The organism is Pseudomonas sp. AU12215 (assembly GCF_001675465.2).
Classification (GTDB): Bacteria; Pseudomonadota; Gammaproteobacteria; order Pseudomonadales; family Pseudomonadaceae; genus Pseudomonas; species Pseudomonas nitroreducens.
Window position 1 is genome coordinate 1 of sequence record NZ_MACM02000017.1, and the last position, 115343, is coordinate 115343.

Genomic DNA, 115343 nt, shown 5'->3' on the forward strand with positions numbered 1-115343 from the left:
CCGACCGCGCAAGCGCTTCAATTGGAAATGCCCGATTGAGGTCATGACAGAGGTAGTGGCGTTGCAGCATGATGCACCTGCTTCAATCCAGTAACCGTGTTGCACTCAGCTTCTGCAACCGCCGTGCATAACCTGGAACAGGTTATCCGCCGATATCGATAAGACGGATAACGCTGGCGCGTTATGCGCCCTACAAAGAGCCCCGGCTTCTAGCCGCCAACCTTCACCTTGCGCCCCGCCATGTGCTTCAGGTAAGCGACGATCTGATCCAGCTCCTTGTCGCTGATCGCATCCGTCGCAAACCCTTTCATCCGCGCTTCCGGCCAGTGCCGCAGGCTCTGCGGGTCGCGGATGTACTGCTTGAGATAGCCCGCGGCGAAGTATTCGGTCGGGTTGTGCGGGATGTTCAGGTCCGGACCGAACTGCGAGTCCCCGGCACCGTTCAGGCGGTGGCAGGCCAGGCAGTTCTTCTGGAACTGGACAAAACCGTCCTGCACTGGCTTCGGTGCGCTCTTCGCCGGCAGCAGCGCCGGGAAGCGTTCGGCCAGCGGCTTCAGGTAACGGATGCTGGCAACCTGGAACGGCCACTGCTCCGGGCCTATGCCGGCGGCCTTGGGATCGCTCCACACAAGGTAGAACGGCCCGGCGGACGGCTTGCCGTCGCCGAGTTTCGGCCAGGGCCTATCGGCTTCCTCGATGGCCAGCCAGGCGCGCGAGCCTGTGTTCTCCAGCAGCGGCGCGGCTGGCAGCTCGGCGGCGAATCCATCGAGCGCCACTGCCTGCAGGTGATCACCGGGCTTCACGCCTTTGAGCAGCGCGGCCAGTGGCACCGCGCGGTAATGCATGGTGCGGTTGTAGGAAACGTCGGCGGGAATCTCGATGTCCTGCGCCTGGGGATCGGCCAGCAATTGCTCACTGGTCAGGCTGTGCTTGCCATCGGGCAGTTCGAGGGTGAGCGTCGCGGCGAAAGCGGTGGGGCAGAGCAGGAGCAGCGTCAGCAGCAGTGGGCGCATGGTCGCATCCGTGGCGGAGTGGGCCGCGGAACATTAGCAGAGGTGTGGGCGCCGCAGGAGATGGGTGGCTCCCGCGCTGCGTTGACCGTGGCGCGCGGATGGCGGCACGCGGTACGCAGCGACGGGGTAGCCGGGTGTTGGCCCTAGCCGACCAGACGACTCAGATTGGGGATGATCAGTACAACGGTGGTTGCGAAGACGATCAGGCTTGCCTGACGCCACTTTCTCGATTGTTTGTCCATGATGTCCTTCCGCCTTTCTTGTTCTTGGCACGGCCACCCACGGCCTGTTGATAGTGGCGCGCATGCCTTGGCTTCTGGTGACTCCCGCCGAGCCGGCAAAACCCGGCAACGGCACTTTTCGCATCATCTGCACACTTTTCATTCACTGCATAACGGAGTCTAAGCCTAGTGCCGCGCGGGCTTAGACCATCTTGCAGCAAGTGATGCAGCTTCAGGCATATTCCCTCTATATGACTGGAACGTGACAACGCGGTTCAGCTTTTCGACCGCTCGTCCGTTCCCGCCGAAACCCCCTTTCCAGAGCTTTCGGCTCGATCACCTCCGGTCGGTCGCTGAGCGTGGCGGTCAATTTCGCTGAGCGCTGCGGTCATTGCTCCCTGCCGATACGCCGCTAAGGTAGGCCGACACGCCACGCCTGCGTGACGACAACTCTAAGAGAGAACGCCATGACCGAAGCATTCATTTACGACGCGGTGCGTACTCCCCGCGGCAAGGGCAAGAAGGACGGCGCGCTGCACAGTGTCAAGCCGGTCAACCTGATGGCCGGCGTGCTGCGCGCACTGCAGCAGCGCAACCAGCTGGATACCGCCCAGGTCGACGACATCGTCCTGGGCTGTGTGACCCCGGTGGGCGACCAGGGCTCGGACATCGCCAAGACCGCTGCGCTGGTGGCCGACTGGGACGAGCAGGTCGCCGGCGTGCAGATCAACCGCTTCTGCGCCTCGGGCCTGGAAGCGGTCAACCTGGGCGCCATGAAGGTGCGTTCGGGCTTCGAGGACCTGGTGGTGGTCGGCGGCGTCGAATCCATGTCCCGCGTGCCCATGGGCTCCGACGGCGGCGCCTGGGCGCTGGACCCGGAAACCAACCTGCACACCAGCTTCGTGCCCCAGGGCATCGGCGCCGACCTGATCGCCACCCTGGAAGGCTTCAGCCGAGCTGACGTCGACGCCTTTGCCCTGCGTTCCCAGCAGAAGGCCGCCAAGGCCCGCGCCGAAGGACTGTTCGCCAAGTCCCTGGTGCCGGTGACCGACCAGAATGGCATCGTCCTGCTCGACCATGACGAGTTCATTCGCGGCGACTCGACCCTCGAAGGCCTCGGCGCGCTCAAGCCCAGCTTCGAGATGATGGGACAGATGGGCTTCGACGCCACCGCGCTGCGCAAGTACAGCTTCGTCGAGCGCATCGAGCATGTACACACGCCGGGCAACAGCTCCGGCATCGTCGACGGCGCCACCGCCATGCTCATCGGCTCCGAAGCCAAGGGCCGCGAGCTGGGCCTGAAGGCCCGCGGGCGCATCGTCGCCACCGCGGTGACCAGCACCGACCCGACCATCATGCTCACCGGCCCCGCGCCGGCAACCCGCAAGGCGCTGGCCAAGGCTGGGCTCAAGGCCGAGGACATCGACCTCTATGAAGTGAACGAAGCCTTCGCCTCGGTGGTGATGAAGTTCATGAAGGACATGGGCGTGCCGGAGAGCAAGGTCAACGTCAACGGCGGCTCCATCGCCATGGGCCACCCGCTGGGCGCCACCGGCTGTATGATCCTCGGCACCCTGCTGGACGAGCTGGAGCGGCGCAACCTGCGCTACGGCCTGGCCACCCTCTGCGTGGGCGGCGGCATGGGCATAGCCACCATCATCGAACGTATTTAAGGATCGATCATGGGCAACTGCGCTCGGCCATGCCGCGTTGGAAGCTCTCCGGGAATGCTCATTGGCTACAGCCAACTCCGCTTCCCGAAGAGATTCCGCCCTGCCTGACCTTCGCTCGTGACGCCCCTGAAGCGATCCCCCAGCATGGGAAGCAAACAAAAATGACTGACGCCATCCGTTACGAGAAAGGCCAGGACAACATCGTCGTCCTGACCATGGACATGCCTGGCCAGAGCGCCAACACCATGAACGGTGTCTATCGCGAGGCCATGGCCGCCACTGTCGCGCGCCTGGAAGCCGAGAAGGACTCGATCGCCGGCGTGGTGATCACCTCCGCGAAGAAAACCTTCTTCGCCGGCGGCGATCTCAATGAACTGATCAAGGTCACCAAGGCGGACGCCAAGGCCTTCTACGAAGGCATCCTGGTGCTCAAGGGCCAGCTGCGCCGCCTGGAAACCCTTGGCAAGCCCGTAGTTGCCGCCATCAACGGCGCGGCGCTGGGCGGCGGCTGGGAAATCTGCCTGGCCTGCCACCACCGCATCGCCCTGGACGAAAGCCACGTCCAGCTCGGCCTTCCGGAAGTCACCCTGGGCCTGCTGCCCGGTGGCGGCGGGGTAGTGCGCATGGTGCGCCTGCTGGGGCTGGAGAAAGCCCTGCCGTATCTGGCCGAAGGCAAGAAAGTGCGCCCGGACCAGGCGCTCAAGGCCGGCCTGATCCATCAGTTGGCCTCCAGCCGCGACGAGATGCTGAGCAAGGCCCGCGAGTGGATCGCCGCCAACCCGGCCGCCAAGCAGCCATGGGACAGCGCCGGCTACAAGATCCCCGGCGGCACGCCGTCCAGCCCGGCCGTGGCACAGATGCTCGCCATCGCCCCGTCCGTGCTGCGCGACAAGACCAAGGGCTGCTTCCCGGCACCGGAGAAGATCATGTGCGCTGCCGTGGAAGGCGCCCAGGTGGACTTCGATACCGCGCAACTGATCGAGGCGCGCTACTTCACCGAGCTGACCACCGGCCAGGTGGCGAAGAACATGATCGGCACCTTCTGGTTCCAGCTCAACGAGATCAACGCCGGCAAATCCCGTCCGCAAGGCATCCCGCCGCAGCAGACGAAGAAGGTCGGCGTCGTCGGCGCCGGCATGATGGGCGCGGGCATCGCCTACGTCTCGGCCGCCGCCGGCATCGAGGTGGTGCTCAAGGACGTTTCCGTCGAAGCGGCGGAAAAGGGCAAGGCGTACTCCGCCGGCCTGCTGGACAAGAAAGTCGGCAGGGGCCAGATGACGGCCGAGAAACGCGACGCCTTCCTCGCCCGCATCAAGCCGACGGCCAGTGACGCCGATTTCGAAGGCTGCGACCTGATCATCGAAGCCGTATTCGAGGACCGTGGCCTGAAGGCCAAGGTCAGCGCTGCTGCGGAAACCGCCGCGCTGCCGGACGCGGTGATCGCCTCCAACACCTCGACCCTGCCGATCACCGGCCTGGCCGAAGCCGTGGCGCAGCCGCAGAAATTCATCGGCCTGCACTTCTTCAGCCCGGTGGACAAGATGCCGCTGGTGGAAATCATCCGCGGCGCGAAGACCGACGACGCCACCCTGGCCCGGGCCTTCGACTACGTCCTGCAGATCAAGAAGACCCCGATCGTCGTCCACGACAGCCGCGGCTTCTTTACCTCCCGCGTGTTCGGCACCTTCACCAACGAAGGCCTGGCCATGCTCGGCGAAGGCGTGTCGGCGGCGATGATCGAGAACCAGGCGCGCCAGGCTGGCATGCCGGTAGGCCCGCTGGCGATCAGCGACGAAGTCTCCATGAGCCTGATGACCCACATCCGCGAGCAGACCCGCAAGGACCTGGAAGCCGAAGGCAAGCCATTGCCGAAGCATCCGGCCTTCGCCGTGGTGGACCTGATGGTCAACGAGTACAAGCGCCCGGGCAAAGCCGCCGGCGCCGGTTTCTACGACTATCCGGCCAACGGCAAGAAGCATCTGTGGACTGAGCTGAAACAGCGCTTCGAGAAGGCTGACGCGCAGATTTCCGCCGAGGACGTGCGCGACCGCATTCTCTTCGTGCAGGCTATCGAGACGGTGCGCTGCGTGGAGGAGGGCGTGCTGACCTCCACCGCCGACGCCAACATCGGCTCGATCTTCGGCATCGGCTTCGCGGCCTGGAGCGGCGGTGCGCTGCAGTTCATCAACCAGTACGGCCTGAAGGACTTCGTCGCCCGCGCCCAGTACCTGGCCGAGCAGTACGGCGAGCGCTTCCTGCCGCCGGCGCTGTTGCTGGAGAAAGCGGCGCGGGGCGAAAGCTTCTGAGTCGGTTCCTTCGAGAGCCCCTCACCCTAACCCTCTCGCGGAGGGAGAGGGGACCGTTCGGCGCAGGGTGAAACCGTGGCATCAGCCGGCACGATCCGCCCCCTCTCCCTCTGGGAGAGGGCTGGGGTGAGGGCAATCGACTTGCACGGACTTTCAACCGCTCTCTAAAACCGGCCCGCATGGCCGGTTTTTTCTCGTCTGCGCAGCCCATAGAATGGCGTCTTTCCGCCCATCAGGACCGCACCGATGACCGCTCCCGCCCTGTTGATCATCGATATGCAGAACGGCATGCGCACCAGCCCCGAGTCGCGCAACAACCCGCAGGCCGAACGGCGCATCGGTGAGCTACTGGCAGCCTGGCGCCAGGCTGGCTGGCCGGTGGTTCACGTGCGGCACATTTCCCGTACACCAGGCTCACCGTTCTGGCCCGGCCAGCCCGGCGCGGAATTCCAGCCGGAGCTGGCGCCGCTGAGGCACGAGCACGTGGTGGAGAAGAACGTCCCCGACGCCTTCATCAACAGCGCCCTGGAACGCTGGTTGCGCGTGCGCGGCATCGAATCGGTGGTGATCTGCGGCGTGAGTACCAACAACTCGGTGGAATCCACGGCCCGCACCGCGGGCAACCTGGGCTTCTCTACGCAGGTGGCGGCGGATGCCTGTTTCGCCTTCGACAAGCGCGATTTCAACGGCGTGCTGCACAGCGCAGAGGAGGTCCACGCCATGTCCCTGGCCAATCTGCAAGGCGAATACGCCCAGGTAGTGGACGCGAACTCGGTTCTGCGCGAGCGGTCATTGGACTGAATCCTTGCCAACCGGCCGTCACCCTTGTGCGCCGGTGCAATTGAAGGAAGTCGGTTTTTCCGGTATTTCCCCTGAAATTCCTGCACAAGAATCGGCTTCGGCATCTTGTGCGGTGAAAAAATAGGGCGTAATTTTCACGCGCGTTTCATCAGTGTCAGGATAACCACTCTTATCAGCCGCCAACCCCCCAGGAATCACCCCTGCATGTCGTTGCACATCTGCATTCTGGAAACCGACATCCTCCGCCCCGAACTCATCGATCAGTACAAGGGCTATGGCTGGATGTTCCAGCAACTGTTCGCCAAGCAACCCGTTCCGGCCGAGTTCAAGGTCTACAACGTGGTGGAAGGGCATTACCCGCCCGATGATGAGAAGTTCGATGCGTACCTGGTGACTGGCAGCAAGGCGGACTCCTTCGGCACTGATCCCTGGATCCAGACCCTCAAGGACTACGTGCTCAAGCTCTACCAGCGCGGCGACAAGCTGCTGGGCGTGTGCTTTGGCCACCAGTTGCTGGCGCTGGTGCTGGGCGGCAAGACCGAGCGTGCCAGCCAGGGCTGGGGCGTGGGTATCCACGACTACCGCATCGAGGAGCAGCCGGAGTGGATGAGCCCGTCGCTGGGTGATGGCCTGACCCTGCTGGTCAGCCACCAGGACCAGGTCACCGAGCTACCCCACGGCGCGCGCCGCATCGCTTCCAGCGATTTCTGCCCGAATGCTGCCTACGCCATCGGTGATCAGGTGCTGTGCTTCCAGGGCCACCCGGAGTTCCAGAGCGACTATTCCCAGGCGATCCTGGAACTGCGCAAGCACATCTTCAGCGAGCCGGTGTTCCAGTCCGGTATCGATAGCCTTGCGCGCCCGCACCAGGGGACGGCGGTGGGTGAGTGGATGATGCGCTTCGTCCAGCAGGGCAGCGACGAGAAGAAAAGAGCCGAGAAGAAAAGCGCGGCCTGATTTCTGCCGTGCTGACTGAAAACGCCGCTCAGATGAGCGGCGTTTTCGTTTGCGCAGATGTCAGGCTGAACAGTTTTTGTAGGATGGGTGGAGCGCAGCGACACCCATGCAGGCCGATGCGTACCATTCGATGGGTATCGCTGCGTTCCACGCCATCTTACGTTCCGCGTCGCCGAATGGCCGCCAATGGTCTCTATAGCCAATCCGCCTGCTTGAAGCTGATGTATAGCCCGACGCAGCCCAGCGCCAGCAGCCCCATGATCAGGAAGTAGCCGTAGTGCCAATGCAGTTCCGGGATGTATTCGAAGTTCATCCCGTAGATACCGGCCACGGCGGTGGGGAAGGCGAGGATGGCCGCCCAGGCAGCGAATTTGCGCTGCACCACGCTCTGCCGTGAAGACTCCAGCGCCAGCCCGACCTCGATGGTCTGGCTGGCGACATCGCGCAGGGTAGTGAGGTCTTCCAGCAGGCGGTTCACGTGGATCGCCACGTCGCGGAAGTAGGGGCGCATCTGCTTGTCGATGAAGGGGAAGTCCAGGCGCTGCAGTTCCTGGCAGATTTCCACCATGGGCGCGGCGTAGTGCTTGAGCTTGAGTACCTCGCGGCGCAGGCCGTAGATTTTCTCGATCTGCTCCTGGGTCAGTGACTTGCGCAGCACTTGTTGCTCCACTTCCTCGATCTCCTCGCGTATGGCCTCCACCACCGGTTCGTAGTTGCTCATCACGAAATCCAGCAGGGCGTAGAGCACGAAGTCGGTGCCATGGGCCAGCAGCAGCGGCCGGGCTTCGCAGCGTTGCCTGACCTGGGCATAGGACTGGGAGAAACCATGGCGTGCACTGATGATGTAGCCGATGCCGGCAAACAGGTGGGTTTCGACGAACATCAGCCGGCTATCGGCGCGGATCGGCGAATAGATGACGATGAACAGCGCATCGCCGAAGGTTTCCAGCTTCGGCCGGCTGTGCTTTTCCAGGGCGTCGGAGACAGCCAGTTCGTGGAGATTGAACTGCCGTTGCAGGTTGAACATTTCTTCCGGCGTTGGCTCCTGCAGGCCGGTCCAGACGAAGTGATCGGGCTGGCAAGCCCAGCGATAGCCGTCCTCAAGCGGGATGTCGGAAACCTTGCGGCCCTTGCTGTAGACGGCGGAAGCGATGACTCGGCCCATGCTGAAACCCACGCTGCTATCGGATCGGTCGGGAATCGTTCTGCAGGATTTGAGTGTTGGCCAGCCTGGCGAGACGCGCCAGTGACGTGCAGTCAGGAGTGGGGAGTGAGGGCGGCCTGGATACCTTGCAGCGCGACGGGCACCGCCTGGTTGAATCGCTCGAAGAGCCCGTTGCGGTCGACATTGTCCACTGGAGCACGGCGGGCGCCGTCGAAGCCGGCAGTGAGCGCCGTGACCACCAGGATCACGATGGTGTAGAGCCCCAGGGCAGCGAGGGCGCCGTTGCGGGCATAGCGGTGGGCTTGGCGGTTCATGCTGGCGACTCGGGTTCCGGGATGGGATGGCCCAGTGTCGCTTTGGTTATTTCGATTGAATAACGATGATGGTTGGTTCCCGGTATCAGGCGAATTGATAGATGGTGGTGCAACGGCCAGGCGCAAGGCTGCGGGTGGCGGGACCTCGTCGGATGTTTCCGGGACTCTGGCGGTCTTCATGGCTGCTTGACCCTCGTCAAGGAGGGGGAGGCTACCAGGCGTAGCTTGGAAATCAGGTGGTGGCGCGAAGCTGCCACGGACACCCCGGACGCAAGGAACTCCCCATGATTCGATACGTTGAAGGCGACATTCTGCTGAGCAAGGCCCAGGTCATCGCGCACGGCATTGCGCCGCAGGACCATTTCGACAGCGGCCTGGCGCTGGACTTGCGCGAGCGCTGGCCGTCGATGGTTCGCGACTACCGTCATGCGTCGCACTCGAATGCGCCCAAACCGGGTGCGATCTGGATCTGGTCGGGCGTGGACGCCGATGGCTCCACCCGCTGCATCGTCAACCTGCTCACCCAGGGCATGCAGGGCGAGGGGCGCGGCGCAAAGCCAGACGGAGCGACACTGGAGAATGTCAGCCATTGCCTGAAGGATTTGGCCAAATACCTGCAGAGCGAGCGCATCGAAAGCGTGGCTCTGCCCTGTCTGGCAACAGGGGTTGGCGGGTTGGAGTGGAAGGAAGTCAAGCCGCTGGTGGAGCGTTACCTGGGAGACCTGGCCGCCACTGTGTGGGTCTACGAGACCTACCGCCGGGGAGTCGAGGCCGCCGAAAGGCCCTGAGTCTGCGTCATCGACTCTGAAAAGCCCGGCTTCAGGCCGGGCTTTCGGCTTCGGGCTCGACTGCATGACGTCACCTGCTGCAGGCGGCTGGAGGGGCGTAAAGGTCTTAGCCCTGCTTGGCAGCGGCTTCGACATTCACCTTGCTGGCAGACTGCTCGGACTGTTGCTGCTGGATGGCGGCCTGGGTCATGTGAACCATGCGGTCCTGCATCAACGGGGACTCTTCGGCGAAGCTGGCTTGAGCGGCAAAGGCAGTAGCGGCGGCCAGGACGCTGGCGGCGATGATGTTGAGTTTCATGATGAACACCTCCGGTTGGTTTTGCTTGGGTTCATCTATAGATTAATGCGTAATAATTTTTGAAAAATAGCAAACAGGATTAATCAGTGTTGCTTTTTGGGTAATAATTTGGGCATGAAAAAGCCCGGCACAGGCCGGGCTTTGCGTTCTCGGGCGATCAGGCCAGGTGGTTCTTGTCCAGCTCGATGGACTTGTCGAGGGTTTCCAGCAACTGCTTGCGCACCTTCAGCTTGGTATTGCGGTGGGCAGTCATGTTCAGCTTCTTCAGGTGCTGTGCGGCTTCCAGGGCGGCGGCCTGGAGCTGTTCGGCCGGCACCACCTTGTCGAGGAAGCCGGCATCCACGGCGTCACGCGGGTTGAACATCTCGGCATTCACCACCGAGCGGGTGAAGGCGGAGCGGCGCAGGCGATCACGGGCCAGCTCAATGCCGACGTGGTGCATGGTCATGCCGATGGCCACTTCGTTCAGGCCGATCTGGAACGGACCATCGACGCCGATGCGGTAGTCCGCCGAGAGCAGAATGAACGCGCCTTTCGCTACTGCGTGGCCGGTGCAGGCGACGATGATGGGGAAAGGGTGGGAAAGCATGCGGCGCGCCAGGGTCGAACCGGCAGCGACCAGATTCACGGCGTTTTCAGGCCCGGAGGTCATCACCTTGAGGTCATAGCCGCCGGAGAGGATGCCGGGCTGGCCGGTGACGATGACGATGGCGCGGTCCTTCTCCGCCTGGTCCAGGGCCTGGTTGAAGGCTTCGATGACCGCGGGAGAGATGGCGTTCACCTTGCCGTTGTTCAGGGTCAGGGTGGCGATGCCGTCTTCGAATTGGTAGCTGATCAGCTCACTCATGGCAGAGAGTCCTGGGTTGGAGTCCGTGGGTTGAAGTGGGCCAGAACATACTGACGCGGACCTGGAGCGTAAAGCGTTTTGACTGACTGGTGGGTCATCCAGCGGCCACTAAATTCGGGCGATATCTGTGCGCTGTGCACGCAAATTCTCGCAGCTCTCATAGAGAGGTCGAGGGTGTGCTGTTAAGCTGCCACTATCCCTGCGCCCCGCTCTCGCACAATCCAGGATGTGCCTTCCATGTCGAAGATTCTCAAGTGGTCCCTCTTTGCCGTCGTCGCGATCGCCCTGATCATCAAGGCGTCGCTCTGGCTCTCTGTGCGCAGTGTGGTGAACGACGCAATCGCTCGTGTTTCGCCATTCATGGAGATCACCTACGGTGGCATTTCCTCGTCCTTCGACGGTCGGGTGGGGCTGCAGAATGTGGTGATCAGGGTGCCAATGGCCGGTGACAGCCTGAAGGTTTCCCATGCACAGTTGAAGTTCAATGGCCTGCGCGAACTGCTCAGCTTCAAGGAGCGCCTGGGCGAGGGCAAGCTGCCGGAGCAGATGGCGGTGGACCTGAAGGGCGTTGAACTGCAGATTCATGGCCCGTTCATGCAGTCGCTGTACGCCCAGCCGGCGGAGAAGAGCGCCTTCACCGCCATGAGCGAAGTGGCCTGCGGCAACGTACGCAACATCGGTGTCGATGAGTTGCTGCAGATGGGTTACCGCACCCTCGAATCGGACATCGAGTTCTCCTACCGCCTGCAGCCGGGCGCGCAGACCCTGACCTTCGACCTGCGTAGCGACACCCGCGACATGCTGGACATGCACACCAGCATGACGCTGATGAACGTCTCCGAGCGCCCGGGCGATATGCGTGTGAACCCTCCGCGGGTGTCTCAGGTCGTCGTCGAGATGAATGACAACCAGTACCAGCGCCGAGTCAGCGAATTCTGCCGGGGCAAGCTGGGCGTGGACCAGAAGGCGTATACCGCGCTTTCGCTGGAACAGTTCGACAAGGCGCTGCGCCAACAGCGTATCGCCCTGGACAAGCCGGTGCTCGAGGCTTACGGCCGTTACCTGGAAGACCCGCGCTCGCTGCGCGTTGAGCTGACCCCCAGTGAGGGTATGGCCTGGGACGGCCTGCAATTTTTCGAGCCCAAGGATGTGATTCAGATGCTGCATCCGGTCGTCTTAGTAAACCAGCAGTCGGTTACACCGCTGGGATTCGCCTGGGTCGACCCGCTGAAGAAAAAAATCACGCCGGAAAGCCAATATCAAATGGTTTCGGCCCAAGAAACGGTTGAGTCGCAGGCCAGAACGCAGCAATATGAGTTCGTTAGCGTTGAAAGCCTTGTCCAGTACACCGGCAAGCGCCTGCAGTTCATCACGTTCGATGGTGCCTATTACCAGGGTGTGCTGCACAAGGTGGAGAACGGTCGAGCCTATATCACGGTCCTGATGGGGACCGGCTCGGCAGAAATGTTCCTCCGCCTGAACAAGATCAATCAGGTGCGGGTCATGTTGTGAGGCCCCCGGAAGGAGAGAGCAAGTGAGTGAGTCGTTGTCCATCCAGCATGATGAAACCAGCCACCAGTTCGTAACGACTGTTGATGGTCATCGCGCCTATCTGGCCTACATGGATCTGGGCAAGCAGACGCTCGACATCTATCGCACTTTCGTTCCGGACAGCCTTCGCGGCCGCGGCATCGCCGCCGCCCTCACCGAACACGCGCTGCAGTTCGCCGAGCGCAAGGGCTACAGCGTAATCCCGTCGTGCTCCTATGTGGAGCGTTACCTGGAGCGCCGCCAGCGCCACACTGATACTGCGCTCTGATCATCAGGGCGCAGAAATGAAAAGCCCGGCCAATGCCGGGCTTTTTTATGCCTGATGGAATTCCATTTCCGGCAGAAGTTCTGTAGGAGCGAGCATGCTCGCAAACGGTGTTTCTACCCAGCGTCAAGCGATTCGCGAGCAGGCTCGCTTCTACAAAAAGCACCGGTGCAGAATTTGCCAAAGAAAAAGCCGGGCATCTGCCCGGCTTCTTCCTATCCGCTCGAAGCGTCAGCCGCGCTGGCGCTTGGGCAGGACGTCCTTGAGCTTGGCATGCATGCTGCGCACGGCCTTCTCGGTGGTGTCCCAGTCGATGCAGGCGTCGGTGATCGACACGCCGTATTTCAGCTGGCACAGATCCTTCGGGATTGGCTGAGCGCCCCAGCCCAGGTGGCTTTCGACCATCAGGCCGACGATGGAATTGTTACCTTCGGCGATCTGGTTGGCGACGTTGTCCATCACCAGCGGCTGCAGGGCCGGATCCTTGTTGGAATTGGCGTGGCTGCAGTCGACCATCACGTTGAGCGGGATCTTCGCCTTGGTCAGTTCCTGCTCGCACAGGGCGACGCTGACCGAGTCATAGTTCGGCTTGCCGTTGCCGCCGCGCAGCACCACGTGGCCGTAGGCGTTGCCCTTGGTGGTGACGATGGAGACGCCGCCTTCCTGGTTGATACCCAGGAAACGGTGCGGGCTGGAAACTGACTGCAGGGCGTTGATCGCCACGGTCAGGCTGCCGTCGGTGCCGTTCTTGAAGCCGACCGCCGAGGACAGGCCGGAGGCCATCTCGCGGTGGGTCTGGGATTCGGTGGTGCGCGCGCCGATGGCCGACCAGCTGATCAGGTCCTGCAGGTACTGCGGGGAGATCGGGTCGAGCGCTTCGGTGGCGGTGGGCAGGCCCATCTCGGCGAGGTCGCGCAGCAGCTGGCGGCCGATGTGCAGGCCGTCCTGGATCTTGAAGGAGTCGTCCAGGTACGGGTCGTTGATCAGGCCCTTCCAGCCGACAGTGGTACGCGGCTTCTCGAAGTACACGCGCATCACCAGGAACAGGGTGTCGGAGACTTCCGCGGCCAGCACCTTCAGGCGCTCGGCGTATTCGTGGGCGGCCTTGATGTCGTGGATCGAGCAGGGGCCGATCACCACGAACAGGCGGTGGTCCTTGCCATCGAGGATGTCGCGGACGACCTGGCGGCCATTGGCGACGGTGCGCAGGGCGGCATCGGTCAGGGGGATTTCGCGCTTGAGCTGCTCCGGCGTGATCAGTGTCTCGTTGGAGGCAACGTTAAGGTCGTCGATCTGTAAATCAGCCATCGTGGTACTCAATCAGGTCACGGGTGCCGGCCGCCAGAAATCCCCGTGCGATGGGGCGCAGGCAAATGTGTCGCTAAGGGGAACCCGAACCTTAACCGTTCAGGCGTGACCTCGACAATGGCTCGATGCAGGAAAGTGCCCGCAACACGGGCATTTGCGCAACTTTCTGCGCGACGTCGATCAGACCGCACAAAACAATGGGAAGTCCGCGGCGTTCTGCGCGATCCACTCCAGTGCCAGGTCCTCGAAAGGCAGGCTGTTGCCGCTGGCCCGCTCCCGCTGGCGGCGGTACTGCTCGATCTGGCAGACCTGCTCCACCATGCGTGCCCGGAACAGCGTGTCCTCGTCGATGAAGGCGATGCCCACGCGATAGTCGCTGGCCTGCTTGCGGCTCCAGGCGATGATGCCGGGGTAGCGGGCGGAGTCGCCCAGCAGGGGGATGCGCAGTTCGATGGAGGTGCCGCGGCGAAAGCCCCGTGGCGAATTGCACGCGACACCGCCCAGGCTGATATTGTGCAACCGCTGGCGCGGCAGGAAAGTCTGTTTGCGGATGACCAGCTCGACCGGAAAATCGCAAGGGTGACGCAGGAACTGACGCATGACGGAACGCTCCGACTGCAATCTTTATAGTGGTGGCACCTTGAGTATAGTGCCGGCCCTGGAGCTGACCGACCTGGATGCCGACCGCCGGCTGCTGGAGCTGCCGGGCGCGTCGCTGCTGATTTTCACTGGAGAAGGCTGCTCCACCTGTCGCTGGGCGCGGCAGGCTCTGCCGCAGTTCCACCTGCCGGTGGACCGTCTGTGCTGGATCGACGCCGGGCACAGCGGTGGCCTGGTCGAGCGCTACGAAGTCTTCCACCTGCCTTCCCTGTTCCTGGTGCGTGACGGCCACTTCCTGGGCGCTATCCATGCCCCCCTGCGCCCCGAACCCCTGATCCAAGCCCTGCGCGATGCGCTGTCGCGCCCTGCTGAGGAGTTGCCTTGATGAATCTGCGAATCGGCATCATCGGAACCGGCGCCATTGGCGGTTTCTACGGCCTGATGCTGGCCCGTGCCGGCCACGACGTGCATTTCCTGCTGCGCAGCGAATACCCCGCTGTCGCGCAGAACGGTCTGCGCCTGAACAGCCAGGTGCATGGCACGCTGAGCCTGGCGCCAGTGAATGCCTATGCCGACGTGGCGAAGATGCCGCCCTGCGATTGGCTGCTGGTGGGCGCTAAGACCACCAGTAACGCCGACCTCGCGCCGCTGATCATTCAGGCCGCTGCACAGGGGGCGAAGGTCCTGCTGCTGCAGAACGGCCTCGCCGTGGAAGACGAATTGCGGGCTCTGTTGCCCGAGCACATCCATCTGCTGGGTGGGCTGTGCTTCATCTGCGTGCATCGCGCCGAGCCGGGTGTGATCGAGCACCAGGCCTTCGGCGGCGTCAACATCGGCTATCACTCTGGCCCTGCCGATGAGGCCGAGGCGCGCCAGGCGATAGTGGAGGAGGGCGCCGCACTGTTTCGCAGCGCGGGCCTGGACTCCAACGCCATGCCCAACCTGGAGCAGGCGCGCTGGCAGAAGCTGGTCTGGAACATCCCCTACAACGGCCTCTCCGTGCTGCTCGACAGCGGCACGCGGGCGATCATGGACAATCCTGACAGCCGCGCCCTGGTCGCCGAGCTGATGGAAGAAGTCATCGCCGGCGCCGCCGCCTGCGGGCATTCGCTGCCTCCGGGCATTGTTGGCGCCATGCTCAGCTCCACGGATGCCATGCCTGACTACCTGCCGAGCATGTACCATGACTTCGCCCAGCGCCGACCGCTGGAGCTGGGCGCTATCTACGCGGCGCCGCTGGAAGCTGCACGCCGGGCCGGGTGCGAACTGCCGAAGATCGAGGCGCTGTATCGCGCGCTGCGCTTCATCGACGCGCGCAACCAGGCTCGCTGACGAGCGCCGGGGGAAGCATGGCAAAAGGGTTGGGCGACAAGCTGGTGGTGGCGATTTCCTCGCGGGCGCTGTTCGATCTGCGGGAAAGCCATCAGGTCTATGAAAGCGAGGGTGTCGAGGCCTATCGCCAATACCAGATCGCCCGCGAGGACGAAGTCCTGCCGCCAGGCGATGCATTTGCCCTGGTGCAGAAGCTGCTGGCCCTCAATGGCGGGACCGACAGCGCGCCGGTGGAGGTCATCCTGGTCTCGCGCAACAGCGCCGACACCGGCCTGCGCGTGTTCAACTCCATCCAGCATTACGGCCTGGGCATCTCGCGCGCCGCCTTCGTCGGCGGTCGCAGCCCCTATCCGTACCTCAAGGCGTTCAACTGCCACCTGTTCCTCTCGACCCACATCGAGGACGTGCGCAACGCATTGGATGCCGGCTTCGCCGCGGCAACCATCCTCTCCGGCGGCACCCGACGGGAGGCCAATGGCGAGCTGCGTTTTGCCTTCGACGGCGATGCCGTGCTGTTCTCCGACGACTCCGAACGCGTCTACCAGCAGGGCGGGCTTGAAGCCTTCCAGACCCACGAGCGCGAGTCCGCCCGCGAGCCGCTGGGCGGCGGGCCGTTCAAGCCCTTCCTGGCGGCGCTGAACCGTGTGCAGCAGGCCTTCCCGCAGGAGTCCTGCCCGATCCGCACGGCTCTTGTCACTGCGCGGTCCGCCCCGGCCCACGAGCGGGTGATCCGCACGTTGCGCGAGTGGGATATCCGCCTGGACGAATCGCTGTTCCTTGGTGGTCTGGACAAGGCCGCTTTCCTCGAAGCCTTCGCCGCGGACGTGTTCTTCGACGACCAGCCGATGCACTGCGAGAAGGCCCGGGAAGTGGTCGCCACCGGCCATGTCCCCCATGGTGTGAGCAACGAGAAGCAGGTCGCCGGATAGCCGCTGGGCCGCGACATCCGGCCTTATCGGAGCGATTCGCGTTCTCCTGCTACGCTGCTGGATAGGCCCCGCCGCGCAGGCAGTCGAGGAGGCCGCATGATCCGATCGATTCTTTACGCCACTGACCTCGGTCTCTACGCCCCCTATGTCCTTCAGCACGCACTTTCGCTGGCCCGTGCCTACGGAGCCGAGGTGTATGTCGTGCACGCGGTGGAGCCGCTGGGGCTGTTCGCCGAGTCCGTCCTGCAGACCTATCTGGACGAAGGCACGCTGAACGAGATGCGCACCCATGGCCTGGCCAACGTCATGGGCAGCATCGAGCAGCGGGTGATGGAGGGGTTCCGCGACGAGTTGGGGGAAGCGCGCCAGGATGCCGAACTGATCCGCTCGGTGCGCGTGGTGCAGGGGGATGCGCCGATGGTGATTCTCGATGAAGCCAAGCGCCTGGGCGTCGACATCATAGTCGCCGGCAGCCACAGCCACGGGGAGGGGCTGAACACGCCACTGGGGCGCACCGCCGGGCGACTCGTGCAACTGGCCGAGGTGCCGGTCTACCTGGTACCGATGCTGCAGCACCGTTGAGCGCTTTGTGACGATACGTCGGGCAAGCCCGGAATTTGTGTAGGTCTTTAGACGAATGGCATGCAGGGCAAAAAAAAACGTCTAGTTTTATTCCTTAAACCATTAATATGGTTATAAAACGACAAGCCCCTGATCGCGGGTCGCGACATTCATTTCGAGGAAAGTCCATGAAGCTTCAGCAACTGCGCTATATCTGGGAAGTCGCGCACCACGATCTGAACGTCTCCGCTACCGCCCAAAGCCTCTACACCTCCCAGCCCGGCATCAGCAAGCAGATCCGCCTGCTGGAAGACGAGCTGGGTGTCGAAGTCTTCGCCCGCAGCGGTAAGCACTTGACCCGCGTTACCCCGGCCGGTGAGCGCATCATCACCACGGCCGGCGAGATCCTGCGCAAGGTCGAAAGCATCAAGCAGATAGCCCAGGAGTTCTCCAACGAGAAGAAGGGCACCCTGTCCATCGCTACCACGCACACCCAGGCGCGGTATGCGCTGCCTGGCGTGATCAGTGGTTTCATCAAGCAGTATCCGGACGTCTCCCTGCACATGCACCAGGGCACGCCCATGCAGATCGCCGAGATGGCCGCCGACGGCACCGTCGACTTCGCCATCGCCACCGAGGCCCTGGAGCTGTTCGGTGACCTGATCATGATGCCCTGCTATCGCTGGAACCGATGCGTGATCGTGCCCCAGGGCCACCCGCTGACCAAGGTGCCGAAGCTGACCCTGGAGCTGCTGGCCGAGCAGCCCATCGTCACCTACGTGTTCGGCTTCACCGGCCGCTCCAAACTGGACGAGGCCTTCAACCAGCGCGGCCTGGTGCCCAAGGTGGTGTTCACCGCCGCCGACGCCGACGTGATCAAGACTTACGTGCGCCTGGGCCTGGGCGTCGGCATCGTCGCGCACATGGCAGTCGATCCGAAGCTGGACAGCGATCTGGTGATGCTCGACGCCAGCCACCTGTTCGAATCCAGCGTGACCAAGATCGGTTTCCGTCGCGGCACCTTCCTGCGCGGTTTCATGTGCGACTTCATCGAGAAGTTCGCCCCGCACCTGACCCGCGACCTGCTGGCCAAGGCCGTGCAGTGCCATAACAAGACCGAGCTGGATGAGCTGTTCGACGGTATCGAGCTACCGGTCTACTGATTGCGTTCATAGCAGCGAGTAGCCCGGCATCTGCCGGGCTTTTTCATATCAGCCTATGCGCTAGCACAGTATCGGGAATGCTCGGGCGCGTGCGATCCGAACCGTCGGCCATGGGGAAGCTTCCTTGTGTCTCAGGGGCGGGCAGAGCTGGGCCATCAAGAAAGCGCTAAGGCTGAGGTTTACAGGCGATCCAGATCGTCGCGCCGCGCCAGTTCAGCGAGGGCCTCGCGTGAGTCCAGCGGTAGCTCTCCACGGCCTTCGAGCACCTCGTGGAGGAAGCTCATGAACACCGTGTAGACCACCTCGCGGCCGTCATCGTGACGAACCACGAAGAACGGTGCGGTGTCCACGCCGTACTGTGCGGCAACCAGCCAGCCGGTGCTGGCGGGGTTGCGCTCGTCGGCGACCAGGGTGCGGTCGATGCGGCTCAGGTAGCCGCCCTTGACCAGGCGTTCGTGGACTTCGCGGCACTTGCGGCAGTCCTGGCCATCGGCCAGGACCTTTTTCACCAGGGTGATACGCATGGGATCGACTCCGCCGCAGGCGTGGAGGAGTCCGATCCTGTGCTGCGGGTAGACAAGGAATTTTCCGTCAGTCGAGGGTAAGGCTTCAGGCCTTGCTGATCAAATTACCGGCGTGCAGGCCACACTCTTTCTGCGTGGCTTCTTCCCACCACCAGCGGCCTTCGCGCTCGTGCTGGTTCGGCAGCACGGGGCGGGTGCAGGGCTCGCAGCCGATGCTGATGAAGCCGCGCTCATGCAGGCTGTTGTAGGGGATTTCCAGCATGCGGATGTAGGCCCAGACGTCTTCGCTGCTCATGTTGGCCAGCGGGTTGAACTTGACCAGCGGCTTTTCCGGAGTGGAGAAGGCTCCGTCCAGCTCGACCACGGCGACCTGGCTGCGGGTGCCGGGGCTCTGGTCCTTGCGCTGCCCGGTGGCCCAGGCGGTCACGGTGGAGAGTTTGCGCTTGAGCGGCTCGATCTTGCGGATGCCGCAGCACTCGCCGTGGCCGTCCTTGAAGAAGCTGAACAAGCCCTTTTCCTTGACGAACGGCTCCAGCAGGCGAGGGTCCGGGGTCATCACCTCGATGGCGATACCATAGTGCTCGCGGACCTGTTCGATGAAGCGATAGGTCTCCGGATGCAGGCGGCCGGTGTCCAGGCTGAATACCTTGACGTTCTTGTTGAGCTTCCAGGCCATGTCCACCAGCACCACGTCCTCGGCGCCGCTGAAGGAAATCCACAGGTCGTCGCCGAAGTGCTCGAAGGCAAACTTCAGGATGTCCTGTGGGGATTTGCTGGCGTAGCTCGCGGCGATTTCCGCGATATCGAACGGGAGGCTCATCAGGCGGTATTCCTAGTTTTAATGGCGCAGTGCGCTCTGTGGGCGCGATGGTAGCAAAGAGGGGGATATGCCCCTAAATAACCATCAGGAAGGTCGACTGATGTGTTTGGGTATAAGTGCCGCGTTGCGCCGCTTGGAGCGAGCGGCTAGAGTGCCGCCTCTCAAGTCAATCCTGCGGGGAAATCGTTCGTGGAAATCGCCTGTCTCGACCTGGAAGGGGTTCTGGTTCCGGAAATCTGGATCGCCTTCGCTGAAAAAACCGGTATCGAAGCGCTCAAGGCGACGACTCGCGATATTCCGGACTACGACGTGCTGATGAAGCAGCGTCTGCGCATTCTCGACGAGCACGGCCTTAAGCTGTCCGACATCCAGGAAGTGATCGCCACCCTGAAGCCGCTGGAAGGCGCCGTGGAGTTCGTCGACTGGCTGCGCGAGCGCTTCCAGGTGGTGATCCTTTCCGACACCTTCTACGAGTTCTCCCAGCCGCTGATGCGCCAGCTCGGTTTCCCGACCCTGCTGTGCCACAAGCTGATCACCGACGAGACTGATCGCGTGGTGGATTACCAGCTGCGCCAGAAGGATCCGAAGCGTCAGTCGGTCATCGCCTTCAAGAGCCTGTACTACCGTGTCATCGCCGCTGGCGATTCCTACAACGACACCACCATGCTCTCCGAAGCCCACGCCGGCATCCTGTTCCACGCGCCGGAAAACGTGATTCGCGAGTTCCCGCAGTTCCCGGCGGTGCACACCTATGAGGACCTGAAGAAGGAATTCCTCAAGGCGTCCAATCGCCCCCTCAACCTGTAAGACCGGCTGTGATGAAAAAGCCCCGCGGATGCGGGGCTTTTTCTTATCGGCTTCTTTTTCTGTAGGTAACTGGCAATCCTAGCGAGCCTCACAGGCTTTCCAGTGTGCGCAGCAGCACGCCCACCTTGGTCAGCGACTCCTCGTATTCTTCCTCCCAGTTGGAGTCGGCCACGATGCCGCCGCCGGCCCAGCAACTGGCCTGGCCGTCCTTCACCAGCACGGTACGGATGGCGATGGAGCTGTCCATCTCGCCGCGAACGTCGAGATAGAGCAGGCTGCCGCAGTAGATGCTGCGCTGGGTCGGCTCCAGTTCGTCGATGATCTGCATGGCGCGAACCTTCGGTGCGCCGGTGATGGAGCCGCCGGGGAAGCTGCCTTCGAGCAGGTCCAGCGCATCCTTGTCGGCCGCCAGTTCGCCGCGCACGCTGCTGACCAGGTGGTGGACATTGGGGTAGGTCTCCACTGCGAACAGCTCGGGTACACGCACGCTGCCCGGCCGGCAACTACGGCCCAGGTCATTGCGCAGCAGGTCGACGATCATCAGGTTCTCGGCGCGGTCCTTCTCGCTGGCGAGCAGGGCTTCGGCGTTGTTCCGGTCGGCCTCGGGGGTATTGCCGCGCGGGCGGGTACCCTTGATCGGGCGGGTTTCCACCTGGTTGCCGTGAAGCTGGATGAAGCGCTCCGGCGACAGGCTGAGGACGGCGCCTCCAGGCAATGCCAGATAGCCGGCAAACGGCGTAGGACAGGCCTCGCGCAGCGCGCGATAGGCCAGCCAGGGGGAGCCGCTGCAGGGCGCGCGGAAGCGCTGGGTGTAGTTCACCTGGTAGCAGTCGCCAGCGAGGATGTAGCCGTGCACACGCTCCAGCGCTTCGCGGTATTGCTCGCGACTCAGGTCAGGACGGAATGGCATGCAAAGCCGGAAGGGCGACAGCGCTTCGTCGTCGTGAGCGCCTTCGAACAATCCGATCAAGCGTTCCCTTTCTCTCCTTACCAGAGACGGGTGGAACACTAACTGGCTGCTGCACTCCTCGTGATCGGTAATCAATGCCCAGGTGTACAGGCCCAGGCGCGCATCGGGCAGGGCGAGGTCGTCGAGGTTCGGCTCGGGCAGGTGCTCGACGCGCCGGCCGAAGTCATAACCGAGATAACCGATCATTCCGCCGACGAATGGCATTTTGCGATTATCCGGGACTGTTGCCTCGCCCAGGCTCTGCAAGGCGACTCTTGCGCGGGCGAAAAAGCTCTTGGCCGATTCGTCGGTGGTGGGTGCCAGTTCTGCCAATGGCCAGGCGCTCAGAAGGTCATAGCGTCCACGGGTGGCAATGGGGCGACCGGCGTCCAGGAGAACGGCGCCGGGCGCCTGATGGATCAGGGCGAAGCGTTCGCCCGGGTCTTCTTCGTAAGGAAGCGGGTGTAAGAAACAGTCAGGCATGGGCAAAAGTGTGCAGTGCGTTAGATGTTCACTTGCGGCTGGATAGTCGATGCTAGAGCGTTCTTCATCCGTTTACGTAGGAAACGCATTCTGATAAGAAGTGAGAAATCCCACGGACAGAAACTCCGTACCAACAACGATAATGACATAGGGATACAGGCCGTGGATGTAGTGCTCGAGCCCGCAGTCGGCAGCCTACTGCGCTCCAGATTAACACCCCCTCGGGTGCCTGCTGATTATTTGATTCGTCCCGCGGTCCAGAATGCCCTGGACCGTCATCCTTATGCCTCGATACTGCAGTTCTGCGCGCCGGCCGGTTTTGGCAAGACCACCGCGCTGGCGGCGCTGGCCGGCAAGCGCGTGAGCGAAGGCCACCAGATCGCCTGGCTCTCCCTGGAGAGTGACGACGACGATCCCGGCCGTTTCTGCCTGAAACTCATCCAGGCGCTGGCCACTGCCGTGCCGGGCATCGGCGAGGATGCGCTGGGCTACGTGCGCAACACCATGCGCGTGCCCGTGGTCGCGGTCATGGAAAGCCTGCTGATGGACCTCTCCCGCGACGAGCGCAAGGTCCTGCTGGTACTCGACGACCTGCATGAGATCACCCATTCCGACGTCTTCGCCGGCCTCAATCGCCTGGTGCAATACGCGCCGCCCGGCCTCACCCTGGCCATCGGCAGCCGTTCCCAGCCGCCGCTGAACCTCGCCACCTGGCGCGCCAAGGGCCTGCTGCTGGAAATCGGCCAGGACGAGCTGCGCCTGTCCCGCGACGAAACCCGCGAATACCTGGCCCGCGATGGTCTGCAACTCGAAGATAGCTGCCTGCAGTCGCTGCACAACCAGACCGAAGGTTGGATGGCGGGGGTGCACCTGGTCAGCCTGTGGTTGCGCCAGCAGTCTGGCGCGCCGGAGGACCTCAAGCTGCTCAGCAGCGACAAGGCGGCGGTGGGCGATTACCTGCTGCGCGCGGTGTTCGAGCGCCTGCCCGCCGATGTGCAGGACGCACTGCTCTCGCTGGGGATTGCCAATCGTCTGAACGGCGACCTGGCCAATACCCTGACCGGTCGCCAGGATGGCCAGGCGCTGCTGGAGCACCTGGACAGCATGCAGCTGTTCCTCCTGCCGCTGGACCGGGATCGCCAGTGGTACCGCTTCCACCAGTTGTTCGCCGACTTTCTCCGGGCCCGCCTGCGCGAGCGCGACCCGGAACGCTTCAAGCAACTGCACTTCAACGCCAGCCTGTGGTTCACCAATCACCACATGCCGACCCTGGCCATCGAGCACGCCTGCCTCGCCGAGGATCCGGAGATGCTCGCTGCGCTGGTGGACGGCTGCGGCCTGGAGCTGATCAACCGTGGCCAGCTGTACCTGATTTCGCGCTGGCGCAAACATGTGCCCAACGAGATCGCCGAGCGCTACCCGATCCTTGTGCTCAGCGACGTCTGGACCCGCGCCACGGAGCTCAGCCTGCCCGAGGCCAACCGTATGATCGACGAGCTGCTGGCGCGCTGGGGCGACTCGCGCGGCAGCGGCCCGATGGGCAACCAGTACCTTTCGGCACTGGCAGTGAAGGCCGTGCTGGCGCTGCAGAAGGATGACCTGGAGCAGTGCATCACCCTGGCGCGCAAGGTGGAGAGCCAGCTGGGTCAGAACTCGGCGTTTCTCGAGGGAGCCATCCTGCTGATCGCGGCCTTCGCCCAGGTCGTGCGTGGCCAGGCGGAGCAGGCACGTCGATTGATGGGGTTGGCGCAACAGCGCAACCACTTCCTCGACGGCCGCTACCTGCACATGCAGCAGTGCACCATCGAAGTGGTGCTGGCGCTGGAGCAGGGCCAGGTCAAACAGGCGCAGATGCTCATCGAGCGCGTGCGCGAGCAGGCCATGCCGCTGTTCGACAAGCGCTCCCAGGCGCTCGCCCTGCCGGCCATCGCGGAAGCGCTGACCGCCTACTACCGTACCGAGCTGGACGGCCTGGAAGAGCGGCTGCGCTGGGCGCTGGGTCGGGTCGATGTGGTCAATCCCATCGACCTCTACGCTCAGGGCATGCAGTGCCTGGCGCGCATCCAGCGCCTGCAAGGGCGCGGCAAGGAGGCGCTGGCCACGCTGGGTCTGATGCAGACCCTGGCCTCGCGCAACCAGTCCTGGCGCTTCTTTGCCATGGCAGTGGGCGAGGAGATCAACCTGATCCTCCAGGAAACCACCACTGATCGCTGCAAGCGCGCCGAGCAGCGCCTCAAGACCATCGACTGGGCCAAGCTCGCCAGCCACTACAAGCAGATGCCGTTCAACCCGGTGCTCTGGGTACAGGGCATCAGCCGGGTTCGCCTGCTCCAGGCGCGCGGGCACTTCAGCGAGGCGCTGCACGAAATCACCCAACTGCGCGGCATGCTGCAGCCGGGCTGGCACGGCCTGCAACGGCTGCGCTTGGACCTGCTGGCGGCCTTGAGCTACCAGCGCCTGGGCTATCAGGAGCGCTCCCACAGCCTGCTCGGCCAATGCCTGGTCGGCGCCGAGCGGGAGGGGGTGCGGAGCATTTTCATCGAGGAAGGCGAGGGGATTCGCCAGTTGCTGCAGCAGCTGGAATCCACCGAGCGACAACCGGCACTGCAGGTCTTCATTCGCGGAATGTTGACCGTCTGGCCGGGGCAGGAAGCACGCAGGTCACCCGAGGTGCTCGAGGAAGGTCTGACCGACCGCGAGCGCGAGGTGGTATGCCTGGCGGCCCAGGGACTCTCCAACGAGGAGATCGGCCAGCAGCTGTCGCTGGCCCTGGGCACCGTCAAATGGCACCTGCACAACATCTACGAGAAGCTCAAGGTGCGCAATCGGACCCAAGCGATACGCCGTGCCCGCGAGCTGAGTCTGCTCTGACATGACGACCCTGACCACACTGCCGCAGCAGCCCATGCCGCTGCTGCGCACCAAGCTGTTCCCGCCGCGCACCGACAGCGATTCGCTGCTTCCGCGCCGCGCCCTGATCGATCGCCTGTACGCCAATCGCCAGCAGCGCGTGCTGATCCTCAGTGCACCGGCCGGCTTCGGCAAGAGCACCATTCTCAGCCTGTTCCGCCAGCGCCTGATGCAGAGCGGGGCACGGGTCGCCTGGATGTCCTGCGACGAGGGTGACAGCGAGCCGCAGCGACTGGTGCAGTACCTGGTGGCGAGCATTCGCAGTGTCGAGGCGGACTTCGGCACCAACACCTCGAACCTGCTGCAGTCGGACATGACCCTGCCGCTGGAAGGCATCATCGACGCCTTCCTCTCGGATCTCAGCCGCCTCGACGGGCCGCTGTACCTGTTCCTCGACGACTTCCACCAGATTCGCCACCCGGCCCTGGCCCACGGCGCGCGCTACCTGATCGAGCACCTGCCGGACAACATTCGCCTGGTCACCAGCACCCGTTATCGCCCGCGCTTCCTAGTGGACGAGCCGGGCCTGGCGCCGTGGGCCTTCTGCCTGAGCGGTGACGACCTGCGCCTGACCCGCGAGGAAACCGACACCTTCCTTACCGAACTCAAGGGCCTGGCGCTGAGCGACAGCGAGCTCAAACTGCTGCACAAGCGCACGGAAGGCTGGATCACTGCGCTGCATCTCGCGGCGCTGGCGCTGGCGCGCAATCCGGATCGCGCGGCGCTGCTCAAGGGGCTCTCCGGTACCGAGCGCGACCTCGCCGATTACCTCGCCGAGGACGTGCTGCGCAGCCTGCCCGAACCGCTGCAGCAGTTCCTCGACCAGACCTCGGTGCTCGACGAGTTCTGCGCCGAGCTGTGCAATGCGCTGACCGGGCGCCGGGATGGCCTGGACATGCTGATGCGGTTGCAGAATGAGCAACTGTTCATCATCCCGCTGGACGACCAGCGCGAGTGGTTTCGTTATCACCACCTGTTCGCCGAGTTCCTCCAGGGCCGCCTGGCGCGCAACTCCGACCCGACACCGCTGCTGCACGCCGCGGCTCGCTGGTGCGAGAGTCGCGACATGGCTGACCGCGCGATCAAGTACGCCCTGCGCGCCCGTGACTATGCGTTTGCCGCCGACCTGCTGGAGCGCCAGGGCGCCAAGCTGATCGCCGGCAACCGCGTCTACGGCATTCTCGGCATGCTCAGCAGCATTCCTGCCGAGGTGATCCGCGAACATCCGGTGTTTCAGATCTTCTACGCTTGGCAGCTGGCCTTCGAGCAGAAGTTCGCCGAGGCCGAGGCGCTGATCGAAGAGCTCAGCGTCCGGCTGCTGCAGGGCCAGGGCAAGGTGCGCCACTTCGGCATGGCCGAGTTGCTCGCCGTGGCCCAGGTGCTGAAGGCGCTCGTGCTGCTCTACCAGGACAAACTGGAGGCTTGCCTGAAGGTGGCGCGCCAGTGGCTGGCGCTGGTGCCGGGCAGCCAGCCGGTGTTTCGCGCCAGCCTGTCGTGCATCCAGGCGGCTGCGTATGCGCTGCTGGGTGACTATGCCGAGGCGGCCAACGCCATCGGTGTTGCCCGTGATTGCCTGCGCATGGCCGATAGCGAATACCTGCAGGTCGTGGTCAGCATGATCGAAGCGCTGATCTGCAAGGAACGCGGCGAACTGGAGCGCGGCCGGACCATTGCCGAAAGCGCGCGCAGCCGAGTGGAACGGGTTTTCGGTCGGCGCAGTCGGGTCGGCGGACCGCTGTCCCTGGCCTATGCCGATTTGCTGTATGAGCAGGATCGCCACGCGGCGATTCTCGCCGAATTGCCCTTGGCCACCACCTGGCGCGATGTCGCCACGCCGGTGGAGCTGATCAGTCGTGGTCAACTGGTGATGGCCAGGGCGCGTTTCTTTGCCGGTGAAGCCGAACAAGGGTTGGCCCAGCTCGACGAATGGTTGGTTGGCCTGCAGTCGCCGGGCTATGAGCGTGTGCATGCGTTGGCCATGAGCTGCAAGGTGCAATTGCTGCTGTGGATGCGCCGGCCGAACGAGGCCGAGCGTGTGTGCCTGCAACTGGCGGGGCATCTCTCCGGGCTCAACGCCGAGCGCTATGCCGACGCTCACTCCGCACTGGTGATGGCCGAGGCGCGCCTGGCTCTGTCAGAGCGCCATGCCGAGCGTGCCCAGCAGCGTCTGGAATCGTGCCTGGCGGGCTTTACCTCACTTTATCAGCGCGACCGGCGGCTGCGTCTTTCGCTGTTACTTTCTGTGGCGTATTGGCAGAAAGGTAACAGCGAAAAAGCCTTCGCTTTGTTCGCTCCCACCCTGGAAGAAGCCTGGAACCTGGGCTACCGGCGGCTGTTCCAGGACGACGCGCTGTGGCTGCTACCGCTCTGGGATGCCTGGAAGGTAGCTGAACCCAAACGTGCCTCGGCCTGGCAGGGGGTTGCGGAAATGCTTCGCGAGCAGTGCCGAAGGCTGTCTGTCGATCCGGAAAGTTTCGAAGAAAATCAGGATGTTAGCCATCGAGAGCGGGAGATTCTGCGGCTCGTGGCGGCGGGCTTGTCGAACCGCGACATCGCCCAGGCGGTGCATTTGTCGGAGGCCACCATCAAGTGGCATCTGCACAACCTGTTCGCCAAGCTCGGCGTGCGCAGTCGGACTCAGGCGGTTCTCAAGGGAAAGAGTCTGGGATTGCTGAGCGAAGCTTGAGTCAGACGGTTCGTTTGCGCCATCCCTTGGATGGGCTGGCAGGTTCACGGCGGGTCAGTAGCTTGGAGATCAGGACGCGAAGCTTCGTGCTTCACGAATCCATACCTGCGGCGCCTAAGGAAGAAGTCGTGGGTCTGGAAGATCGGCAGCAGCCGGTCAACCTGCAGCGGGGTAGGACGCCCCTTGCAGTGCCTGGGGCAACCCCACCTGAACACTGGAGATTTATAACAATGAAAATCAAGCAACTGGTTCTTGCAAGCGCAGTTCTGGCCGCTCCGTTCCTGGCACATGCCGACATGAAATCCATGGATGACGCTGCACTGTCCGGTATCACCGGCCAGGATGGCATCAGCATTTCCGGTACCTTCAACGCCTCCATCGGCGCCATCACCTACAAGGACGCCGATGCCGGCGGCGGTTCCCTGGTCCTGCAGGGTATCCATCTGCCGAGCGTGACCATTGCCGACAACGCCCCGATGACTGTCGACGTGGTGACCACCAACATCACCCCGTCCGGTGGCGGCACCGCTGTTGCAACCCAGCAGCTCGCCATCGGTCTGCCCACCGTGACCGGCGACGTTACCATCGACGCCGTCAAGGTTGGCACCACTGGAGCCAGCATTGGCTCGCTGACCGTTTCCAACCTGAACCTGGCTGGTTCGACCGTGAAGGTCTGGGGTCACTGATCCCGAGGTTGTACGCGCGGTAACCCTTGCCGGCGCCTGCCGGCAAGGTTTTTCCAGGATTGAAGCGAAGGGGGCTGGATGTTCGAGATTCTGCTGGGAAGCCTGCTGGGTCTGTTCGGTTTTACCCAGGCGGTGGATACCAAGCCGCAGCAGCAGGGCACAGTGAATATCTCGCAGCCGCTCACGCCCAACGGACCGTTTCGCGAGTCGGTGCAACTTGAACCGATGAGCCAGGTGCAGTTCCGCAACGTTATCCGCCAGGCCTATGACTACAGCTGTGGCTCGGCGGCACTGACCACGCTGCTGGATTACTACCTGGGCCGCAACCTGGAAGAGCGTCAGGTCATGGAAGGCCTGATCAAGTACGGCGAGGCCGACAAGATCGTCCAGCGCCGTGGTTTCTCGCTTCTGGACATGAAGCGTTATGCCGCTGCACTCGGCTACAAGAGTGGCGGCTTCCGTGCCGAGTTCTCCGACCTGGACTCGCTCGAACACCCGGCGCTGGTGCCGATCCACTATGCCGGCTTCAAGCATTTCGTCGTGGTCCGCGATGTCTACAACGACCACGTCTTCGTTGCCGATCCTGCCTTGGGCAACATCAGTTTCACCCGCGCCCGTTTCGAAGAAATCTGGGACCAGAACGTGCTCTTCGTCATCTACCCCAGCGGCCAGGAGCCCAAGAACGCCCTGGAGCTGCGCGAGGCCGACCTGCGTCTGGTGGATGACCGGACCGTCAGCCTGCTGGCATTCCGCGAATTCCCGGAGATGAGCAAGCTCACCCAGAACCAGATTGGCGAAGCCGCCACGAAGGGGGATGTTCAGTACATCCGGCGCAAGTGATCGCCCGATCGGCCCAGACGAATAAGAACAAGACCAGGGGATAGCAACATGGATTTCAAGGGGTTTGCGTGCGTTGCCGCTCTGGCCTTGCTGGTAAGCACCAGCACCATCGCCGAAGAAGCGACAACCGAAGACGCGCGTGACGCGCTGGCCAAGAAGGACACCGATGCCGACAGCGCCAAGGCGCTGGAGCAGGTGTTCCAGGCCGCCGAGAAAAGCTACACCCTGCTCAAGAAGGGTGAGCGCCAGCTGACCTACGGCTTCGACTACACCCTGATGCGCGACACGCGCCTGCAGGCCGTGCGCAGTGGCGAGAACGTCTACAGCGTACTGGCCCAGAGCGAGGCGCAGCACACCTTCACCAATTCCTTCACCTTCGACTACGGCATCTGGGACAACCTGACCTTCAGCATGCGTCTGCCCTTCGTTGCCAAGTACGACACCGAGCGTGACATCCATGCCTACAGTCTGGGCGACGTTTCCGCGACCCTGCGCTGGCAGCCCTGGGCGGCGCGTCGCGGCCGGCCGGTCACCACGCTCTACGCAACCCTCGGCCTGCCCACCGGCGACAGCCCGTACAAGGGTAACGTGCAGGACGACGTTTCCACCGGCAACGGTTTCTACAGCCTGGGCGCCGGTGCCAACATGTCCTACGTGATCGACCCGGTCGTGCTCTACGGCTCCCTCGGTTACACCTACAACATGAAGGTCGACGACATCCACCAGAACCAGTACGGCGAAGAACTGGAGAAGGTGGTGCCGGGCGATACCCTGAACTTCGCCATGGGCATGGCCTACGCACTGTCCTACGACGTTTCCCTGGCCACCTCCTACCAGATGGCCTACTCGTTCAAGAACAAGTACTACTTCAACGACCGTACGGTCGAGGCACCCGAGCAGACCAGCGCGATCATGAACTTCTCGCTCGGCCTGCGAACATCGCCGGACTACATCGTCAACGTGAACGCCGGTTTCGGTCTGACCGAAGACTCGCCGGATGTACTGCTGGGGGTTTCCCTACCCCTGGATATCCAAGGCCTCAAAGCCCAGTAACCGACGAGCGACTACCACATGACTATGCGCATTTCGCCCCTCGCGGTGGCGATGGCAGGGGTGGGGTTTGGCTGGGCGACGCTCGCCAACGCCCAGTTGGCCAACGACCTGACCATCGGCAACCCCAAGGCCATGGCCATGGCCAACGCGGTCACGGCCGACTCCACCGGCATCGACGCGGTGCACTACAACCCCGCCGCCCTGACCAAGCTCAAGGGTCGCCAGACCCAGATCAAGCTGATCACCGGGGTCATGGACATCCGCGCTGGTTTCAAGGCACCGCCGGACTATGGCTCCGCCGCATTCGGCCTGGACGACGACCCGGTGGCCGGCCAGAACAGCCGTACCCTGACCCCGACCATGTACCTGCCGGGCCTCGGCGGCATGACCGACATGCCGCTGCTGGTGGCGCCACTGGCGGGGCTGTCGATCAACCCGCCCGGCTCCAAGTTCACCTTCGCCACCAACGTCTACGCGCCCCAGGCGCTGGGCTATTCGCGCGACTCCGACAGCGACCCGGCGCGCTACGAAGGCCGTCGCGTCTCGCTGCAACGCATCACCTACTTCTCGCCCTCGGTGGGCTATGAGGTCAACGACACGCTGTCGGCGGGCCTGTCGATCGGCTTCTCGCACCAGGCCATGGCCCTGGATACCGACTTCCGCAACCCCGGCCTGCTCACCGGCCTGCTGCAGACCCTGCACGACACCACCTGCGTGCCGGGCGCACAGGAAATCGTCGAATTGGTGTTCAACGTCTGCGGTGGTCGCATCGGCCCCTACGATTCGCTGGCCAACCTCAAGCTGGACATGCAGCAGACCCTGTCGCCGAGCTTCAACCTCGGCGTGCTCTGGGAGCCCTACGACTGGTTCGCCTGGGGCGCGACTTACCAGAGCGAGTCGCGCATGCACCTCAAGGGCAAGTACCGCGTCGACTACACCAAGGACTGGCAGGGCTTCTGGTCCGGCATGCAGAGCTCGGTGTTCGGCGCCTTCCTCAGCCCGCTGTTCCCCTATGGCAATGCCGAGGAAGAGCACGGTGTGGCGACGCTGAACATGGTCAACCCGGACAGCTTCTCCACCGGCATCAAGGTGCGTCCGTTCGACAAGTGGCAATTCAACTTCGACCTGAAGTGGACTGACTACAGCGACTGGAACAAGCTGGAAATCGAGTTCGACAAGGAGCTCGACCTGCTGCGTATCGCCAAGAACTTCGCGCCCAACGGCGCCACCGACCACAGCATCATCCTCGACCGCGGCTACCAGGACACCTGGAGCTACGCCATGGGCATGCAGTACGACGTCAACGACCGCCTGCAACTGCGCGCCGGTTACGAGTACCGGCCCTCGGCGATTCCCAAGGACAAGGCGGATGCCCTGGTGCCCATTGGCGATGCCAACCTCTACGGCCTGGGTCTGGGCTATCAGTGGGACAAGGACACGGTGATCGACCTGGGCTTCAACTACTTCGTCTCCAAGCAGAGCATCAAGGCGGGCACCAGCTGCAACCTGAACTGCACCGGCATCGACAACCTGGTCTACAACCCTTATGCCGGACTCGATGTCAGCACCACGGTGAAGGCCTACGTCTTCGCCATGACTTACCGCACCACCTTCTGAGGGCATGAACATGGGCAGGCTGACCCTCCTGATCTCCTGCATCGCCGCCGCCGGCCTGAGTGCGTCGGCGCAGGCCGCCAGCGGCCGCTACCTGTCGTGGGTCGACGACAGCGGCCAGGTGCACAACACCTTCGTCGACGACAGCTATGCCAAACAGCAACGCCAGGCGGACAAACGCATCGACCGGAGCGACCGAGCGCGGTTGATCGACGTCAGCGCTACCCAGTGGCCGGGAAGCCGGCCAGCGGGGGAGAGCAAAAGGCGCTATTTCACCTGGGTCGATGCCCAGGGCAACCTGCAGAACAGCTTCTACGCCGCCGGCCAGGTCGCGCCTGGGCGTGCCGACTATGTGCTGCCCAACGGTGATCATTCTTCCGAGTACATCGATGCCGAGTCCTATGAGGACCGCGGCTTCGTCCGCAGCGAGAACGGCAGCCCTTACTTCACCTGGGTCGACGACAAGGGCCAGGTACGCAACTCGCCGATCACTGCGCAGCAGCGCGGCGAAACCTTCCGTCGTGGCGAACAGGGCGGCAGCCAGATCGCCTTCACCGAAGGCCGTCAGATCGACCTGAAAACACGCCCGAGCAACTTGCCGGGGCTCGATGGTGCAGGCGAGCAGACCGACGCCATGAAGGCACTGCTCAAGGGCAGCGGCAAGACCCTGGACGATCTCTACGTCGACCTGCAGCGGCGCTGCTGCGACCAGATGGGCGAGGGCGACTTCACCGAACTGTCGGCCGAGGAACCGCGTTATGAGGAGCTGAACAAGTTCTCGCCGAGCTTCGACTTCCCCATGGGCAAGAGCTACTACGTGGCGATGAAGTTGCCCAGCTCCCAGCGCGTCTACGGCCTGCGCGTGCGCAGCTTCGCCAATCACCAGGTGGTCTACCCGTCGCTGCTGTTCCTCGACGAGCAGAAACGCCCGACCCGGCTGGTGAGCGACGCGGTGTACAAGCTCAATCCGGAAACCTGGTACCGCTATGCGTTTATCGAGGGGACCATCCCGGTGCGTGCGAACCAGGGCGAGCGCTACGTGCTGTTGCTGACCACCGATGAGGACCGCAGCCTGCAGACTCTGGATAACAAACCGTACAAGCGCCCGCTGGAGAACCTGGCGGTGAACGAGGCGGGGATGAAGGTGCGCGATCACGGCGACCAGGGGGGCTTCGAGCTGGCGGTGGTGCGCTGAGCTGAAGCTCTTTGTAGGACCGAGGGGGACGCCTAGTTATTGCTCGCGAACCGCCCGACTGCGGAGTTGCCGGGGGATCCGTTCGCGAGCAAGCTCGCTCCTACAGGTAGATAGCGCAGCGACTACCCCATGAAAAAGCCCGGCATTTGCCGGGCTTTTTCATGGGGCAGGGCGACTCAGACTTCCTTCGGATGAACATGGCCGAACAGCTGCTGGGAGAAGCGCACGCGCTCCTCCACAGTCTCCTTCACGCCCTTGGCTTCCAGCTCGGCGATATGCGCCTCCACGGCATGGGTGCGCAGGGTCAGGCCGCAGTCGTTGGCGATCTGGATGTTCAGGCCGGGCCGGGCGTTGAGCTCGAGGATCAGCGGGCCCTTATCCTGGTCCAGCACCATGTCCACGCCGATGTAGCCCAGGCCGCACAGCTCGTAGCAGCCGGCGGCGAGCTTCATGAAGCCGTCCCAGTTCGGCAACTGCACGCCGTCCACCGCATTGGTGGTGTCCGGATGCTTGCTGATCTTGTTGTTCAGCCAGGTGCCGCGCAGGGTCAGGCCGGTGGCCAGGTCCACACCCACGCCGATGGCGCCCTGGTGCAGGTTGGCCTTGCCGTTGGACTGGCGGGTCGGCAGGCGGAGCATCGCCATCACCGGGTAGCCCATCAGGACGATGATGCGGATGTCCGGCACGCCTTCGTAGCTGATGCTCTTGAAGATCTGGTCCGGGGTCACCCGGTACTCGATCAGCGCGCGGTCGCGGTGGCCGCCCAGGGAGTACAGGCCGGTGAGGATGCTCGACAGCTGGTGCTCGATTTCCTCGTGGCTGATGATCCGCCCGGAGACCGTCTTGTAGCGTTCCTCGAAGCGGTCGGCGATTACCAGGATGCCGTCGCCGCCGGCGCCCTGCGCCGGCTTGATCACGAAGTCGCTGCGCTCGCCGATGATTTCCGGCAGGCGTTCGATCTCCTTCTCGGTGGAGATGATCCCGTACATTTCCGGTACGTGGATGCCCGCTTCGATGGCGCGCTGCTTGGTGATGATCTTGTCGTCGACGATCGGGTACAGGTGCCGCTGGTTGTACTTGAGCACGTAGTCCGCGTTGCGTCGGTTGATGCCCATGATGCCTTTGGCTTCCAGGGCTTTCCATCGCTTGATCAGGCCGAACATGGCTTAGTCCTTGAGGAAGGCTTTGAAGCGGAACAGTTCGGTCAGGCGGTAACCGCGGTAGCGACCCATCGCCAGCATGAACGACACCAGGATCAGCAGCACGGCCGGGAAGGTGAACACGAAGTACACCAGTTCCGGTACGCGCATCAGGATGTGCGCCAGGGCGGCGGCGAACAGGGTGCCGATGGCAGCCTTCATGGCGTGGGCGGCGCCGCGCTCTTCCCAGGTGATCGACAGGCGTTCGATGCTCATGGTCAGGATCACCATCGGGAACAGGGCGACCGACAGGCCGCTCTCGAAGCCGAGCTTGTGGCTGAGCAGGCTGATAGCGGCGATCATCACCACCACAAAGGTCAGCACCACCGACAGGCGCGGCAGCATCTGCAACTTCAGGTGTTCCAGGTACGAGCGTAGCGACAGGCCCAGGGCGGTGATCACCGTGAACAGGCCGATGCCCCACTGCAGGCCGGTCTCGCGGAAGGCCAGGGCGATCAGCACCGGGGTGAAGGTACCCAGGGTCTGCAGGCCGATCAGGTTGCGCAGCACCAGGATCACCAGCACGCCGAACGGGATCATGATCATGATCTGGAAGGTCTGCTGGGTAGACAGCGGCAGGCCGTACAGCGAGTATTCGAGGAAGGCCGCGTCGGTGTTCTCGTCCGACAGCTTGGCCAGGCGGATGGCGTTCATCTCGCTGCTGTTCAGGCTGAAATTGACCGTCGCTTTCTTGCCGCCTTCGATGGACAGCAGGCTCTCGTCACCCAGCCACCATATCAGGCGGTCGTTGGGCAGGCCGCGTTCGCCGGTTTCCGGGTTGAAGTACAGCCACTCCTTGCCGTTGTAGCTGCGCAGCCAGAGTTCGGGTTGTTGCGGCTGGTTGGCGACCAGGCGGATGGTGTGCACACGCTCCAGCGGCACGTGGGCCACGGCGAGCAGGGTCTCGACCACGTGGGAGCGCTTGTCCAGGCTGGTATCGCCGGCCAGCAGCAGCTTCACATTGTCGTCATTGAGGTTGTTGGCGCGCTTGATGGCTTCGCTGACGAAGGTCTCGACATCCGCCGAGTGCTGGCGGATGGGCGCGATCAGCGCTTCGGCGGCGATCTTGTCCGGGCCTTCGAGCGGCAGGCTGTCGCGGAAGATCGGGCCTTTCTCCTTGGCTTTTTCGCCGCTGGCGCCGGCATAGCGCTTGGTCAGCACCAGGCGGTAGTAGAGAGTCTGCTGGCCGCTGGCGCGGCGCGAGGACCAGGTCACCTTGCGGTTGCCGTCCGAGCGGTTGATGCCCACGCCGTAGTTGTTGGAGACGAAGCTCTCGTTGAGGCTGACGTAATCCTGAGTCAGCGGCGGCACGAACATCTGCACCTTCACCGGGGTCTTCGGCGTGGCGACGAACTCGACTTTGGCGTCGATGTTCCACAGGTCGTCGGTCTCGGCCTCGGTCATGGGAATGCCGAGGACGAAGATCTGGTAGGCAGTGATCGCGACGCCCAGCGTCAGCAGGATGGCGATCAGGACCTTCAGATGCAGGGTAAGAGAGCGCATGGGATTACTCGGCAGGTTTCGCTACGGGTTGGCAGCCGGGCTTGCCGGCAGCGTATTTCAGGCTCGGGTCGACCAGGGCGCCGAAACGCTTTAGCGCGTCGGAGCCGATCAGAAGCGGGTATTGGAAGGCGCTGCGGTCGGTAAGGTTCACTTCGATGGTGCGCAGGGCCTTGCCCATGCACAGCTCCAGTTCGATCACCGGGCGCGCGGTATAGGCCTTGCCTTCGTCAGGGTCGTAGTCGCCGTGGCGGCGCTTGATCTTGCTGATGCGCGCCAGGGGTTTCTCGATGGGCTGGCTGTCGGCGGTGTCGGTGGCCAGGTAGAAGCGCACCCAGGTCTCGCCGTCGCGCTTGAAGCGCTTGATATCGCGGGCGCTGAGGGAGGCGGTCTTGGCGCCGGTATCGAGCTTGGCGGCCAGTTCGATGTCCAGGTCGTTGATCCGTGCGTATTCGTTCAGGCCATAGACGGTCTTGCCGGCAGCGGCGCTGATGCCGGGAAGCAGAAAGATGCTCAGGAAGAGGAGCAGGGCAGTGGGCTTGAGTCTCATGGGCCTTGATGAGTGAGTGGCCGCAAAGCCTTGAAAAGAAACGCCCCGGTCGTCACCCCATATGGCTGTGGCCGGCATGCCGGCCGGCGGGACCTGGTGACGCCAGGCAATAGCGCGGCGAATTCTATCATGTGGTTTTTCGCTGGCGACAGTCGGTTGGCGCCTTGGCAGGGTATTTGTTTCAGGCTAATGACAGGCCGGCGCGTACCTGCCGAACAGCGAGGCGAGTGGCAGACTTTCCCCGTCCCGTCCGACCGCAGGAAGGCCGGACGGGTTCAGGGCGTCAGGGTTTTTCTTCTTGCGCAGTGACTTCGGTCCAACTGCTGTCCGGGTCGAAGCGGCTCATCTTCATGGCGATCTTGCCGCTCTCCGGGCCGAGGTTCTTCGAGAAAATCTCGCCGTCGTGGCTGATCATGAAGCTCATGACACCGCTGTCGCCGTACTTCACCGGCCAGGCGGTCACGGCAAAGCCGCGAGTCATCCTGCCGCCGATCTTATAGTCGTAGGCGCCACCCGGTGCCGATGGCCCCTGGGCGGTGAGGATGCGGTAGTGGTAGCCGTGCCAGCCGTCACCGGGCAGTTCGTCGCCGAACAGCGGGCCGAGCGGGCTCTCCTCGCCGCCTTCTTCCTCGGGCCAGTACAGGCCATCGTGGTGTCCGTCGCTGCTGACGAATTTCTGTGCGTATTCCAGGATGCCGTCACCGTTGCGGTCGACCTCGGCGAAGTCCATCTGCGCATCGTGGTAGGCCTGCACGGCTTCCAGGGTCGACTCCTCGTTGCGACCGATGCGGCGGATGCGGATTTCCTCGCCGCCGGCCTTGGCGTTGAATGCCCAGCCTTTTTTCTCCTGCTCGATGGGCAGGGGCAGCGTCCAGGGATCGTTGCCCACCACCAGATGCGCGCGCCTCGCGTTGTCCTTGTGGATTTCGTGCTTGTCCCGATAGTGCGCGAGGAAGGCGTCCACCTCGTCGCGGTCGATACCTTCGGTGGGGATGTAGTTGTGCCAGTCATTGCCGAGCAGGGCAGCGAGGCGCTCCGGATCGGCTTTTTCGGTGCCGAGTGCAGCGATGAAAGCGTCGGCGGCGGCTTCCGGGGTGGGGAAGGACTCCTGCGCCAGCAGGAGGCCGGGCAACGCACCCAGGAGGGCGAGCGCCAGCAGGCGCGATGCGATATGCATGACTCGTCTCCTATCGGCGTCCGCCGCCACGAGGCGCGCGGGCAGGTCGTTGTACGGCATGCCCGGCGCGCGCCGCCTGCGGGCGGCTGGCAGCGGCGCGGCTGACTTGCCCGCGGTTGGCGAGCTCGCGGGTCTGCCGCGGATTGTTGGCGCCGGCGAAGGCGTTGTTGCGGGGAGCCTGGGTACGGGCGTGCTGCTGACGGGCCTGTTCACGAATTTTCTGGTTGTTCTGCGCCCTCGGTCGCTGCTGGGATTGTGCGTTGCGGCTCTGTGCCACGTTCTCCGCGCGCTGGCGGGCCTGGTTGACGTCACGCGGTTCGCGGTTGGCCTGCTGGGCACGCTGGAGGGCCTGCGGGTTGTCGCGCAGATCGCGGGTCGCAGCCTGGGCGCGCTCACGTGCCTGCTGATTGTTCGCAGGCGGTGCGACTCCCCGCTGGGCCAGGCTTTCCCGCGCGCGAGAGCGCTCCTGCGCCTTGGCCGAGTCGAAGCCGCGCATGGCCTCGCGCTGCTCGCCACCGGCAAGCCGGCGGTTGTACTGCTCGCGGCTGCGGGTATCGCGATAGGGCACGCCGTTGCGGTAGGTCGGGTCATGGCGCCAGGCGGTGCGATTGCCGTTGACGGTGCGGTTGCTGTTGAAGTCGCGGTTGACGTTGACGTTCCGGTTGCTGTTGAAGTTGTTGTAATGCTCCACGTCGACGTCGATCTCGTGGTCGTCCCAGTCGCAGTCGCCCCAGAGCGAGCCGACGATGGCGACGCCAGCGCCAAATGCCAGGCCGGTCGCCAGTGCAGTGGCTACCGGGTATTCGGGCGGAGGCGGGTAGTAGACCGGTGGGCTCGACGGATAGGCCCAGGTGCCGTAGACCTGCGTCGGGTTGTAGCTGGGGACGTAGACCACCTGCGGATCGGCCGGCTCGATGATGATGGTTTGCGCCGGCGCCGATTGCTGCACAACCGCGGTACCACCGCTGGGCGCGGGCTGAGCGGGAGCCGGCGACGCCGGTTTAACGGTGACGGTCTGCTGCTCATTCGACTGCAGGTTGCCGGCGGCCTGGGCCTGGCGACGCAGGCGCTGGATGGCGTCCATCACCGCATCAGGCTGGGCCAGGAAGGCATCGCCGACCCGCTGTACCCAGACCGGGTCCTGTCCCAGCGTCGCCAGTACCAGCGGGAAGGCAACCAGCGACTGGACGCTGGGGTCCCATGGCTGATTTGCCACCTGCTTTACGGCGTCGTCGCCACTGACTTTGGGGTTCGCCTTCGACCATGCTGCCGCGTCGGCCACATTGCCAGGATAGGTGGTCGCCATCAGCACCTGCGCCAGCAGAGAGTCGGGATACAGCGCGAGGGGCGCGAGCATCTGGTCCAGTTGCTCAGGGGTGAATACGGCCTGGGACTGTTGCTCTGCAGGGGCAGGGGCGGTGGCTGGTGGCGCGGGCGCAGCAGCCTGGGCCGGGGGCGGCGCTGGCACGGCGGTGGGCTGAGTGTTGGCTGGTGGGCTCGGGTTGGCCGCCTTGGCTTTGGGTGGTTTATCCGAATCGCAACCCGACAGCGCCAGCAAAACGACCAGAACCAGGTACTGACATTCTCGCATGGCGCTCTCCTGTGCCGTTGCAGTGGAATGCCCGCCCCATGACATAGGTCACGGGTAATTCGTGGGTCTGGAGAATGATAGGCGCAGCGGCGAGAAGCTGCCGAAAGATCAACGGCCGGTATGACCGGCCGTCGAGCGGAGAGGCGATGAGTCTCGGAGGGATTACTTCAGGCGGCGCTCGACACCTTTTTCCACCAGGATCTTCGCGGAGATTTCCTCCACCGAGAAATGTGTGGAATTGATGTAGGCGATGTTCTCGCGGCGGAACAGGTTCTCCACCTCGCGAACTTCGAACTCGCACTGGGCGAAGCTGGCGTAGCGGCTGTTGGGCTTGCGTTCGTGGCGGATGGCGGTGAGTCGGTCCGGGTCGATGGTCAGGCCGAACAGCTTGTGCTTGTAGGGCTTGAGCGCATTGGGCAGCTGCAGGCGCTCCATGTCCTCTTCGGTCAGCGGGTAGTTGGCCGCACGGATGCCGTATTGCAGGGCCATATAGAGGCAGGTGGGCGTCTTGCCGCAACGCGAGACGCCGACCAGGATCAGGTCGGCCTTGTCGTAGTAGTGGGTGCGGGCGCCGTCGTCGTTGTCGAGGGCGAAGTTCACCGCATCGATCCGCTCCATGTAATGCGGGTTATGGCCGATGCTGTGGGATTTTCCGACGGAATACGACGAGTCTGAGGATAATTCTTGCTCGAGCGGGGACAAAAAGGTCGAGAAGATGTCAATCATGAAACCGTTGGATTGCGCCAAGACCGAACGGATCTCACGATTGACGATGGTATCGAAGATGATCGGTCTTGCCCCGTCCGCCTCCGCAGCTCGATTGATTTGCTGTACCATAACGCGCGCTTTTTCTTCGGTATCGATGTAAGGTCGCGTCAGTTTGGTGAAGTTGATGTTCTCGAACTGCGCCAGAAGGCTCTGGCCGAGGGTTTCGGCAGTGATGCCGGTGCCGTCGGAAATGAAGAATGCAGTTCGTTTCATGTGCGCTGCGGGCCTTATTAGGTAGGATCGAATCCTGGTTATGATAGGCCCCACGTTTGCAAGGCCCTTTGCCGGGGCATTCTCACCCATTTTTCCGGCTCCGGCCAGAAGGGTGGGGCCGCTCCGACTCGTATGACCTTTTCCAACACTTAGTGGAGAGATCACCTTGGTAGAGTACGTAGTTTCCCTCGATAAGCTCGGCGTCCACGATGTCGAACATGTGGGGGGCAAGAACGCATCCCTGGGCGAAATGATCAGCAACCTCGCCGGTGCCGGCGTTTCCGTACCGGGTGGCTTTGCCACTACCGCCCAGGCCTACCGTGACTTCCTCGAGCAGAGTGGCCTGAACGATCGCATCCACGCGGCGCTCGATGCCCTGGACGTGGATGACGTCAACGCCCTGGCCAAGACCGGCGCGCAGATCCGCCAGTGGGTGATGGACGCCGAGTTCCCCGAGCGCCTCGATGCTGAGATCCGCAAGGCCTTTGCCGAGATGGCCGGCAGCAATGACAACATGGCCGTTGCCGTGCGTTCCTCCGCCACCGCCGAAGACCTGCCGGATGCATCCTTCGCCGGCCAGCAGGAAACCTTCCTGAACATCCGCGGCGTGGACAACGTGATCCGCGCGGCCAAGGAAGTCTTTGCCTCCCTCTTCAACGACCGTGCCATCGCCTACCGTGTCCACCAGGGCTTCGACCACAAGCTGGTCGCCCTGTCCGCCGGCGTGCAGCGCATGGTTCGTTCGGAAACCGGCACCGCCGGGGTGATGTTCACCCTGGATACCGAATCCGGTTTCCGTGACGTGGTGTTCATCACTGGTGCCTACGGCCTCGGCGAGACCGTGGTGCAAGGCGCGGTGAACCCCGACGAGTTCTACGTCCACAAGCCGACCCTGGAAGCCGGCCGGCCGGCCATCCTGCGCCGCAACCTGGGCAGCAAGGCCATCAAGATGATCTACGGCGACGAAGCCAAGGCCGGTAAATCGGTCAAGGTGGTCGATGTGGAGAAGGCCGATCGCGCCCGCTTCGCCCTGTCCGACGCCGAAGTGACCGAACTGGCCAAGCAGGCCCTGATCATCGAGAAGCACTACGAGCGTCCGATGGACATTGAGTGGGCCAAGGACGGTGACGACGGCAAGCTGTACATCGTGCAGGCCCGTCCGGAAACCGTGAAGAGCCGTTCCAGCGCCAACGTGATGGAGCGCTACCTGCTCAAGGAAAAAGGCAAGGTCCTGGTCGAAGGCCGCGCCATCGGTCAGCGCATCGGCGCCGGTCCGGTGAAGGTGATCCACGACGTCTCGGAGATGGACAAGGTCCAGCCGGGCGACGTGCTGGTCTCCGACATGACCGACCCGGACTGGGAGCCCGTGATGAAGCGCGCCAGCGCCATTGTCACCAACCGTGGCGGCCGTACCTGCCACGCTGCGATCATCGCCCGTGAACTGGGTATTCCGGCTGTCGTCGGCTGCGGTAACGCCACCCAGGCGCTGAAGGATGGCCAGCGTGTGACCGTGTCCTGCGCGGAAGGCGATACCGGCCTGATCTACGAGGGCGAGCTGGGCTTTGACGTTCGTCAGAACTCGGTCGATGCCATGCCCGACCTGCCGTTCAAGATCATGATGAACGTCGGCAACCCCGATCGCGCCTTCGACTTCGCCCAGCTGCCGAACGAAGGCGTGGGCCTGGCTCGTCTGGAATTCATCATCAACCGCATGATCGGCGTGCACCCCAAGGCGCTGCTGAACTTCGCCAGCCTGCCTGCGGACATCAAGGAAAGCGTCGAGAAGCGCATCGCCGGTTACGACGATCCGGTCGGCTTCTACGTCGAGAAGCTGGTCGAGGGTGTCAGCACCCTGGCCGCTGCCTTCTGGCCGAAGAAAGTCATCGTGCGTCTGTCGGACTTCAAGTCCAACGAATACGCCAACCTGATCGGCGGCAAGCTCTACGAGCCGGAAGAAGAGAACCCGATGCTCGGCTTCCGTGGCGCCTCGCGCTACATCAGCGAATCCTTCCGTGACTGCTTCGAGCTCGAATGCCGTGCGATGAAGAAGGTCCGCAACGAAATGGGCCTGACCAACGTCGAGCTGATGGTGCCGTTCGTGCGCACCCTGGGCGAAGCCTCCCAGGTCGTCGATCTGCTGGCCACCAACGGTCTCAAGCGTGGTGAGAACGGCCTGCGCGTCATCATGATGTGCGAACTGCCGTCCAACGCCCTGCTGGCCGACGAGTTCCTCGAGTTCTTCGACGGCTTCTCCATCGGCTCCAACGACCTGACCCAGCTGACCCTGGGCCTGGACCGTGACTCGGGCATCGTTGCGCACCTGTTCGACGAGCGTAACCCGGCGGTGAAGAAGCTGCTGTCCAACGCCATCCAGGCGTGCAACCGCGCCGGCAAGTACATCGGCATCTGCGGCCAGGGCCCGTCGGACCATCCGGACCTCGCCAAGTGGCTGATGGAGCAGGGCATCGAGAGCGTGTCGCTGAACCCCGACTCGGTCCTCGATACCTGGTTCTTCCTCGCCGAAGGCCAGGCTTGACGTTTCCCTTACCATCCTGAGAAGGGCGGGTGATTTCACCCGCCCTTTTTTGTGCAATAGATTCCATGCAAAGCAGCAGTCAACTCTTTCCCGTCGCGCTCGTGAGCGCCGAACTGCGTGGCGACCTCACCGAGGACGTCTACCGCCTCAAGCCCAATAACAGCCCTGACTCCAGCGTCGAGCTGGCGGTCACCCGTCTCGGCCTTCCAGACGGGCGTCGAGGCGTACCGGTGATTCTGCTGCATGGCAGTTTCTCCAATCGGCGCTTCTGGTTCTCGCCCAAGGGCATCGGGCTGGGTGCCCACCTGGCGCGTGCCGGCTTCGACGTGTGGATCGCGGAAATGCGTGGCCACGGCCTGTCGCCGCGCAACGAGGACTACGACCGTAACCGGGTCGCCGACTACGCGCGCTTCGACCTGCCGGCCATCGCCAATTTCGTGGTCGAGCAGAGTGGCCAGGTGCCGCATTGGCTCGGCCACTCCCTGGGCGGCGTGACCCTCGCCGCCGCCCTGGGTGGTGGTTACCTGGGTGATCAGCAAGCGGCCAGTGCGGCGCTTTGCGGGAGCCAGGTCAGTCGCACCTACTGGCCGCTGAAGTTGCCCCCGGTGGCGTGGAGCGGGCGGTTCCTGCTCAAGCGCATGGGCGGCCTGTCCGGGGCCCGACTCAAGCGTGGGCCGGAGGACGAGCCGCTGGGCCTGGCGCTGGAGGCCCTGCACTGGTACAGCCTGTTCGGCCGTTTCGGCGAGAAGGGCAATGACTGGTGGGCCGGGCTGCAGAAAGTCTCCGTGCCGGTTCTGGCGGTCGGCTCCGATGGCGACATCCAGGACCCGGCCTGGGCCTGCCGCAAGCTACTGGAGCAGTTTGGCTCCGAGGTGCGTGAATATCTGCACCTGGGGCGTCGTCAAGGCTTCTCCGAGGATTTCGGCCACGTTGACATGCTGATCAGCAAGGGCGCCCAGCGCGAAGTCTGGCCACAGCTGCAGCATTGGCTGGAGCACGGTTGCCTGCCAGCGGGGCAGGGCGCTCTGGCGCAGGCTTGAGCTTGGCGTGGCAGGGAGTAGACTGTGACGCCATTGCGGCTTTCGGTCACATCCAGGCCTGAAACCCTGGCGGATTTCATCAAGAGGAGCGTCTCCATGCATTACGTCACCCCCGATCTGTGCGATGCCTACCCGGAGCTGGTCCAGGTCGTCGAGCCGATGTTCAGCAACTTCGGCGGGCGGGACTCCTTCGGTGGCGAGATTGTCACCATCAAGTGCTTCGAGGACAACTCGCTGGTCAAGGAGCAGGTCGAGAAGGATGGCAAGGGCAAGGTGCTCGTGGTGGATGGCGGCGGCTCGCTGCGTCGCGCGCTGCTGGGCGACATGCTCGCCGAGAAAGCCGCCAAGAGCGGCTGGGAAGGCATCGTGGTGTACGGCTGCATCCGTGACGTCGACGTGATCGCGCAGACCGATCTGGGCGTGCAGGCACTGGCCAGCCACCCGATGAAGACCGACAAGCGCGGCATCGGCGACCTGAACGTCGCCGTGACCTTCGGCGGCATCACCTTCCGCCCTGGCGAGTTCGTCTATGCCGACAACAACGGCATCATCGTTTCGCCTAAGGCGTTGAAAATGCCGGAATAATTCGAACCTTCCCACAAGGTTTCGAGTCAATGCCGGGAGCGGAAGCTTCCGGCATTTTTCATGGGGCTGCGTTCACACGATCTGGAGCGAGGGGAGAGGGCATGCAGCAGTACGAAAGCGGCACGGAGCGCGGGTTGATCGACGGCTTCGTGCTGGATGGCCATGGTGGCGGTCGGCGGATCACCCGTAGCGAATTGCCGCTGCTGGACCTCAAGCCCGAGGAAAGCCTCTGGGTGCACTGGGATCGCGGTGTGCCCGAAGCCCAGGCCTGGTTACGCGAGTCCAGCGGGCTGAACGAGTTCGCCTGCGACCTGCTGCTGGAGGAGGCGACACGACCGCGCCTGGTGGACCTGGGCGGCGAGCGCCTGCTGCTGTTCCTGCGCGGGGTGAACCTGAATCCCGGTGCGGTCCCGGAGGACATGGTCTCGCTGCGGGTCTATGCCGAGTCGCAACGCGTGATTTCCCTGCGCTTGCGTCCGCTCAAGGCCGTGGCTGACCTGCGCGCCGACCTGGATGCGGGGCGCGGCCCCAAGACCGCGTCGGAAGTCGTCCTCTACCTGGCCCATTACCTCACCGATCGCGTGGATACCCTGATCGGCGGCCTGGCCGACCAGCTTGACGCCATGGAAGAAGCCATCGAGGAGGACGAGCGCAGCATTCCCGATCAGCATCAGTTACGCACCCTGCGTCGACGTGCCGCAGGCCTGCGGCGATATCTCGCGCCCCAGCGGGAGATCTACTCGCAGATGGTCAAGTTCAAGCTGTCCTGGACGGTCGCCGACGACGCCGATTACTGGAACGAGTTGTACAACCGCCTGACCCGCAACCTGGAAGAGCTGGAGCTTGTCCGAGAGCGCATCAGCCTGATCCAGGAAGCCGAACATCGTCGAATTACCGAGCGAATGAACCGCACCATGTACCTGCTTGGTATCATCACCGGCTTTTTCCTGCCCATGAGCTTCGTGACCGGGCTTCTGGGCATCAACGTCGGTGGCATTCCGGGTGCGGATGCGCCGTATGGGTTCGTCGCCGCCTGCCTGTTGATCGGTGGTCTGGCGACATTCCAATGGTGGATCTTCCGCCGCCTGCGTTGGCTCTAGGTGTGACTTTCGAGGTGGTGGGGGCGTCAAGCACCTCACACAGGCGAGGTGCGTATGCACGACCCATTTGAAGAATCCTTGCGCGATCTGCTGCGAATGCCCCCGGAACAGCCGGGCGACGATTCGCGCCTGGACCGCGTGCTCAAGACCGCCAACCGCCAGGTGGGCGCGGGCGATCTGTTCAGCCTGATTGGGCACTGGTTCCAGGCCCTGTCCATCGGCGTGAGCCGTGGCGCCGCACACCTTGCACCCGTCTCGCGCCACGCGCAGAATTCCGCCCCTTCCGCTGACAAGGCCGACTGAACATGCAATTCGACATCTGGACGCAAAGCCTGCTCACCGCGATGAACACCCTGTGGGGCAAGCTGGCCGGGTTCATCCCGAACCTACTCGCCGCACTGGTGATCGTGCTGCTCGGCTTCGTCGTCGCCAAGCTGCTGGACGCGCTGCTTTCCAAGTTGCTCGCCAAGCTCGGCCTCGACCGCCTGATGGCAGGTACCGGCCTGACCAAGCTGCTGTCGCGCGCCGGGATTCAGGTGCCGGTTTCGACCCTGATCGGCAAGATCATCTACTGGTTCGTGCTGCTGGTGTTCCTCGTCTCTGCCGCGGAGTCCCTGGGCCTTCAGCGTGTCTCGGCGACCCTGGACATGCTCGCGCTGTACCTGCCCAAGGTGTTCGGCGCAGCACTGGTGCTGATCGTCGGCATCCTGCTCGCCCAACTGGCCAACAGCCTGGTGCGTGGCGCTGCCGATGGCGTCGGCCTCGAATACTCCAACGGCCTGGGTCGTGTCGCTCAGTGGCTGGTCATCATCATCAGCATCTCGGTCGCCATCGGCCAGCTCGAGGTGAAGACCGACCTGTTGAACTACATCATCGCCATCGTGCTGATCACCATCGGTCTGGCCGCTGCGCTGGCGCTGGGCTTGGGCAGTCGCGAAGTGGCGGGGCAGATTATCGCGGGGATCTACGTGCGTGAGCTGTATCAGGTCGGACAACAGGTGAAAGTGGCGGATGTCGAAGGCATCATCGAGGAAATTGGTACCATCAAGACTATTCTGCTGACAGACGAGGGTGAGCTGGTGTCGATCGCCAACCGCATCCTGCTCGATCAGCGTGTGACCAGTCGCTGAAGATGATGACCGATTGCCGGTCCGGCTTCCCGAAAGCCGCGCCGGACGCTGACTTGACCTGGCCCGACCCAACTTGAACAAGCCGCAATCATTGTCCGTGCGCTATGACCCGCGCCAGCTCACCGATGAGGAGCTGGTGGCGCGTTCTCACGAGGAGCTTTACCACGTGACGCGGGCCTACGAAGAGCTGATGCGCCGTTACCAGCGCACGCTGTTCAACGTCTGCGCGCGCTACCTGGGCAACGACCGGGACGCCGATGATGTGTGTCAAGAGGTCATGCTCAAGGTGTTGTATGGTCTGAAGAACTTCGAGGGCAAATCGAAGTTCAAGACCTGGCTGTACAGCATCACTTACAACGAGTGCATAACCCAGTATCGGAAGGAGCGGCGCAAACGCAGATTGCTCGATGCGCTGAGTCTGGATCCAGTCGAGGAGGCATCTGAAGAGAAGTCTCCGAAAGTCGAAGAACGGGGTGGGCTAGACCGCTGGCTAGTTCATGTCAATCCCATTGATCGGGAAATCCTAGTCCTTCGATTTGTAGCTGAACTGGAGTTCCAGGAGATCGCCGATATCATGCACATGGGGCTTAGCGCCACGAAAATGCGCTACAAGCGTGCACTCGATCGAATGAGAGAAAAGTTTTCCAATGTGACGGAATCTTAGTCGGGGAAATATTGTCTCTCTGTTTGGGAAGTTCTGATAAACTTGCCACCCAAGTTGTACGGCCTATGGTTGGACAACTTATTGACCACCAAGATGGGGATTTAACGGATGAAACTGAAGAACACCTTAGGCGTCGTAGTTGGCTCGCTGATCGCCACCGCCGCTGTCAACGCGTTCGCTCAAGGCCAGGGCGCCGTCGAAGTCGAAGCTTTCGGCAAGCGCTACTTCACCGACAGCACCCGCAACATGAAGAACGCCGACCTGTACGGCGGCTCGGTCGGCTACTTCCTGACCGACGACGTCGAGCTGGCTCTGTCCTACGGTGAGTACCACGACGTACGTGGCACCTACGAGACCGGCAACAAGAAGGTCCATGGCAACCTGAGCACTCTGGACGCCATCTACCACTTCGGCACTCCGGGTGCTGGCAACCTGCGTCCGTACGTTTCCGCCGGCGTTGGCCACCAGAGCCTGACCAACATCAACTCCGACAACGGTGGCCGTCAGAACCTGACCATGGTCATGATCGGTACCGGTCTGAAGTACTACTTCACCGAAAACTTCTACGCCAAAGCCAGCCTCGACGGTCAGTACGGCCTGGAGAAGCGTGACAACGGTCACCAGGGCGAGTGGATGGCAGGCCTGGGCGTTGGTATGAACTTCGGTGGCGGCGCCAAGCCGGCCCCGGCTCCCGAGCCGGTTGCTGAAGTCTGCTCCGACTCCGACAACGACGGCGTCTGCGACAACGTCGACAAGTGCCCGAACACCCCGGCCAACGTCACCGTTGACGCCAACGGCTGCCCGGCTGTGGCTGAAGTCGTTCGCGTTCAGCTGGACGTGAAGTTCGACTTCGACAAGTCCAAGGTTAAAGAGAACAGCTACGCTGACATCAAAAACCTGGCTGACTTCATGAAGCAGTACCCGTCCACCTCCACCACCGTTGAAGGCCACACCGACTCCGTCGGCACCGACGCCTACAACCAGAAACTGTCCGAGCGTCGTGCCAACGCCGTTCGTGACGTACTGGTCAACGAGTACGGTGTTGAAGGCGGCCGCGTAAACGCTGTTGGTTACGGTGAGTCCCGTCCGGTTGCTGACAACGCAACTGCCGAAGGCCGCGCTGTTAACCGCCGCGTAGAAGCCGAAGTAGAAGCCCAGGCCAAGCAGTAATCGGTCCGAGCTCCTGAGAAAAACCCGGCCTAGGCCGGGTTTTTCTTTGCCTGCAGGAAAGTGAGGCTCAGGCGCTACGGGCTAGTATTGCCTGCTGCGCAGCGGCTGCGACTTCGCCGACCACCAGGATTGCCGGGCTCTTCAGGGCGAAGTGCTGGGCGTCTTCCAGCATGTCGCCCAACTGGCTGCGGTATTCGCGTTGGGCGGGCAGGGATGCGTTCTCGATCATCGCCACTGGTGTGCAGGCAGCCATGCCGCCTTCGATCAGCCCGTCGCGGATTTCCGCCAGTTTCGCCACACCCATGTACACCACCAGGGTCGTCCCGCCTTCGGCCAGGGCTCGCCAATTCAGCGGACTATCGTCCTGGGTGTGGGCGGTCACCAGGGTCACTCCACGGCTGACGCCGCGTAGCGTCACGGAAATGCCGCATTGGGTAGCGGCTGCCAGTCCGGCGGTGATGCCATTGATCAGTTCGCATTCGATTCCCCTTGCCTTGAGCCAGTCTGCCTCTTCGCCGCCACGGCCAAAGATGCACGGGTCGCCGCCTTTCAGGCGCGCCACCCGGCGACCCTGCCTTGCGTAGCGCAGCATCAGGCGGTGGATGAAGTCCTGTGGTGTGGAGCGGCAGCCGCCGCGCTTGCCGACGGAAATTACCCGCGCGGACGAGCAGTGCTCCAGCACGGCGGGATTCACCAGGTCGTCGATCAGCACCACCTCGGCCTGGGCCATGGCGCGGACGGCCTTCAGGGTCAGCAGATCCGGGTCGCCGGGACCGGCGCCGATCAGCCAGACTTTTCCACTCATGTCGTTCTCCTCAGGCAGCCGTCTTCGCGGCTCGCTTCAGGCGGTCGCCGCCAGCGGCTTGCGGGCCAGCAGGCGCTTGATTTCCGGTACGCAGGAGCCGCAGGCGGTCCCGCACTTGAGTTCGCATTTGAGGCCTTCCAGGTCCAGGCCCTGGTCAATGCCGGCTTGTATGCGGCGTTGGCTGACGTTCAGGCAGTTGCACAATGTCTTATCCGCGGCCGCCCCAGCATTGCCAGGGGCGGCGCTGAGCGGGGCGAGCAGCCAGCGGCGCAGTTCTTGGTCGGCGCGGCCTTCTTTCCACAATTCGCGCAGCCAGGCGCGGGCGGCGGTTTCGCCGGCTAGGCGCAGCGAGACAATTCGCGATTGTTCGATACGCACGCGTTTGCCGACGGTGCGGCGCGGGTCGTCATAGGCCATGACCGGGCCGTCGGACAGGCCGAGCAGAGTATCGATGCGGGCCAGCCACTCCGCGCTGGGTGCCTCGACGTGCGCAGCGCGGATCACCAGTGCCGGTCGCTCGCGGCCGGTGGGGCTGAAGCTGGCGTAGCGCAGGTCTTCGAACAGCGGGCGCAAGGCATCGAAGCGCTTCTGCACCTCGCCTTCCACCAGGGCGAAGAACTGCCAGGGCAATTCGATTCGACTGACCTCGACCGTGGCGTGCTTCAGTTCGGGTTGGCGTGATAGCGGGTCCACGGCAGGCAGGGTCAGGACGTTGATGCCGAGCCCCTTGAGATAGCGGTCGCCCCAGTGCATGGGCAGGAAGGCCTGGCCGGGGCGCAAACGCTCGTCGGCCTGCACCGGCAGCACCAGTTCACCGCGGCGGCTGTGCAGACGGACCAGTTGGCCGTCGCTGATGCGCCGGCGGCGCAGTTCGTCCGGGTGCAGCCCGAGCACGGCTTCTTCGACGTGGCCGAACAGTTGCGGCGCTGTGCCGGTGCGGGTCATGCCGTGCCACTGATCGCGCAAGCGGCCAGTGTTGAGGATCAGCGGATAGCGCGCATCGCGCTTCTCCTTCGGTGCGCGATAGGGTTCGGCAATCAGCCGGGCGCGCCCATTGATGGTGGGGAACTGTCCGTCGCCATACAGGCGCTCGGTGCCGAGCAGCGCGCCGGGGCGGAAGGGCCACTGCTGCGGACCATGGGTGTCCAGCAGCGCGTAGTCGATGCCGGAGAGGTCTAGGTCGCGCTTACCGGTCAGCAGCTTGTATTCGTCGAATAGCGCGGACGGCGATGTGAAATCGAACAGGCTGGGCTCGCCGGGACGCAGGTGTTGCTCCAGGCGGCGGGCGAAATCGCAGACGATGCTCCAGTCCGCCCGGGCCTCACCGATGGCGGGAACGGCCGGGCGCACGTGGCTGATGCGGCGTTCGGAGTTGGTCACCGTGCCTTCCTTCTCGCCCCAACTGGCGGCCGGCAGCAGCAGGTCGGCGTACTGGCAGGTCTCGCTGGTGGTGAAGGCTTCCTGGACGATGATGAAGGGGCAGGCGGCCAGGGCTTCGCGCACGCGAGTCTGGTCCGGCAGTGATTGGGCCGGATTGGTGCAGGCGATCCACAGGGCCTTGATGCAGCCGTCGCGGACCGCATCGAAGAGTTCGATGGCGCTCAGGCCGGGATTTTCCGGGAGCTTTTCGACTCCCCAGTAAGCGGCGACTTCCGCGCGGTGTTCGGCGTTCGAGGCTTCGCGGTGTCCGGGCAACAGGTTGGACAGGCTGCCGGTTTCGCGGCCGCCCATGGCGTTGGGCTGGCCGGTGAGGGAGAAGGGGCCGGCGCCGGGGCGGCCGATTTGCCCGGTAGCCAGGTGCAGATTGATCAGCGCGCTGTTCTTGGCGCTGCCGGCGCTGGACTGGTTGAGCCCCATGCACCAGAGCGAGAGGAAGGCGGGCGCCTGGCCGATCCACTGCGCGGCACGTTGCAGGTCGCCCACGGCGATGCCGCAGATTTCCGCCACGGCCAGCGGGCCGTAGTCGCGCACCAGTGCTTTCAGCTCATCCAGACCCTCGGTGTGGGTGTCGATGAAGGCGCGGTCGATCCAGCCTTCCCAGAGCAGGATGTGCAGAATGCCGTGGAACAGCGCGACGTCGGTGCCGGGCAGGATCGCCAGGTGCAGATCGGCCGCCTCCGTGGTGTCGGTGATGCGCGGGTCGATGACGATCAGCTTCATTTCCGGGCGTCGCGCGCGGGCTTCTTCCAGGCGGCGGAACAGCACCGGGTGGGCGTAGGCCATGTTGCTGCCGGCGATCATCACGCAGTCGGCCAGTTCGATGTCCTCGTAGCTACAGGGCGGGGCGTCTGCGCCGAGGCTGCGCTTGTAGCCGACCACCGCCGAGGACATGCACAGGCGCGAGTTACTGTCGATGTTGTTGGTGCCGACCAGGGCGCGGGCCAGCTTGTTGAAGGCGTAGTAGTCCTCGGTGAGCAACTGGCCGGACACATAGAAGGCCACGCTATCCGGCCCGTACTCGCGGATGGTTTCGGCGAAAACGCCAGCGGCGTGTTCCAGCGCCGTATCCCAGTCTGTTCGGCTACGAGCCAGGCCCTTGCCCAGGCGCAGCTCGGGGAACTGCGCGCGGGCATCTTCATCGCCGGTGAGGTGCAGGGTCGAGCCTTTGCTGCACAGGCGGCCGAAGTTGGCTGGATGCTGTGGGTCGCCCTGTACGCCCAGGATGCGCTCGTCGTCGTGTTCGATCAGTACGCCGCAACCTACGCCGCAGTAACAGCAGGTGGATGCGGTGGTGCGACGGTTGTTGGTCATGGCGCAGCCTCGCTCTGAATCAGAAGCACGGGAAATCACGCGCAGTGGGCGAGGTCGCCGCGCAGGGCCAGCAGCACGCGGCCATCCTCGACCTTCGCCTCGTGGCGATGGGCGCAGCCCTGGTCGGGAGCCACGGCTTCACCGCTGGCCAGCTCTATCTGCCAGTTGTGCAGGGGGCAGGCCACGCGCTTGCCGTAGATCAGTCCCTGGGACAAAGGGCCGCCCTTGTGCGGGCAGCGGTCATCGAGGGCGAAGACTTCGTCGTCAGAGGTGCGGAAGATCGCGATGTCGCCCTGGGGGCCGGCGATGACGCGCGAGCCCAGCGGGTTGATGTCGTCCAGGGCGCAGATGTCGAACCAGTTCATGGGGTGTCTCCGGCAATCGGGTAGTAAGGGCCCCGATGGTGGGGCCCGGCGGGCACTCAGGCGGGCTCCAGCTGCTTTAGCGGAATCCGCTCGAATTCCTTCTTCAGCGGTTGCTGGGCGATGCGCTCCTGCCACGGGTCCTGCTCCAGCGACAGGGAGAATTGCAGGCGTGCATTGAGCGCCTGGCGGTTCTCCGCGTCGTCGAGCACGGCCTTCCTGATGTGCTGCATGCCGACCCGTTGCAGGTAGTGCACGGTGCGCTCGAGGTAGAAGGCTTCCTCGCGGTAGAGTTGGAGGAAGGCGCCGCTGTACTCGCGCACCTCGTCGGCGGTCTTGAGCTTGACGAAGAACTCCGCCACCTCGGTCTTGATTCCGCCGTTGCCGCCGATGTACAGCTCCCAGCCCGAATCCACGCCGATGATGCCGATGTCCTTGATACCGGCTTCGGCGCAGTTGCGCGGGCAGCCGGAGACCGCCAGCTTGACCTTGTGCGGCGACCACATGTTGAACAGGTCGTGCTCCAGGTCGATGCCCAACTGGGTCGAATTCTGCGTGCCGAAGCGGCAGAACTCGCTGCCCACGCAGGTCTTCACGGTGCGGATGGATTTGCCGTAGGCATGGCCGGAGGGCATGTCCAACTCCTTCCAGATTGCCGGCAGGTCATCCTTTTTGATGCCCAGCAGGTCGATGCGCTGGCCGCCAGTAACCTTGAGCATGGGCACCTGGTACTTGTCGGCGACGTCGGCGATGCGCCGCAGTTCGGCGGCATTGGTGACGCCGCCCCACATGCGCGGGACCACCGAGTAGGTGCCGTCCTTCTGGATGTTGGCGTGGGCGCGTTCGTTGATCAGGCGCGACTGCGGGTCATCCTTCGCCTCGCCTGGCCAGGTGGAGATCAGGTAGTAGTTGAGTGCCGGGCGGCAGGTGGCGCAGCCGTCCGGAGTGCGCCACTCCATGAAGCGCATGGCGCTGCCCAGGCTGATCAGGTGATGGTCGCGGATCGCCTGGCGTACCTGGCCGTGGTTGAGGTCGCTGCAGCCGCAGATGGCTTTCTCGCTCTTGGGCTTCACGTCCGCCGCGCCGCCCACGGTACTGATGAGGATCTGTTCGACCAGCCCTGCGCAGGAGCCGCAGGAACTGGCGGCCTTGGTGTGCTTCTTCACCTCGTCGACGCTGAACAGGCCGTTCTCCTGGATCGCCTTGACGATGGTGCCTTTGCACACGCCGTTGCAGCCGCAGACTTCGGCGCTGTCGGGCATGCTCGCCGCGCTGCTTTGGCCCTGGTGGCCGACGTCGCCCAGACTGCTTTCGCCGAACATCAGGTGGTCGCGGATCTGCGCGACGTTGTGGTTCTCGCGGATCTGCCGGAAGTACCAGCCGCCGTCGGCGGTATCGCCGTAGAGGCAGGCGCCGACCAGCACGTCGTCCTTGATCACCAGTTTCTTGTACACGCCGCCGATGGGGTCGGAGAGGGTGATGGTCTCGGTGCCTTCGCCGCCCATGAATTCACCGGCGGAGAACAGGTCGATGCCGGTGACCTTGAGCTTGGTGGAGGTCACCGAGCCCTGGTAGCGGGCGAAACCGAGCATGGCCAGGTGGTTGGCGCAGACCTTGGCCTGCTCGAACAACGGCGCCACCAGGCCGTAGGCGATGCCGCGGTGGCTGGCGCATTCGCCCAGGGCGTAGATGCGCGGGTCGTAGGTCTGCAGGGTGTCGTTCACCAGGATGCCGCGGTTGCAGGGCAGGCCGGTCTTTTCCGCCAGTTCGGTGTTGGGGCGGATGCCGGCAGCCATCACCACCAGGTCGGCGGCGATCACTTCGCCGTCCTTGAAGCGGATGGCGCAGACGCGGCCGCTGCCGTCGTCGATCAGCTCTTCGGTGTGGGTGTTCAGGCGGAAGTGGATGCCGCGCGATTCCAGCGCTTCCTGCAGCAGCTTGCCGGCGGTGCGGTCCAGCTGGCGCTCCAGCAGCCAGTCGGAGAGGTGCACCACGGTGACGTCCATGCCGCGTTGCTTGAGGCCGTTGGCCGCCTCCAGGCCGAGCAGGCCGCCGCCGATGACCACCGCGTGGCTACGGGTGCCGGCGGTGTCGATCATGGTCTGGGTGTCGGCGATGTCGCGGTAGCCGATCACGCCCTGCAGGCGGCTGCCCGGCACCGGCAGGATGAAGGGGTTGGAGCCGGTGGCGATCAGCAGGCGGTCGTACTCGGCCTCGGTGCCATCTTCGGCGTACACCTTGCGACGATGGCGGTCGATGCGGGTGACCTTGCGGTTGAGCAGCAGGCGGATGCCGTTCTCGCTGTACCAGTTGAGGTCGTTGAGGACGATGTCCTCGAAGGCCTGCTCGCCGGCCAGCACGGGGGAGAGCAGGATGCGGTTGTAGTTGGGGTGGGGCTCGGCGCCGAACACGGTGATGTCGTAGAGGGCGGGCGCGATCTTCAGCAGTTCTTCGAGGGTGCGTACGCCGGCCATGCCGTTGCCGATCAGTACGAGCTTGAGCTTTTTCATGTCAGGGCTCCGCGTCACGGAAAAATCACGGAAAACAAAAAAGGCGTCCCGCCGGTTACCCAGCGAGGACGCCTTTGTCCAAGTCCCGTTCGATCGGGAAGTGCGAGCCTCTTCGTTGAGGGACGCGCTTTTGTAGATTGTTGAAACGGTTATTGCAGGGGCTGTGCCAACTTGCTCGATCTCCGGTTTCCGGGGCTTTCAGGTAGATCGCCCGGAGAATCGTCGTTTTTGCTGCACTGCGGTGATGCGTTCTGGGCCGAACTGGTGCGCCCTTAGCCCTGGTGCAACAACCAGAGCAGCAACCCCAGGTTGATCGCCAGGGAGGCGAGGGCAACGCCGCGCCAGACTCTCAGCGGCTCGCGCTCCAGCAGGGGGCGCGGACGCGCTGGTGCCTGCCGTTCGCCTTGTTCCAGGGCGAGCAGGCATTCCTCGGCGGTCTCGAAGCGCTGCTGCGGCTGGGCGGCGGTCAGCTTTGCCAGCCAGTCGTCGAGCCAGGCTGGTATATCCGGGCGATAGCGGCTGGCCGGTGCGGGCGTGCCGAAACGCGGATGCTGGAAGGCTTCGATCTCGCCATAGGGATATTGGCCGCAGAACAGTCGATACAGCGTGACACCGGCGGCGTAGAGGTCCTGGCGCGCATCCGGCGGCGCGCCCTGGAAGGATTCCGGCGCCAGGTAGCTCGGGGTGCCGGGCAGGTCGTGCGGGTCTTCCTGCGACAATCCGGGGCAGTAGGCGAGGCCGAAGTCCAGCAGGCGCAGTTCGCCGTCGTCGGCCCAATGCAGGTTTTCCGGCTTGATGTCGCGGTGCAGGATGTTGCGCCTGTGCAGTTGGCCCAGGCCACGTAGCAGGCGCTGGGCGAGGTCGAGCCAGTCGGGCAGGTTCAGCAGGCCGTTGCGTTTCAGGTGCTCGTCCAGCGTCTGCCCCGGATACTCACGCATCACGTAATAGAGGTGCTGGCGCTGCGGCAGGCTGTGCAGTTCGGGGAAGTAGCGGCCTTGCACGCGACGCAGAAACCATTCCTCCAGCAGCAGCGACTGGGCGGCTTCCGGAGAATCGCGCAGCGCTGGCGGCAAGGTCTTGAGCAGCCAGGGACGATTCTGCCGGTCGCGCACGCGGTAGATCAGCGACTGGCGGGACTGGGCCAGCTTGCCTTCGACCTGCCAGCCCTCGAATTCCTGGCCGTCTCTGAGCGAGGGCGACGCTGGCCAGAGGACGAGTTGGGCAAGGGCGTCGCCGAGGCCCGCGGGCGGCAGTTCGTCCACCTGCAGCAGCAGGGCGCTGGCGTTGTCCTGGCTGCCGGCCAGGTGGGCGGCGCTGACCAGTGCGTCGACGCAGGCTTGCAGGCTCTGTGCGTCCTCCAGCAGGCGCTGGATGGCACTGTCGCCCAGGGCGGCCCAGATGCCGTCGCTGACCAGCAGGAAGCGTTGCCCGGCTTCCAGTTCTCCGTCGCGGTAGTCCACCACCAGGTGTTGGTCCAGGCCCAGTGCGCGCTTGAGCACGTGTTGCATGCCGGGTTGTTCCCAGACGTGATCCTGGGTCAGGCAATCCAGAACGCCTGCGTGCCAGCGGTACAGGCGGCAATCGCCGACATGGGCAAGGGTGAATCGCCGGCCCCGCAGGACCAGCGCGGTGAGGGTGGTGAGCAGCGGCTGGCCGCCGCCGTTGGCCTGCAGCCAGCGGTTCTGCGAGATCAGCAGGCGGTCGAGGGCCTGGGCGACGGCCCAGGTCTCGGGAGTGGCGTAGTAGTCGGCGGCCAGCGCCTGCAGGGTCAGGCGCGCGGCCAGGCCGCCGTCGGCGCACTGGCTGACGCCGTCGGCGATGGCGAACAGGTGCCCCTTGCTGGCGGCCAGTCCGGCGGGCGGGGTGACCACCCGCAGGGCGTCCTGGTTCTCGGCGCGCGGGCCGGTGGCGCTGGCCTGGGCGAAGCTCAGGCGCAGCTCATTGCAGGAGCGAGCTTGTGACCCACAGGGAAGTGGGGAATGCCGAATATTGTCGGGAACAGAGTCGGCCTCGCGAACGCCTTCCTCGGTGACCTCCGCAGCAAGCGGTTCGCGAGCTAGCTCGCTCCTACAAGGGCGCATCGTTCAGACCCGCGCCGCGGTAACGGCCGCGCTGCCCCAGGTGGTGCGCCAGCGAGCCTTCACCGCGTGCAGGCCGAACCAGGCCAGTACGCCGAGGCTGGCGAACAGCCAGAGGCCGATCTGGTAGTCACCGGTAGCCTGCTTGATCGCACCCAGGCCGGCCGTCAGGCAGAAGCCGCCGATGCCGCCGGCCATGCCGATCAGACCGGTCATCACGCCGATGGTCTGGCGGAAGCGTTGCGGCACCAGCTGGAATACCGCTCCGTTGCCCGCGCCCAGGCTGAGCATGGCCACCACGAAGAGGCTGAGCGCGGCCACTGCGCTGGGCAGGTGGAAGCCCACGGCGGCGATGCAGATAGCGGCGACGGTGTACATCACCAGCAGGCTGCGGATGCCGCCGATGCGATCGGCCAGGGCACCGCCCAGCGGGCGCATCAGGCTGCCGGCGAAGACGCAGGCGGCGGTGTAGTAGCCGGCTTTCACCGGGTCGAGGCCGTACTGGTCGTGGAAGTAACCGGGCAGGGTGCTGGCCAGGCCGAGGAAGCCGCCGAAGGTCACACTGTAGAAGAACATGAACCACCAGCTGTCACGGTCGCCCAGGGCCTTCAGGTAATCCGCCAGAGACTTGACCGGCGGCCGCTCCGGGGCGTTGCGGGCGAGCAGGGCGAACACCAGCAGGGTGGCCAGTAGCGGGATCAGCGCGAAGCCGAAAACGTTCTGCCAGCCGAAGGCGGCAGCGATGGCCGGGGCGAACAGGGCCGTCAGCACCGTGCCGGAGTTGCCCGCGCCGGCGATGCCCATGGCCTTGCCCTGGTGCTGTGGCGGGTACCACTGCGAGGCCAGTGGCAGCGCCACGGCGAACGAGGCGCCGGCCATGCCCAGCAGCACACCGAGGATCATCGCCTGCTCCAGGCTGTGGATGCCCAGCTGCCAGGCGCCGAACAGCGCGCAGATGACGATGATCTGACCGAGGATGCCCGCGGCCTTGGGTGACCAGCGATCGGCCAGCAGGCCCATCAGGAAGCGCAGGATGGCGCCGGAGAGGATTGGCGTGGCGACCATCAGCGCACGCTGTTGGGTGGTCAGTTGCAGGTCGGTGGCGATCTGCACGGCCAGCGGGCCGAGGACGTACCAGACCATGAAGCTCAGGTCGAAATACAGGAAGGCGGCGAAGAGGGTCGGCGCATGGCCGGCTTTCCAGAAACTCGTGTTCATCGAACACCTCATCAGCAACGGTTGAGGGCTCCGGTCAGGCGCTCACGTGGCAGCCGCCGGGCTCGGGAAAGGTCCTGCTGAGCCCCTGCGCCGGGGCAAACGAAAAAGGCGTCGCTCCACCCACCGCAAGCTGCGGGTGTGGATGCGACGCCTTTGTCGTAGGTTGGGTAATCGCCGTTGACTACCGCCGCCCTTTACTGAGCAAGGTGCGGGCCAAGGTGACAGAACCCCGACGGATCAGGGCGATGCCGGACGAGGTGGGATCAGCAATGATCCAACGTGGGGCGCTCCGATGGATGGCGCGCGCCCTGCTGGAGCGTCAGGCGATCCAGTTGACGTTGGGGAAGGTGTCGCGGAATGCCGTCGGTATCTCCACGACCTTGCCGATCTTGTAGTCGAAGAACACGAAGCCGGACTTGGCCATCGCCACCAGGGTTCCGTCGGCCGGGCGGGTGATGCGGAAGATGATGTCGCCGCCGTACTTGTTGAAATCCATGACGCCGACCTCGAACAGCAACTGGTCGCGGGCGTGGGCTTCGGCGCGGTAGGTGGTGGCGAGGTCGGTGACGATGATGCCGGTCTCGCGGATGCCGTAGTCGAACAGGAAGCGCGCGCGGGCCTCGGAGATCATCGAGATCATCGAGTCGTTGCCCAGGTGGTTGGCGCCGTTGATGTCGGTGACGCGGACGGTGAGCTTGGTGCTGTAGATGAACAGTTCTTCGGGGAATTCCAGTTTCAGGCGGGCCATGGCGATCTCGGTGACAAGGCGGCGGGTAGTGCGGATGTGCCGCGCATTCTACGCGCAGTCCGCTGCTCCCGCGCCTCATCAGGCCACTGAATGGCGGGTCAGCGATGCGCCATGTTCAGGTGGAAGACGGTCACCCGCGCACCCTCGCCGCTGTTGCCGTAGTTGTCGTTGATATAGGCCCCGGCCTTGAAGTAGAGCAGTTGCTTGGACCAGGTGGTGCTGAGGATCTTGCGGTAGTAGTTGGCGCGGCCGTCGGAGGTTTCCACGCGAATGGCCAGGTTGCCCACCGAGGTGACGCGCAGGCTGTAGTTGAAGGCCTGATCCAGCGCGATGTTGTCGATCAGCGGCACATTGATGCTGGCCCTGTCGTCGGGGTGGTTGCGTACCAGGGCTTCGAGTCGCCCGCTCGCCAAGGTTGGCAGATAGTGGTACTGCAGCTTGACCAGTGGTTCGCCATCACCGGTATAGGGCGAGCGGCTGTGGATCTGGCCGATGATGATCTTGTTCTTCGATGGCACCTGCTGGACGCTCATGGTCACGCGCAGCTCGTTGTCGCCCTGGTTGTAGTACCAGTTGGCGACTTCGCCGGCGGTGGTTGTCTCGCGCAGTTCACTGCGGGGATAGACGCTGTCGGAGGTGTGCGAGCCGGTGACGGGCACCCAGAACACCAGCTGGTTGCCGTCTCTCTTGAAGTAGCGGCTCTGGTAGCCCCTGGCGATCTGCTCGGTGGTGACTTCGGTGGGGCGTGGGTCGGTGGGAACGCTGAGGTTCCAGGTGCTGAGGTCGATCATGGGCTTGCCCTTGCTGAGCCGCGTGTGCGGCGAGGTCGGGTGGGCGCCGAGGTGCCTAGCCGGCGGCGGCCACTGCGATGCGCCATCGAACCCTGCCGATGACGCTCCGGGGGCCCGGTCTCGAGCCGGGCGGGCGCAGCATAGGATGTTGCCGGGAGGGCAGGGGCCAGCTTGGCGGCTGGCGAAATGATCGCGCCGTGCCGTCGCTGGCAGATGGCCGGTCTCAGTGCCCGAGCATTTCATGCATCGCGATGATCTGTTCCGCCACCTGCGACAGCTTCTGCTGTCGGCCCATGGCCTGACGGCGCATCAGGGTGTAGGCCTCCGCCTCGGCGCAGCCCTTCATTTTCATCAGCAGTCCCTTGGCCAGCTCGATGCGCTTGCGCTCCGCCAGTTGCTGCTCGCGGGCCTGTAGTTGGGCGCGCAGGGCCTGGTCGCTCTCGAAGCGGGCCATGGCGACGTCGAGGATCGGCTGCAGGCGCTGGGCCTGGATGCCCTCGACTATGTAGGCGCTGACCCCGGAGCGGATGGCCTGACGCATCACCTGCGGGTCGTGCTCGTCGGTGAACATGACGATGGGGCGTGGCTGGTCGCGGCTGACCAGCACCACCTGCTCCATCACGTCGCGGCCGGGGGATTCGGTGTCGATGAGGATCACATCGGGGCGCAGGGCTTCCACCCGCTGCGCGAGATCGACCGTGAGGCCGGATTCGTCGATCACTTCGAAGCCGCACTCCACCAGGGCAGCCCTGAGGCGCCCGACCTTCTTCGGGGTGTCGTTGATCAGCAGAACGCGCAGCATGCTCAACCTCGTTCCGCCAGGACATTCAGCTCGAAGCTGCGGGCATAGCCGGCCGGATCGCTGCCATCCCAGAGGCGACCGTCGATCAGGGTGGAGGTGCGCATTTCGCTGTCCGGCACGCTGACACCCAGGGCGCTGGCGGCTTCGCGGTACAGCGCGAACTGCTGGACCTGACGAGCGATGCCGAGGTAGTCGACGTCCTCGCGCAACAGGCCCCAGCGGCGGAACTGGGTCATGAACCACAATCCGTCGGAGAGCCAGGGGACGTTCGCCTGCCCGTCGTTGAAGAAGCGCAGCGGGTGCGCGTCCTGCCAGGCGTGGCCGAGGCCGTCCTGGTAGCGGCCGAGCAGGCGCGGTTCGATGCTGGCGAGCGGGGCGTCGACATAGTCCTCGCTGCTGATCAGCCGGGCGGCGCTGCGCAGGTTGTCCTGGCTGGCTTCGATGAAGCGGCTGGCATCGAGAAGGCTCATCACCAGCGCGCGAGCCGTGTTGGGGTATTGCTCGACGAAGGCGCGGGTGGTGCCCAGGACCTTTTCCGGGTGGTCGGGCCAGATCTGCTGGCTGGTGGCGAGGGTGAAACCCATGCCTTCGTCCACGGCCAGCGCGCCCCAGGGGCCACCGGCGCAGAAGCCGTCGATGCGTCCGGCCCTGAGGTGCTCGACCATCTGCGCTGGCGGCACCACCAGGCTGCGCACGTCCTGCAGCGGATGAATGCCGTGGGCGGCCAGCCAGTAGTAGAGCCACATCGCGTGCGTGCCGGTGGGGAAGGTGTGGGCGAGGGTGAGTTGCGCACCGTTCTGGCGCACATGGCTTTGCAGTGCTTCAGCAGAGGTCACGCCGTCGCGCATCAAGGGGGCGGAAAGGTTGATCGACTGGCCGTTCTGGCACAGGCCCATGAGCACGGCCATGTCCGTGGCGGGGGCGCCGCCCAGGCCCAGTTGCAGGTCGTAGATCAGGCCGTAGAGGCTTTGCGCCGCATCGAGCGCGCCGTTCAGCAGGCGGTCGCGCAGGCCGGCCCAGGAGCTTTGGCGTTGCAGGTTCAAGGTCAGGCCGTAGGGCTGGCCGAAGCCCTGGGTTGCGGCCACCACCAGGGAGGCGGAATCGGTGAGGGCCATGAAGCCCAGGTTGAGCGCGGCCTTCTCCGGGGCATCGGAGCCGGCTACCCAGGCCAGGTTGCCCGGCAGTGCGCTGGTACTGTCGATCATCTCCACCTCTGAACGCGCGCTCATGCACGCTCAATACAAAAAGGCGCCGCTCCACCGGCCTTCGAGGGGCGGTGGCAGCGACGCCATTGTCAGAGGGCGACCCGCCGTTGGATCACCGTTTATGAAAGCGGAGCAAGGGCTGTGCCAGGGAAGCGGCGGAAAAAAGAAGCCCCGCCATGGAGAGCGGGGCGCAGAGGAAGGGAGCGCACCTCTGGAGGGTTCCACAAGGGCACCTGGGCACGGAAATCGGCAGGAGCCTGTTGTCCACCTTAGACCTCGAGGCCCGGGGCGCAAGCGGTCAATAAGTATTAGGCCCATCGTTAGGGGCGGGCGGCAGGCGTCTATTTCGGGATCTGCAAAAGAAAAGCCCCGCACTCAGGCGGGGCTTTTCGTCACGCTGGGATCACTCAGACCTGAAGGGCCGGGATCTTCGCGTTGGCTGCCGCTTCACGGAACTCGGCGATCTGGTCGAAGCTCAGGTAGCGGTAGATATCGGCAGACATGCTGTCGATGTCCTTCGCGTAGGCCATGTACTCCTCGACGGTCGGCAGCTTGCCGATGATCGAGGAAACGGCGGCCAGCTCGGCGGATGCCAGGAACACGTCGGTGGCGTCGCCCAGGCGGTTCGGGAAGTTACGGGTCGAGGTGGAGACCACGGTCGAACCGGTTTGTACGCGAGCCTGGTTACCCATGCACAGCGAGCAGCCCGGCATTTCCATGCGCGCGCCGGCCTTGCCGTAGATGCCGTAGTAGCCTTCCTCGGTCAGCTGGTGGGCGTCCATCTTGGTCGGCGGAGCCAGCCACAGACGGGTCGGAATGCCACCCTTGACCTTGTCCAGCAGTTTGCCGGCAGCGCGGAAGTGACCGATGTTGGTCATGCAGGAGCCGATGAAGACTTCATCGATCTTGCGGCCTTGTACGCTGGACAGCAGACGGGCGTCGTCCGGGTCGTTCGGAGCGCAGAGTACCGGCTCCTTGACGTCGGCCAGGTCGATCTCGATGACCGCGGCGTATTCGGCGTCCTTGTCGGCTTCCAGCAGTTGCGGGTTGGCCAGCCAGGCTTCCATCGCTTGCGCGCGGCGCTCCAGGGTGCGGGCGTCGCCGTAGCCTTCGCCGATCATCCAGCGCAGCAGGGTGATGTTGGACTTCAGGTACTCGGCGATGGCCTCTTCCGGCAGCTTGATGGTGCAACCGGCAGCCGAACGCTCGGCGGAGGCGTCGGACAGCTCGAAGGCTTGCTCGACGGTCAGGTCGTTCAGACCTTCGATCTCGAGGATGCGGCCGGAGAAGATGTTCTTCTTGCCCTTCTTCTCGACGGTCAGCAGGCCGGCCTGGATCGCGTAGTAGGGGATCGCATGGACCAGGTCACGCAGGGTGATGCCCGGTTGCAGCTTGCCCTTGAAGCGCACCAGAACCGATTCGGGCATGTCCAGCGGCATGACGCCGGTGGCAGCGGCGAAGGCCACCAGGCCGGAACCGGCCGGGAAGCTGATGCCGATCGGGAAGCGGGTGTGCGAGTCGCCGCCGGTGCCGACGGTGTCAGGCAGCAGCATGCGGTTCAGCCAGCTGTGGATGATGCCGTCGCCCGGACGCAGGGAGACACCGCCGCGGGTCATGATGAAGTCCGGCAGGGTGTGGTGGGTCTTGACGTCGATCGGCTTCGGATAAGCAGCGGTGTGGCAGAAGGACTGCATCACCAGGTCGGCGGAGAAGCCCAGGCAAGCCAGGTCTTTCAGCTCGTCGCGGGTCATCGGGCCGGTGGTGTCCTGGGAACCGACGGTGGTCATCTTCGGTTCGCAGTAGGTGCCCGGACGTACGCCCTGGCCTTCGGCCAGACCGCAGGCGCGGCCAACCATCTTCTGGGCGAGGGTGAAGCCCTTGCCGCTGTCTGCCGGGGCTTCCGGCTTCTTGAACAGGTCGGACGGAGCCAGGCCCAGCTCGGCACGGGCCTTCTCGGTCAGGCCACGGCCAACGATCAGCGGGATACGGCCGCCGGCGCGGACTTCGTCGAGCAGAACCGGGGTCTTCAGCTCGAAGGTGGTGACCACTTCGCCGCTGTCATGACGCACGACCTTGCCTTCGTACGGGTACACGTCGATGACGTCGCCCATGGCCAGGTTGGTGCAGTCGAATTCGATCGGCAGGGCGCCGGCGTCTTCCATGGTGTTGTAGAAGATCGGGGCGATCTTGGTGCCGAAGCAGAAGCCGCCAGCGCGCTTGTTCGGCACGTAGGGGATGTCGTCGCCGAAGAACCACAGCACCGAGTTGGTGGCGGATTTACGGGACGAACCGGTGCCGACCACGTCACCGACGTAGGCGACCGGGAAGCCCTTGGCCTTCACGGCTTCGATCTGCTTCAGCGGGCCGACGGAGCCCGGCTGGACCGGCTCGATGCCGTCGCGGGCCATTTTCAGCATGGCCAGGGCGTGCAGCGGGATGTCGGGGCGCGACCAGGCGTCCGGAGCGGGGGACAGGTCGTCGGTGTTGGTTTCGCCGGGGACCTTGAACACGGTCAGGGTCAGCTTCTCGGCGACGGCCGGACGGGCCTTGAACCACTCGCCATCGGCCCAGGACTGCAGCACGGCCTTGGCGGCAGCGTTGCCTTTCTTGGCACGCTCGGCGACGTCGTGGAAGGCGTCGAACATCAGCAGGGTGTGCTTCAGTTGCGCGGCGGCGACTTCGGCCAGCTCGGCGTTGTCCAGCAGCTCCACCATGGTGGCGATGTTGTAGCCGCCCTGCATGGTACCCAGCAGCTCGAGGGCGCGGGTCTTGGAGATCAGCGGGGAAGTGGCTTCACCCTTGGCAACGGCGGACAGGAAGCCGGCCTTGACGTAGGCAGCTTCGTCCACGCCCGGCGGTACGCGGTTGGTGATCAGGTCGAGGAGAAATTCTTCTTCGCCGGCCGGCGGGTTCTTCAGGAGTTCGACCAGACCAGCGGTCTGTTCGGCGTTCAGCGGCTGGGGCACGACGCCCTGGGCGGCACGCTCTTCTACGTGTTTGCGATAGGCTTCAAGCACAGTATTTCCCTCATCAGTGGTCCCGGAGGACGCGTATCCAGGAGACCTCTCCGATCCATTCGTCAGGCATGGTGGACGGTAATCCACTGACCTACGACGGCACCGGCGATCTCCGGGCAGAAGCTGTTTTCAAAGTTTTACGCCGGGGTGGCCAGGGACTGATGGGGCTGGGCGCTTGAGGGAGGCGCCCAGACCGCGCGGCTGCCGGAATCTGTGCTTCGTGACGCTTTGAAAACAGCTTCTTTCGGACAATGACGCCAAAAAGGCGCAGCCATTCTAATGGAATTAATGGGCCTTGGTAAGCCGATTTGCGGCAGCCCGAAGGGTGATCTTGCCTAGACAAAGGGCTAACATGCCCGCTTTGCCGGCTACCCGTTTCCCCATGTCATCTCAGCGCATCAAAACCCCCTGTGTCGGGCTCTGCTCGACGGTCTATGGCGACCTGGTCTGCCGTGGCTGCAAGCGTTTCCACCATGAAGTGGTGAACTGGAACCGCTACAGCGACGAGGAAAAGCGGGCGGTCTGGAGCCGTCTGGAGATTCTGCTGGCGCAGGTAATGATGGCCAAGCTGGAAGTCTTCGACGCGCCGCTCCTGCGCAGCCAGTTGGAGCAGCGGCAGATACGCTTCGTGCCCGAGCAGTCGCCGTATTGCTGGGCCTACCAACTGATCGCCCGCGGTTCACGGATGATCAACCAGGTGGAGGCCTACGGCCTGGTGCTGCTGCCGGAGTTCCGCGGCTGGACACTGCCGGACCTGCGCGACGCCATCGACAAGGAGTTCTTCATTCTCTCCGAGGCGCATTACGAGCGCTACATCGCGCCGAGCTTTCTCGCCGATGGGCTGGAGTCGCGCGTCTGACCGTCGCCTGCCAATAAAAAAGCGCCCCTCGGGGCGCTTTTTCCTTCCTGTAGAGGTGACGGTCGGGTGTCAGGGCTTGGCGGCGATTTCTTCCAGGTGGGCGATGATGTCGTCCGGCTTGAGCACCAGGATGTCGCTTTCCAGGGAGTCGAGCACCACTTCGGCGGTGTTGCCGATCAGTGCGCCGGACAACCCGGTGCGCGCCACGCTGCCGATCACCGTCACCGCCGCATCGAGGTTGTGGGACGCGCGGGGAATCAGCACGTCCGCCGGGCCCTCCTCGATGTGCAGGTGCTGGTCGTCTACGCCGTATTCGGCCTGGAACGCCTTGCACGCCTCGCGGTACTTGGCCTCGATGGTCTCGCTGAGCTGGAAGGTCGGGTCGGCGGCCGAGAGCATGGGTGACGGGTGGGCGCTGATCACGTGCAACTGGCCGTGAGCGAGCCCGGCGATGTCGTAGGCGTGGCTGACTATCCCGGCATGCAACGTGCGGTGCTCGATATCGTTGTTGCCTACGTCCACGGCGGCGAGGATGTTGCGGCCGGCCCAGGGCAGGCTGGTCTTCACCAGGAGTACGGGGGCAGGGCAGAAGCGCAGCAGCTTCCAGTCGTCCGGGGTGAGCAGGGCCTTTTTCAGCGGGTTGTCCGGGCTGTGCTGCTTGATCACCAGCCCGCACCCTTCGGCCTGCTGCTCGGCGATGACGGTCTGGTGCAGATTGTCCTTCCAGGCCTGGCGGCTGGAAGCGCTGAAACCTTCCTGGCGCAGCACCTCGGCCACTTCTTCGAGTTTGGCGCTGTAGTCGGCGCGCCGCTCGCAGGCCAGCAGGTGCAGGTGCGACTGGGTCACGCTGGCGATCAGGCGGGCCCGTTTCAGCGCGAGACCTTCCGGCTGGTCTGGGTCCACGACTACGAGGATGCTACGGATGGCTTGCATGATCGTCTCCCTTCGTGCGCGTTGTTTATGTAGAACCACTGTAGTCGGGATATCCCGTTCATGACGTTGAGGCATATCAACGCCGGAAGCTGGTTCCGCGCGGCGGCCCCCGTATAATGCTCCGCCTTTATTGCACCGGCCAGCTAGGCGCCGGTGCGCTGAGTCGTCTGGAGCAAGAAGATGCTGTCCGAAATCAGGGAATTCCTCGGTTGTGCCACGCCGGATGCGTGGGTGGAAGCCGCGCTGCGGGATCAGGCGGTCATGCTGATCGACCACAAGAACAACGAATTCAAGGCCGCCAGCACGGCCCTGGCCCTGATCGCCAAGTACAGCGCCCACGAGGAGCTGGTGAACTTCATGTCGCGCCTGGCCCGCGAGGAGCTGCGCCACCACGAGCAGGTGCTGGCGATCCTGAAGAAGCGCGGCATCCCGCTGCGGCCGATTTCCGCCGGCCGCTACGCCTCAGGCCTGCGCGCGGTAGTGCGCAACCACGAGCCGCAGAAGCTGGTGGACACCCTGATCGTTGGCGCTTTCATCGAATGCCGTAGCTGCGAGCGTTTCGCTGCGCTGGTGGATCACCTGGATGCCGACCTGGCGAAGTTCTACGGCTCGCTGCTGAAATCCGAGGCGCGGCATTTCCAGGGCTATCTGAGCCTGGCGCGCCGTTATGGCGATGACGCCGATATCGACCGCCGCGTGGCGGAGATTCGCGAGGTAGAGGCTGGCCTGATCCAGTCGCCGGACAGCGAATTCCGTTTTCACAGCGGCGTGCCGGCGGAGCTGGCGGCCTGACTCGCGCCCCGCAACAAAAAAAGCGCCCAGACGGGCGCTTTTTTCTTGGCTCTTCATAGGAGCGAGGAGTGCGCGTAGTTCTTGTTTGCGAACCAGTCCGGCAGCAGGGCTGCCGGGATATCCGTTCGCGAGCAAGCTCGCTACTACAAGTTCAGGCTCAGTCTTTTACCTTCAGGTCCAGCGCCAGGTCGCGCGCCGCTTTGGTGGCGAGCACACCCATCAGTTGGCCGATCTCGTCCTGGCGGCTGCTGGCGCTGTTCTGTCCGCCCGCCATCATGACGCTAGGCACCGGCGCCTGGGCGGCGGCTTCAGCCCAGACCTTGTTGATGGCGATCAGCGCATCCAGCTTGGGTTGCAGTGCGCCGTCCGCCTTGATCACAGCTTCGCGGGCATAGGCATCGGCGTCAGCGGTGATCTTGGTGGCCTGCGCCGTCACGGCAGCCTTGTCGCGCAGCAATTCAGCAGTCTGCTTCTCGATCTCGGCGCGCTGCTTCTCGCGCTCGGCGTTGATGACTGCCAGCTGTTTCTCGGTTTCCGCCTGGGTAGTGCGCTCGATCTGGTCGCGCAGGGTCTCCTGGCGCTTGGCTTCCACTTCCTTCTCGCCGCGGGCGGTGACCAGCAGTTTCTCTTCCTCTTCCTTCAGGCGATTCTGGCGGGCCACGGCCAACTCTGCCAGCGCCTGCTGCACCTTGACCATGCGCTGCTTGTACTGCGGGTTCGGGTCGACGTTAGTGATGCGTGCCTCAACCACTTCCACGCCGAACTTGCGGAACTGCTGCTGCTTGCGCACCGGGATGCCCTTGGCGTCGGTGACTTTCTCGGTGACGAACTGGCTGGCGTTGTTGTCGCCGAAGCTGCCTTGTTCGGTACCGGCCTGCAGGATCGCGGTCTGGTGTGGCACGGCGCCACGCGGGCCGCGCACTTCCTTGCGCTTGATCAGGTACAGACCGTCGTTGAGCTGGTTCTCGAACTCCGCGGCGAACTCGCTGCGGGCGCCGGCGTAGTAGTCATCGGCGGTCATCAGTGAGGCGGTGGCCTGCAGGGTTTCCTTGATTGCCGGGACCAGCGCGGTGCGGATGAAGTTGTCCGGATTGCGGTATTCCTGGGCCATTTTCAGGAACTGATCGCCGCCAGGCAGGCGGAAGCGTGCCGAGGACTCGACCTTGGCGTCGACGTTGCCGAGGAAGACGATGGGGAAGGCTTCGATGGTGGCGCCCAGGGCGTCGTTGTCCGGGTTGTTGTCGTTCTCGTCCATGACCAGCACGGACTGCACGCTGATGGCTTTTTTCCAGGTGGTGGCACGGCCGAACCACTTGGTGGCGTAACCGACGTCGTCGACGATCTTCTCGTCGCCGAAGATGGTCCGCACGTGGGTCATGTAGCCGGCTTCGTTATAGAAGAAGATGCCGTTGAACAGGATGAAGGCGGCGGCGACCAGGGCCAACGGCAGGGCGCCGAACTTGATGAGGTTTCCCTTGCTGAACATGTCTCTTCCTTGAGTGAGCAAACCGCGAATGCTGCGTAAGGTTGCAGTTACCGGTCAAGTGGAAACGTCTGAGAGTGCCGGCGGGTTGGCATCAAAAGGCCACTTCGGCAGTGGCCTTGCCGTGTCAAAGGGGGAAGGGGGCCTGTTGCATGCCGCGGTCATCGGCCTCCAGCGCCCACCCCTGGCGATCCCAGTCGCCGAGGACGATGCGCCGTGCGGGGCGGCCGTCGATCTCCAGTTCGTGGACGGCGGGGCGGTGGGTGTGCCCGTGGATGAGGATGCGCACGCCTTTGTCGCGCATGATCTTCTCCACTTCCGCCGGCGTGACGTCGACGATCTCGCTGGCCTTCATGCGCGTCTGCGCGCGACTTTCCTTGCGCAACTTGCGCGCCAGCTTGTGGCGGGTGGTCAGCGGCAGGTTGCGCAGGATGAACAGCGTCAGCGGGTTGCGCAGCCAGCGGCGCAGCTTCATGTAGGCCACGTCGAGGGTGCACAGGCTGTCGCCGTGCATCAGCAATATCTTCTCGCCGCCCAGGTCGATCAGGCTCGGGTCGCGCAGCAGGGTGCACCCGGCTTCGCGGCAGAAGGCCTTGCCGATCAGGAAGTCGCGGTTGCCGTGCATCAGGTAGATGCGCGTACCGCTGTCGGACAGTTCGCGCAGGGCACGGGCGATGGCGTGCTGGAACTCGTCCATGCCATCGTCGCCGATCCAGGCTTCGAAGAAGTCGCCGAGGATGTATAGCGCTTCGGCTGCGCGGGCGCGGGTGGAGAGGAAATGCAAGAACGCCCGGGTGATATCCGGGCGTTCCGCTTCGAGATGCAGGTCCGAGATGAACAGGACGCTCATCGACTCACTCGCCGATGATTTCGGCTTTCTCGATGATCACGTCGTCGGCCGGTACGTCCTGGTGGCCGGAGCGCATGGTGGTGGCGACGGTCTTGATCTTGTTGACCACGTCCATGCCGTCCTTCACTTCACCGAACACGCAGTAGCCCCAGCCCTGCACGGTCGGCGCGCTGTGGTTGAGGAAGTCGTTGTCGGCGACGTTGATGAAGAACTGCGCGCTGGCCGAATGGGGCTCCATGGTACGGGCCATGGCGACGGTGCCGATCTTGTTGCCGACGCCGTTGTTGGCTTCGTTCTTGATCGACTTGCGGGTGCTCTTCTGTTTCATGCCCGGCTCGAAACCGCCGCCCTGGATCATGAAGTTGTTGATCACGCGGTGGAACACGGTGTTGTCGTAGTGGCCGGCCTTAACGTACTCCTTGAAGTTGGCCACGGTTTCCGGCGCCTTGTCGTCGAACAGTTCAAGGGTGATATCGCCGAAGTTGGTCTGCAGTTTGACGGTGGTAGTCATCAGGGAATTCCGCTCTTTGGAAAAATCGAAGGCCTGTCAGGGGGTTGACAGCTTCGGCTATGATAAGCGCTTTGGTTTGGCCGGCCTACCCTGGCTGAACGACGGAATGATCAAGGACACCATGAGCAAGCCTACCGCCGATACGAAAGAAGCCACTGTTGCCGCCAACTTCCTGCGCCCCATCGTCCAGGCCGACCTGGACAGTGGCAAGCACCAGAAGATCGTCACCCGCTTCCCGCCGGAGCCCAATGGCTACCTGCATATCGGTCATGCCAAGTCCATCTGTCTGAACTTCGGCCTGGCCAAGGAGTTCGGCGGTGACTGCCACCTGCGCTTCGACGACACCAACCCGGCGAAGGAAGACCAGGAATACATCGACGCCATCGAGGCCGATGTGAAGTGGCTGGGCTTCGAGTGGGCCGGGCAGGTGCGCTACGCGTCCAACTATTTCGACCAGCTGCACGACTGGGCGGTAGACCTGATCAAGGCCGGCAAGGCCTTCGTCTGCGACCTCAACGCCGAGGAAATGCGCGCCTATCGAGGCTCGCTCACCGAGCCGGGCAAGAACAGCCCGTTCCGTGATCGTTCCGTGGAAGAGAACCTGGACCTCTTTGCCCGCATGAAGGCCGGCGAGTTCCCGGACGGCGCCCGTTCGCTGCGCGCGAAGATCGACATGGCCTCGCCGAACATCAACCTGCGCGATCCGATCCTCTATCGCATCCGTCACGCGCATCACCACCAGACGGGCGACAAGTGGTGCATCTATCCCAGCTACGACTTCACCCATGGTCAGTCGGACGCCATCGAGGGCATCACCCACTCCATCTGCACCCTGGAGTTCGAGGATCACCGCCCGCTGTACGAGTGGTTCCTGGCCAACCTGCCGGTCCCGGCCCAGCCGCGCCAGTACGAATTTGCGCGCCTGAACCTGAACTACACCATCACCAGCAAGCGCAAGCTCAAGCAGCTTGTTGACGAGGGGCATGTGAACGGCTGGGACGACCCGCGTATGTCGACCCTCTCCGGCTACCGGCGCCGCGGCTATACCCCGGCGTCGATCCGTGCCTTCTGCGACATGATCGGCGTGAACCGCGCCGGCGGCCTGGTGGACATCGGCATGCTGGAGTTCGCCATCCGTGACGACCTGGATGCCAACGCCGGTCGCGCCATGTGTGTGCTCAAGCCGCTGAAGGTGGTCATCACCAACTACCCGCAAGGCCAGGTCGAGAACCTCGAACTGCCGCGCCATCCGAAGCAGGACATGGGCGTGCGTGCGCTGCCGTTCAGCCGCGAGATCTACATCGACGCCAGCGACTTCGAGGAAGTCCCGCCGGCCGGCTACAAGCGCCTGATCCCGGGTGGCGAAGTGCGCCTGCGCGGCAGCTACGTGATCCGCGCCGATGAAGCCATCAAGGACGCCGCCGGCAACATCGTCGAACTGCGCTGCAGCTACGACGAGAACACCCTGGGCAAGAACCCCGAGGGCCGCAAGGTCAAGGGCGTGATCCACTGGGTGCCGGCCGCCGAGAGCGTCGAGTGCGAAGTGCGCCTGTACGACCGCCTGTTCCGCTCCGCCAACCCGGAGAAATCCGAAGAGGGCGGCAGCTTCCTCGACAACATCAACCCCGAATCCCTGGTGGTGCTCAAGGGTTGCCGCGCCGAGCCGTCGCTGGCCAGCGCCACCGCCGAGGACCGCTTCCAGTTCGAGCGCGAAGGCTACTTCTGCGCCGACGCCAAGGATTCCAAGGCTGGCGCCCTGGTCTTCAACCGCACCGTGACCCTGCGCGACTCCTGGGGGCAGTAAGGGATGGCTGACTTGCAGATCTACAGCACGCTGTCCAAGACCAAGGACAGCTTCAAGCCGCTGGTCGGCAACCAGGTACGCATGTACGTGTGCGGCATGACCGTGTACGACTTCTGCCACATCGGCCACGCCCGCGTGATGGTGGCCTTCGACGTCATCGCCCGCTGGTTGCGCCATCGCGGCTATGACCTGACCTATGTGCGCAACATCACCGACATCGACGACAAGATCATCCGTCGCGCCCAGGAGAACGGTGAATCGTTCGAAGAACTGACCGCCCGCATGATCGCTGCGATGCACGAGGACGAGGCGCGCCTGTCGGTCCTGCGTCCGGACATCGAGCCGCGCGCCACCGGTCACATCGCCGGCATGCACGAGATGATCCAGACCCTGATCGACAAGGGCTACGCCTACGCGCCCGGCAATGGCGACGTCTACTACCGGGTCGGCAAGTTCGCCGGCTACGGCAAGCTGTCGCGCAAGAAGATCGAAGACCTGCGCATCGGTGCGCGCATCGAGGTCGACGAATCCAAGGAAGATCCGCTGGACTTCGTGCTCTGGAAAGGCGCCAAGCCGGGCGAGCCGAGCTGGGAGTCGCCCTGGGGTGCCGGTCGTCCGGGCTGGCACATCGAGTGCTCGGTGATGTCCACCTGCTGCCTGGGCGAGACCTTCGACATCCACGGCGGCGGCCCGGACCTGGTATTCCCGCACCACGAGAACGAAATCGCCCAGAGCGAGGCAGCTACCGGCAAGCTCTATGCCGCTAGCTGGATGCATGCCGGCGCGGTGCGCGTGGACGGCGAGAAGATGTCCAAGTCCCTGGGCAACTTCTTCACCATCCGCGAAGTGCTGGAGAAATATCACCCGGAAGTCGTGCGTTTCCTGTTGGTGTCCAGCCACTACCGCAGCCCGATCAACTATTCCGAAGACAACCTGAAGGAAGCCAAAGGCGCGCTGGAGCGTTTCTACACTGCGCTGCGTGGCTTGCCGCAGGTGGCTGCCGCAGGTGGCGAAGAATTCGTCGAGCGTTTCGGCGCGGCGATGGATGACGACTTCGGTACGCCGGAAGCGGTGGCCGTGCTGTTCGAGATGGTCCGCGAGGTCAATCGTCTGCGCGACAGCGATCCGGCAGCGGCCGCTGCGCTGGCGGCGCGCGTTCGTGAACTGGGCGCTCTGCTGGGCGTGCTGCAGATGGATGCCGACGAGTTCCTCCAGGCTGGCGCGGCCGGCAAGGTCGATGCGGTACAGGTCGAGGCGCTGATCCAGGCGCGTCTGGATGCCCGCGCGGCGAAGAACTGGGCTGAATCCGATCGCATCCGCGACGAGCTGACCGCTCTGGGCGTGGTGCTGGAAGACGGCAAGGGCGGCACTACCTGGCGTCTTGCCGAGTAGTTGCTTCCCTGGAAATGAAAAAGGCCGCTGATCAGCGGCCTTTTTCTTGTTCGTCGAAAACCTGTCAGGTGTGCAGGTGTTCGGCGGCGTACAGGGTGTTTTCCAGCAGGCAGGCGCGGGTCATCGGGCCGACGCCGCCCGGAACCGGGGTGATCCAGCTGGCGCGCTCGGCAGCCACATCGTATTCCACGTCGCCCACCAGCTTGCCGTCTTCCTGGCGGTTGATGCCCACGTCGATGACGATGGCGCCTTCCTTGATCCATTCGCCCTTCACCAGGCCGGGTTTGCCGGCGGCAACCACGACCAGATCGGCACGGCCAACGTGGTCGGCCAGGTCGCGGGTGAAGCGGTGGGTGACGGTGACGGTGCAGCCGGCCAGCAGCAGTTCCAGCGCCATGGGGCGGCCGACGATGTTGGAAGCGCCCACGACGACGGCGTCCAGGCCGTACAGGTCGACACCGGTGCTCTGCAGCAGCGTCATGATGCCCTTCGGCGTGCAGGGGCGCAGCAGTGGGATGCGCTGGGCCAGTCGGCCAACGTTGAAGGGATGGAAGCCGTCCACGTCCTTGTCCGGGTTGATGCGCTCCAGCAACTGGGATGCATCGAGGTGGGCGGGGAGGGGCAGTTGTACCAGAATGCCGTCGATGGCCGGGTCGGCATTCAGGCGGTCGATCAGCGCGAGCAGTTCTTCCTGGGTGGTGCTGGCGGGAAGGTCGTACGCCTGGGAGAGGAAGCCGACCTCTTCACAGTCCTTGCGCTTGTGCGCGACATAGACCTGAGAGGCGGGGTCGCTGCCGACCAGGATCACTGCCAGGCCGGGGATGCGCAGTCCTTGCTGGCGGCGTTCGTTGACGCGTTGGGCAATCTGCTGGCGGAGGCTGGCGGCGATCGCTTTGCCGTCGATCAGTTTTGCAGTCATGTCGGGGGGATAACCATTAAGGCGGGTGAAAAGAAGGCGCGCATTTTCGCACGCTGCCTCCATAAGGCAAAGGCGGATGCCCCTGATTTGCCGTAACTCCTTTATCTCTTTGAATTTTTTTTAAAAAAGTTGTTGACGGGGTAGGGGCTCATCGATAACATGCGCCCCGCTTGCCGAGCACAGCCTGAAACACGAAAGAGGCGGTGCCAACCGATTCAGTGGTTTCACTGAGTCTGCTTAGCAAGGGTTGCCGCCACTTAAAGCGCCCGTAGCTCAGCTGGATAGAGCATCCGCCTTCTAAGCGGATGGTCGCAGGTTCGAGTCCTGCCGGGTGCGCCATGTGGCGTTCGGTACAAGCAAGTGTAATATGGTGGGCGTAGCTCAGTTGGTAGAGCACAGGATTGTGGCTCCTGGTGTCGTGGGTTCGATTCCCATCGTCCACCCCATATTCCGAAGCGCCAGGCCAAGAGCCTGGCGTTTTCGTTTCTGCGGTACCCTGCGGACGTGGTGAAATTGGTAGACACGCTGGATTTAGGTTCCAGTGGCGCAAGCTGTGAGAGTTCGAGTCTCTCCGTCCGCACCATCTTCTTTCCATAAGCTCTCGCATCCGTGAATTTCCGCAGCTTCCACTCAGGGTGACTTCTGCATTTCTAGCTACTAGAATGCTTGCCCTTGATTCTGGGAGCCGGAAGGACCGGCTTACGTCTGTGCCACGAGGAATATCCATGCAAGTTTCCGTTGAAAGCACCTCCGCTCTTGAGCGCCGCATGACCGTTGGCGTGCCGGCCGAGCGTATCGAGACCGAAGTCAACAAGCGTCTGCAGCAGACCGCTCGTCGCGCCAAGGTTCCTGGCTTCCGTCCCGGCAAGGTGCCGATGAGCGTGATCCGTCAGCGCTACGAAGCCGCCGCTCGTCAGGAAGCCCTCGGTGACCTGATCCAGGAAACCTTCTACGAAGCCGTGGTCGAGCAGAAGCTGAACCCGGCTGGCGCTCCGTCCGTCGAGCCGAAAGTGTTCGAGAAGGAGAAGGGCCTCGAGTACATCGCTACCTTCGAAGTCTTCCCCGAATTCCAGGTTGCCGGTTTCGACGGCATCAAGGTTGAGCGTCTGCAGGCCGATGTGGCTGATGCCGATCTCGACAACATGTTGGAAATCCTGCGCAAGCAGAACACCCGCTTTGAAGCCGTTGACCGCGCCGCTCAGAACGACGATCAGGTGAACATCGATTTCGTCGGCAAGATTGACGGTGAAGCCTTCGCTGGCGGTTCCGCCAAGGGCACCCTGCTGGTGCTGGGCTCCGGCCGCATGATCCCGGGCTTCGAAGAAGGCCTGGTCGGCGCCAAGGCCGGTGAAGAGCGCGTGCTGAAGGTGACCTTCCCCGAGGACTACCAGAACCTGGACCTGGCCGGCAAAGCCGCCGAGTTCACCGCTACCGTCAACAGCGTTGCCGAGCCGAAACTGCCGGAACTGAACGAAGAGTTCTTCGCTCTGTTCGGCGTGAAGGAAAGCACTCTGGAAGGCTTCCGCACCGAAGTTCGCAAGAACATGGAGCGTGAGCTGCGTCAGGCCATCAAGTCCAAGGTGAAGAACCAGGTGATGGAAGGTCTGGTCGAGACCAACCCGATCGAAGTTCCGAAGGCCCTGATCGGCAACGAAGTCAACCGTCTGCGCGTGCAGGCTGTCCAGCAGTTCGGTGGCAACATCAAGCCTGACCAACTGCCGGCTGAGCTGTTCGAAGAGCAAGCCAAGCGCCGCGTCGTGCTGGGCCTGATCGTCGCCGAGCTGGTCAAGCAGCACGAGCTGAAGGCCGATGAAGCCCGCGTTCGCGAAATGATCGAAGAAATGGCTTCGGCTTACCAGGAGCCGGAACAAGTTGTTGCCTGGTACTACAAGAACGACCAGCAACTGAACGAAGTCCGTTCGGTTGTACTGGAAGAACAAGTTGTAGATACTGTCCTGCAGAAGGCCAATGTGACCGACAAGCAGGTATCCTACGAAGACGCGGTCAAGCCTGCAGAAGCTCCGCAAGCGGCCTGATCCAGCGCTTCGTTCGATTGTCACAAGCCAGCCTTCGGGCTGGCTTGTGCGTCTATAGAGACATGACTTTTTATTAGGGAGTGATCGTCGGACATGCATAATCCTTATATGCCGCAAGTTCCGAACATTCAGGCCGCTGGTGGTCTGGTGCCGATGGTGGTGGAGCAGTCCGCCCGCGGTGAGCGTTCCTACGACATCTATTCGCGCCTGCTGAAGGAGCGGATCATCTTCCTGGTCGGCCAGGTCGAGGACTACATGGCCAACCTCGTGGTGGCCCAGTTGCTGTTCCTCGAGGCCGAGAACCCGGACAAGGACATCCACCTCTACATCAACTCTCCGGGCGGCTCCGTGACTGCTGGCATGTCGATCTACGACACCATGCAGTTCATCAAGCCCGACGTGTCCACCATCTGTGTGGGCCAGGCGTGCAGCATGGGCGCCCTGTTGCTGGCTGGCGGCGCCGCTGGCAAGCGCTACTGCCTGCCGCATTCGCGGATGATGATCCACCAGCCGCTGGGCGGCTTCCAGGGCCAGGCCTCGGACATCGAGATCCATGCCAAGGAAATCCTCTTCATCAAGGAGCGCCTGAACCAGGTGCTGGCGCATCACACCGGCCAGCCGCTGGATGTCATCGCCCGCGACACCGACCGTGACCGCTTCATGAGTGGTGACGATGCTGTCAAGTACGGTCTGATCGATCAGGTCTTCACTCAGCGTCCTTCTGCCGCCTGAGTCTCTCCGCTGTACTGCGGCCGGTAATCCGGCCGCTCGCGGGCTTGAAAATGCCTGCGAATGCCTTCATCTTGTCCTTCACGTATATCCCCGATTGGAACGATCGAATGACTGACACCCGCAACGGCGAGGACAACGGCAAGCTGCTGTATTGCTCCTTCTGCGGCAAGAGCCAGCACGAAGTGCGCAAGTTGATTGCCGGCCCCTCGGTCTTTATCTGCGACGAGTGCGTCGACCTGTGCAATGACATCATCCGCGAGGAGGTGCAGGAAGCACAGGCAGAGAGCAGTGCGCACAAGCTTCCGGCGCCGAAAGAGATCCGCACCATCCTCGATCAGTACGTGATCGGCCAGGAACGTGCCAAGAAAACCCTGGCAGTAGCGGTGTACAACCACTACAAGCGCCTGAATCAGCGCGAGCGCAAGGACGACGTCGAACTGGGCAAGAGCAACATCCTGCTCATCGGTCCGACGGGCTCGGGCAAGACCCTGCTCGCCGAGACCCTGGCGCGTCTGCTCAATGTTCCCTTCACCATCGCCGATGCCACCACCCTCACCGAGGCGGGCTATGTGGGCGAAGATGTCGAGAACATCATCCAGAAGCTGCTGCAGAAGTGCGATTACGATGTCGAGAAAGCCCAGATGGGTATCGTCTACATCGACGAAATCGACAAGATCTCACGCAAATCCGACAACCCGTCGATCACCCGCGACGTGTCCGGCGAAGGCGTTCAGCAGGCCCTGCTGAAGCTGATCGAAGGCACCGTGGCTTCCGTACCGCCCCAGGGCGGCCGCAAGCACCCGCAGCAGGAGTTCCTGCAGGTCGACACCCGCAACATCCTGTTCATCTGCGGTGGCGCGTTCGCTGGCCTGGAAAAGGTCATCCAGAACCGTTCCACCAAGGGCGGCATCGGCTTCAATGCCGAGGTTCGCAGTCAGGAAGCGGGCAAGAAGGTCGGCGAAGCGCTGCGCGAAGTCGAGCCGGAAGATCTGGTGAAATTCGGTCTGATCCCCGAATTCGTCGGACGTCTGCCGATCATCGCGACCCTCGACGAGCTGGACGAACCTGCGCTGATGCAGATTCTGACCGAGCCGAAGAACGCGCTGACCAAGCAGTACGCCAAGCTCTTCGAAATGGAAGGCGTGGACCTCGAGTTCCGTCCGGACGCGCTCAAGGCTGTCGCCCGTCGCGCGCTGGAGCGCAAGACCGGTGCCCGTGGCCTGCGTTCGATCCTCGAAGGCATCCTGCTCGACACCATGTACGAGATCCCCTCGCAGAACGACGTCAGCAAGGTGGTGATCGACGAAAGCGTCATCGAGGGCTCCTCCCAGCCGCTGCTGATCTACGAGAACAGCGAGCAGCCGGCCAAGGCTGCACCTGACGCCTGAAATCAGAAGGGGCCCTAGGGCCCCTTTTTTCTTCCCATCTACCGCGCTTGTTTTTTCCTAGTCCTAACCCCATCTTAGGCCGAAGGGTCCAATCCCATCGTTTTGGCCAAGTGCCGCTGTAGAGCCGAATATCATGAAAACACTCGTCGAGTTGCCCCTGCTGCCCCTGCGTGACGTAGTGGTGTATCCGCACATGGTCATCCCGCTGTTCGTCGGGCGTGAGAAATCCATCGAGGCCCTCGAGGCCGCCATGACCGGCGACAAACAGATCCTGTTGCTGGCACAGAAGAACCCGGCTGACGATGATCCGGGTGCAGACGGCCTGTACCGCATGGGCACCGTGGCCACCGTCCTGCAGCTGCTGAAGCTGCCCGATGGCACCGTCAAGGTGCTGGTCGAAGGCGAGCAGCGCGGCCAGGTAGAGCGCTTCATCGATGAGGACGCCTACTGCCGCGCCGAAGTTTCCATCATTGACGAGGTTTCCGTCGGCGAGCGTGAGTCCGAAGTCTTCACCCGCAGCCTGCTCAGTCAGTTCGAACAGTACGTGCAGCTGGGCAAGAAAGTGCCCGCCGAGGTCCTGTCCTCGCTCAACAGCATCGACGAGCCCGGCCGCCTGGTGGACACCATGGCCGCACATATGGCCCTGAAGATCGAGCAGAAGCAGGAAATCCTCGAGATCACCGAGCTGTCCGCCCGCGTCGAACACGTGCTGGCCATGCTGGACGCCGAGATCGACCTGCTGCAGGTCGAGAAGCGCATCCGTGGGCGCGTGAAGAAGCAGATGGAGCGGAGCCAGCGCGAGTACTACCTCAACGAGCAGATGAAGGCCATCCAGAAAGAACTGGGTGACATCGACGAGGGCCACAACGAAGTCGAGGAGCTGAAGAAGCGCATCGATGCCGCTGGTCTGACCAAGGAAGCCCTGGCCAAGGCCACTGCCGAGCTGAACAAGCTCAAGCAGATGTCGCCGATGTCCGCCGAAGCGACCGTGGTGCGTTCCTACATCGACTGGCTGGTGAATGTGCCTTGGAAGGCCGAGAGCAAGGTGCGCCACGACCTGGACAAGGCCGAGGATATCCTCGATGCGGACCACTACGGCCTCGAAGAGGTCAAGGAGCGCATCCTTGAGTACCTCGCCGTGCAGAAGCGCGTGAAGAAGCTGAAAGGCCCGGTACTCTGCCTGGTCGGCCCACCCGGCGTCGGCAAGACTTCGCTGGCCGAGTCCATCGCCCGTGCGACCAATCGCAAGTTCGTGCGCATGGCGCTGGGGGGCGTGCGTGACGAGGCCGAGATTCGCGGTCACCGCCGTACCTACATCGGTTCCATGCCCGGTCGTCTGATTCAGAAAATGACCAAGGTCGGCGTGCGCAACCCGCTGTTCCTGCTGGACGAGATCGACAAGATGGGCAGCGACATGCGTGGCGACCCCGCGTCTGCGCTGCTGGAAGTGCTCGATCCGGAGCAGAACCACAATTTCAACGACCACTACCTCGAAGTCGACTACGACCTTTCCGACGTGATGTTCCTCTGCACGGCGAACTCCATGAATATTCCGGCGCCGCTGCTGGACCGCATGGAGGTCATCCGCCTGCCGGGTTACACCGAGGACGAGAAGATCAACATCGCCTCGAAATATCTTGTACCGAAACAGACTGCGGCCAATGGTCTCAAGAAGGGCGAGCTGGTCTTCGAGGAGGCGGCTACCCGTGACATCATCCGCTATTACACCCGCGAAGCCGGTGTGCGGAGCCTGGAGCGCCAGATTGCCAAGGTCTGCCGCAAGGCGGTCAAGGATGGTGGCAAGGCCAAGCGTATCGACGCCGTGGTGACGCCGGACTCGCTGGAGAACTACCTGGGTGTGCGCAAGTTCCGCTACGGCCTGGCCGAGCAGCAGGACCAGATCGGCCAGGTGACCGGCCTCGCCTGGACTCAGGTGGGCGGCGAACTGTTGACCATCGAATCGGCCATGGTTCCGGGTAAGGGCGCATTGACCAAGACCGGCTCGCTGGGCGACGTCATGGCGGAGTCCATTACCGCCGCGCTAACCGTGGTTCGCAGTCGCTCGAAGAGCCTGGGCATCGCTCCGGACTTCCACGAGAAGCACGACATCCACATCCACGTGCCCGAAGGCGCGACGCCCAAGGACGGCCCTAGCGCGGGCATCGGCATGTGCACTGCATTGGTGTCGGCGATCACCCAGATTCCCGTTCGCGCCGACGTTGCCATGACCGGCGAAATCACCCTGCGGGGTCAGGTGCTGGCCATTGGTGGCCTGAAGGAAAAACTTCTGGCTGCGCACCGGGGTGGAATCAAGACTGTGATCATTCCCGAGGAAAACGTGCGAGACCTTAGGGAAATTCCGGATAATATTAAGGCCGATCTCGTTATTAAACCGGTTAAATGGATTGACGAGGTCCTGCAAATTGCGCTGCAATACGCCCCGGAGCCCTTGCCCGATGCGGCTCCCGAGATGGTTGCAAAGGATGAGAAGCGCGAGTCTGATTCCAAGGAGCGAATCAGCACGCATTAGTTGGGGGGCTTTCTTGACACTGTTTTTGAGCCCTTGTTATAAAGCGGCACTTGCTTTGTCAGTTGGCAAACCAGCACCTGCTTTTGCTTACACCTAACACATAGAAACATACTCAACAGAAATAAGGGGACTTAGAGTGAACAAGTCGGAACTGATCGATGCTATCGCCGCATCTGCTGATATCCCGAAAGCTGTTGCCGGTCGCGCTCTGGACGCGGTGATCGAGTCCGTAACTGGCGCCCTGAAGGCTGGTGACTCCGTCGTACTGGTCGGCTTCGGCACCTTCGCTGTCAAAGAGCGTGCTGCTCGCACCGGTCGCAACCCGCAAACCGGCAAGCCGATCAAGATCGCTGCTGCTAAGATCCCGGGCTTCAAGGCCGGTAAAGCCCTCAAGGACGCTGTCAACTAAGCGTCTTTTTGGACTTGACCTGGACCGGTTCAACTTCGGTTGGGCCGGTCACGGAGCGATGACCCGGCTGGCGTAGGTCGGTTGGAATCATCAGGGGTCACGGGCTCAACGCCCGCAAGCTCCACCAGTTACGAGAAGGCGCATCCTCGGATGCGCCTTTCTTATATCCGCTTTTTTTCCACGCCGCGCCGCCATTGACGGTGGGCCGTGGCCGCGTCGGGGGCCGCATGCTGCAAAACATCAGGGACAATTCCCAAGGCTGGATCACCAAGACCATCCTGGGCGTGATCGTTGTCCTCATGGCTTTGACCGGGTTCGATCAGATCATTCGCGCAACCCACCACGAGAACGTCGCTGCTCAGGTCAACGGTGAGGACATCAGTCTGCCGGAACTGCAGCAGGCTGCGGACATGCAGCGTCGCCAGCTGATGCAGCGCCTGGGCAAGGACTTCGATTCGTCCATGCTCGACGACAAGCTGCTCAAGGATTCCGCGCTGAAGTCGCTCATCGAGCGCAAGCTGGTCCTGCAGGCCGCCCAGAATGACAAGTTCGCGTTTTCCCAGCAGGCGCTGGACCAACTGATCCTGTCGACTCCCGAGTTCCAGGTGGACGGCAAGTTCAACGCCGACCGTTTCGACCAGGTCATCCGCCAGATGGGCTATGACCGCATGCAGTTCCGTCGCATGTTCGGTGAGGAAATGCTGATCGGCCAACTGCGCGCCGGCATCGCCGGTACCGGCTTCGTCACCGATGACGAACTGAACGCCTTCGCTCGCCTGGAGAAGCAGACCCGTGACTTCGCTACCCTGACCCTCAAGGCCGACCCGGCCAAGAGCAAGGTCGAGGACAGCGAGATCAAGGCGTACTACGACGCCCACAGCACCGAGTTCATGACGCCTGAACAGGTCACCATCGACTATGTCGAGCTGAAGAAGTCCGCCTTCTTCGACCAGGTCGAGGTGAAGAAGGAAGACCTCGATGCCCTCTATCAGAAGGAGATCGCCGGCCTGGCCGAGCAGCGCGACGCCGCGCACATCCTGATCGAGGTGAACGACAAGCAGAACGACCAGCAGGCCAAGGCCAAGATCGACGAGATCAAGGCGCGCCTGGACAAGGGCGAGGACTTCGCCAAGCTGGCCAAGGAGCTGTCCAACGACACCGGCTCCGCCGCCAATGGCGGTGACCTCGGCTTCGCTGGCCGTGGCGTGTATGACCCGGCCTTCGAAGAGTCGCTGTACGCGCTGAAGAAGGGCGAAGTTTCCGCTCCGGTGAAGACTTCCTACGGCTGGCACCTGATCAAGCTGCTGGGCGTCGAAGCGCCGGAGGTTCCGACCTTCGACAGCCTGAAGGCCAAGCTGGAGCACGAAGCCAAGACCCAGCTGGTCGAGCAGCGTTTCGTCGATGCCACCAAGCAGCTGGAAAGCTCTGCCTACGAGGCTTCAGATCTGGCCCAGCCGGCCCAGGACATGGGCTTGAAGGTGCAGACCAGCAAGCCGTTCGGCAAGGAAGGCGGCGAAGGTGTCACGGCTAACCGCCAGGTCATCCAGTCCGCTTTCAGCCCCGAAGTGCTGGAAGAGGGGGCCAACAGCGGCGCCATCGAACTGGATCCGGACACCGTGGTCGTGCTGCGCGTGAAGGCGCACCACAAGCCTGAGCAGGAAACCCTGGAGCAGGTCAGTGCCGATATCCTCAAGCGCCTGCAGGTCGAGCACGCTGCAGTCGATGCCAAGTCCCGCGGTGAAACACTGCTGGCTGGCCTGCGCGACGGCAAGATCCCGCTGACCCAGGCCCAGGAAGGCCAGCAGTGGAAGGTCGTGGAAGCGGCCGCCCGTGGTCAGGAAGGCGTCGATCCGGTCGTGCTGCAGAGCGTGTTCCGCATGGTTCGCCCGGAAGGTGCCGACAAGCCCAGCCTGGGCGGTGTCGCGTTGCAGAACGGCGACTTCGTGCTGGTCAAGCTCAGCGGTGTGAGCGAGCCGGAGGCCAAGCCGACCGAGGAGGAAAAGGCGATGTACCGGCGCTTCCTCGCCTCGCGCAGCGGCCAGGATGATTTCTCCGCCTTCCGCCGTTACCTGCAGGATCAGGCGAAAGTCGAGAAATTCGACGAAGCCAAGAAGTAAGAAACTGGGGCCGCGCAAGCGGCCCTCGTTTTATCCGGTAAAGGAAAAAGGCCGCAATCGCGGCCTTTTTCTTTGCCTGGAGCAAAGCCTCAGTCGTCGCTGAGCGGCCCCATCGCCGTGGTGTTGAAGCCGCCATCGACATAGAGGATTTCGCCACTGATGCCACTGGCCAGGTCCGAGCACAGAAATGCACCGGCGTTGCCGACTTCCTCGATGGTCACATTGCGCCGCAGTGGTGTCTGGCGTTCGTTGGCGGCGAGCATCTTGCGGAAGCTCTTGATGCCCGAGGCGGCGAGCGTGCGAATGGGGCCTGCGGAGATGGCGTTGACGCGAATGCCCTCCGGGCCGAGGCTGCCGGCCAGGTAGCGCACGCCGGCTTCCAGGCTGGCCTTGGCCATGCCCATGACGTTGTAGTTGGGCATCGTGCGCTCGGCGCCCAGGTAGGAGAGGGTGAGCAGGCTGCCGTTGCGGCCCTGCATTAGCTCGCGGCCGGCCTTGGCCAGGGCGATGAAGCTATAGGCGCTGATGTCGTGGGCGATCCGGAAGCCTTCGCGGGTGGTGACCTCGGTGAAGTCGCCGTCGAGTTGGTCGCCTGGTGCGAAGCCCACCGAGTGGACAATACAGTCAAGCCCATCCCACTGCTTCCCCACCTCGGCGAACACGGCTGCGATGTCCGCGTCGTTGGCGACGTCACAGGGGAAGCACAGCTCCGCGCTGGAGCCCCAGCCAGCAGCGAACTCTTCCACGCGGCCCTTGAGCTTGTCGTTCTGGTAGGTAAAGGCGAGTTCGGCGCCTTCCCGGTGCATCGCCGCGGCGATGCCGGAGGCGATGGACAGTTTGCTGGCGACTCCGACGATCAGTACGCGCTTGCCTGCGAGAAATCCCATATTCACTCCTTGATCATGTGAGGTCAGGTCGGTGCCGGGACCATGAAGGCTGCTTCCAGCAGTTGCTGTGTGTACGCATGCTGCGGCGCGGCGAAGACATCCTCGGCCATGCCCTGTTCGACCACCTTGCCATGGCGGATCACCATCAACTGGTGGCTGAGGGCTTTCACTACAGCCAGGTCGTGGCTGATGAACAGGTAGGTCAGGTTGTACTTGGCCTGCAGGCCGCGCAGCAGCTCGACAACCTGGCGCTGCACGGTGCGGTCCAGTGCCGAGGTCGGTTCGTCCAGCAGGATCAGCGCTGGCTTGAGCACCAGCGCTCGGGCAATGGCGATGCGCTGCCGCTGGCCTCCGGAGAACTCGTGGGGGTAACGGTGCCGGGTGTCCGGGTCGAGCCCGACCTCCCTGAGCGCTTCGATGATCGCCTGCTCGCGTTCCTCGGCCGTGCCCATGCCATGGATTTCCAGGCCTTCGCCGACGATCTGGCCCACCGACATGCGCGGGCTGAGGCTGCCGAACGGATCCTGGAAGACTACCTGCATCTCGCGACGCAGGGGCCTGACTTCCGCCTGGTTCATGCCTTCGATGGCCTGACCCTCGAAGCGGATGCCGCCCTGGCTGTTGATTAGCCGCAGGATGGCCAGGCCGAGGGTCGACTTGCCTGAGCCGCTCTCGCCGACGATGCCCAGGGTCTGACCACGCGGCAGGCTGAAGTCGATGCCGTCCACGGCCTTGACGTGATCGACGGTCTTGCGGAACACGCCTTTCTTGATCGGGAACCACACGCGCAGGTCGTCGACCTCCAGCAAGGGCGCTCCTGGCTCGTTCTGTGCGGGGGTACCACTGGGCTCGGCTCCGAGCAATTCGCGCGTGTAGGGGTGCTGGGGGGCCTCGAAGAGGGCTTCGCAATCCGCTTGCTCGACAATGCAGCCGCGCTGCATCACGCAGACGCGGTGGGCGATGCGCCGCACCAGGTTGAGATCGTGGGTGATCAGCAGCATGGCCATGCCCAGCCGTTGCTGCAGGTCGCGCAGCAGGTCAAGGATCTTCAGCTGCACGGTGACGTCCAGTGCCGTGGTCGGTTCGTCGGCGATCAGCAGTTCCGGCTCGCAGGCCAGGGCCATGGCGATCATCACCCGCTGGCGCTGGCCGCCGGAGAGTTCGTGCGGATAGGCCTTGAGGCGGCTGGCCGGGTTGGGGATGCCCACCAGCTCCAGCAGCTCCAGCGTGCGCGCGCGTGCCTGGACGCCGTTCATGCCCTTGTGCAGGGCCAAGACTTCACCGATCTGCTTCTCGATGCTGTGCAGCGGGTTCAGCGAGGTCATGGGTTCCTGGAACACCATGGCGATGCGGTTGCCGCGGATACCCCGAAGTTTGCGCTCGGGCAGCTTGAGCAGGTCCTTGCCGGCATAATGGATGCTGCCCGAAGGATGGCTGGCGGTGGGGTAGGGCAGCAGGCGCAGGATCGAGTGCGCGGTTACCGATTTGCCGGAGCCGCTTTCGCCCACCAGTGCCAGGGTCTCGCCCTTGCGGATGTCGAAGCTGATGTGTTCCACCGCGCGCACCTGCTCGTCGCCGCAGAGGAAATCGACGGACAGGTCGCGGACTTCGATGAGGTTCTCGTTCTGGTTCATCTCACTTCCTCGGGTCGAAGGCATCGCGGGCGGCTTCGCCGATGAATACCAGCAGGCTCAGCATCACGGCCAACACCACGAAGGCGGTGATGCCCAGCCAGGGCGCCTGCAGGTTGGACTTGCCCTGGGCGACCAGCTCGCCCAGCGACGGTGCGCCGGCGGGCAGGCCGAAGCCGAGGAAGTCCAGGGAGGTCAGGGTGCCGATCGCGCCAGTGAGGATGAAGGGCATGAAGGTCAGGGTGGAGATCATCGCGTTGGGCAGGATGTGGCGGAACATGATCGCCCCGTTGCGCATGCCCAGGGCGCGCGCGGCGCGCACGTACTCGAGGTTGCGGCCACGGAGAAACTCGGCGCGGACCACGTCCACCAGGCTCATCCAGGAAAACAGCAGCATGATTCCCAGCAGCCACCAGAACCCAGGCTGCACGAAGCTGGCGAGGATAATCAGCAGGTAGAGCACCGGCAGACCCGACCAGATTTCCAGGAAGCGCTGGCCGAGAAGGTCGATCCAGCCGCCATAGAAGCCCTGCAGCGCACCCACGACGACACCGACGATGGAACTGAGCACGGTGAGAATCAGGGCGAATAGCACCGATACGCGGAAGCCGTAGATTACCCGTGCCATGACGTCGCGGGCCTGGTCGTCGGTGCCCAGCCAGTTCTCCGCACTGGGAGACGAAGGCGCCGGCACGCGCAGGTCGTAGTTGATGGTGTCGTAGCTGTAGGCGATCGGCGGCCAGAGTATCCAGCCGTCCTTCTGCGCGATCTGCTCGCGCATGTACGGGCTCTTGTAGTTGGCTTCCATGGGGAACTCGCCGCCGAAGGCGGTTTCCGGGTAGCGCTTGACCACCGGGAAGTACCACTGGCCGTCGTAGTGGATCGCCAGGGGCTTGTCGTTGGCGATCAGCTCGGCGCCCAGGCTGAGGATGAACAGCGTGAGGAATAGCCAGAGCGACCACCAGCCACGCTTGTTGGCCTTGAAGCGCGCCCAGCGGCGCAGATTGATGGGAGACAGGCGCATCGGATTACTCCCGGTTCTCGAAGTCGATGCGCGGATCGACCAGCGTGTAGAGGACGTCGCTGACCAGCTTCATGATCAGGCCGAACAGGGTGAAGATGAACAGCGTACCGAACACCACCGGGTAGTCGCGGTTCAGCGCCGCCTCGAAGCTGAGCAGGCCCAGGCCGTCGAGGGAGAAGATCACCTCGATCAGCAGCGAGCCGGTGAAGAAGATGCCCAGCAGGGCCGAGGGCAGGCCGGCGATGATCAGCAGCATGGCGTTGCGGAACACGTGGCCGTAGAGCACGCGGCGCTCGGTCAGGCCCTTGGCGCGGGCGGTGACCACGTACTGCTTGCCGATCTCGTCGAGGAAGCTGTTCTTGGTCAGCAGGGTGATGGTGGCGAAGTTGCCGATCACCAGCGCGGTGATGGGCAGCGCCAGGTGCCAGAAGTAGTCGCGGACCTTGCCGGCCCAGGTCAGCTCGTCGAAGTTGTTGGAGGTCAGCCCTCGCAAGGGGAACCAGTCCCAGTAGCTGCCGCCGGCGAACAGCACTACCAGCAGGATGGCGAAGAGGAAGGCGGGGATCGCGTAGCCGACGATGATCGCCGAGCTGGTCCAGACGTCGAAATGGCTGCCGTGGCGCACCGCCTTGGCGATGCCCACCGGGATCGACACCAGGTACATGATCAGTGTGCTCCAAAGCCCCAGGGAGATGGAGACGGGCAGCTTCTCGACGATCAGGTCGGTGACCTTGGCATCGCGGAAGAAACTCTGGCCGAAGTCCAGGTGCACGTAGTTCTTGAGCATGATCCAGAAGCGTTCGGGTGCCGGCTTGTCGAAGCCGTACATCTTCTCGATTTCCTTCACCAGCTCCGGGTCCAGGCCCTGGGCGCCGCGATAGTGCGTGCCTGCCGCAGCAACTTCCCCGCCGCCACCGGAGATGCGTCCGGTGGCGCCGCCGCTGGCGGCATCGAAACCTTCCAGCTTGGCGATCATCTGCTCCACCGGGCCGCCGGGGGCGGCCTGGATGATGATGAAGTTGATCAATAGGATGCCGAACAGGGTGGGAATGATCAGCAGCAGGCGCCGCAGGATGTAGGCCAGCATCAGTTGGCCCCTTGGGCGACGGCGCCGTCAGCCGGCGCTTCGGCTGCAGCCTTGGCGGCGGTCTTGGTCGGCTCGGCCTTCTCGCGGGCCTGCCACCAGGTTTGCAGCGCATAGCTGTAGGGCGGCAGCTTCTCCGGGTGGGCGATGCGGTTCCAGTAGGCGATGCGCCAGTTGCCCAGGTACCAGTTGGGTACCACGTAGTGGCCCCAGAGCAGAGCGCGGTCGAGGGCGCGGGCGTGGCGCACCAGGCTTTCGCGGGAGCCGGCGTTGATCAGGCCTTCCACCAGCGCGTCGATGCCCGGATCGCGCAGGCCGATGAAGTTGCGGCTGCCCGGCTTGTCGGCACTGCTGGAGTGCCAGAATTCCCGCTGCTCATTGCCCGGCGAGCTGGATTGCGGCCAACTGCTGACGATCATGTCGTAGTCCCGCGAGCGCAGGCGGTTGATGTATTGCGAGACGTCGACCCGGCGCAGTTGCATGTCGATGCCCAGCTCCGCGAGGTTGCGCTTGAAGGGCAGCAGTACGCGCTCGAAGTCGGCCTGGGCGAGCATGAATTCGAAGCTCAGCTGCTTGCCGTCCGGGCCGACCATCTTGTCGTTCTCGATCTTGTAGCCAGCCTCCAGCAGCAACTGGTAGGCCTTGCGCTTCTGCTCGCGGATGATGCCGCTGCCGTCGCTGGTGGGCGGCACGTAGACCTGGGTGAAGACCTGCGGTGGCAGCTTGTCGCGCAGCGGTTCGAGGATTTTCAGCTCTTCCGCGTCAGGCAACTCCTTGGCGGCCATCTCGGAGTTCTCGAAGTAGCTGCCGTCGCGCAGGTAGGAGCCGAAGAACAGCTGCTTGTTGGTCCACTCGAAGTCGAACAGGTTGGTGATCGCTTCGCGCACGCGCGGGTCCTGGAACACCGGGCGGCGGATGTTGAAGGCGTAGGCCTGCATGCCCCACGGATTTCCGTTCACCGGCTCCTCGCGGACGATGCGGCCGTCACGCACGGCGGGCGAATCGTAGGCGGTCGCCCAGTTCTTCGCGATGCGCTCGTCGTTGAAGTCGAATTGCCCGGCCTTGAAGGCTTCCAGGGCGACGGTCAGATCGCGGTAGGACTCCACCACCACGGCGTCGAAGTTGTTGAAGCCGCGGTTCACCGGCAGCTTGTCGCCCCACCAGTCCTTGACCCGCTCGTAACGGATCGAGCGGCCGGCCTCGACCTTGGCGATGCGGTACGGTCCGCTGCCCAGCGGCGGTTCCATGTTGGTCTTGTTGAAGTCGCGGCTGGCCCACCAGTGCTTGGGCAGGATCGACAGCTGGCCAAGGATCAGCGGCAGTTCGCGGTTGTCGCCGTGCTTGAAGTCGAAGCGCACGCGCAGCTTGTCCTCGGCCACCACCTTGTCGACGTCCGCGTAGTAGTTGCGGTACATCGGGTCGCCGTCCTTCATCAGCGTCTCGAAGGTGAACACCACGTCTTCGGCGGTGACCGGCGTGCCATCCTGGAAGCGCGCCTGGGGACGCAGGTAGAAGCGTACGAAGCGATGCTCCGGGTCCTTCTCGATCTTCTCGGCGAGCAGGCCGTACTCGGTGAAGGGCTCGTCGAGTGAGTGGAAGGTGAGGGTGTCGTAGATCAGGTTGATCTGCGGCGCCGAGTTGCCCTTGGCGATGAAGGGGTTGAGGCTGTCGAAGCCGCCGAAGTCGGAGAGACGCAGCGTGCCGCCCTTGGGCGCATCGGCATTGACGAAGTCGAAATGCTTGAAGTTCGCCGGGTATTTCGGTGCCTCGTCATACAGGGTGATGGCGTGCTGCGGCGCGGCCTGCGCGCTGCCCAGCAGTCCCAGCAACAGGCCGGCGCAGAGCGCGGCGCGGCGGGGGCTTTTCATAGGGTGTTCTCCTGGTCTTTTTGCCACCACGCGCGCAAGCCCAAGGTGTAGGGCGGCGTGGTGACGAAGGCGAAGCGGTTGCGGTACGCCAGTCGATGCTTGTTCAGGTACCAGTTGGGAATGCTGTAGTGCTGCCACAGCAGTACCCTGTCCAGCGCGCGGGCGGCGGCCTCCTGCTGGTCGCGGTCAGGGGCGCCCAGCAGTTTTTCGAGCATCGCGTCCACCACGGGATCGGCGATGCCCGCATAGTTCTTGCTGCCCTTGACCGCCACCTGGCTGGAGTGGAAGTACTGCCATTGTTCGAGGCCGGGGCTGAGGGTCTGGGGCAGGGTCATCAGAATCATGTCGTAGTCGAACTGGTCCAGACGCTGTTTGTACTGGGCGCGGTCCACGGTGCGCAAGCTCGCATCGATGCCGATGCTGGCCAGATTCTCGCGATAGGGCTGGAGTATCCGCTCCAGGCTGGGATTGACCAGCAGGATTTCGAAGCGCAGCTGTTTGCCGTTGGCATCCAGCAGGCGATCGCCGGAGAGCTTCCAGCCGGCTTCGCCCAATAGACCCAATGCGTGGCGCAGGGTTTCCCGCGGGATGCCGGCGCCCTTGGTCACCGGTACGCTGAAGGGGCGCTTGAATAGCGCTTCAGGCAGTTGCTGGCGATACGGAGAAAGCAGCAGCCACTCCTTGCCTTGGGGCGCCCCGGTGGCGGCGAAGGTGCTGTTGGGGTAGTAGCTGCTGGCGCGTACGTAGGCGTCGTTGAACAGGGCGCGGTTGGTCCACTCGAAGTCGAACATCATTCCCAGCGCTTCGCGCAGGCGGCGGTCGGCGAAGGTCGCCCGGCGGGTGTTGAGGAACAGAGCCTGGGTCTGGGTGGGGATCTGGTGGGGGATTTCCACCTTTACGACCTCGCCCCGGCGCACCGCCGGGAAGCGGTAGTTGCTGCGCCAGTTCTTCGCCTGGTGCTCGATGTAGATGTCGAACTCACCGGCCTTGAAGGCTTCGAAGGCGATACCGGCGTCGCGGTAGAAGTCCACCTCGACGCGGTCGAAATTGTACTTGCCACGGTTCACCGGCAGGTTCGCCCCCCACCAATCCTTGACCCGCTCGAACACCAGGCGACGTCCCGGCACCACCTCGGTGATCCGATACGGGCCGCTGCCCAGCGGTGGCTCGAAGGTGGTGGCCTGGAAGTCGCGGCCTTTCCAGTAGTGTTGCGGCAGCACCGGCATCTCGCCCAGGCGCAGGATCAGCAACGGGTTGTTGTGGCGCTTGAAGACGAAGCGGATGCTCCGAGCAGAAAGGATGTCGACCCGCTGCACTTCCTGCAGGTTGGTGCGGTACATCGGGTGGCCGTGTTTGAGCAGGGTGCGGTAGGAAAATGCAACGTCGTAGGCAGTGATCGGCTTGCCGTCGTGGAAGCGTGCTTCCGGGCGCAGGTTGAACACCACCCAGCTGCGGTCCTCGGCGTATTCCACGCTGCGGGCGATCAGGCCGTAGCTGGAGGCGGGCTCGTCACCGGAGGGGTCATACAGGCCGGTACCGACCATCAGCGGCTCGTTCAGCTCGCTGACGCCGTACTGCAGGAAGTCCGCGGTGCTCACCGGCGGGCTGCCCTTGAAGGTATAGGGGTTGAGTGTGTCGAAGGTGCCCAGGCCCATCAGCCGCAGCAGGCCGCCCTTGGGGGCGTTGGGATTGACCCAGGCGAAGTGGTCGAAACTGGCCGGGTATTTGAGGTCGCCGAATTGCGCGTACCCGTGGCTTTCGGTGATCTGGGCGGAGGCGGGGACGCCCAGGAAGAGTCCCAGGAGCAGGAGAGACAAGCGACGCATCAGGCGTAGGATCCGATCCTGGCTGGCTGAGGGGTAATTGCGTCGTACAGTAGCAGCTTGTCCCTTTCGCCAGAAGTCATGCAGCCGGGGCATGCAGGCCCCGGCGCAGAAGTGGGATCAGCGGCTCGCGGTGTCGAGGTACAGCGTGATGGTCTGGCCAGGCTTAAGAGCCTTGCCACTGCGTGGGTTCCAGCGCTTGATGTGCTGCATCTCGACGTTGAAGCGCTTGGCGATCAGGTACATCGAGTCGCCTTGCTTGACCTTGTAGTAGGTCGCGGTGTCCTGCTTGGCCTTGGCCTTGGCCTTGGCTTTGCTGTTAGCCGCCAGTTGGGTGGCGGCGGGGCTCTGCAGCTTGAGGGTCTGGCCGGGTTTTACGCCGTGGCTGTCCAGTCCGTTCCAGCGCTTGAGGTCGGCCACGTCGACGCCGTTTTTCTTGGCGATCTGCCAGAGTGTGTCGCCATTCTTCACGGTGTAGCTGCGGGTGGCGACACGCGCGCTGGCGGTGGTCTTCGAGCTTTCCACCTGAGCCAACTGGCGCGGGCTTTCCGGCTCGATGACCGGGCGGCCCGGCTGGCCGGGGATCACCAGGGTCTGGCCGTTGCGCAGGCGGTTGGCGCTCAGGCGGTTGGCTGCCTTGAGTTCGGCGACGCTCAGGCGGTAGCGCTGGGCGATGCTGTGCAGGCTGTCGCCCTTGCGTACCCGGTAGCGGCTACCGGAGCTGGTTGCCACGGTTGCCGCCAGCGGCTTGAGTTCGACAGGCTGCAAGTTGGCGACGCCAGCCTTGAGCGAGTCGGCCTTGTTCAGCGGCACCAGTAGGTGGTGCGGGCCGTCGAGAGTCACACCGCGCTTGAAGGCTGGGTTGAGCTGCTGCAGTTCGTCCTGGTCCAGGTCGGCGACGGCGGCGACCTGGGAGAGATCCAGGCCCGGCTTGACGCGGATCGAGGTGAAGTAGGGCTGGTTGGCGATGGGGCTGAGGTTGATGCCGTAGATGGTCGGGGCATTCACCAGTTGCGACAGGGCCAGCAGCTTGGGCACGTAGTCCTGGGTTTCCTGCGGCAACGGCAGGTTCCAGTAGTCGGTGGGCAGGCCGAGGCGCTCGTTGCGCTCGATCGCCCGGCTGACGGTACCTTCGCCGGCGTTGTAGGCGGCCAGGGCGAGCAGCCAGTCGCCATTGAACATGTCATGCAGACGGTTCAGGTAGGTGAGCGCGGCGTTGGTCGACGCGGTGATATCGCGGCGGCCGTCGTAGAAGTTGGTCTGGCGCAGGTTGAAGTGCGTGCCGGTACTGGGGATGAACTGCCACAGGCCCACGGCCTGGGCGCGCGACACGGCCATCGGGTTGTACGAGCTCTCGATCATCGGCAGCAGCGCGAGCTCCAGTGGCATGTCGCGCTCTTCCAGGCGCTCGACGACGTAGTGCATATACGGTGCGCCGCGCTCGCTGGCGTTCTCCAGGAACGACTGGTTGCTCATGAACCACAGGCGCTGACGCTCGATACGCGGGTTGGTGTTGAGCTGGTCCTGCAGCTGGAAGCCGCCACGCATGCGTTCCCAGATATCGTTCTGGGACGCCGTCCAGGCCGGATTGAACTGCACATCGACGGCGCGGGATGCGTTGCGGATCGGGCCGTTGCTGGCTACTTGGCTGGTCGACTGGCACCCAGCCAGGCCCGCGGCGAGAAGGACAATAGAGACTCGGATGGCTCGTGCCAATGCGTCTAGATCGGAGGTATTTCTGGTCTTGGGCGGCATTGGTTGATGACTTTGTCCGGGGCAAAAATTTCGGCGATTCTAGAAACCGAGCCTGCCCTGGTCAAGATTTCGCCAGGCCTCAGAACTGGTCCTTCCAGCGGCGAATGGTCGCAAAGACCTCTTCCGGCGTGCGGATTTGCTGGCCATTCCGCTCGTCGGCCATTTTCTTAACGGATGTTTCTGACACGCGAAGGAAAGGATTCGTCGCCCTCTCCAGGTCAATGGAAGAAGGCAGGCTGATCTTCCCCTGTTCGCGCCAGCGGCTGACTTCTTCGAAGCGCGCCAGGACGACCGGGTTTTCCGGCTCCACGGCACAGGCGAAGCGCAGGTTACTCAAGGTGTATTCGTGGGCGCAGTACACAGCAGTGTGGCCGGGCAGGGCGGCCAGTCGGCTCAGCGAGGCATGCATCTGGGCCGGCGTGCCTTCGAACAGGCGGCCGCAGCCCGCCGCGAACAGGGTGTCGCCGCAGAACAGCAGCGGCTGCTCTCCTTCCTCGATGCTGTCTGCTGCATGGAAAAAGGCGATGTGGCCCAGGGTATGGCCGGGTACGTGGATGACCTCGAAATCCAGTCCGAGCACCTCCACATGGTCGCCGTCCTCCAGCGCCACGTCGCGCCCTGGAATCTTCTCCCCTGCAGGCCCCAGCACGCGGGCGCCGGTCTCGGACTTCAGGCGGGCAACGCCACCGACATGATCGGCATGGTGATGGGTAATCACGATGTCGGTCAGCTTCCAGCCAGGATGGGCCAGCAGCCATTGCTCGACCGGTGCGGCATCACCCGGATCGACCACGGCGCATTCGCGGCGGGTCACATCCTGCAACAGCCAGAGGTAGTTGTCGGAAAAGGCGGGCAGGGCATCTATCTGTATCATGGGTCGAAAGTCGCCAAGTGGTGGGCATTGGCGCATAGTAGTGCGGATACGCACTTTTGTGTCGCGCTGTGCCACAGGGGGACGTGATGATCGAAGAACCCTTCGCCCAGGCCGATGCCGACTGGCTGGAGCTGATCGACCAGGCTCGCCATTGGCTGTCCGGGCCGATTGGCGGAATGATGCTCGCCGAAGAGCAGCAGTTGCTGATCGACGAGCTGGAGCGCTATTTCGGCGGTTACCTGGTCCATTACGGGCCGCACGCGGAGTTGCCGGCCAGCGTTGGCAACATCCAGCGCGGCGTGCGCCTCGGGCCGCCGCTGCCCGGCGTGGAGATCGCCTGCGACGAAGCTGCCTGGCCGCTGGGCGAGCACGCCGCGGACGTGGTGCTGCTGCAGCATGGCCTGGATTTCTGCCTGTCGCCGCACCGTTTATTGCGTGAAGCGGCGCGCAGCGTGCGTCCCGGAGGGCACCTGCTGGTGGTCGGAGTGAATCCCCGGAGCGCCTGGGGTATTCGCCACTACTTCGCTCGTGATGCCTTGCGCCGCGCCCGCTGCATCTCGCCCGGTCGGGTCTGCGACTGGCTCAACCTGCTGGGCTTCGCGCTGGAGAAACGCCGCTTCGGGTGTTATCGTCCGCCGCTTGCATCGGCGAAATGGCAGGGCCGTCTGGCCCGCATGGAAACCTGGGGCCCCGTGCTGCAGGGCTCCGGCGCCGGCTTCTATCTATTGGTGGCGCGCAAGCTGGTGGTCGGTCTGCGGCCCCTGCGTCAGCCCCGTCGTGAACCGCGCGGCCAACTGGTGCCGCTGCCGGTGGCCAAGGTCAGTCGTCGCGATTCCGAGTCCTGAAAGCGAGCCAAATGAGCGAAGAGAAAGTCGAGATCTACACCGACGGCGCCTGCAAGGGCAACCCGGGGCCGGGTGGCTGGGGCGCCGTGCTGTTCTACAAGGGTGCCGAGCGCGAGTTGTGGGGCGGCGAGGCCGAAACCACCAACAACCGCATGGAACTGATGGCCGCCATCATGGCCCTCGCCGCGCTCAAGCGGCATTGCGACGTGCGCATCGTCACCGATTCGCAGTACGTCATGCAGGGCATCACCGAGTGGATGGTCAACTGGAAGAAGCGTGGCTGGAAGACTGCCGCCAAGCAGCCGGTGAAGAATGCCGACCTGTGGCAGGCGCTGGACGAGCAGGTGAACCGGCATACTGTCGAATGGCGCTGGGTGCGCGGCCACACCGGCCATCCCGGCAACGAGCGTGCCGACATGCTCGCCAACCGTGGCGTGAGCGAACTGCCGCGCTAAGCGTCCCGCTATCAGCATCAAGCTCGCCCGGATCAGCCCGGGCGAATCAACCGCAAGAAGGGTTCTCACAGAATGCGCAGCGTCGTACTCGATACTGAAACGACCGGTATGCCGGTCACCGACGGCCACCGGATCATCGAGATCGGTTGCGTCGAACTCGAAGGCCGCCGCCTGACTGGCCGGCACTTCCACGTCTACCTGCAGCCCGACCGCGAGATCGACGAGGGCGCCATCGCCGTCCACGGCATCACCAACGAGTACGTCAAGGACATGCCGCGCTTCCGCGAGGTGGCCAATGACTTCTTCGAGTTCATCAATGGCGCGCAGCTGATCATCCACAACGCGGCGTTCGACGTTGGCTTCATCAACAACGAGTTTGCCCTGATCGGTCAGAGCGAGCGCGCCGAAGTCGCCGACTACTGCTCTATCCTCGACACCTTGCTGATGGCCCGCGAGCGCCATCCGGGCCAGCGCAACAACCTCGATGCGCTGTGCAAGCGCTATGGCGTCGACAACTCCGGCCGTGATTTGCACGGCGCACTGCTCGATGCCGAGATTCTGGCCGACGTCTACCTGGCAATGACCGGTGGCCAGACCAGCCTGTCGCTGGCGGGCAATGGCGCCGAAGGTGACGGCAGCGGGCGCGCCACGGCCACGGCGATTCGCCGCCTGGCGGCCGAACGTGGGTTGACCCGGGTGATCCGCGCCACCGATGCGGAAATCGAGGCGCATGTTGCGCGCCTGGCGGTGATCGAGAAGTCCGCTGGCGGCCCGTCGCTGTGGGCGCAGATGGAAGCACCGAAGGAGTGATCCTCCGCGTTGACCGAGAAAAGGCCCCTGAACAGGGGCCTTTTCATTTCTGTGGACGCTAGCCAGAGCAAAGCGCTCGAGGTGAGCGTTCCTGTCAGCCACGCGACGTTTTCGTACAGCCGTCAGTCCAGCGCATTCCCCTACATTCCGTGAGCCCATACTCTGAAGAGGATCGACGCTAGTCGTACGTCTTTTCAGGGGTTCACAATGTACAAAGACCTGAAGTTCCCCATCCTCATCGTTCACCGCGACATCAAGGCCGATACCGTGGCCGGCGACCGGGTGAGGGATATCGCGCGGGAGCTGGAGCAGGACGGCTTCAGCATCCTCTCCACTGCGAGCTCCGCGGAGGGGCGCATCGTCGCCTCCACCCACCATGGTCTCGCCTGCATCCTGGTTGCCGCCGAGGGGGCGGGGGAGAATCAGCGGTTGCTGCAGGACGTGGTGGAGCTGATCCGCATGGCGCGGGTGCGCGCGCCGCAGCTGCCGATCTTCGCCCTGGGCGAGCAGATGACCATCGAGAATGCGCCGGCCGAGTCCATGGCCGACCTGCACCAGTTGCGCGGCATCCTTTATCTGTTCGAAGACACCGTGCCGTTCCTCGCGCGCCAGGTCAGCCGTGCGGCGCGCAAATACCTGGAAGGCCTGTTGCCGCCGTTCTTCCGCGCGCTGGTGGAGCACACCGCGCAGTCCAACTATTCCTGGCACACGCCCGGCCATGGCGGTGGCGTGGCCTATCGCAAGAGCCCGGTGGGGCAGGCCTTTCACCAGTTCTTCGGCGAGAACACCCTGCGGTCGGACCTCTCCGTCTCAGTGCCCGAACTGGGCTCGCTGCTCGATCACACCGGCCCGCTCGCCGAGGCGGAGGCCCGCGCCGCGCGCAATTTCGGCGCCGACCACACTTTCTTCGTGATCAACGGCACCTCCACGGCGAACAAGATCGTCTGGCATTCCATGGTCTGTCGCGATGACCTGGTGCTGGTGGACCGCAACTGCCACAAGTCGATTCTCCACTCGATCATCATGACCGGCGCCATCCCGCTGTACCTGACGCCGGAGCGCAACGAGCTGGGCATCATCGGGCCGATCCCGTTGTCCGAGTTCAGCCGCGAATCCATCGCCGCGAAGATAGAGGCCAGCCCGCTGGCGCGTGGCCGCGAGCCGAAAGTGCGGTTGGCGGTGGTCACCAATTCCACCTATGACGGCCTCTGCTACAACGCGCAGATGATCAAGCAGGCCCTGGGCGACAGCGTCGAAGTACTGCATTTCGACGAAGCCTGGTACGCCTACGCGGCGTTCCATGAGTTCTACGGCGGCCGCTACGGCATGGGCACCCGCCGCGATGACAGCGGCCCGCTGGTGTTCACCACTCACTCCACGCACAAGATGCTCGCGGCGTTCAGCCAGGCCTCGATGATCCACGTGCAGGACGCAGGCTCCCGGCGCTTCGAACAGGCGCGCTTCAACGAAGCCTTCATGATGCACATCTCCACCTCGCCGCAGTACGGCATCATCGCCTCGCTGGATGTGGCCTCGGCAATGATGGAGGGCCCGGCGGGGCGTTCACTGATCCAGGAGACTTTCGACGAGGCCCTGAGCTTCCGCCGGGCGCTGGCCAACGTGCAGCAGAACCTCGCCGAGGACGACTGGTGGTTCTGCGTCTGGCAGCCGCCGGGCGTCGAGGGGACCGACGAAGTGAAAACCCGCGACTGGGTGCTGGAGCCCAATGCCGACTGGCACGGTTTCGGCGACGCGGTGGAAGACTACGTCCTGCTCGACCCGATCAAGGTGACCCTGGCCACACCGGGCCTGACCGCTGGCGGCCGGCTGGATTCGCGGGGAATTCCCGCCGCGGTAGTCAGCCGCTTCCTCTGGGAGCGTGGGCTGGTGGTGGAGAAGACCGGGCTGTATTCCTTCCTCGTACTCTTCTCCATGGGCGTGACCAAGGGCAAATGGAGCACCCTGGTCACCGAGCTGCTGGAGTTCAAGCGCAGCTACGATGCCAACCAGCCGCTGGCGGATGCCCTGCCCAGCGTCGCCCAGGCCGGCGGCGCGCGGTATGCAGGTATGGGCCTGCGCGACCTGTGCGATGAACTGCACCGCTGTTATCGCGACCACGCCACGGCGAAGGCGATGAAGCGCATGTACACGGTGCTCCCGGAGATCGCCACACGCCCGGCCGACGCATACGCGCAACTGGTGCGCGGCGAGGTCGAGGCGGTACCTATCGATCGGTTGGAAGGGCGCGTTGCCGCGGTGATGCTGGTGCCTTATCCGCCAGGAATCCCGCTGATCATGCCGGGCGAACGGTTCACCGAATCCACCCGTTCCATACTCGATTACCTGGCCTTCGCCCAGAGTTTCGAGCGCAACTTCCCCGGCTTCGATTCGGACGTCCATGGCCTGCAGGTCCGCGAGGTAGACGGGCAGAAGCGTTACACCGTGGAGTGCTGCAAATGACCGTCCGGCTTCTGATAGAAGTGACATACATCACTGTATGAAAAGTGGAACTATTCTTGTGCGCACCGGTAAAGGGAGAACTTGAGGAAAAAGGGAGGTTTCCCCTATGCGCTGTCCCGTGACGTTGCCGAATGAAAGCGAGCGCCTGAGCGCACTCGCCGACTATGGATTCGACGACGAAAGCCTGCTGCCCAGCCTGGACCCGGTGGTGCAGATTGCGGTCCGCATGTTCGGCATGCCCGTTGCGGCGGTGAACATGATCGGCAGTGACCATGTGTTCTTCGCCGCCGCCACAGGCATCGGCGAGGTGGACATGGGGCGCGACGTATCCTTCTGCGCCCATGCCATCGCCCAGGACGGGGTGATGGTGGTGGGCGACGCCAGCCGCGACGAGCGCTTCCACGACAATCCGCTGGTGACCGCGCCCAATGGCGTGCGCTTCTATGCCGGCGTGCCGCTGCTTTCAGTGGAAGGGCAGGCGCTGGGGGCTCTCTGCATCATCGACAGCAGGCCCCACGAGGACTTTTCCGGTGAGGACCGCGAACGCCTGGTCGAGCTGGCGCGCATGGCGTCGGACCGGCTCGAGTTGCGGCGCATCGAAGTCGCCTCGTCGCGCACCCGGCCATTGTTCGAGGAATACGCCGGTACCTCACCCACGCCCGTGGTGTGGTTCGACTGCTGGGGTGAGATCGGCGCCTGGAACGAGGCGGCGGCCAACCTGTTCGGTTACGACCTGGTCGAAGGCAGCGGGCAGGCTTTCGAGCTGCTGTTACCTGAGCGTGAGCGTCCGTCATTCCGCGCGCTGATCAGCGGGGCCAGCGATGCCACTTCGCTGGATGGCGTGGCCGTGCCGGGGGAAATCACCGGTGTGCGCAAGGACGGTTCCGAGCTGTCCCTGGGCCTGACGCTGTTCAGTTGGTCGGAGAAGGGCAAGCTCAAGTTCGAGGCCGTACTCAAGGATCTCACCGCCCGCCATCAGGAGGAAGAAGCGCTGCGCCAACTGGCCAGCGTCGACGTGCTCACCGGATTGGCCAACCGTGGCCAGTTCTATCGCCGAACCGAGGAACTGCTGGTGCAGTCGCGGCCGGCGACGGTGCTGATGATCGATCTGGACGGCTTCAAGGACGTCAACGACTCCCTTGGCCATGCGGTCGGTGACGGCATCCTGCGGCAAGTGGCCGAACGGCTGGAGCGTCTGGCAACCGACGGCGCCACGGTCGCGCGAATCGGTGGCGACGAGTTCGCCATCCTCGAGCCCAACCTGCTTTCGCCGGAACACGCCATGCGTTTCGCCCAGGCCGTGATCGCCAGCATCGCCGAGCCGATCCTCATCGATGCCCATGAAATCCATGTTGCCGCCAGTTGTGGCGTGGCGCTGGCCCCGCTGCATGCCCAGGAAGCGCTGGAGCTGGTCGGTGACGCCGACCTGGCCTTGTTCAAGGCCAAGATCAGCGGGCGCAGTCATGCCTTCGTGTTCGTCCCGGCGCTGAAGATGGAGGCAGCGGCGCGGCACCTTTACGGCATGGAGCTGCACCGCGCGGTCGCCAATGGGGAGTTCCTGCTGTTCTACCAGCCCCAGGTCAGTCTGCGCGACGGCTCGCTGCGCGGCGCCGAAGCGCTGATCCGCTGGCAGCATCCGCAGCGCGGCCTGCTGTCGCCGGCGGCTTTCCTGCCGTCGCTGGAAGGCGGGCCGCTGGCGGCCATCGTCGGCGCCTGGATCCTGGACGAGGCCTGCGCCCAGGCGGCCTACTGGCGGCGCAACGGTGCGCCGGACCTGCGCATGGGCGTCAACCTGTTCGGCGCACAGTTCCGCATGGGCAACCTGGTCACCCAGGTGCTGGAGGCGCTGGAGCGTCACGGGCTGCCGGCCGAGGCGCTGGAGCTGGAAATCACCGAGAACATCGTGCTCAACCACGACGACAGCGTGCTCAGCACCCTGCAGAGCCTGCGCTCCTATGGGGTCGGCATCGCCTTCGACGATTTCGGCACCGGCTACGCATCGCTCAGCCTGCTCAAGACCTATCCGCTCTCGCGGATCAAGATCGACCGCAGCTTCGTCAACGGCATGCTGGAAACCCAGCAGGACTTTTCGGTGATCCGTGCCATCCTCGACATGGCGCGCAGTTTCGACCTGGAAACCATCGCCGAAGGCATCGAGACCACCGCGCAGCGCGACCGCCTGCGTGCCGAGCGCTGCAATGAAGGGCAGGGCTACCTGTTCGCCAAGCCGATGCCAGCGCTGCAGTTCGAGCAGCTGTACGGCCTTGGCGGGCGCCAGGTCGGCCGGGCCTGAGCGACGGATTTTCTGCAGCGACATTGACCTTACGGGGCGAAACCGTTCGAAACGGGCGGTGTCGCCTCGCAAATCGGTTTCCTCCTTTGCCCGGCGCTGTCTACCCTGTAGGACAGATCGCCGCTCTGCGTCTTCGCAAGGGGCAGGGCAACAAAATGAAAAGTACGGGTCGCGGGCTTCTAAGGAGCGCAGATGGCGGAAGCGAAAAAGGGCAGCATGGGGTTCTGGAGCTGCACTGCGCTGGTGGTCGGCAACATGGTTGGGTCTGGGGTATTCCTGCTGCCGTCGAGCCTGGCGGCGTTCGGCGGGCTCAGTCTGTTCGGCTGGCTGGTATCGAGCACCGGGGCGGTGATCCTGGCGTTTACCTTTGCCCGGCTCGCCCGGCTCAACCCCGGTGCGGGCGGCCCCTATGCCTACACCCGTGACGGCTTCGGCAGCTTTGCCGGCTACCTGTGTGCCTGGACCTACTGGAAAGCCGCATGGATCGGCAACGCCGCCATTGCCGTCACGCTGGTGGGCTACCTGCGGGTGTTCATTCCGGCGCTGGCCGATCCGCTGCTGATGGTCGCCACGGCCATTGGAGCGATCTGGCTGTGCACCCTGATCAACCTGCGCGGCATCACCGCCTTCGCCGTGGTGCAGAACTGCCTGACCGCGCTCAAGCTGATTCCGCTGCTGCTGGTCGGCATTCTTGGCTGGTTCCACTTCAATCCGGATTACCTGACCATCCCGGCGCCGAGCGAACTGCCGAACATGGGGTATGCCCAGGCCATCGCCACCACGGCGGCGCTGACGCTCTGGTCGTTCATCGGCCTGGAGTCGGCAACCGTGCCGGCGGACGATGTGCGGGACCCGAAGAAGACCATCCCCCGCGCCACACTGTTCGGCACCCTGGCGGCCGCCTCGGTGTACATCCTCTCGATCACCGCCGTGCAGGGCCTGATGCCGCCGGAGGTACTGGCCAAGTCCACGTCGCCGTTCGCCGATGCCGCGCGCATCCTGCTGGGCAACTGGGGTTACTACCTGGTCGCGGGCGGTGCGGTGATCGCCTGCCTGGGCGCGCTCAATGGCTGGGTGCTGCTGCAGGGCCAGATTCCGGTGGCGCCGGCCCGTGACGGGCTGTTCCCCGAGTCCCTGGGCAAACTCAACAAGAACGGCGCGCCGGCCAATGGGCTGCTTTCTTCCGGGCTGCTGGTGACGGCACTGGTGATGGTCGATGGTCACGGCGAGCTGGTGGAGGTGTTCAACGTCATCATCCTGCTCGGCACCATGACCGGTGTCGTGCCCTACGCCTTCTGCACCGCGGCGCTGCTGCAGTTGCTGGCGACCAAGCCGGAATCCTTCTCTCCACGCTCGCGCCCGCAGGTGCTGGCCATCGGTTGCCTGGGCTTCCTCTATTCGCTGTGGGCGCTCTATGGCACCGGCGAACAGGCGATCTTCTGGGGCTTCCTGGTGTTCATGGCGGGCATCCCGATGTACACCTGGCGGCAGTACCGCAATCGCGCCCAGGGTTTACCGGTGGCGGCCGGCGACTGATTGTCGCGTACCGGGCCTTGCTGCCAGATCAAGCACTTGCTGGCCGATCTGCGAGCCAGTTCCCGCCCGATGCCGTGGGCTGCGTCACAGACCACGGCATCGACTTTTAGTTTCGCCTTGTTATAGTGACGCGATTTCCAAAATCTGATTCCCAGCACGAATAAGAACTGTTGGCCCGGGCTCCAGCGGCACTGCGCCGCACCCAGACGAGAAGCAGGGCATACCCGAGGACATCCCCGTGAAAGAATACAAAGCCTTCCGCATCGAGCTGGCGGACAAGATCGCCCATGTGCAGATCAACCGTCCGGAAAAACTCAACGCGATGAATGCCGATTTCTGGAAGGAAATCATCGATATCTTCCAGTGGGCCGATGAAACGGATGAAGTCCGGGTAGTCGTCCTCAGCGGCGCCGGCAAGCACTTCTCCGCCGGTATCGACCTGGCGCTGCTGGCCCAGGCTGCCAGCCAGCTGGGCAAGGACGTCGGCCGCAATGCCCGCGCCCTGCGCAAGACCATCCTCCAGCTGCAGGGCTCCTTCAACGCCGTGGACAACTGCAGCAAGCCGGTCCTCGCGGCGATCCAGGGCTACTGCATCGGCGGCGGCATCGACCTGATCTCCGCCTGCGACATGCGCTACTGCAGCGCGGACGCGCAGTTCTCCATCAAGGAAATCGACATGGGCATGGCTGCCGACGTCGGCACCCTGCAGCGCCTGCCGCGCCTGATCGGCGACGGCATCATGCGCGAACTGGCCTATACCGGGCGCAACGTCAATGCCGAGGAAGCCCAGCGCATCGGCCTGGTCAACAGCGTCTACGCCGACCACGCCTCGCTGTTCGACGGCGTGATGGAGCTGGCCCGGCAGATCGCCGCGAAGTCGCCGATCGCCATCCGCGGCACCAAGGAAATGATCGGCTACGCCCGCGACCACCGCGTCGAGGACGGCCTGGAATACATCGCCACCTGGAACGCCGCGATGCTGCAGTCCGCTGACCTGCAGGCCGCCATGATGGCGCACATGAGCAAGAAGACCGCCGAGTTCGCCGATTGATGTCCGTCCACTCTTCTTGCGCGCAGGAGGCGCACTAGGCCGATGGTTACTGGAGCCACGTCCCTCAGTCTGGTCCGCGACGAGCTGTTCGCCACGATGGAGGAGGCCGAGCAGAACCTCGAGCACTTCATTGCCGAGCGTCAGAACGGCAGCCTGCTGCAACATTCCGTCGATTGCCTGACACAGATTCGCGGCACGCTGAACCTGATCGAGCTGGCGGGTGCCGAGCTGCTGGCGCAGGAAGCGCTGGATCTGGCCACCGACATTCCCACCGGGGTCAGCGAAGACCGCGACGGCCAACTGGCTGCGCTCGGCAATGCGCTCTATGTGCTGCGCCGCTACCTGGAAAACCTCGAGGCGCACCGCCAGGAAATCCCCGAGCTGCTGCTGCCGGCGATCAACGACGTGCGCCAGGCCGCTGGCCAGCCCGCGCTGCCGGAGAGCTTCTTCTTCAGTGCGCGCCTGGACCTGCCGCGCCCGCTGCGTGCCGTTACCGCGCCGCAAGTGGACGACCCAGCGCGTGAAGTCCGCCGCCTGCGGCAGATGTACCAGGTCGGCCTGGTAGGGCTGATCCGCGAACAGAATCTCTATCCGAGCCTCAAGCTCATGGGCCGCGCGCTGGGCAAGCTCGACGTGCTGCTGGGCAGTGCCGCGCGCACCCGCCTGTGCTGGGTCGGCGCCGGCGCGCTGGAAGCGCTGGTCGACGCGCAGATGCTGCCGCGCAAGACGCGCAAGCTGGTGTTCTCGCGCCTGGATCGCGAGCTCAAGCAACTGATCGCCAACCCGCAATACGAAGCGCCGCGGCAGTTGCTCAAGGAACTGCTCTATCTCACCACACTGGCGGACACCGGCGGCGTGCGCGCCACCGAGCTGCGCCAGGTGTTCGGCCTGGCACCGCTGCCGTTCACCGATCACCTGCTCGAAGACGAGTCGCAACGCCTGTCCGGCCCCGGCCAGTCGGTGATGCGCTCGCTGTCGGTGGCAATCCGCGAGGAGCTAACGGCGGTGAAGGACCAGCTCGACCTGATCGAGCGCGGCGTTTCCCAGGCCGATGCGCTGGGCATCCTGCACACCCAGTTGGGCAAGCTGGCCAAGACCCTGGGCATGGTGGGCCTGAACTCTGCCGCCACTTCGCTGCAGCACCAGCATGGCGTGGTCGCCGGCTGGGTCGCCAAGGGCGCGGTGGACGATCCGGCTGCGCTCAACGCACTGGCCGACGCGTTGCTGTACGTCGAAAGCATGGTCGGCAACCTGGAGCGTGGCGAGCGCATGAGCGCGCGCCCGGCGCCGATGGGGGAGGACGATTCCTTCGCCGTGCATCAGCTTGCCGAAGCGCGCATTGTGGTGATCGACGAAGCCCAGTCGGGCCTGGCGCTGGCCAAGCGCGCGATCACCGCGTACCTGGAATCCAACGGCGACAAGCTGCACCTGGCCAACGTGCCGATCAGCCTGCAGGCAGTGCGCGGCGGCCTGTGGTTCCTCGGCCAGGAGCGTGCGGCATTGCTCGTGGGTGCCTGTGCCGATTACATTCAGGGGCAGATGATCGAGACGACCCAGATGCCGTCCGAGCAGATGCTGGAAACCCTGGCCGATGCTCTGACCGGCCTGGAGTACTACCTGGAGGGTGGAGCCATGATGCGGCCTGAAGGCCAACCCGACGTCCTGGACGTCGCCAGCGAGAGCGTCAAGGCCCTGGGCCTGACGGTGGCTGCCTGATGCGTACCGGGCGTTGGGAATCCTCGATGTTCGAGGTGGCTACGAACGGTGGCTGGGCGCTCGCCCATTGCCAGCAGCAGTTCCTTGCCGACAGCAACGGCGTGCTGTTCCCCCGTGACTGGCTCAAGCGCCAGGACCTTTCCGTGCTTTCCGAGCACGCCGTCGGGCAGTTCGATGGCGAGCCGGTGTACCTGCTGGAAGTCGATCGTACCGACCCGCTGGAGGGTGCCAGCTGGATCGGCCTGCGCCAATTCATGATGCAGGCCGAGGAAGACATCTTCGCCATGCTCGGCTTCGCCAGCCAGATCGGCATCTGGTGGCGGCAGAACCGCTTCTGCGGCAGCTGCGGGCAGCCCAATCAGCGCATGCCCCGCGACCGCGCCATGCAGTGTGAAAGCTGCGGCATCCAGCGTTACCCGCTGCTGTCGCCGAGCATGATCGTGCTGGTGACCCGTGGCGATGAGGTGTTGCTGGCCCGTTCGCCGCGCTTCGTGCCGGGGATGTACAGCACCCTGGCGGGTTTCGTCGAGCCGGGCGAGTCGGTGGAGCACTGCGTCGCGCGCGAAGTGCGCGAAGAGGTCGGCGTCGAGATCGGCAATATCCGCTACATGGGCAGCCAACCCTGGCCGTTCCCGCATTCGCTGATGTTCGGCTACCACGCCGAGTACGTCAGCGGCGAGATCGTCATGCAGCCGGACGAGATCGAGGATGCCCGCTGGTTCCACGTCGACGAGCTGCCGCGCCTGCCGGCCGAGCGCTCCATCGCCCGCTACCTGATCGAGGTCTACCTGGCGCGCCGCGCCGGTCGTCCCGATCCCGTCCTGCCCGGCGGCGCCTGACTCCAGGCGCCGTATCGGCCGACTTCAGGCCGCGGCAGTGAACCAGTGCTGCCAGGCCAGGCGCACGGTCAGCGCCAATACCACCAGGATGAACACCGGGCGGATGAACTTGGCGCCGCCGCCAATCGCCGTGCGCGCGCCGAAGTAGGCGCCGACCATCAGCGAGCTGCCCATGCACAGCCCCAGCAGCCAGACCACCTGGCCCGAGGCGATGAACACCGCCAGCGCAACGATATTGCTGACGAAGTTCATGCTGCGCGCCACGCCGCTGGCGCGTACCAGGTCCAGCGGGTACATCAGCAGCGTGCTGACGGTCCAGAAGGCGCCGGTGCCGGGCCCGGCCACGCCGTCGTAGAAACCCAGGCCCAGGCCCTGCGGGCACTGCCGGCCCTGGGCGATCTGCGGGTTGGCGTCCAGCGGCGCTTCGGGCGTCTTGCCGAACAGCAGGTACAGGCCACAGCCGAACACCACCACCGGCAGCATGCGGTTCAGCCATTCCGCCGGCATCAGGTGCGCGGCCCAGGCGCCGAGCGCTGCACCGATGGCGGTGGCGATCAGCCCTTTGCGCCACTTGCGCGGCTGGAACAGTTTGCGGCGGTAGAAGGTATAGCTGGCCACGGCGGCGCCAAAGGTCGAGCTGAGCTTGTTGGTGCCCAGCGCCAGGTGCGGCGGGACGCCGGCGGTGAGCAGGGCAGGGATGGTCAGCAGGCCACCGCCGCCGGCAATGGCGTCGATGAAACCGGCGAGGAAGGCGACGCCGGCGAGGATGACGAGGGTGGTCGGGTCTACGACGAGTTCGAAGGGCATTGGGTTCGCCTTGATCAGGGGCCCGTCCAGCCACTCTTTTGTAAAGAGCGGGTGGCATAGGAAACGTTAACGGACCCGAAAGCTGCGACGGTCTGGCTGGCCGCGCAGGTACGCGGTGCGCATAATGCCGGCAATTCTACGAGGAAGGAAATCATTCGATGCAGTACGACGGTCTGGCCTGGGTCGTTGCCATCCTGGCGCTGTTGGCCCTGGCGGTAGCCGCCCGAATCCTGTTCGACCGTCACTGGTTCCTCGGCTGGTTGCGCGGTACGGCGGGAATGCTGTTCGTGGCCTTGGCCGCGTTGGTGGCGCTGGTGGCCTGGGACCTGCGCAGCTATGACGCGCTGCCGGCAGAGCGGCCGCTGGCGACCCTGAGCTTCCACAAGGTCGGCGAGCAACGCTATGACGTGACGCTGCTGCAGGGCGACGAGGAGCGTCGCGTGGAGCTGGCCGGCGACCTCTGGCAACTGGATGCGCGGGTACTGGAGTGGAAAGGCCTGGCACGGCTGATCGGCATGGCGCCCGGTTATCGCCTGCAGGATCTGTCCGGCCGCTTCCTGGCGGTTGAGCAGCAGTCCCTCGGGCGCAAGGTGTCGCTGGTTTCCGAAGCGCCGGGGATCGATCTCTGGCGCTGGTTGCGCGATGGCCAGCATGATCTGCTGACTTTCGTGCCGAAAGCCGGGCGGGTGAATTATCTGCCAATGGCCGACCAGGCGGTATTCGCCGTGCGTTATGGGGCGGGCGGGTTGACCGCCGAGCCGATGAATGCGGCGGCCAATCAGGCACTCAAGGAGTGGCAGTAATTCGCCGTCTGCAGGAGCGAGCCTGCTCGCTCCTGCAAAAAGCAGAAAAGGGAGCCGGATGGCTCCCTTTCTCGTTTCCGCGAAAGCGCTTAGGCGAGGAAGCCGCCGTCCACGTTCAGCGTCACGCCGGTAGTGTAGCTGGAGGCGTCGCTGGCGAGGTACAGCACGGCGCCGGCCATTTCGCTCGGGTCGGCTACGCGCTTGAGCGGGATGCGCTGCAGGGCAACGTTGCGGATGGCGTCGTTGCTCACCAGGGCCGAGGCGAACTTGGTGTCGGTCAGGCCCGGCAGCAGGGCGTTGCAGCGGATGTTGAACTGCGCGCATTCCTTGGCGAAGACCTTGGTCATGCTGATCACGGCGGCCTTGGTCACCGAGTAGATGCCCTGGAACTCGCCCGGGGTAACGCCGTTGACCGAGGCAACGTTGATGATGCTGCCGCCACCGTTGGCTTTCATCAGCTTGCCGCCTTCGATGGACATGAAGTAGTAGCCGCGGATGTTCACGTCGACGGTCTTCTGGAAGGCCGACAGGTCGGTGTCCAGCACGTTGCAGAACTGCGGGTTGGTAGCGGCGTTGTTGACCAGGATATCCAGGCGGCCGAACTGCTCGCGGATCTGCGCGAAGACGGCCTGGATCTGCTCCATTTCACCGATGTGGCAGGCAATCGCGGTGGCCTTGCCGCCGGCGGCGACGATCTCGTCAGCCACGGCCTGGCAGCCGTCGATCTTGCGGCTGGAGACGATCACGTGGGCGCCCTGTTGGGCCAGCAGCTTGGCGATGGCCTCGCCGATGCCGCGGCTGGCGCCGGAGACGAAGGCGATCTTGCCATCGAGGTCGAACAGTTGGGTCTTGGACATGGGGAGTTCTCCTTATTCTTTAGCGCCGTTACAGGCGAGACTTGCCGATGACCTGCAGGCTCACCTGTTCCAGCAGCTTGTTGGCGTGGATGAAGGTGGCGAAGCGCTTGTCCTGGGTCTGGCCGTGGAAGAAGCGGTAGTAGATCTGCTGCATGATGCCGGCCAGGCGGAACAGGCCGTAGGTGTAGTAGTAATCGAGGTTGTCGATCTGGATGCCGGCGCGCTCGGCGTAGTAGTCGGCGAATTGCTGGCGCGTGAGCATGCCCGGCTCGTGGCTGGGCTGGCGGCGCAGCATCTGCATCGGCTGCGGGTCGCCCGCTTCGATCCAGTAGGCGAGGGTGTTGCCCAGGTCCATCAGCGGGTCGCCGAGGGTGGTCATCTCCCAGTCGAGCACGCCGATGATCTGCATCGGGTTGTTCGGGTCGAGGATGACGTTGTCGAAGCGGTAGTCGTTGTGGACGATGCCCGGCTTGTGGTGGTCGGCCGGCATCTTCTCGCGCAGCCATACCTTCACCTGTTCCCAGGCCGGCGCATCGGGGGTCAGGGACTTCTCGTAGCGATCGATCCAGCCGCCGATCTGGCGCTGCACGTAGCCCTCGGGCTTGCCCAGGTCACCCAGGCCGCAGGCGTTGTAGTCGACGTTGTGCAGGTCGACGAACTTGTCGATGAAGCTCTTGCACAGCGCGGTGGTCTGCGCCGCGTCGAGGTTGAGCTCCTTGGGCAGGTCGCTGCGCAGGATGATGCCGTTGACCCGTTCCATGACGTAGAACTCGGCGCCGATCACCGATTCGTCGGTGCAGTAGGCGTACGCCTTGGGGCAGTAGGGGAAGCCGTCCCTGAGCTGGTTCAGGATGCGGTATTCGCGGCCCATGTCGTGGGCGGACTTGGCCTTCTTGCCGAACGGCGGGCGGCGCAGGACCAGCTCCTGGTTGTCGTACTGGATCAGGTAGGTCAGGTTCGACGCGCCGCCGGGGAACTGGCTGATGCGCGGCTGGCCCTGCAGGCCGGGAATGTGGTCCTTGAGGTAGCCGTCGATCACGGCGGCGTCGAGTTCTTCACCTTCGCGGGAGCGGATGGTCTGGTCGGTCAACGACATGCTGGTTCCTTCTTGTACTGGGCTTGTACGGGTCATCGCACCGCAGCGAGAGCGGCGGGCAAGGGTGGCGCGCAAGGTGGCGTCGTGCTCTTGCCTTATGGGTTGCGGCAGAATCAGGCAAAGCAATGATGGCGCCGGGTGATCATTGGCTAATCTAATGTCGACGTCTGCCGCTCACAAGCACGGCGGGACGTTATTGGCGTCCGTGTTGCACCCCGATCAAGCTGCCTGATTCGCGGGCCGGAGCGAGGCGCGGGCATAAAAAAACCGGAGCCAGGGACTCCGGTTTTTCGTGCTGCGCGGGCAGGTTTGCCTCGGATCAGACCGGGAACAGTTCGCCCAGCTTCATCGCCAGCATCATGTCGCCTTCGGCGCGCAGCTTGCCGGCCATGAAGGCCTGCATGCCGTCGGTTTCGCCGCTGGTGATGCCCTTGAGGGTCTCGCTGTCCATGATCAGGGTGACGTTGGGGGACTCGGCGTCGCCCTGTACCACTTCGCAGGTACCGTCCTTGACGACCAGGTAGTGGTTGTCGCCGTCTTCGATGTTGAACTGGAACACCAGATCCAGGCCGGCGGCCGCGCTGGCGTTGAACTTGCTCTTCATGGTGGAAACGATGTCAGCAACACTCATGGTTCTATTCCTTTTCTAGGTTTTCTCGCGCGGCGCTCGGCGCCGCATTGGGCCGGTACTCAACGATAGGTGATGAGTTCCGGCGCCCTCAACAGTTCCAGATGCACGTGACTGTTGAAGGAAGCCAGGGCCACTTCGCTGCCGCGGAACTTCAGGCGGTTGAGCGAAGTGTTGACGATCTGCCAGTTGAGCTCGAAGGCGTTCAGCGCCGGAATGCCGGTCACCTGCTGGAGCACCGCGGTGATGGTGCCGCCGGAGGTGAACACGCCGATGTTGTCCTTGCCGCTGGCCGACTCCAGCAGGCGCTTGAGGCCGCCGTGCACGGTGTCGAGGAACTCGGCCCAGCTGACCAGGCCGTCCTTGTCGTGATCGCCGGAAACCCAGCGGGCGATCACGGTGGAGAACAGGCGCTGGAACTCGGCGCGGTGGTCGGCGGCGTTGCGCAGGATGTGCAGCGCCTGCGGTTCGATCTCCAGCAGGTCCGGCAGGTGGGCGCGGATCACTGCGTCGGCTTCGAATTCGTTGAAGGCGGAATCGATTTCCAGGGTGGGCGTATCGATCCCGGCCTCGTTTAGCCGGCCCATCACCGCTTCGGCGGTGTGACGCTGACGGCGCAGGTCGCCGGCGACGCAGCGGTCGAAGCGCAGGCCTAGGCTGGCCAGGTGCTCGCCGAGGATTTGCGCCTGGCGCACGCCGGTGTCCGAGAGCACATCGTAGTCGTCGGCACCGAATGAAGCCTGGCCATGTCGAATCAGGTAGATGCTTCCCACGCGCGCGGTCCCGGCAGGGCTGAAAGTTCCGGCGAGGTTATGAGGATCACCTGGGGCTGTCAACGAAAAAACATACGCTTGTTTGAATGCTATTCGCTGGACTGATACAGCGCTTTGCCAGCGCTGGTGGCGGGCCGGCGGCGTGGGTATGCTTGCGGGATTCACAGCGCTTGTCACGCGTGCGCGTACAGAATTGTAAAAGGGGATGTGAGTGGAGTTTCTAGCGGATTACGCGGGTTTCCTGGCCAAGACCTTCACCGTGGTGGTGGCCATCGTCATCGTCCTGGTGGTGATCGCCGCTCTGCGCGGCCGCGGCCGTCGTGGCGGCAGCGGGCACCTGGAGGTGCACAAGCTCAACGACTTCTACAAGGAACTGCGCGAGCGCCTGCAGCACAGCGTGCTGGAGAAGGCCAAGCTCAAGGCCCTGCGCAAGTCCGAGGCGAAAACGCTGAAGGAAGCGAAAAAGAAGAAGGGCGGCGAGAAGAATCGCGTGTACGTGCTCGACTTCGATGGCGACATCAAGGCCTCAGCCACCGAGCAACTGCGCCATGAAGTGACTGCGCTGCTGACCCTGGCTACCCCGCGTGACGAAGTGGTACTGCGCCTGGAGAGCGGCGGTGGCATGGTCCATGGCTACGGCCTGGCTGCTTCCCAGCTGGCGCGCATCCGCCAGGCCGGCGTGCCGCTGACCGTCTGCGTCGACAAGGTCGCCGCCAGCGGCGGCTACATGATGGCCTGCATCGGCGAGCGCATCTTGTCTGCGCCTTTCGCGATCCTCGGCTCCATCGGCGTGGTGGCCCAGCTGCCCAACATCCATCGCCTGCTGAAGAAGCACGACGTCGATTTCGAAGTGCTCACCGCCGGCGAGTACAAGCGTACCCTGACCGTGTTCGGCGAGAACACCGAGAAGGGCCGGGAGAAGTTCCAGGAAGACCTGGAAACCACCCACGAGCTGTTCAAGCGTTTCGTCGTCCACTACCGCCCCCAGCTGGCCATCGACGAAATCGCCACCGGCGAGGTCTGGCTGGGCCAGGCGGCGCTGGGCAAGAAACTGGTCGACGAGCTGAAGACCAGCGACGAATACCTGGCCGAACGCGCCCGTGAGGCGGATGTCTACCAGCTCAGTTATGTGCAGAAGAAGTCCATCCAGGAGCGCTTCGGCGTCGGTGTCAGCGGCGTGATCGATCGCGTGCTGGTGACCTGGTGGGACCGCCTGGGTCGCAGCCGTTTCTGGCAGTGACTCTTCTGGCAATGATTGGGCGTCGGGCGCCGGGATCGCGCCCGTTTATCGAATTCGAAAGAGGAGGGTCGAGATGAGTGCATTCAAGGCGTTGTGGGTCACGGAGAGCGCGCATGGCGTGCATGACCTGCAGATGGCCGAGCGGCAGGTTGCCGATCTGCCGGCGGGTGAAGTGCTGGTGCGGGTGAAGTATTCCTCGCTCAACTACAAGGATGCGCTGTCCGCCAGCGGCAACCGTGGCGTCACCCGCAAGTACCCGCACACTCCCGGCATCGACGCCGCCGGCGTGGTGGAAGAGTCCTCGGTGGGCGAATTCGCTGCGGGCGATGAAGTCATCGTCACCGGCTACGACCTGGGCATGAACACGCCGGGCGGCTTCGGCCAGTACATCCGCGTGCCTGCCGCCTGGCTGATCAAGCGCCCGCAGGGCCTGTCGCTGCGCGAATCGATGATCCTCGGCACCGCCGGCCTGACTGCCGCACTGTGCGTCGACAAGCTCGAGCGCGCCGGCCTGACGCCGTCCGCCGGCCCTATCCTGGTCACTGGCGCCACCGGCGGCGTGGGCAGCATCGCGGTGATGCTGCTGGCGCAACTGGGGTACACCGTGGCTGCCGCCACCGGCAAGCTGGAACAGGCCGAGCTGCTGAACCGCCTTGGCGCGCGGCAGATTCTCGACCGTGCCACTGTCTCCGACGGCGTCGACAAGCCGCTGCTGCGTGAGCAGTGGGCCGGTGCGGTGGACACCGTGGGCGGCGATATCCTGTTCAACGTGGTCAAGTCGCTGCAGTACGGCGGCAGCGTCGCCTGCTGCGGCCTGACCGCCGGCGCCGCCTTCAAGGCCACCGTGCTGCCGTTCATCCTGCGCGGCGTGAACCTGCTGGGCGTGGACTCGGTGGAGCTGCCGCTGGTGGTCAAGGCTTCCATGTGGGACAAACTGTCCCTGCAATGGAAGCTCGACAACCTCGAAGCGGCGGTCCGTGAGGTCAAGCTCGACGACCTGCCGGCCGCTATCCACCAGATCCTGGCCGGCAAGCTGGTGGGTCGGGTGCTGGTCAATCTGGATTGATGCCCTGCCGGGCCTGGGTGTCAGCCCAGGTCCGGCAACAGGTAATCCGCCCACAGCGAATCGGCGAACTGGCTTCTGAAAAAGCCGAAGTGACCGATGCGCTTCACGCCGATATCCTCCGGCGCGATTCTCTTCAGCGTCTTCGGCGAGCCACGGTAGAAACCGTGCAGCGACTCGGTATTGCGCCCGGACATCATCTCGTCGTCGGTGAAAGAGATGGAGGTAATCGGTGTGCTCACCGAGGAATACGCCTCGCGCACCGCGCCGCCTTCCGCGCCCACCGAGTACTCCGGGTCCAGGCACCAGCGCCGCCATTGCTCGATCACCCCGCGCGGCAGGTCGCCGACCACGCCCAGGCGCTTGCCGGGGAAGTAGCCCAGCAGCGGCGTGATCGTCGGTGCCAACAGGTACCAGAGCAGCCAGGCCTTGTGCCGCAAGCCCTTGGTGTTCTCGCGCCAGTAGCCGCTGCCGGTGGCAATGGTGAAGGCGCGGTGGATGCGCTCGGTACCCCGCACGAAGGGCAGTATCTGCCCGCCGAGACTGTGGCCGATCCAGTACACCGGCAGCTCGCCGGCCGCGGCGACCACGGCATCGAGCATGGCGCTGCAGTCGTGGTTGCCCCAGGCGAGGATGTCGACGTCCAGGTCACGCAGGGAGCCGGCGCGGGATTTACCCATGCCGACATAGTCGAAGGTGACTGTCAGGTAGCCGCGCTCGGCCAGCCAGTTGGCGAAGGCCGTGTAGAAGCGCTGTTCGACGCCCATGGCAGGAACGATCAGCACCGCTCCGCGGGCTTCGCCGGGTGGGTAGTACCAGTGGCTGGAGAGGCTTTGGCCATTGCCGTTGTCCAGCGGGCGGGGAAGTGGTGTGATCATGGCGCGGTCCCTCAGGCCTGACTGATGTACATGGTGATGTCGGCGCGGAAGACCTTCTTGTCACCGACGTAGGCGAGCACCGGGACGATGACGTCGCCTTCCTGGTTCCAGTCCACGGCACGGCCATCGGCCACGGCGCGTACGTCGCCGTCGGCCTTGGCCAGGTATTCCACGGTCATGCCGCGGGGAATCCAGCGGCGGCCCTTGGGGATCGACACGTCGGTCATGGTCCCGGCGGCCAGTTCGGCAGCGTTGCACAGGGCGATGGCGTGCACGGTGCCGATGTGGTTGAGCACTTCGCGGCGCTTGGGGAAGGTCACTTCCGCGTAGCCTGGGCGCAGTTCGACGAACTGCGGGGCGATGCTGGCGAAGTAGGGGGCGACCTGGCCGATCATGGCGCTGAACTGCGCGGGGCCGGCCTGCTGGTACATTTGCATCATCTGACTCATGGCAACTCCGGGGCAAAGCGGATTGAAGATGGATGCGCGCCCAGGCAGTATACGAAGACTAGAAATTAATTCTAGAAAAATATTCTAGAATTATGTTCGAGCGGTTTTTCCAACAGGAACCCCATGGCCCGACCTTCCCGCAAAGACGACATCCTCCAGGCCGCGCTGGCCTGCTTCAGCGAATCCGGCGTGGATGCCACCACCATCGAGATGATCCGCGACCGCTCCGGCGCCAGCATCGGCAGCCTCTATCACCACTACGGCAACAAGGAACGCATCATCGGCGCGCTGTACCTCACAGGCGTTGGCCAGTACGCGGCGCTGCTGGACGCCGGAATCGAGGAGGGCATGAGCGCGGAGGCCTGCGTGAAGCTGTTCGTCACCTGCTACGTCGATTGGGTGGCGGCCAACCCGGAGTGGGCGCGTTTCATCTTGCATAGCCGTGGCCGCGTCGAGGCGGGAGAAGTGGGCGAGGCGTTGCGCGAGGCCAACCGCGAGCAGGGCCGCCGCATTGCCGGGTTGCTCTCCGAGCACCGCAAGTCCGGGGCGTTCAAGGAGCTGGCGCCGGAGCTGTTCAATTCGGTGGTGATCGGCCCGAGCCAGGACTACGCGCGCAACTGGCTGGCCGGGCGCACACGGGTGGACCTCATCGATTGTCGCGATCAGTTGGCGCAGATTGCCTGGGAGAGTGTGCGGGCCTGATGGTCTGCAGGCCTAGGCGGATGCACCCTCTGTAGGAGCGAGGTTGCTCGCGAACGGTGTTCCCGGCAGTTGCGGCGCTGCATCGGTTCGCGAGCAAGCTCGCTCCTACGAAGGGCCGTAGGGCGAATAACCTGGAACAGGTTATCCGCCGTCCCCTGGCGGCGGATAACGC

98 protein-coding genes and 3 tRNA genes are annotated in these 115343 nt (G+C 63.9%); 54 read left to right on the plus strand and 47 right to left on the minus strand.

Translation table 11 applies throughout. The features are described from left to right. Positions 1-209: 209 nt before the first annotated feature. Positions 210-1013 (minus strand): cytochrome c, encoded by an 804-nt coding sequence (locus A9513_RS05045; protein ID WP_065084138.1) that lies wholly within the window; start codon positions 1011-1013, stop codon positions 210-212. A gap of 688 nt (positions 1014-1701) precedes the next feature. On the opposite strand from A9513_RS05045, the gene A9513_RS05050 reads away from it, so the two are divergent. From A9513_RS05050 to A9513_RS05065, 4 genes are all read left to right on the plus strand, one after another. Further along, positions 1702-2907: an acetyl-CoA C-acetyltransferase gene (locus A9513_RS05050; protein ID WP_024765455.1), complete on the plus strand. Its 1206-nt coding sequence runs from the start codon at positions 1702-1704 to the stop codon at positions 2905-2907. 161 nt (positions 2908-3068) lie between these two features. Beyond that, a complete protein-coding gene (locus A9513_RS05055; protein ID WP_065084139.1) occupies positions 3069-5213 on the plus strand; it encodes a 3-hydroxyacyl-CoA dehydrogenase NAD-binding domain-containing protein in 2145 nt (714 codons plus the stop codon). 246 nt (positions 5214-5459) lie between these two features. Next, positions 5460-6014, plus strand: coding sequence for a cysteine hydrolase family protein (locus A9513_RS05060; protein ID WP_065084140.1), 555 nt, complete (start codon positions 5460-5462; stop codon positions 6012-6014). A gap of 204 nt (positions 6015-6218) precedes the next feature. Further along, entirely contained in the window at positions 6219-6971 is a 753-nt protein-coding gene (locus A9513_RS05065) for an amidotransferase (RefSeq protein ID WP_024765457.1), read from the plus strand. 193 nt (positions 6972-7164) lie between these two features. Here the strand turns inward: A9513_RS05065 and A9513_RS05070 are convergent, their stop codons facing one another. After that, the gene (locus A9513_RS05070; RefSeq protein ID WP_017516914.1) at positions 7165-8136 is read right to left on the minus strand and encodes a magnesium and cobalt transport protein CorA; all 972 of its coding nucleotides are present in this window, start codon (positions 8134-8136) and stop codon (positions 7165-7167) included. A 92-nt stretch (positions 8137-8228) separates the two neighbouring features. Beyond that, positions 8229-8450, minus strand: coding sequence for a hypothetical protein (locus tag A9513_RS05075; RefSeq protein ID WP_037010437.1), 222 nt, complete (start codon positions 8448-8450; stop codon positions 8229-8231). A gap of 284 nt (positions 8451-8734) precedes the next feature. On the opposite strand from A9513_RS05075, the gene A9513_RS05080 reads away from it, so the two are divergent. Further along, a complete protein-coding gene (locus A9513_RS05080; protein WP_065084141.1) occupies positions 8735-9238 on the plus strand; it encodes a macro domain-containing protein in 504 nt (167 codons plus the stop codon). 106 nt (positions 9239-9344) lie between these two features. On the opposite strand, the gene A9513_RS05085 is transcribed toward A9513_RS05080, so the two are convergent. Together A9513_RS05085 and A9513_RS05090 are read right to left on the minus strand one after the other, a co-directional pair. Next, positions 9345-9536, minus strand: a complete 192-nt coding sequence (locus A9513_RS05085) for a hypothetical protein (protein ID WP_024765460.1) — start codon at positions 9534-9536, stop codon at positions 9345-9347. Positions 9537-9693: 157 nt separating this feature from the next. Next, a complete protein-coding gene (locus tag A9513_RS05090) occupies positions 9694-10383 on the minus strand; it encodes a crotonase/enoyl-CoA hydratase family protein (protein ID WP_038803681.1) in 690 nt (229 codons plus the stop codon). A gap of 237 nt (positions 10384-10620) precedes the next feature. On the opposite strand from A9513_RS05090, the gene A9513_RS05095 reads away from it, so the two are divergent. Together A9513_RS05095 and A9513_RS05100 are read left to right on the plus strand one after the other, a co-directional pair. Further along, positions 10621-11895, plus strand: coding sequence for a hypothetical protein (locus A9513_RS05095; RefSeq protein ID WP_024765461.1), 1275 nt, complete (start codon positions 10621-10623; stop codon positions 11893-11895). 22 nt (positions 11896-11917) lie between these two features. After that, positions 11918-12202, plus strand: a complete 285-nt coding sequence (locus A9513_RS05100) for a GNAT family N-acetyltransferase (RefSeq protein ID WP_024765462.1) — start codon at positions 11918-11920, stop codon at positions 12200-12202. 228 nt (positions 12203-12430) lie between these two features. Here A9513_RS05100 and A9513_RS05105 read toward each other — a convergent pair whose 3' ends face one another. Both A9513_RS05105 and A9513_RS05110 read right to left on the minus strand, forming a co-directional pair. After that, positions 12431-13507 carry a 3-deoxy-7-phosphoheptulonate synthase gene (locus A9513_RS05105; protein ID WP_024765463.1) on the minus strand — a complete coding sequence of 359 codons (1077 nt, stop codon included), beginning with the start codon at positions 13505-13507 and terminating at the stop codon, positions 12431-12433. Positions 13508-13687: 180 nt separating this feature from the next. Then, on the minus strand, positions 13688-14107 hold the full coding sequence (locus A9513_RS05110) for a PilZ domain-containing protein (RefSeq protein ID WP_024765464.1): 420 nt from the start codon (positions 14105-14107) through the stop codon (positions 13688-13690). Between A9513_RS05110 and A9513_RS05115 the strand changes: the two genes are divergently transcribed. The 5 genes from A9513_RS05115 (at position 14106) to cysB (ending at position 18092) form a co-directional block, all read left to right on the plus strand. Beyond that, positions 14106-14492, plus strand: a complete 387-nt coding sequence (locus A9513_RS05115; protein ID WP_065084142.1) for a thioredoxin — start codon at positions 14106-14108, stop codon at positions 14490-14492. The genes A9513_RS05110 and A9513_RS05115 overlap by 2 nt on opposite strands. Continuing rightward, positions 14492-15439, plus strand: a complete 948-nt coding sequence (locus A9513_RS05120) for a putative 2-dehydropantoate 2-reductase (RefSeq protein ID WP_065084143.1) — start codon at positions 14492-14494, stop codon at positions 15437-15439. The genes A9513_RS05115 and A9513_RS05120 overlap by 1 nt, the downstream gene beginning before the upstream one ends. Positions 15440-15456: 17 nt before the next feature. Continuing rightward, positions 15457-16368: a 5'-nucleotidase gene (locus tag A9513_RS05125; RefSeq protein ID WP_065084144.1), complete on the plus strand. Its 912-nt coding sequence runs from the start codon at positions 15457-15459 to the stop codon at positions 16366-16368. Between the two features lie 96 nt (positions 16369-16464). Further along, positions 16465-16950: a universal stress protein gene (locus A9513_RS05130; protein ID WP_038803683.1), complete on the plus strand. Its 486-nt coding sequence runs from the start codon at positions 16465-16467 to the stop codon at positions 16948-16950. Between the two features lie 167 nt (positions 16951-17117). Beyond that, a complete protein-coding gene (gene cysB, locus A9513_RS05135; RefSeq protein WP_024765699.1) occupies positions 17118-18092 on the plus strand; it encodes an HTH-type transcriptional regulator CysB in 975 nt (324 codons plus the stop codon). A gap of 179 nt (positions 18093-18271) precedes the next feature. Here cysB and A9513_RS05140 read toward each other — a convergent pair whose 3' ends face one another. Both A9513_RS05140 and A9513_RS05145 read right to left on the minus strand, forming a co-directional pair. Beyond that, entirely contained in the window at positions 18272-18616 is a 345-nt protein-coding gene (locus tag A9513_RS05140) for a hypothetical protein (protein ID WP_024765700.1), read from the minus strand. Between the two features lie 85 nt (positions 18617-18701). Further along, entirely contained in the window at positions 18702-19436 is a 735-nt protein-coding gene (locus tag A9513_RS05145; RefSeq protein WP_037007390.1) for a phosphoadenylyl-sulfate reductase, read from the minus strand. 189 nt (positions 19437-19625) lie between these two features. On the opposite strand from A9513_RS05145, the gene thrH reads away from it, so the two are divergent. Further along, entirely contained in the window at positions 19626-20243 is a 618-nt protein-coding gene (gene thrH, locus A9513_RS05150) for a bifunctional phosphoserine phosphatase/homoserine phosphotransferase ThrH (RefSeq protein ID WP_065084145.1), read from the plus strand. An 88-nt stretch (positions 20244-20331) separates the two neighbouring features. On the opposite strand, the gene pabB is transcribed toward thrH, so the two are convergent. Then, positions 20332-21675, minus strand: a complete 1344-nt coding sequence (pabB, locus tag A9513_RS05155; protein WP_065084146.1) for an aminodeoxychorismate synthase component I — start codon at positions 21673-21675, stop codon at positions 20332-20334. A gap of 162 nt (positions 21676-21837) precedes the next feature. Between pabB and A9513_RS05160 the strand changes: the two genes are divergently transcribed. The 7 genes from A9513_RS05160 to A9513_RS05190 all read left to right on the plus strand — a co-directional run bounded on the left by A9513_RS05160 (position 21838) and on the right by A9513_RS05190 (position 32659). Continuing rightward, positions 21838-24546, plus strand: a complete 2709-nt coding sequence (locus A9513_RS05160; protein WP_083196023.1) for a helix-turn-helix transcriptional regulator — start codon at positions 21838-21840, stop codon at positions 24544-24546. A 1-nt stretch (position 24547) separates the two neighbouring features. Then, positions 24548-27271 (plus strand): helix-turn-helix transcriptional regulator, encoded by a 2724-nt coding sequence (locus tag A9513_RS05165; protein WP_038803685.1) that lies wholly within the window; start codon positions 24548-24550, stop codon positions 27269-27271. 230 nt (positions 27272-27501) lie between these two features. Continuing rightward, positions 27502-27957: a DUF6160 family protein gene (locus tag A9513_RS05170; RefSeq protein WP_024765703.1), complete on the plus strand. Its 456-nt coding sequence runs from the start codon at positions 27502-27504 to the stop codon at positions 27955-27957. Between the two features lie 78 nt (positions 27958-28035). Continuing rightward, complete coding sequence (locus tag A9513_RS05175) at positions 28036-28797, plus strand: C39 family peptidase (RefSeq protein WP_024765704.1); 762 nt, start codon at positions 28036-28038, stop codon at positions 28795-28797. Between the two features lie 48 nt (positions 28798-28845). Continuing rightward, positions 28846-29850 (plus strand): transporter, encoded by a 1005-nt coding sequence (locus tag A9513_RS05180; RefSeq protein WP_024765705.1) that lies wholly within the window; start codon positions 28846-28848, stop codon positions 29848-29850. A gap of 18 nt (positions 29851-29868) precedes the next feature. After that, positions 29869-31467: an outer membrane protein transport protein gene (locus A9513_RS05185; protein WP_024765706.1), complete on the plus strand. Its 1599-nt coding sequence runs from the start codon at positions 29869-29871 to the stop codon at positions 31465-31467. Between the two features lie 10 nt (positions 31468-31477). Beyond that, positions 31478-32659, plus strand: coding sequence for a MalM family protein (locus A9513_RS05190; protein ID WP_024765707.1), 1182 nt, complete (start codon positions 31478-31480; stop codon positions 32657-32659). 176 nt (positions 32660-32835) lie between these two features. Here the strand turns inward: A9513_RS05190 and A9513_RS05195 are convergent, their stop codons facing one another. The 6 genes from A9513_RS05195 to A9513_RS05220 form a co-directional block, all read right to left on the minus strand. Next, positions 32836-33822, minus strand: a complete 987-nt coding sequence (locus A9513_RS05195) for an alpha-L-glutamate ligase-like protein (RefSeq protein WP_024765708.1) — start codon at positions 33820-33822, stop codon at positions 32836-32838. Positions 33823-33825: 3 nt separating this feature from the next. Continuing rightward, positions 33826-35361 carry an inactive transglutaminase family protein gene (locus tag A9513_RS05200; RefSeq protein WP_038803686.1) on the minus strand — a complete coding sequence of 512 codons (1536 nt, stop codon included), beginning with the start codon at positions 35359-35361 and terminating at the stop codon, positions 33826-33828. 4 nt (positions 35362-35365) lie between these two features. Beyond that, complete coding sequence (locus A9513_RS05205; RefSeq protein WP_024765709.1) at positions 35366-35908, minus strand: ATP-dependent zinc protease; 543 nt, start codon at positions 35906-35908, stop codon at positions 35366-35368. A 283-nt stretch (positions 35909-36191) separates the two neighbouring features. Beyond that, a complete protein-coding gene (locus A9513_RS05210) occupies positions 36192-37085 on the minus strand; it encodes a DUF2950 domain-containing protein (RefSeq protein WP_065084147.1) in 894 nt (297 codons plus the stop codon). Between the two features lie 10 nt (positions 37086-37095). Continuing rightward, entirely contained in the window at positions 37096-38676 is a 1581-nt protein-coding gene (locus A9513_RS05215; RefSeq protein WP_065084148.1) for a DUF3300 domain-containing protein, read from the minus strand. A 162-nt stretch (positions 38677-38838) separates the two neighbouring features. After that, a complete protein-coding gene (locus A9513_RS05220; protein ID WP_017516884.1) occupies positions 38839-39657 on the minus strand; it encodes a pyruvate, water dikinase regulatory protein in 819 nt (272 codons plus the stop codon). A gap of 166 nt (positions 39658-39823) precedes the next feature. On the opposite strand from A9513_RS05220, the gene ppsA reads away from it, so the two are divergent. The 8 genes from ppsA (at position 39824) to A9513_RS05260 (ending at position 47882) form a co-directional block, all read left to right on the plus strand. Beyond that, positions 39824-42193: a phosphoenolpyruvate synthase gene (ppsA, locus tag A9513_RS05225; RefSeq protein WP_038803688.1), complete on the plus strand. Its 2370-nt coding sequence runs from the start codon at positions 39824-39826 to the stop codon at positions 42191-42193. Between the two features lie 65 nt (positions 42194-42258). Continuing rightward, the gene (locus A9513_RS05230) at positions 42259-43233 is read left to right on the plus strand and encodes an alpha/beta fold hydrolase (RefSeq protein ID WP_065084149.1); all 975 of its coding nucleotides are present in this window, start codon (positions 42259-42261) and stop codon (positions 43231-43233) included. A 96-nt stretch (positions 43234-43329) separates the two neighbouring features. Further along, positions 43330-43818: a ribonuclease E activity regulator RraA gene (gene rraA / locus A9513_RS05235; protein WP_024765711.1), complete on the plus strand. Its 489-nt coding sequence runs from the start codon at positions 43330-43332 to the stop codon at positions 43816-43818. A gap of 101 nt (positions 43819-43919) precedes the next feature. Beyond that, entirely contained in the window at positions 43920-44918 is a 999-nt protein-coding gene (locus tag A9513_RS05240) for a zinc transporter ZntB (protein WP_024765712.1), read from the plus strand. 54 nt (positions 44919-44972) lie between these two features. Continuing rightward, positions 44973-45221 carry a hypothetical protein gene (locus tag A9513_RS05245; RefSeq protein ID WP_037010426.1) on the plus strand — a complete coding sequence of 83 codons (249 nt, stop codon included), beginning with the start codon at positions 44973-44975 and terminating at the stop codon, positions 45219-45221. Positions 45222-45223: 2 nt separating this feature from the next. Then, on the plus strand, positions 45224-46048 hold the full coding sequence (locus tag A9513_RS05250; RefSeq protein WP_024765714.1) for a mechanosensitive ion channel domain-containing protein: 825 nt from the start codon (positions 45224-45226) through the stop codon (positions 46046-46048). A gap of 73 nt (positions 46049-46121) precedes the next feature. Next, positions 46122-46712, plus strand: coding sequence for an RNA polymerase sigma factor SigX (gene sigX, locus A9513_RS05255; RefSeq protein WP_065084150.1), 591 nt, complete (start codon positions 46122-46124; stop codon positions 46710-46712). Between the two features lie 108 nt (positions 46713-46820). Then, on the plus strand, positions 46821-47882 hold the full coding sequence (locus A9513_RS05260; protein ID WP_065084151.1) for an OmpA family protein: 1062 nt from the start codon (positions 46821-46823) through the stop codon (positions 47880-47882). A 67-nt stretch (positions 47883-47949) separates the two neighbouring features. On the opposite strand, the gene cobA is transcribed toward A9513_RS05260, so the two are convergent. The 11 genes from cobA to acnB form a co-directional block, all read right to left on the minus strand. Beyond that, positions 47950-48687 (minus strand): uroporphyrinogen-III C-methyltransferase, encoded by a 738-nt coding sequence (gene cobA / locus A9513_RS05265; protein ID WP_065084152.1) that lies wholly within the window; start codon positions 48685-48687, stop codon positions 47950-47952. A gap of 36 nt (positions 48688-48723) precedes the next feature. Beyond that, a complete protein-coding gene (locus A9513_RS05270) occupies positions 48724-51438 on the minus strand; it encodes a nitrate reductase (RefSeq protein WP_065084153.1) in 2715 nt (904 codons plus the stop codon). Between the two features lie 35 nt (positions 51439-51473). Then, complete coding sequence (gene nirD, locus A9513_RS05275) at positions 51474-51803, minus strand: nitrite reductase small subunit NirD (RefSeq protein ID WP_024765718.1); 330 nt, start codon at positions 51801-51803, stop codon at positions 51474-51476. A gap of 56 nt (positions 51804-51859) precedes the next feature. Beyond that, positions 51860-54310: a nitrite reductase large subunit NirB gene (nirB, locus tag A9513_RS05280; protein ID WP_065084154.1), complete on the minus strand. Its 2451-nt coding sequence runs from the start codon at positions 54308-54310 to the stop codon at positions 51860-51862. Between the two features lie 272 nt (positions 54311-54582). Beyond that, positions 54583-56391: a bifunctional protein-serine/threonine kinase/phosphatase gene (locus A9513_RS05285; protein ID WP_255302821.1), complete on the minus strand. Its 1809-nt coding sequence runs from the start codon at positions 56389-56391 to the stop codon at positions 54583-54585. A 3-nt stretch (positions 56392-56394) separates the two neighbouring features. Beyond that, positions 56395-57606, minus strand: coding sequence for a NarK/NasA family nitrate transporter (locus A9513_RS05290; RefSeq protein WP_038803691.1), 1212 nt, complete (start codon positions 57604-57606; stop codon positions 56395-56397). Between the two features lie 319 nt (positions 57607-57925). Beyond that, the gene (locus A9513_RS05295) at positions 57926-58354 is read right to left on the minus strand and encodes a thioesterase family protein (RefSeq protein ID WP_024765720.1); all 429 of its coding nucleotides are present in this window, start codon (positions 58352-58354) and stop codon (positions 57926-57928) included. 98 nt (positions 58355-58452) lie between these two features. After that, complete coding sequence (locus A9513_RS05300) at positions 58453-59145, minus strand: polysaccharide lyase family 7 protein (protein WP_065084155.1); 693 nt, start codon at positions 59143-59145, stop codon at positions 58453-58455. Between the two features lie 223 nt (positions 59146-59368). Continuing rightward, positions 59369-59947 carry an ANTAR domain-containing response regulator gene (locus A9513_RS05305; RefSeq protein WP_037010417.1) on the minus strand — a complete coding sequence of 193 codons (579 nt, stop codon included), beginning with the start codon at positions 59945-59947 and terminating at the stop codon, positions 59369-59371. Positions 59948-59949: 2 nt separating this feature from the next. Continuing rightward, positions 59950-61152, minus strand: coding sequence for a CmpA/NrtA family ABC transporter substrate-binding protein (locus tag A9513_RS05310; RefSeq protein ID WP_065084184.1), 1203 nt, complete (start codon positions 61150-61152; stop codon positions 59950-59952). Between the two features lie 407 nt (positions 61153-61559). Then, complete coding sequence (gene acnB, locus A9513_RS05315; RefSeq protein ID WP_038803692.1) at positions 61560-64169, minus strand: bifunctional aconitate hydratase 2/2-methylisocitrate dehydratase; 2610 nt, start codon at positions 64167-64169, stop codon at positions 61560-61562. A 382-nt stretch (positions 64170-64551) separates the two neighbouring features. On the opposite strand from acnB, the gene A9513_RS05320 reads away from it, so the two are divergent. Further along, the gene (locus A9513_RS05320) at positions 64552-65028 is read left to right on the plus strand and encodes a DUF1289 domain-containing protein (RefSeq protein ID WP_065084156.1); all 477 of its coding nucleotides are present in this window, start codon (positions 64552-64554) and stop codon (positions 65026-65028) included. A gap of 69 nt (positions 65029-65097) precedes the next feature. Here the strand turns inward: A9513_RS05320 and A9513_RS05325 are convergent, their stop codons facing one another. Beyond that, on the minus strand, positions 65098-65961 hold the full coding sequence (locus tag A9513_RS05325) for a universal stress protein (protein WP_054907736.1): 864 nt from the start codon (positions 65959-65961) through the stop codon (positions 65098-65100). 180 nt (positions 65962-66141) lie between these two features. Between A9513_RS05325 and A9513_RS05330 the strand changes: the two genes are divergently transcribed. Further along, a complete protein-coding gene (locus A9513_RS05330; protein WP_065084157.1) occupies positions 66142-66753 on the plus strand; it encodes a tRNA-(ms[2]io[6]A)-hydroxylase in 612 nt (203 codons plus the stop codon). 157 nt (positions 66754-66910) lie between these two features. Here the strand turns inward: A9513_RS05330 and A9513_RS05335 are convergent, their stop codons facing one another. The 3 genes from A9513_RS05335 to A9513_RS05345 all read right to left on the minus strand — a co-directional run bounded on the left by A9513_RS05335 (position 66911) and on the right by A9513_RS05345 (position 69597). Further along, positions 66911-68239, minus strand: a complete 1329-nt coding sequence (locus A9513_RS05335) for an SPFH domain-containing protein (RefSeq protein WP_024765726.1) — start codon at positions 68237-68239, stop codon at positions 66911-66913. A 124-nt stretch (positions 68240-68363) separates the two neighbouring features. Next, positions 68364-69086, minus strand: a complete 723-nt coding sequence (gene lpxH / locus A9513_RS05340) for a UDP-2,3-diacylglucosamine diphosphatase (protein ID WP_024765727.1) — start codon at positions 69084-69086, stop codon at positions 68364-68366. Positions 69087-69090: 4 nt separating this feature from the next. After that, a complete protein-coding gene (locus tag A9513_RS05345; protein WP_024765728.1) occupies positions 69091-69597 on the minus strand; it encodes a peptidylprolyl isomerase in 507 nt (168 codons plus the stop codon). Positions 69598-69718: 121 nt separating this feature from the next. On the opposite strand from A9513_RS05345, the gene A9513_RS05350 reads away from it, so the two are divergent. After that, entirely contained in the window at positions 69719-71401 is a 1683-nt protein-coding gene (locus A9513_RS05350; RefSeq protein ID WP_038803694.1) for a glutamine--tRNA ligase/YqeY domain fusion protein, read from the plus strand. Between the two features lie 3 nt (positions 71402-71404). Further along, positions 71405-72793 carry a cysteine--tRNA ligase gene (gene cysS, locus A9513_RS05355; protein ID WP_024765729.1) on the plus strand — a complete coding sequence of 463 codons (1389 nt, stop codon included), beginning with the start codon at positions 71405-71407 and terminating at the stop codon, positions 72791-72793. A gap of 64 nt (positions 72794-72857) precedes the next feature. On the opposite strand, the gene folD is transcribed toward cysS, so the two are convergent. Then, the gene (gene folD, locus A9513_RS05360) at positions 72858-73712 is read right to left on the minus strand and encodes a bifunctional methylenetetrahydrofolate dehydrogenase/methenyltetrahydrofolate cyclohydrolase FolD (RefSeq protein ID WP_038803695.1); all 855 of its coding nucleotides are present in this window, start codon (positions 73710-73712) and stop codon (positions 72858-72860) included. 262 nt (positions 73713-73974) lie between these two features. On the opposite strand from folD, the gene A9513_RS05365 reads away from it, so the two are divergent. From A9513_RS05365 to A9513_RS05405, 9 genes are all read left to right on the plus strand, one after another. Next, a tRNA-Arg gene (locus tag A9513_RS05365) sits at positions 73975-74051 on the plus strand. Between the two features lie 31 nt (positions 74052-74082). Then, positions 74083-74158: transfer RNA gene (locus tag A9513_RS05370), tRNA-His, on the plus strand. A gap of 52 nt (positions 74159-74210) precedes the next feature. Beyond that, positions 74211-74295 (plus strand) — tRNA-Leu (locus tag A9513_RS05375). Between the two features lie 142 nt (positions 74296-74437). Beyond that, complete coding sequence (tig, locus tag A9513_RS05380) at positions 74438-75748, plus strand: trigger factor (RefSeq protein ID WP_024763280.1); 1311 nt, start codon at positions 74438-74440, stop codon at positions 75746-75748. 93 nt (positions 75749-75841) lie between these two features. After that, positions 75842-76480: an ATP-dependent Clp endopeptidase proteolytic subunit ClpP gene (gene clpP, locus A9513_RS05385; RefSeq protein WP_024763281.1), complete on the plus strand. Its 639-nt coding sequence runs from the start codon at positions 75842-75844 to the stop codon at positions 76478-76480. 107 nt (positions 76481-76587) lie between these two features. Further along, complete coding sequence (gene clpX, locus A9513_RS05390) at positions 76588-77868, plus strand: ATP-dependent Clp protease ATP-binding subunit ClpX (protein ID WP_017519553.1); 1281 nt, start codon at positions 76588-76590, stop codon at positions 77866-77868. Positions 77869-78001: 133 nt separating this feature from the next. Further along, positions 78002-80398, plus strand: a complete 2397-nt coding sequence (lon, locus tag A9513_RS05395; RefSeq protein WP_024763282.1) for an endopeptidase La — start codon at positions 78002-78004, stop codon at positions 80396-80398. A 136-nt stretch (positions 80399-80534) separates the two neighbouring features. Continuing rightward, entirely contained in the window at positions 80535-80807 is a 273-nt protein-coding gene (hupB, locus tag A9513_RS05400) for a nucleoid-associated protein HU-beta (protein WP_003087931.1), read from the plus strand. Positions 80808-81034: 227 nt separating this feature from the next. Next, complete coding sequence (locus A9513_RS05405; protein ID WP_037010412.1) at positions 81035-82924, plus strand: SurA N-terminal domain-containing protein; 1890 nt, start codon at positions 81035-81037, stop codon at positions 82922-82924. Between the two features lie 89 nt (positions 82925-83013). Here the strand turns inward: A9513_RS05405 and fabI are convergent, their stop codons facing one another. The 8 genes from fabI to gloB all read right to left on the minus strand — a co-directional run bounded on the left by fabI (position 83014) and on the right by gloB (position 93870). Continuing rightward, positions 83014-83811, minus strand: coding sequence for an enoyl-ACP reductase FabI (fabI, locus tag A9513_RS05410; protein ID WP_065084158.1), 798 nt, complete (start codon positions 83809-83811; stop codon positions 83014-83016). 23 nt (positions 83812-83834) lie between these two features. Beyond that, positions 83835-85445, minus strand: a complete 1611-nt coding sequence (locus A9513_RS05415; protein ID WP_065084159.1) for an ABC transporter ATP-binding protein — start codon at positions 85443-85445, stop codon at positions 83835-83837. Between the two features lies 1 nt (position 85446). After that, positions 85447-86466 carry an ABC transporter permease gene (locus A9513_RS05420; protein ID WP_038803141.1) on the minus strand — a complete coding sequence of 340 codons (1020 nt, stop codon included), beginning with the start codon at positions 86464-86466 and terminating at the stop codon, positions 85447-85449. 4 nt (positions 86467-86470) lie between these two features. Beyond that, the gene (locus A9513_RS05425) at positions 86471-87553 is read right to left on the minus strand and encodes a microcin C ABC transporter permease YejB (protein WP_065084160.1); all 1083 of its coding nucleotides are present in this window, start codon (positions 87551-87553) and stop codon (positions 86471-86473) included. Continuing rightward, positions 87553-89418: an extracellular solute-binding protein gene (locus tag A9513_RS05430; protein WP_065084161.1), complete on the minus strand. Its 1866-nt coding sequence runs from the start codon at positions 89416-89418 to the stop codon at positions 87553-87555. The genes A9513_RS05425 and A9513_RS05430 overlap by 1 nt, the downstream gene beginning before the upstream one ends. Further along, entirely contained in the window at positions 89415-91244 is a 1830-nt protein-coding gene (locus tag A9513_RS05435; RefSeq protein ID WP_065084162.1) for an extracellular solute-binding protein, read from the minus strand. The genes A9513_RS05430 and A9513_RS05435 overlap by 4 nt, the downstream gene beginning before the upstream one ends. Positions 91245-91361: 117 nt before the next feature. Further along, entirely contained in the window at positions 91362-92996 is a 1635-nt protein-coding gene (locus A9513_RS05440) for a LysM peptidoglycan-binding domain-containing protein (protein WP_065084163.1), read from the minus strand. A gap of 79 nt (positions 92997-93075) precedes the next feature. Next, complete coding sequence (gene gloB, locus A9513_RS05445; protein WP_065084164.1) at positions 93076-93870, minus strand: hydroxyacylglutathione hydrolase; 795 nt, start codon at positions 93868-93870, stop codon at positions 93076-93078. An 89-nt stretch (positions 93871-93959) separates the two neighbouring features. Between gloB and A9513_RS05450 the strand changes: the two genes are divergently transcribed. The 9 genes from A9513_RS05450 to nudC all read left to right on the plus strand — a co-directional run bounded on the left by A9513_RS05450 (position 93960) and on the right by nudC (position 105875). Beyond that, a complete protein-coding gene (locus A9513_RS05450; RefSeq protein ID WP_024763290.1) occupies positions 93960-94715 on the plus strand; it encodes a class I SAM-dependent methyltransferase in 756 nt (251 codons plus the stop codon). An 11-nt stretch (positions 94716-94726) separates the two neighbouring features. Then, positions 94727-95170, plus strand: a complete 444-nt coding sequence (gene rnhA / locus A9513_RS05455) for a ribonuclease HI (RefSeq protein ID WP_024763291.1) — start codon at positions 94727-94729, stop codon at positions 95168-95170. Positions 95171-95242: 72 nt separating this feature from the next. Further along, positions 95243-95980 (plus strand): DNA polymerase III subunit epsilon, encoded by a 738-nt coding sequence (gene dnaQ / locus A9513_RS05460; RefSeq protein ID WP_037011876.1) that lies wholly within the window; start codon positions 95243-95245, stop codon positions 95978-95980. Positions 95981-96187: 207 nt separating this feature from the next. Next, the gene (locus A9513_RS05465; protein ID WP_065084165.1) at positions 96188-98440 is read left to right on the plus strand and encodes an arginine/lysine/ornithine decarboxylase; all 2253 of its coding nucleotides are present in this window, start codon (positions 96188-96190) and stop codon (positions 98438-98440) included. Between the two features lie 118 nt (positions 98441-98558). After that, positions 98559-100733, plus strand: a complete 2175-nt coding sequence (locus A9513_RS05470; RefSeq protein ID WP_226046380.1) for a bifunctional diguanylate cyclase/phosphodiesterase — start codon at positions 98559-98561, stop codon at positions 100731-100733. A gap of 192 nt (positions 100734-100925) precedes the next feature. Then, positions 100926-102269: an amino acid permease gene (locus tag A9513_RS05475; RefSeq protein ID WP_024763294.1), complete on the plus strand. Its 1344-nt coding sequence runs from the start codon at positions 100926-100928 to the stop codon at positions 102267-102269. A 238-nt stretch (positions 102270-102507) separates the two neighbouring features. Next, positions 102508-103320 carry a crotonase/enoyl-CoA hydratase family protein gene (locus A9513_RS05480; protein ID WP_024763295.1) on the plus strand — a complete coding sequence of 271 codons (813 nt, stop codon included), beginning with the start codon at positions 102508-102510 and terminating at the stop codon, positions 103318-103320. A gap of 42 nt (positions 103321-103362) precedes the next feature. Beyond that, positions 103363-105036, plus strand: a complete 1674-nt coding sequence (locus A9513_RS05485; protein WP_024763296.1) for a hypothetical protein — start codon at positions 103363-103365, stop codon at positions 105034-105036. After that, positions 105036-105875, plus strand: a complete 840-nt coding sequence (gene nudC / locus A9513_RS05490; protein WP_054907714.1) for an NAD(+) diphosphatase — start codon at positions 105036-105038, stop codon at positions 105873-105875. Before A9513_RS05485 ends, nudC begins: the two co-directional genes overlap by 1 nt. Positions 105876-105899: 24 nt before the next feature. Here the strand turns inward: nudC and A9513_RS05495 are convergent, their stop codons facing one another. After that, on the minus strand, positions 105900-106682 hold the full coding sequence (locus tag A9513_RS05495) for a TSUP family transporter (RefSeq protein WP_065084167.1): 783 nt from the start codon (positions 106680-106682) through the stop codon (positions 105900-105902). A gap of 158 nt (positions 106683-106840) precedes the next feature. Here A9513_RS05495 and A9513_RS05500 point away from each other — a divergent pair, with 158 nt between their 5' ends. Next, positions 106841-107485 carry a hypothetical protein gene (locus A9513_RS05500; protein WP_024763299.1) on the plus strand — a complete coding sequence of 215 codons (645 nt, stop codon included), beginning with the start codon at positions 106841-106843 and terminating at the stop codon, positions 107483-107485. Between the two features lie 89 nt (positions 107486-107574). Here A9513_RS05500 and A9513_RS05505 read toward each other — a convergent pair whose 3' ends face one another. The 4 genes from A9513_RS05505 to A9513_RS05520 form a co-directional block, all read right to left on the minus strand. Next, on the minus strand, positions 107575-108342 hold the full coding sequence (locus A9513_RS05505) for an SDR family oxidoreductase (protein ID WP_024763300.1): 768 nt from the start codon (positions 108340-108342) through the stop codon (positions 107575-107577). Between the two features lie 28 nt (positions 108343-108370). Continuing rightward, on the minus strand, positions 108371-109438 hold the full coding sequence (locus A9513_RS05510) for a phosphotransferase family protein (RefSeq protein ID WP_024763301.1): 1068 nt from the start codon (positions 109436-109438) through the stop codon (positions 108371-108373). 319 nt (positions 109439-109757) lie between these two features. Then, positions 109758-110069 (minus strand): SCP2 sterol-binding domain-containing protein, encoded by a 312-nt coding sequence (locus A9513_RS05515; protein WP_017519529.1) that lies wholly within the window; start codon positions 110067-110069, stop codon positions 109758-109760. A gap of 59 nt (positions 110070-110128) precedes the next feature. After that, positions 110129-110839, minus strand: coding sequence for a histidine phosphatase family protein (locus A9513_RS05520; protein ID WP_024763302.1), 711 nt, complete (start codon positions 110837-110839; stop codon positions 110129-110131). 211 nt (positions 110840-111050) lie between these two features. Here A9513_RS05520 and sohB point away from each other — a divergent pair, with 211 nt between their 5' ends. Together sohB and A9513_RS05530 are read left to right on the plus strand one after the other, a co-directional pair. Further along, positions 111051-112079, plus strand: coding sequence for a protease SohB (gene sohB, locus A9513_RS05525; protein WP_024763303.1), 1029 nt, complete (start codon positions 111051-111053; stop codon positions 112077-112079). 73 nt (positions 112080-112152) lie between these two features. Then, positions 112153-113145, plus strand: coding sequence for a YhdH/YhfP family quinone oxidoreductase (locus A9513_RS05530; RefSeq protein ID WP_065084168.1), 993 nt, complete (start codon positions 112153-112155; stop codon positions 113143-113145). Between the two features lie 20 nt (positions 113146-113165). On the opposite strand, the gene A9513_RS05535 is transcribed toward A9513_RS05530, so the two are convergent. After that, the gene (locus A9513_RS05535; RefSeq protein ID WP_038803142.1) at positions 113166-114020 is read right to left on the minus strand and encodes an alpha/beta fold hydrolase; all 855 of its coding nucleotides are present in this window, start codon (positions 114018-114020) and stop codon (positions 113166-113168) included. Between the two features lie 11 nt (positions 114021-114031). Continuing rightward, positions 114032-114469 (minus strand): hotdog fold domain-containing protein, encoded by a 438-nt coding sequence (locus A9513_RS05540; protein ID WP_024763305.1) that lies wholly within the window; start codon positions 114467-114469, stop codon positions 114032-114034. A gap of 123 nt (positions 114470-114592) precedes the next feature. Between A9513_RS05540 and A9513_RS05545 the strand changes: the two genes are divergently transcribed. Beyond that, positions 114593-115171, plus strand: a complete 579-nt coding sequence (locus A9513_RS05545) for a TetR/AcrR family transcriptional regulator (protein ID WP_065084169.1) — start codon at positions 114593-114595, stop codon at positions 115169-115171. Positions 115172-115343 lie beyond the last annotated feature (172 nt).

Coding starts and splice junctions, on each gene's coding strand:
- A9513_RS05210 (WP_065084147.1), bottom strand. CDS start 37,085: ATGCATATCGCATCGCGCCTGCTGGCGCTCGCCCTCCTGGGTGCGTTG.
- dnaQ (WP_037011876.1), top strand. CDS start 95,243: ATGCGCAGCGTCGTACTCGATACTGAAACGACCGGTATGCCGGTCACC.
- A9513_RS05060 (WP_065084140.1), top strand. CDS start 5,460: ATGACCGCTCCCGCCCTGTTGATCATCGATATGCAGAACGGCATGCGC.
- A9513_RS05070 (WP_017516914.1), bottom strand. CDS start 8,136: ATGGGCCGAGTCATCGCTTCCGCCGTCTACAGCAAGGGCCGCAAGGTT.
- A9513_RS05125 (WP_065084144.1), top strand. CDS start 15,457: ATGGCAAAAGGGTTGGGCGACAAGCTGGTGGTGGCGATTTCCTCGCGG.
- lon (WP_024763282.1), top strand. CDS start 78,002: ATGAAAACACTCGTCGAGTTGCCCCTGCTGCCCCTGCGTGACGTAGTG.
- A9513_RS05310 (WP_065084184.1), bottom strand. CDS start 61,152: ATGATCGACAGTACCAGCGCACTGCCGGGCAACCTGGCCTGGGTAGCC.
- A9513_RS05425 (WP_065084160.1), bottom strand. CDS start 87,553: ATGCTGGCCTACATCCTGCGGCGCCTGCTGCTGATCATTCCCACCCTG.
- A9513_RS05245 (WP_037010426.1), top strand. CDS start 44,973: ATGCACGACCCATTTGAAGAATCCTTGCGCGATCTGCTGCGAATGCCC.
- A9513_RS05475 (WP_024763294.1), top strand. CDS start 100,926: ATGGCGGAAGCGAAAAAGGGCAGCATGGGGTTCTGGAGCTGCACTGCG.
- pabB (WP_065084146.1), bottom strand. CDS start 21,675: ATGCCTGACTGTTTCTTACACCCGCTTCCTTACGAAGAAGACCCGGGC.
- A9513_RS05105 (WP_024765463.1), bottom strand. CDS start 13,507: ATGGCTGATTTACAGATCGACGACCTTAACGTTGCCTCCAACGAGACA.
- A9513_RS05305 (WP_037010417.1), bottom strand. CDS start 59,947: ATGCTGCGCGTTCTGCTGATCAACGACACCCCGAAGAAGGTCGGGCGC.
- A9513_RS05200 (WP_038803686.1), bottom strand. CDS start 35,361: ATGCGCTCTCTTACCCTGCATCTGAAGGTCCTGATCGCCATCCTGCTG.
- nirB (WP_065084154.1), bottom strand. CDS start 54,310: ATGAAAAAGCTCAAGCTCGTACTGATCGGCAACGGCATGGCCGGCGTA.
- A9513_RS05415 (WP_065084159.1), bottom strand. CDS start 85,445: ATGAACCAGAACGAGAACCTCATCGAAGTCCGCGACCTGTCCGTCGAT.
- folD (WP_038803695.1), bottom strand. CDS start 73,712: ATGACTGCAAAACTGATCGACGGCAAAGCGATCGCCGCCAGCCTCCGC.
- A9513_RS05335 (WP_024765726.1), bottom strand. CDS start 68,239: ATGTTCAGCAAGGGAAACCTCATCAAGTTCGGCGCCCTGCCGTTGGCC.
- A9513_RS05090 (WP_038803681.1), bottom strand. CDS start 10,383: ATGAGTGAGCTGATCAGCTACCAATTCGAAGACGGCATCGCCACCCTG.
- A9513_RS05180 (WP_024765705.1), top strand. CDS start 28,846: ATGGATTTCAAGGGGTTTGCGTGCGTTGCCGCTCTGGCCTTGCTGGTA.
- A9513_RS05220 (WP_017516884.1), bottom strand. CDS start 39,657: ATGAAACGAACTGCATTCTTCATTTCCGACGGCACCGGCATCACTGCC.
- A9513_RS05140 (WP_024765700.1), bottom strand. CDS start 18,616: ATGCGTATCACCCTGGTGAAAAAGGTCCTGGCCGATGGCCAGGACTGC.
- A9513_RS05505 (WP_024763300.1), bottom strand. CDS start 108,342: ATGTCCAAGACCCAACTGTTCGACCTCGATGGCAAGATCGCCTTCGTC.
- A9513_RS05485 (WP_024763296.1), top strand. CDS start 103,363: ATGGTTACTGGAGCCACGTCCCTCAGTCTGGTCCGCGACGAGCTGTTC.
- A9513_RS05165 (WP_038803685.1), top strand. CDS start 24,548: ATGACGACCCTGACCACACTGCCGCAGCAGCCCATGCCGCTGCTGCGC.
- rraA (WP_024765711.1), top strand. CDS start 43,330: ATGCATTACGTCACCCCCGATCTGTGCGATGCCTACCCGGAGCTGGTC.
- A9513_RS05205 (WP_024765709.1), bottom strand. CDS start 35,908: ATGAGACTCAAGCCCACTGCCCTGCTCCTCTTCCTGAGCATCTTTCTG.
- A9513_RS05510 (WP_024763301.1), bottom strand. CDS start 109,438: ATGTCGTTGACCGACCAGACCATCCGCTCCCGCGAAGGTGAAGAACTC.
- cobA (WP_065084152.1), bottom strand. CDS start 48,687: ATGAGTGGAAAAGTCTGGCTGATCGGCGCCGGTCCCGGCGACCCGGAT.
- A9513_RS05075 (WP_037010437.1), bottom strand. CDS start 8,450: ATGAACCGCCAAGCCCACCGCTATGCCCGCAACGGCGCCCTCGCTGCC.
- A9513_RS05050 (WP_024765455.1), top strand. CDS start 1,702: ATGACCGAAGCATTCATTTACGACGCGGTGCGTACTCCCCGCGGCAAG.
- A9513_RS05440 (WP_065084163.1), bottom strand. CDS start 92,996: ATGCCGCCCAAGACCAGAAATACCTCCGATCTAGACGCATTGGCACGA.
- A9513_RS05250 (WP_024765714.1), top strand. CDS start 45,224: ATGCAATTCGACATCTGGACGCAAAGCCTGCTCACCGCGATGAACACC.
- A9513_RS05540 (WP_024763305.1), bottom strand. CDS start 114,469: ATGAGTCAGATGATGCAAATGTACCAGCAGGCCGGCCCCGCGCAGTTC.
- A9513_RS05295 (WP_024765720.1), bottom strand. CDS start 58,354: ATGGCCCGCCTGAAACTGGAATTCCCCGAAGAACTGTTCATCTACAGC.
- A9513_RS05270 (WP_065084153.1), bottom strand. CDS start 51,438: ATGACCAACAACCGTCGCACCACCGCATCCACCTGCTGTTACTGCGGC.
- A9513_RS05095 (WP_024765461.1), top strand. CDS start 10,621: ATGTCGAAGATTCTCAAGTGGTCCCTCTTTGCCGTCGTCGCGATCGCC.
- A9513_RS05500 (WP_024763299.1), top strand. CDS start 106,841: ATGCAGTACGACGGTCTGGCCTGGGTCGTTGCCATCCTGGCGCTGTTG.
- fabI (WP_065084158.1), bottom strand. CDS start 83,811: ATGGGATTTCTCGCAGGCAAGCGCGTACTGATCGTCGGAGTCGCCAGC.
- A9513_RS05325 (WP_054907736.1), bottom strand. CDS start 65,961: ATGCAAGCCATCCGTAGCATCCTCGTAGTCGTGGACCCAGACCAGCCG.
- A9513_RS05085 (WP_024765460.1), bottom strand. CDS start 9,536: ATGAAACTCAACATCATCGCCGCCAGCGTCCTGGCCGCCGCTACTGCC.
- A9513_RS05240 (WP_024765712.1), top strand. CDS start 43,920: ATGCAGCAGTACGAAAGCGGCACGGAGCGCGGGTTGATCGACGGCTTC.
- nudC (WP_054907714.1), top strand. CDS start 105,036: ATGCGTACCGGGCGTTGGGAATCCTCGATGTTCGAGGTGGCTACGAAC.
- cysS (WP_024765729.1), top strand. CDS start 71,405: ATGGCTGACTTGCAGATCTACAGCACGCTGTCCAAGACCAAGGACAGC.
- A9513_RS05290 (WP_038803691.1), bottom strand. CDS start 57,606: ATGAACACGAGTTTCTGGAAAGCCGGCCATGCGCCGACCCTCTTCGCC.
- A9513_RS05320 (WP_065084156.1), top strand. CDS start 64,552: ATGTCATCTCAGCGCATCAAAACCCCCTGTGTCGGGCTCTGCTCGACG.
- A9513_RS05055 (WP_065084139.1), top strand. CDS start 3,069: ATGACTGACGCCATCCGTTACGAGAAAGGCCAGGACAACATCGTCGTC.
- A9513_RS05545 (WP_065084169.1), top strand. CDS start 114,593: ATGGCCCGACCTTCCCGCAAAGACGACATCCTCCAGGCCGCGCTGGCC.
- A9513_RS05330 (WP_065084157.1), top strand. CDS start 66,142: ATGCTGTCCGAAATCAGGGAATTCCTCGGTTGTGCCACGCCGGATGCG.
- A9513_RS05435 (WP_065084162.1), bottom strand. CDS start 91,244: ATGCGTCGCTTGTCTCTCCTGCTCCTGGGACTCTTCCTGGGCGTCCCC.
- A9513_RS05065 (WP_024765457.1), top strand. CDS start 6,219: ATGTCGTTGCACATCTGCATTCTGGAAACCGACATCCTCCGCCCCGAA.
- clpX (WP_017519553.1), top strand. CDS start 76,588: ATGACTGACACCCGCAACGGCGAGGACAACGGCAAGCTGCTGTATTGC.
- A9513_RS05430 (WP_065084161.1), bottom strand. CDS start 89,418: ATGAAAAGCCCCCGCCGCGCCGCGCTCTGCGCCGGCCTGTTGCTGGGA.
- tig (WP_024763280.1), top strand. CDS start 74,438: ATGCAAGTTTCCGTTGAAAGCACCTCCGCTCTTGAGCGCCGCATGACC.
- A9513_RS05195 (WP_024765708.1), bottom strand. CDS start 33,822: ATGTTCGGCCTGATCAAGCGATGGAAAGCCCTGGAAGCCAAAGGCATC.
- A9513_RS05420 (WP_038803141.1), bottom strand. CDS start 86,466: ATGCGCCTGTCTCCCATCAATCTGCGCCGCTGGGCGCGCTTCAAGGCC.
- A9513_RS05260 (WP_065084151.1), top strand. CDS start 46,821: ATGAAACTGAAGAACACCTTAGGCGTCGTAGTTGGCTCGCTGATCGCC.
- A9513_RS05405 (WP_037010412.1), top strand. CDS start 81,035: ATGCTGCAAAACATCAGGGACAATTCCCAAGGCTGGATCACCAAGACC.
- A9513_RS05130 (WP_038803683.1), top strand. CDS start 16,465: ATGATCCGATCGATTCTTTACGCCACTGACCTCGGTCTCTACGCCCCC.
- A9513_RS05230 (WP_065084149.1), top strand. CDS start 42,259: ATGCAAAGCAGCAGTCAACTCTTTCCCGTCGCGCTCGTGAGCGCCGAA.
- A9513_RS05120 (WP_065084143.1), top strand. CDS start 14,492: ATGAATCTGCGAATCGGCATCATCGGAACCGGCGCCATTGGCGGTTTC.
- A9513_RS05350 (WP_038803694.1), top strand. CDS start 69,719: ATGAGCAAGCCTACCGCCGATACGAAAGAAGCCACTGTTGCCGCCAAC.
- A9513_RS05145 (WP_037007390.1), bottom strand. CDS start 19,436: ATGAGCCTCCCGTTCGATATCGCGGAAATCGCCGCGAGCTACGCCAGC.
- A9513_RS05215 (WP_065084148.1), bottom strand. CDS start 38,676: ATGCGAGAATGTCAGTACCTGGTTCTGGTCGTTTTGCTGGCGCTGTCG.
- A9513_RS05190 (WP_024765707.1), top strand. CDS start 31,478: ATGGGCAGGCTGACCCTCCTGATCTCCTGCATCGCCGCCGCCGGCCTG.
- A9513_RS05285 (WP_255302821.1), bottom strand. CDS start 56,391: ATGCGCCCTTGTAGGAGCGAGCTAGCTCGCGAACCGCTTGCTGCGGAG.
- rnhA (WP_024763291.1), top strand. CDS start 94,727: ATGAGCGAAGAGAAAGTCGAGATCTACACCGACGGCGCCTGCAAGGGC.
- A9513_RS05185 (WP_024765706.1), top strand. CDS start 29,869: ATGACTATGCGCATTTCGCCCCTCGCGGTGGCGATGGCAGGGGTGGGG.
- A9513_RS05515 (WP_017519529.1), bottom strand. CDS start 110,069: ATGAGTGTTGCTGACATCGTTTCCACCATGAAGAGCAAGTTCAACGCC.
- lpxH (WP_024765727.1), bottom strand. CDS start 69,086: ATGAGCGTCCTGTTCATCTCGGACCTGCATCTCGAAGCGGAACGCCCG.
- clpP (WP_024763281.1), top strand. CDS start 75,842: ATGCATAATCCTTATATGCCGCAAGTTCCGAACATTCAGGCCGCTGGT.
- A9513_RS05300 (WP_065084155.1), bottom strand. CDS start 59,145: ATGATCGACCTCAGCACCTGGAACCTCAGCGTTCCCACCGACCCACGC.
- cysB (WP_024765699.1), top strand. CDS start 17,118: ATGAAGCTTCAGCAACTGCGCTATATCTGGGAAGTCGCGCACCACGAT.
- A9513_RS05530 (WP_065084168.1), top strand. CDS start 112,153: ATGAGTGCATTCAAGGCGTTGTGGGTCACGGAGAGCGCGCATGGCGTG.
- A9513_RS05110 (WP_024765464.1), bottom strand. CDS start 14,107: ATGCGTCAGTTCCTGCGTCACCCTTGCGATTTTCCGGTCGAGCTGGTC.
- A9513_RS05345 (WP_024765728.1), bottom strand. CDS start 69,597: ATGACTACCACCGTCAAACTGCAGACCAACTTCGGCGATATCACCCTT.
- A9513_RS05465 (WP_065084165.1), top strand. CDS start 96,188: ATGTACAAAGACCTGAAGTTCCCCATCCTCATCGTTCACCGCGACATC.
- A9513_RS05045 (WP_065084138.1), bottom strand. CDS start 1,013: ATGCGCCCACTGCTGCTGACGCTGCTCCTGCTCTGCCCCACCGCTTTC.
- A9513_RS05080 (WP_065084141.1), top strand. CDS start 8,735: ATGATTCGATACGTTGAAGGCGACATTCTGCTGAGCAAGGCCCAGGTC.
- nirD (WP_024765718.1), bottom strand. CDS start 51,803: ATGAACTGGTTCGACATCTGCGCCCTGGACGACATCAACCCGCTGGGC.
- A9513_RS05175 (WP_024765704.1), top strand. CDS start 28,036: ATGTTCGAGATTCTGCTGGGAAGCCTGCTGGGTCTGTTCGGTTTTACC.
- A9513_RS05535 (WP_038803142.1), bottom strand. CDS start 114,020: ATGATCACACCACTTCCCCGCCCGCTGGACAACGGCAATGGCCAAAGC.
- gloB (WP_065084164.1), bottom strand. CDS start 93,870: ATGATACAGATAGATGCCCTGCCCGCCTTTTCCGACAACTACCTCTGG.
- A9513_RS05115 (WP_065084142.1), top strand. CDS start 14,106: ATGACGGAACGCTCCGACTGCAATCTTTATAGTGGTGGCACCTTGAGT.
- A9513_RS05495 (WP_065084167.1), bottom strand. CDS start 106,682: ATGCCCTTCGAACTCGTCGTAGACCCGACCACCCTCGTCATCCTCGCC.
- A9513_RS05170 (WP_024765703.1), top strand. CDS start 27,502: ATGAAAATCAAGCAACTGGTTCTTGCAAGCGCAGTTCTGGCCGCTCCG.